Here is a 109,793-nt window from a genome sequence, read left to right as displayed (position 1 = left end):
GATGACCTTTTGGGTATGCGCCCCGGTCTCGACCTTCAGCCCCTTGCCGGTGCCCGCCCGCAGGAAGGCCTTGGCGCTCGTGACCCGCCAGCCATTCCGCTGGTTCACCTTGAAGTAACCGACGCCTTCATTGTCGCCCCGGTTGAAATCATCCGTCGCCGGCAGGCCCGCCGCCACCGCCGCATCGCGCCAGTGGTCCAGCACGTCCCAGTGCAGGCGCATGTTCTCGACCCGCCATTCGCCGCCTGCGCCGTGATGCTCCGACGCGCCGTCGACGTAATCCTGCGACCGCTTGAAATAGGGCAGCACGTCATCCCAGCCCCAGCCCGGGTTGCCCATCTGCCGCCAGCCGTCATAATCAGCGGCCTGCCCGCGCATGTAGATCATCCCGTTGATCGCGCTGCACCCGCCCAGCACCTTGCCCCTTGGATAAAGCAGCGAGCGGCCATTCAGCCCCGGCTCCTCGGCCGTGCGAAAACACCAGTCGGTGCGCGGATTGCCGATGCAGTAGAGGTAGCCCACCGGGATATGGACCCAGTGGTAATTGTCGCGCCCCCCGGCCTCGAGCAGCAGAACGGTATGGCCCGCGCGGCTGAGGCGGTTGGCCAGAACGCAGCCGGCGCTCCCGGCGCCGACGATGATATAGTCGAATTCCATGGGGTGCAGATTGGTCAAACCGCGCCGCCTTGGCAAGCCGCGTCAGAGCGGCAGGGCGGTGGTGTTCGAGACGGTCCGAAGCGTGAAGCTCGACTGCATTTTCGCCACGCCCGGCAGGCGGGCCAGGTGCTGTCGATGGATGCGGGCGAAATCCTCGGTGCTGTCGGCCACGACCTTGAGGATGTAATCCGCCGCCCCCGCCGTGTGGTAGCATTCCAGCACGTCCGGAATGCGCCCCACCGCCTTCTCGAACGCTTCCAGCACGTCGTCGGCCTGCGTCGACAGCGTGATTTCGACAAAAATCGTCGCCGACATGCCCAGCTTGCGCGCGTCCAGCAGGGCGACATAACCCCGGATATACCCCTCCGCCTCCAGCCGCCCGACCCGCCGGTGACAGGCGCTGGCCGACAGGTTCACCTCCTCGGCGAGATCGGCGTTCGAGATGCGCCCCCGCCGCTGCAACGCGGAAAGCAGGCGACGGTCTGTTGCGTCGAGGGACATATGCGCAAGGCCTTTCGATTAACCTGCCATTTATTCGAAGAACCTTTACTCCGGCGTCAAGGGAGCGGCAAAGATTTCAAGCCAATTGCGCGCGATCTGCGACATTCTGGCAAGATCAGGAGGAGGATCAACCCATGAAAATCGGCTGCCCGGCAGAGATCAAGCCGCAGGAGTTCCGCGTCGGCATGACGCCCAACGCCGCGCAGGAGGCGGTGGCCCACGGTCACGAGGTGATCGTGCAGGCCGGCGCCGGCAAGGGGGCCGGCTTCGAGGACGCCGCCTATATCGCGGCGGGCGCCCGCATCCTCGACAGCGCCGAGGAAATCTTCGCCATCGCCGACATGATCGTGAAGGTGAAGGAGCCCCAGGCCGCCGAGCGCAAGATGCTGCGCGAAGGTCAGCTTTTGTTTACCTATCTTCACCTCGCCCCCGACCCGGCCCAGACCAGGGACCTGCTGGATAGCGGCTGCACCGCCATCGCCTACGAGACGGTGACCGATGACCGCGGCGGCCTGCCGCTGCTGGCGCCGATGTCCGAGGTGGCCGGCCGCCTCGCCCCGCAGGTCGGCGCCTGGACCCTGCAGAAGGCCAATGGCGGGCGCGGCGTGCTGATGGGCGGCGTGCCGGGCGTGGGCCCGGCCGATGTGCTTGTGATCGGCGGCGGTGTCGTCGGCACCCATGCCGCCCGCATCGCGGCAGGCATGGGCGCGGATGTCACCGTGCTCGACCGCTCGCTGCCCCGGCTGCGCTATCTCGACGATGCCTTTGCCGGTGTCTTCAAGACCGGCTATTCCTCCGCCGGCCTGCTGGAAGAGCACCTGACCCGCGCCGACATGGTGATCGGCGCCGTGCTCATCCCCGGCGCAGAGGCGCCCAAGCTCGTCCGCCGCGACCAGTTCCCCACCATGAAGCCCGGCGCGGCGCTGGTCGACGTCGCCATCGACCAGGGCGGCTGTTTCGAGACCTCGAAACCCACCACCCATGCCGACCCGATCTACGATGTCGACGGGATCATGCATTACTGCGTCGCCAACATGCCCGGCGCCGTGGCGCGCACCTCGACCATCGCGCTGGGCAATGCCACGATGCCCTTCATGCTGGCGCTGGCCGACAAGGGCTGGCAACAGGCCTGCGCCGACGACCCGCACCTGCTGAACGGGCTCAACGTCCATGCCGGGCAACTGACCTACTACGCCGTGGGCCGCGCGCTGGGCATCGACGTGATCTCGCCCCAGAAGATCGTCAAGGGCTGATCCAGCCGGGCGGGGTGCTGCCCCGCCCCTGACGCCCCGTCCCAATCGCCTGCTGCCTGCCGATGTCGCAATCCGACCGCGCCACGCCGGTGGATGTGCAGCAATCCCGTACAACCCTGTCAGAACTTCCCCACACATGCGGAACGGCTGGACCGAACGGGTTTTGTTGTTTAGCGTTTCTCGTGGACAGGGATCCTTCCTGAGCAAAAAACAAGAGCCAACAGGGGGCCATTGATGGGGAAGTTCATTCTGCGCCGGATCGGCGTGATGATCCTGACGGCGCTGTGCCTGACCTTCATCGTGTTTTTTCTCACCAACCTCTATCCCAACCTCGAGAAATTCGCCAAGACCCAGGGCAACTTCCGCATGTCGGACGAGGAGGTTGCGACTTTTCTCAACAATCGCGGGTACTTGCAGCCGACGGTCACCAAGTACGGCCAATGGCTGGGGGTGCTGCCCGGCTACGTGATCGAGGGCACCGACGGCAAGGTCCGCGCCCGCTGCGCCGCCCCCGGCCAACCGATCGAGGAGGCGCCCCGCTTCTGCGGCGTGCTGCAGGGCAACTGGGGCTTTTCCACCACCATCAAGGAGGACGTGGGCGGCATTATCCTCGAGAAGCTGGGGCTGACCGGCATCCTGATGTTCTGGGTGATGCTGTTGATGGTGCCCTCGGCGCTGATCCTCGGGGTGCTGGCCGGGATGCGCGAAGGCTCCCGCCTCGACCGGTCGCTTTCCACCTTCTCGATCAGTACCACGGCCACACCGGAATATGTGTCCGGCGTCCTCTTCATCGCCATCTTCGCCAGCTCCGCGGTGGGCCTCAAATGGTTCAAGGGCACCGCCACCAGCGCGATGGACAACGTCACCTTCGAGAACTTCTTCCTGCCGGTGCTGACCATCGCGGCCTACGGCATGGGCTACATCGCCCGCATGACCCGCGCCTCGATGGCCGAGGTGATGACCTCGCAATACATCCGCACCGCGCGGCTCAAGGGGGTGAGCTTTCCGAACATCGTCATGAAGCACGCGCTCCGCAACGCGCTGATCGCCCCCTTCACGGTGATCATGCTGCAGTTCCCCTGGCTTCTGAACGGGGTGGTGATCGTCGAGACGCTGTTCAACTACAAGGGCTTCGGCTGGACGCTGGTGCTGGCAGCCGGGAACAACGATATCGAGCTTCTGCTGGGGGTCTCGGTCATATCCGTCTTCGTGGTTCTGGTGACGCAGCTGATATCGGATATCGGCTATGTCTACTTGAACCCGCGGATCAGCGTGAGCTAGGGAAGGGCCGCAGAGATGAACAAGGACGCACTCAGCTGGGGCGCGATCATCGGCCAGATGGGCATCCAGTTCGCGCCGGTGCTGATCCTGCTGGTGATCAGCTTCGCGCTTTCGCTGACCTTCAAGCGCCGGCTGGGCCTTTACGGCAAGCTGTTCGACAGCACCGTCGGCATGATCGGCCTCGCGCTGGTCCTGTTCTGGGTCTTCACGGCGTTCTTCGCCGGGGTGTTCGACATGGTCGCCACCCACAACCCGCTCGACCAGTCGGCGATGATGAAGAAGGCATTGCCCGGCACACCCTATTCCAAGCTGATCGGCACGCCCGATCCAGATGCCGGCGCCTATTACCTGCTGGGCGGCGACAACCTCGGGCGTGACGTGTTCAGCCGGGTTATCGCCGGGTCGATCAAGGTGATCCTGATCGCCCCCTTCGCCACGGTCTTCGCCTTCATGGTCGGCATCACGCTGGGCCTGCCGGCGGGCTACTACGGCGGACGGTTCGACACGGTGCTGTCCTTCCTGTCGAACCTCGTGCTGGCCTTCCCGGTGATCCTGCTCTTCTACCTGCTGGTGACGCCCGAGATCGTGCAAACCGGCATCCCCGTCTACATGGCCGCGGTGCTGTTCATCTTCCCGCTCGTCTTCCTCGTGATCCTGTGGAACTCGCGCTATCACACCCAGCCGATGAAGCGGAACGTCTACCTCGCGATCACGCTGGTGATCGGGCTTTGGGTGTATCTTGGCATGGCGTGGGATGCCGACCCTCTGGGCCTGATCAGCGTGCCGCCCAACGTGTTGGTGGTGTTCGTGGCGGTGGTGTTCGTCAACTCTCCCACGGTGTTTCGGATCGTGCGGGGCCTCGTGCTGGATATCAAGACACGCGACTATGTCGCCGCCGCCCAGACACGGGGCGAGGGGCCGTGGTACATCATGCTCTGGGAGATCCTGCCGAACGCGCGCGGCCCGCTGCTCGTCGATTTCTGCCTGCGCATCGGCTACACAACGATCCTTCTGGGAACGCTGGGCTTCTTCGGCCTCGGGCTCGAATCCGAAAGCCCGGACTGGGGCAAGATGATCATCGACGGCCGCCGCCTGCTGTCGGCCAATATCCTGCATATCGCCATTCCGCCGGCGCTGGCCCTGCTGACGCTGGTGCTGGGGCTCAACTTCCTCGCGGATGGCCTGCGGGAAGAAAGCCTGAGGGATTAACCGCCCGCTTCGGGAAAGGACAACGAGATGTCGCAGACTCCAGACCATGACGGCCCGATCCTCGAAATCGACAGCCTGTCGATCTCGTTTTTCACCCGGCTGCGGGAGATCCCGGCGGTGATGGACTTCTCGGTCGAGGTGCAGCCGGGCGAGGCGGTGGGCCTCGTCGGCGAAAGCGGCTGCGGCAAGTCGACCGTGGCGCTGGGCGTCATGCAGGACCTCGGCGTCAACGGCCGCATCGTCGGCGGCTCGATCAGGTTCAAGGGCCGTGACCTCGGCGCCATGTCCCCCGACGAGCTGCGCCACATCCGCGGCAACGAGATCGCCATGATCTACCAGGAGCCGATGGCGAGCCTCAACCCGGCGATGAAGATCGGCAAGCAGCTGATGGAAGTGCCGATGATCCACGAGAAGGTATCGGAGAAGGAGGCCTATCAACGCGCCCTCGAAGTGGTCCGCGACGTGAAGCTGCCCGACCCCGAGCGCATTCTCAAATCCTTCCCCCACCAGCTTTCCGGCGGCCAGCAGCAGCGCATCGTCATCGCCATGGCGCTGATGGCCAACCCCAGCCTGCTGATCCTCGACGAGCCCACCACCGCGCTCGACGTGACGGTCGAGGCGGCGGTCGTTGAACTGGTCAAGGAGCTGGGCCGGAAATACGGCACCTCGAAGCTGTTCATCAGCCACAACCTCGGGCTGGTGCTGGAAACCTGCGACAGGATCTGCGTGATGTATTCCGGCGAGGCGGTCGAGACCGGCAGCATCAAGGACGTGTTCGACAAGATGCAGCACCCCTACACCCAGGCGCTCTTCCGGTCGATCCCGCTGCCCGGGGCCGACAAGAATGCCCGCCCGCTGGTCGCCATCCCCGGCAACTTCCCCCTGCCGCACGAACGGCCCCCGGGCTGCAATTTCGGCCCGCGCTGCGATTATTTCGAGGACGGCCGCTGCAACCAGGATATCGCCATCCCGATGGAACAGATCGAGGGCGACGACCGGCATTTCACCCGCTGCCTGCGCTATCAGGAAATCGACTGGCACGCCCCCATTGCCGCCGCGAAACAGACCGAGGCAACCGAGAAGGGCGATGTCATCCTCAAGATGGACAACCTCAAGAAATACTACGAGGTGGCGGCCAACGCGCTCTTCGGCTCCAGCGGGGCGACCAAGGTGGTCAAGGCCAACGAGACCCTCACCTTCGAGGCGCGGGAAAGCGAAACGCTCGCCATCGTGGGCGAATCGGGCTGTGGCAAGTCGACCTTCGCCAAGGTGCTGATGGGGCTGGAAACGGCCACCGACGGGCAGATCCTGCTCGATAACAAGAACATCGAACATATCCCGATCCAGAGCCGCGACACCAAGACCGTCGCCGATATCCAGATGGTCTTCCAGAACCCGTTCGACACGCTGAACCCCTCGATGACCGTCGGCCGCCAGATCATGCGCGCGCTGGAAATCTTCGGCCACGGCAAGTCGGACGACGACCGCCACAAGGAAATGATGCGCCTGCTCGACCTGGTGAAGCTGCCGCGCGAGTTCGCCGACCGGATGCCGCGCCAGTTGTCCGGCGGCCAGAAACAGCGCGTCGGCATCGCCCGCGCCTTCGCCGGCGGCGCCCGGATCGTGGTGGCGGACGAGCCCGTCTCGGCGCTCGACGTGTCGGTGCAGGCGGCGGTGACCGACCTGCTGATGGAAATCCAGCGCGAGAAAAAGACGACCCTGCTGTTCATCTCGCACGACCTGTCGATTGTGCGCTACCTGTCCGACAGGGTGATGGTCATGTATCTCGGCCACGTGGTCGAACTGGGCACCACCGAACAGGTCTTCTCGCCCCCCTACCACCCCTATACCGAGGCGCTGCTGTCGGCCGTGCCCATCGCCGACACCCATGTCCAGAAGAAGCACATCGTGCTCGAGGGCGACGTGCCCTCGGCCATGAACCCGCCGCCCGGCTGCCCGTTCCAGACGCGCTGCCGCTGGAAATCGCAGGTGCCCGGCAACCTGTGCGAAACCGAGGTGCCGCCGGTGCGCGTGCTGGCCGAGGGGCACCAGGTCAAGTGCCACCTGGCCGACGATATCCTTGCCCGGATGGAACCCGTCATCAAGATCGCCGCCGAATAGCCACCGGCGGCGATCGCCATGCTCCACGAAAATCTTTCCTTGACGATTATTATGTGCAGACATAATAAAGGGGTCATCGGCTCACATCAGGGGAAGACCGCGCATGCTGCTACGGAACGCGACCATTGCCACGATGACCGGCGAGGGGGCCTATGGCCTCATCGAGAACGGCGCGATTTCTCATGACGACGGGAAAATCCGCTGGGTTGGGCCCGAGGCCGACCTGCCCGCCGAACTTGGCGAAACGGGCGAGGATCTCGAAGGCCGCCTGGTCACCCCCGCCTTGATCGACTGTCACACCCATATCGTCTTCGGCGGCAACCGCGCCGGCGAATTCGAGATGCGCCTGAACGGGGCCAGCTACGAGGAAGTGGCGCGTGCCGGCAGCGGGATCGTCTCGACCGTCACCGCCACCCGAGACACGCCCGAGGACGCGTTGCTGACCGATGCCCTGACCCGCGCCGACGCGTTGATCGCCGAGGGTGTTTCGATCATCGAGATCAAGTCGGGCTACGGGCTCGACATCGACACCGAGATCAAGATGCTGCGCGTCGCCCGCCGGGTCGCCGCCTCGCGCGATGTGCGGGTGAAAACCTCCTTCCTCGGCGCCCATGCCGTGCCGGCCGAGTATAAGGGCCGCAAAGCCGACTACATCGCCGAAATCTGCCTGCCCGCTCTGGAACAGGCCGCCGCCGAGGGGCTGGTCGACGCCGTCGACGGCTTCTGCGAGGGCATCGCCTTCTCCGTCGAAGAGATCGAGCCGGTCTTCGCCAGGGCGAAGGAGCTCGGCCTGCCCGTCAAGCTGCACGCCGAACAGCTCAGCAATATCGGCGGCACGAGGCTGGCCGCGAAGTATGGCGCCCTGTCCGCCGATCACGTGGAATATGCCGACGAGGGCGACGCCAAGGCGCTGGCCGGATCGGGCAGCGTGGCCGTCCTTCTGCCCGGCGCGTTCTACACCCTGCACGAGAAACAGCTGCCGCCCGTCGATGCCTTCCGCAAGCATGGCGTGCCGATGGCACTGGCAACCGATTGCAACCCCGGCTCCTCCCCGCTGGCCTCGCTGCTGCTGACGATGAACATGGGCTGCACCCTGTTCCGCATGACGCCGGAGGAGGCGCTGGCCGGTGTCACCCGCCACGCCGCACAGGCGCTCGGCCTCGAGGACACCGGCGTGATCGCCCCCGGCAAACGCGCCGACCTTGCCGTCTGGAACGTGGCTCAACCGGCCGAGCTGGCCTACCGCATCGGGTTCAACCCGCTGAACCGGCGGATTTTCGGAGGTGAAGGATGAACGAGGTTCTGTTCCCCGGCGCGGTCAAACTGGCCGCGCTCGAGGTGATCTGGCGCGAGGGGCGGGCGGCAACCCTCGACCTCTCCGTGCAGCCCGCCGTCGAAGCGGCCGCCGACCTCGTGCGCCGCGCCGCCGAGGGGCAGGAGGCCGTCTACGGTGTGAACACCGGCTTCGGCAAGCTGGCCAGCGTCAAGATTCCCGCCGAGCAGACCGAGGCGCTGCAACGCAACCTGATCCTCAGCCATTGCTGCGGCGTGGGCGAGGCGCTGGACGAGGCCGCGACCCGGCTGATGATGGTGCTCAAGCTGATGTCGCTTGGGCGCGGGGCATCGGGCGTGAAGTGGCAGACCATCGAACTGATCGAGGGGATGCTCTCGAAAGGCGTCACCCCGGTCGTGCCCGATCAGGGCTCGGTCGGCGCCTCGGGCGACCTTGCGCCGCTGGCACATATGGCCGCCGTGATGCTCGGCGAGGGCGAGGCGACATTCGAAGGCCAGCGACTGTCCGGCGGCGAAGCCCTCGCCAAGGCCGGTCTCGACCCCATCGTGCTCGGCCCCAAGGAGGGCCTTGCGCTGATCAACGGCACGCAATTCTCCACCGCGCTCGCCCTGATCGGCCTCTGGCAGGCGTGGCGCAATGCCCAAGGCTGCATCGTCACCGCGTCGCTCTCGACCGATGCCATCATGGGCTCCACCGCCCCGCTGGTCGACGCCATCCACACCCTGCGCGGCCACAAGGGTCAGATCATGGCCGCCCGCGCCCAACGCGACCTGATGGAAGGCAGCGAGATCCGCGAAAGCCACCGCGAGGGCGACACCCGCGTGCAGGATCCGTACTGCATCCGCTGCCAGGCCCAGGTGAGCGGCGCCGCGATCGATCTGCTCCGCCGCGCGGGCGAGGTGCTGGAGATTGAGGCCAACGCCGTCACCGACAACCCGCTGGTGCTGGTGGACGAGGGGCGGATCGTTTCGGGCGGCAACTTCCATGCCGAGCCGGTGGGCTTCGCCGCCGACCAGATCGCCATGGCCATCGCCGAGCTGGGCGCCATCGCCCAGCGGCGCGTGGCGCTGATGGTCGACCCGAACCTGAGCTTCGACCTGCCGCCGTTCCTGACGCCCGAGCCGGGGCTGAACTCGGGCCTGATGATCGCCGAGGTGACGACCGCCGCGCTGATGAGCGAGAACAAGCACCTCGCCAACCCCTGCACGACCGACAGCACGCCGACCTCCGCCAACCAGGAGGATCACGTCAGCATGGCCGCCCACGCCGCCCGGCGGCTGGGGCGGATGAACGCCAACCTGAGCAACATCCTCGGGGTCGAGGCCATCTGTGCCGCGCAAGGCATCGACTTCCGCGCACCGCTCAAGACCAGCGACCCCCTCCAACGCGCCATGGCCCGCCTGCGAGAGGTCGTGCCCGCGCTGAAGGAAGACCGCTACCTCGCGCCCGACCTCAACGCCGCCGCGCAACTGATCCGCGACGGCGCGCTGGTCAGTGCGTCGGGGCTGACACTGGACATGGGAGAGGCATGATGGACGCTGTCGAGGTCATCCGCGGCGATAGCCCGGTCGTTCTGGGCATGCCCCATACCGGCACCTACGTGCCCGCCGACATCAAGCGCTGCCTGAACGAACGCGGTCGGGGGTTGTCGGATACCGATTGGCATATTCATGGCCTTTACGACGGGCTGCTACGCGGCGCCACAGTGGTGCGCGCCACCTTCCACCGCTACGTCATCGACGCCAACCGCGACCCGTCGGGCGCCTCCCTCTACCCGGGCCAGAACACCACGGGCCTCGTGCCGCTCACCGATTTCGACGGGCAGGACATCTGGGACACCCCGCCAACCGAGGCCGACATCGCGGCCCGCAAGCACGCCTTCCACGCGCCGTATCACGCAGCCTTGGAAGCGGAATTGCAGCGTGTGCAAGCGGCGCACGGCGTTGCGGTGCTCTACGATTGCCACTCCATACGCTCCCGTATCCCGTTCCTCTTCGAGGGCACCCTTCCCGATTTCAACATCGGCACCAACAACGGCACCACCTGTGATGCCAAAATCGCCGAGGCGGTGGCCGAGGTTTGCGAAACCGCCGATGGCTTCACCTCTGTCACCAACGGCCGTTTCAAGGGCGGCTGGACCACCCGCCACCACGGTCGCCCCGATACCGGCCGCCACGCCATCCAGATGGAACTGGCCCAATCCACCTACATGGAGGAAACGCCGCCATGGTCCTATCGCCCTGACCGGGCCGAGCGCATCCGTCCGCATCTGAAAACCATACTGACCCGTATTGACCAGCTTGCCCGCGAAGGAGAGCTTGCATGACCAACCCCCGCCACAACACCCGTGACATCTATCCCGACACCGGCACCGAGATCAGCGCCAAGAGCTGGATGACCGAGGCGCCGATGCGGATGCTGATGAACAACCTGCACCCCGATGTGGCCGAGAACCCGCATGAGCTGGTGGTCTATGGCGGCATCGGCCGCGCCGCCCGCACGTGGGAGGATTTCGACCGCATCGTCGGTACCCTCAAGGGGCTGGAAGAGGACGAAACCCTGCTGGTGCAGTCGGGCAAGCCGGTGGGCGTGTTCAAGACCCACGCGGACGCGCCGCGCGTGCTGATCGCCAACTCGAACCTCGTGCCGCACTGGGCCAACTGGGACCATTTCAGCGAGCTCGATAAAAAGGGCCTGATGATGTACGGCCAGATGACGGCCGGCTCGTGGATCTATATCGGCACGCAGGGCATCGTGCAGGGCACCTACGAAACCTTCGCCGAAGCCGGCCGCCAGCATTACGACGGTAACCTCAAGGGCCGCTGGATCCTGACCGGTGGCCTCGGCGGCATGGGCGGGGCGCAGCCGCTGGCGGCGGTCTTCGCCGGGGCCTGCTGTCTTGCCGTGGAATGCGACGAGACCCGCGCCGAGTTCCGCAAGCGCACCCGCTATGTCGACGAGATCACCCATTCGCTGGACGAGGCGCTTGAGATGATCGACCGCTGGACCAAGACGGGCGAGGCCAAGTCGGTCGCGCTGATCGGCAACGCGGCGGATGTCTTCCCCGAGCTGGTGAAACGCGGCGTGAAGCCCGACATCGTCACCGACCAGACCAGCGCGCACGATCCGGTTCATGGCTACCTGCCGCAAGGCTGGAGCGTGGGAGAATGGCGCGCCAAGCAGGAAAGCGACCCCAAGGCCGTTGAGAAGGCCGCCCGGGCGTCGATGAAGGTGCATGTTCAGGCGATGGTCGATTTCTGGAACGCAGGCGTTCCGACGCTCGACTACGGCAACAACATTCGGCAGGTGGCGCTGGAGGAAGGGCTGGAAAATGCCTTCGCCTTCCCCGGCTTCGTGCCCGCCTATATCCGCCCGCTCTTCTGCAAGGGGATCGGGCCGTTCCGCTGGTGTGCGCTGTCTGGCGATCCGGAGGATATCTACAAGACCGACGCCAAGATGAAGGAACTGTTCCCCGATCATGCCGACCTGCACCGCTGGCTCGACATGGCGCAGGAACGGATCGCCTTCCAGGGCCTGCCGGCGCGGATCTGCTGGATCGGGCTGGGCGAGCGGCACAAGGCCGGGCTTGCCTTCAACGAGATGGTGCGCAACGGCGAGCTGAAGGCGCCCGTGGTGATCGGCCGCGACCACCTCGACAGCGGCTCGGTCGCCTCGCCCAACCGGGAAACCGAGGCGATGAAGGACGGCTCCGACGCGGTCAGCGACTGGCCGCTTCTCAATGCACTCCTCAACACCGCGAGCGGCGCGACCTGGGTCAGCCTGCACCACGGCGGCGGCGTCGGCATGGGGTTCTCGCAGCATTCCGGCATGGTGATTTGCTGTGACGGCTCGGAAGATGCCGACCGCCGGCTCGAGCGGGTACTGTGGAACGATCCGGCCACGGGCGTGATGCGCCATGCCGATGCCGGCTATGACATCGCCATCGACTGCGCGCGCGAGCACGGGCTGAAACTGCCGGGCATCTTGAAGTGATCCTCGCCGCGGGGCAGGATGCGGTGCAGCGCATCCTGCGGAGGCGGCAAGAGCCTTGAGCGGTTCACCGAAGCACGAGATCGGGTCTGGCCCGCACCGCTGGAGGAAATCCAGCGGGGGCGGAAGGACAGCCACTGGATGTGGTTCGTCTTTCCGCAACTGAAGGGGCTGGGCCGCTCGGCCACTGCGCTGCATTACGGCATCGCCGACCGGGCCGAGGCGGAGGCCTATCTCGCCCACCCCGTTCTTGGCCCGCGGCTGATCGAGATATCCCGCGCCATGCTCGCCCATGACGATACCGCCGCGGAGACGATCCTGGGATCGGTCGATGCGCTGAAACTGCGCTCCTGTACGACCCTCTTCGAGGCGGCGGGCGGCGATGCGGTCTTCGCGCGTATCCTGGATGCGTTTTACGACGGCCAGCGCTGCGGCAAGACGCTGGACCTTCTGGGCTGATTACGCATCAGCGACAGGGTCCGGCGTTCTCAACGTAAAAATCCCTCAGTTTCAAAGGGTAACGGCTTCACCGGAAAAGTGAACAGTACAGTTCACTTTCCACTTGAAAATCTAAACTACTGAGTTTAGTTATTTCAAAGTGAACGAACCAGTTCAGTTAGGAGAAACCCATGAAACCCGTTCTCGCACTCCTCGCATTGACCCTCCTGCCGCTCGCCGCGCCCGCTCAGGCGCAAAGCGTCGATGTCGGCAGCCTGTTCCCCACGCTGACCTACCCGACCCCCGCGCCCGAACCGGCCACCCGGACGGTGACGGAGTTGAACCGATAACCCGGTTGCATGGTGCCGCGGGTGGCACATGCCCTCGCGGCACATGCGGATTTGCTTGCGGGACCGGCGACCCCCCGGCTAGGGTGGACGGGCGACTTCGCGGAGGATGCGCATGACGGCGATGGCCGCTGAAATCAAGAAAGGCCGGAAATTCGACCAGGTGCTCGACGGGGCGCGGGAAATCTTCCTGCGCGACGGCTTCGAGGGTGCCAGTGTCGATGAGATCGCCCGTGCCGCAGGCGTCTCGAAGGCTACGCTTTACAGTTACTTCCCCGACAAGCGCCTGCTGTTTTCCGAGGTCGCGCGGATTGAATGCAACCGCCAGGCCGAAGAGGCGCTTGACGTCATCGGCACGGGCGCGCCGATCGAGGTGGTGCTGCACGAGGCGGCGAACCGGATCGTCCGGTTCTTCCTGTCCGATTTCGGCCGTCAGGTGTTCCGCATCTGCGTGTCGGAATCCTATCGCTTTCCCGAGCTGGGGCGGCGGTTCTACGACTCCGGTCCCAAGCTGGTGCGCGAACGGATGTCGAAGGTGTTGACGCCCTATGTCGAGCGCGGCGTGCTCAAGATCGATGACATGGACCTTGCCGCCAATCAGTTCGGCGAGCTGTGCAAATCCGACCTTTTCGTCCGCAGCCTGTGCGGCGTCTGCGGCGAAGTGACCGAGGCCGATATCGAGCGCGTGGTCAACGGCGCGGTCGAGATGTTCCTTGCCCGCTACCGCGCCTGACGACGGCGGGCGTCAGCCGCCCGCCTCGACGATGGCCTTGGCCAGGATCGGCACGGTTTCCTTGTTCAACCCCGCGATATTGATGCGAGAGTCGCCCACCATGTAGATGCCGTGATCCTTGCGCAGGGTCTCGACGATCTCGGGCGACAGGCCGAGGCGCGAGAACATGCCGCGGTGCTGGGCGATGAAGCCATAGCGGTCGGACCCGGTGAGGCGCTGCATTTCGCCGGCCAGTTGTTCGCGCAGGCCAAGCATGCCTTCGCGCACCTCTTCCAGCTCGGCCTTCCAGTCGGCGCGCAGGGTGTCGTCGTTGAGCACCAGCGTCACCAGCCGTGCGCCGTGGTCGGGCGGGAAGGAGTAGTTCTGGCGGTTGAGATAGGCGAGGTTGCCCTGTGCCGCCTTCTGTTTCGAAGGGTCCTGCGACACGGCCATCAGCAGGCCCGTCCGCTCGCGGTAGATGCCGAAATTCTTCGAGCAGCTGGCGGCGATCAGGGTTTCCGGGCAGGACGACGCGACCTCTCGCGTGGCGAGCGCGTCGACGTCGAGCCCGTCGCCGAAGCCCTGGTAGGCGATGTCGATCATCGGCAGGGCGCCCTTGGCGTTCATCAGCTCGATGACCGCCTTGAACTCGGTCAGGTTGAGATTGGCCCCGGTGGGGTTGTGGCAGCAGCCGTGGAGGAGGACGACGTCGCCCGCCTCGACCTTCTCGAGGTCTTCCATCATGCCGGCGAAATCGACGGCGCAGGTGGCCTCGTCGAAATAGCGGTAGGGGACGGCCTCGATCCCGAGATGTTTCAATATGCTCAGGTGGTTGGGCCATGTCGGGTCGGAGACGTGGACGCGCGCGTTCGGATTGACCATCTTCACCAGTTCAAACGCCTGCCGCACGGCGCCGGTGCCGCCGGGGGTGGCCACCGCGGCGACGTTGTCGCGCGGCACGGCATCGCCCAGCACGAGGCCGATCATGGCGTCGGCAAAGGCCGGATCACCGGCGAGGCCGGTATAGGCCTTGGTGGTCTCTTCCTCCCACCATTTCTTTTCGGCGGCCTTGATGGCGCGCATGATGGGGGTCACTCCTTCGGCGTTCTTGTAGACGCCGACGCCGAGGTCGATCTTCTGCTCGCGGGGATCCTCGCGATACATCTGCATCAGCATGAGGATCTTGTCGGCGGGCTGTTCTTTCAGCTCTTCGAACATCTGGTCAGTCTCCGGTCGCGACGGGCACGGTACCGAAGGCGCCCCATTCGGCCCAGGACCCGTCGTAAAGCGCGTGGTCGGTCTTGCCGATGCGTTCCAGCGCGAGGTTGATGATGGCGGCGGTGACGCCAGAGCCGCAGGTGGTGATGACGGGGCGGGACAGGTCGACGCCGGCTTTTTCCAGCACGGCGCGCAGGCCGTCGGCGTCTTTCATCGTGCCGTCATCGTTCATAAGCGCCCGGTAATGCACGTTTTTCGAGCCCGGCACGTGGCCGCTGCGCAGGCCCTCGCGGGGTTCGGGTTCCTCGCCCCGAAAGCGGCCGGGGGAGCGGGCGTCGAGGATCTCGTAATCGCCCAGCTTGGAGGCGGAAGAGACCTGCGTGACGTCCTTGATCATGTGGGCCTGGCGGCGGACGGTCATGTGACGGTCGCGGATGATGGGCTCCATATCCTCGGTCTCGCGGCCCTCGGCGATCCACTTGGGCAGGCCGCCGTCGAGCACGGCGATATCCGACTGTCCCATCAGCCGGAACAGCCACCATACACGGGCCGCCGAGAACAGGCCGTGGGTGTCGTAAACCACCACCTGGTGCCCGTCGCCGACGCCCATGGCGCGCAGGCGGGACATGAATTTTTCAACGGGCGGGGCCATGTGGGGCAGGTCGGAGCGGTTGTCGGATATCTCGTCGATATCGAAGAAACGCGCGCCGGGGATGTGGGTTTCCGCATACTCGGCGCGGGCGTCGCGGCCGGTGCCGGGCAGGAACATCGTGCCGTCGAGAATGCGCAGGTCGGGGTCCTTGATATGGGCCGCGAGCCAGTCGGTGGAAACAAGGGTTTTCGGATCGTCCTGTGCCATGTCGCCCCTCGGGTTGGATGCCCCTGTGACTACAACCATGGGCCGCGAAGGGCAAGGTCGGGCGGTGTGAGACGGGCTGTCGACAGCGGTTTGGCCCGAATCAGGGTTAACGCGTTGATTTGGCGAGAAACCCCATGTCGGTATCACGTCGGTATCGCGTCGGTATTACGTCGGTGTTTTTAACCGGCGGGGCGGCGTTAACGCACCGCGCGGGCGTGGAGGCCCCCGCAACGGGCCGATCACCGTCCCCGGCGGCCCGAGGCACGCGCGGCGAAATCCATCAGCCGGCGGAACTTCGGACAGTCCATATGCGTCTCGGCCGGGCAGTCGGCGACGTGGCGCAGCGCGTCGCGCAGGCGGGTCAGGCCGCGGATCTGCGCGTCGAGCGCGTCGGCGCGCAGGTGCAGCTCGGCGCGGGGCAGTTGCGGAGTGCCGTCGCGGGCGAACATGGCGCGGATGTCGTCGAGCGAGAAGCCGGCCATCTTGCCCAGCGAAATCAGCGCAAGCTGGGTGACGACCGGGGTGTCGTATTGCCGGCGGAGCCCGTGCCGCCCGACAGAGCGGATCAGGCCGATCTCCTCGTAATAGCGCAAGGTGGAGGGCGGAAGGCCGCTGCGGTCGGAGACGGTGCCGATATCGAGAAGTTTCATGCTTGACCTCAAGCTGGCTTGAAGTGGCAGCTTAGGCGCTCATTGCCACGATTGACAAGCGAGTCCTGCCATGACCGATACCACGACCACCCCCGGAACGAGGCCCGTTCAGGCTGCGCTGGCCGCCGCGACGCTGACCGCGTCGCTGGGGATCAGCATCGCCTCGGTCCTGCTGCCGACGCTGAGCCGGGGATTCTCGGCCACGGTGGCGGAGGTGCAGTGGGTGGTTCTGGCCTACCTGATGTCGATCACCGTGGCGGTCGTGTCGGCCGGGCGGCTGGGCGACCTGTTCGGCCACAGGCGCGTGCTGCTGGCGGGGCTGATGCTGTTCATCGCGGCCTCGGGCCTGTGCGCGGTGGCGCCGGGGCTGGGCGTGCTGATCGCCGGGCGGGCGCTGCAGGGGGTGGGCGGCGCGATCCTGATCGCGCTGCCGATGTCGCTGGCGCGGGAGTGCATGCCGGAGGCGCGGCTGGGCGCGGCAATGGGCCTGATCGCCACGACCTCGGCCGCCGGCACGGCGCTGGGCCCGCCGCTGGACGGCGTGCTGCTGGCGTGGGGCGACTGTCGGATGGCGTTCTGGGCGCTGGTGGCGTGCGGGGGTGTGACGCTGGTGCTGTGCCTTGCCGGGATCGCGCGGGTGCCGGGGCGGGCGGAGGCGTCTCTCCGGACGCTGGACCTGCCGGGAACCGCGGTTCTGATGATCGCGCTTTCGGCCTATGCGCTGGCGACGAGCGGGGGCGCCGGGGTGCCGCTGGCGCCGGGCCTGCTGTTGGCCGTGGCCGCGGCGGCGCTGGCGGTGTTCGCGGCGATCGAGCGGCGCGCCGCCGCGCCGCTGGTGCCGCTGGCGCTGTTGGCGGACCGCGGGACGGGGGCCGCGGTGATCATGCATGTGGCGGTGGGCACGGTGATGATGGCGACGCTGGTGGTCGGGCCGTTCTACCTGGCCTTCGGGCTGGGGCTGAACGCGGCGCTGGTGGGGCTGGTGATGGCGGTGGGGCCCGCGGTGGCGACGCTGGCCGGCGTGCCGGCGGGGCGGCTGACCGACAGGCTGGGCGCGGCGCGGGTGGTGCAGCTGGGGCTGGGGCAGATGGTGCTGGGCCTTCTGTGCCTGGCGTTCCTGCCGCGCGTGTTCGGCGTGGGCGGGTACGTGGCGGCGCTGATCCTGCTGACGCCGGCCTTCCAGATGTTCCTTGCGGCGAACAACACGGGCGTACTGGCGCGTGCCGCGCCGGCGGAGCGGGGGCGGCTGTCGGGCCTGCTGGGGCTGGCGCGGAACCTCGGGCTGATGACCGGGGCGTCGGTGATGCCGGCGCTGTTCGCCTTCGTGCTGGGCACGGGCGACGCGGCGGGGGCCCCGGTGGAGCAGGTCGCGCGGGCGTTCTCGGCCAGCTTCGCGGTGGCGGCAGGGCTGGTGGCCGTGACGCTGGGGCTGGCGGTGGTCAGTTTGCGGCGGGTATGCCCGGCCTCCGAGCGAGGGTGAGGTTTGTCGTGACCGTCCCGGCCTCCGGGCCGGGACCTTTGCGCATTCGTCCAAGGGGGTCGGGCTGCGTGTGGTGCGAGGCCCCGGGTCAGGCCCGGGGCGGGGGGTGCCGGGCCTCCCGGCGGGGTGTGTCACCAGACGTGATTTGACAAGTTGGTGAGCGTGCCTTTGCAATTGTCTTCAATGGCGCCATGTGATGCGTCAAGGGAAGAAGCAGAAAAGGGGAGCCGTCGGATGGGATACGAGAGGTCGAAGGACGCGATTGCGAAGCTGACGCCGGAGCAGTTCCGGATCACTCAGCGGGCCGGGACGGAACGGCCGTTCACCGGCGAGTACAACGATCACAAGCAGCCGGGGATCTACGTCGATATCGTGTCGGGCGAGCCGCTGTTCGCGTCGTCGGACAAGTTCGAGTCGGGCTGTGGGTGGCCGAGCTTCACCAAGCCGATCGTGCCCGCCTACGTGACCGAGCATCGCGACGAGAGCCTCGGCATGGTGCGCACCGAGGTGCGCTCGAAACATGGCGACAGTCATCTGGGCCATGTCTTCAGTGACGGGCCGCGCGACCGGGGCGGGCTGCGCTATTGCATCAATTCCGCCGCCCTGCGGTTCATCCATCGCGACGAGATGGAGGCCGAGGGCTATGGCGATTACCTGAACCAAGTGGAGGACGTTTAGATGTCTGATCAACGCGCCGTTCTGGCAGGCGGCTGTTTCTGGGGCATGCAGGACCTGATCCGCAAGCTTCCGGGCGTGAAGAGCACCCGCGTGGGCTATACCGGGGGCGACGTGCCCGATGCCACTTATCGCAATCACGGCACCCATGCCGAGGGGATCGAGATCATCTACGATCCCGAGAGGATCACCTATCGCGAGCTGCTGGAGTTCTTCTTCCAGATCCACGACCCGACGACGGTGAACCGGCAGGGCAATGACGTGGGCATGTCGTATCGCTCGGCGATCTACTATGTCGACGCGATGCAGCAGCAGGTGGCGCTGGACACCATCGCCGATGTCGAGGCGAGCGGGCTGTGGCCCGGCAAGGTGGTGACCGAGGTCGAACCGGTGGGCGATTTCTGGGAAGCGGAGCCCGAGCACCAGGATTACCTGGAGCGGATACCGAACGGCTATACCTGTCATTTCCCGCGCCCCGACTGGGTGCTGCCCAAGCGGGCGGCGGCGGAGTAGGCGCTGGCCATCGAGGTTATCGGTTTTGGCGGCGGGTGCCACTGGTGCACCGAGGCCGTCTTTGCCGCGTTGAAAGGTGTCGGCCGGGTGGAGCAGGGCTTCATCCGGTCGGAGCCGCCCGACGATGGCTGGTCGGAGGCGGTGCGGCTGGGGTTCGACCCGGGCGAGATTGACCGCGAGGTGCTGATCAAGGTGCATCTGCGGACCCATGCCAGCACGTCCAATCATTCCATGCGGGGCAAGTACCGGAGTGCCGTATATGTGACGGATGCGGCGCAGGGGGCGGCCGTGCGCGAGACGCTGGCACAGTTGCAGGCGGGGTTCGAGCGGCCGCTGGTGACGCGGGTTCTGTCGCTGGCCGGGTTCCGGGCGTCGGGGGAGCGGTTCCGGAACTACCATGAAAAACAGGCGGGCGGGCCGTTCTGCACGCGGTTTATCGACCCCAAGCTGCACATGTTGCAGGCAGCCTTCGCGTCGCATTTGCGGTGATCCCGGCAAAGGCAAATTCAGGTTGGCATGTGGTCTGTGGTCTTTATGCTGACGGGCACAATCTTAAGATCCGACTTTTGGGAGGAGACACCATGCAGAAGATTTTCGGACTAGGCCTGACCACCGCGCTCGGGCTGGTATTCGCGGGCGAAGCCGTGGCGACCGAATGGAACGTGTCGGTCTGGGGCAAACGCCGCGCCTTTACCGAGCATGTGGAGAAGCTGGCAGAGCTTGTGGCCGAGAAGACCGATGGCGAGTTCACCATGAACGTGAGCTATGGCGGGTTGTCGAAGAACCGCGAGAACCTTGACGGGATTTCCATCGGCGCCTTCGAGATGGCGCAGTTCTGTGCCGGTTATCACCCGGACAAGAACCGGCTGATCACCGTGCTGGAGCTGCCGTTCCTGGGCGTCGAGAATCTCGACCAGGAAGTGGCGGTGAGCCATGCGGTATACGATCATCCGGCGGTGCAGGACGAGATGGCGCAGTGGAACGCCAAGCTGCTGATGACTTCGCCCATGCCGCAGTACAACATCGTCGGCACCGGCGAAGTGCGGGATTCGCTGGAGGATTTCGAAGGCATGCGGGTGCGGGCCACCGGCGGGCTTGGCGAGGCGTTCAAGGCCGTGGGCGCGGTGCCGACCTCGGTGACCGCGACGGAGGCCTACCAGGCGATGGAATCGGGCGTTGTCGACACCGTCGCCTTTGCCCAGCACGCGCATCTTTCCTTTGGCACGATCAACCAGGCCGACTGGTGGACGGCAAACCTCAACCCCGGCACGGTGAACTGTCCGGTGGTGGTGAACATCGACGCCTACGAGGGGCTGTCGGATGAGCATCGCGAGGCGCTGGACAGCTCGGTTCCGGAAGCGATCGACCATTACCTTGCCAATTACGGCGAGCTTCTGAAGCGCTGGGACGAGGTGCTGGCCGAGAAGGAGGTCGAGAAGGTGACGATCTCCGAGGAAGAGCTGGCCGCGTTCCGCGAGCAGGCCGCGGACCCGATCCGCGAGCAGTGGATCGAGGACATGGAGGGCCAGGGCCTGCCCGGGCAGGAGCTCTATGACCTTGTGAGCTCGGCGCTGGAAGAGGCGAAGGCGTCGAACTGATCGCGTGACAACGGGCCGTCCGGCAGAGACCCGGGCGGCCCTTTCGATTCCGGACATAACGGAACGGGGAGGGACCATGGCCGGTGCATCGACCGTGCTGGAAGACAGCAGCCTGCTGAGCCGGCTGGACCGGCATCTTGCCAAGCTGGAACGGTTTTTCGCGCTTCTGAGCGGGATCGCGGTGTTCTCGCTGATGTTCCTGGCCGCCTATTCGGTGGGCGGGCGCAAATTCTTCGGCACGCCGATGGCGGGCTATGTCGACTGGATCGAGGTGATCATGCCGCTGATCGCGTTCATGGGCATCGCCTATGTCCAGCGCGATGGCGGGCATATCCGGATGGATATCGTGATCGGGCAGCTCAAGGGCCGGGTGCTGTGGGCGGCGGAGCTGTTGTCGGTGGTGCTGATCCTGCTGCTGATCGTCGGGCTGATCTGGGGAAGCTGGGCGCATTTCGACCGGAGTTTCGACATGTCGCGCCCGCTTTGGAGCCGGGACAGCACGATTGATATCGGGCTGCCGGTCTGGCCGTCGAAGATACTGGTGCCGGTGGCGTTCTCGGTGCTGTGCCTGCGGCTGTTGATCCAGATATGGGCCTATGGGCGGGCGCTGGTGCTGGGGCTGGAAGAGCCGGTTTCGGTGCCGCTGATCCAGTCGGTGGCGGAACAGGCGGCGAGCGAGGCCGACCAGCTTGAGGGGCGTGACTGATGGACAGCATTGAAATCGGCCTCTGGGTCACGGGCGGCATGCTGGTGATGGTGGTGCTGGGGATGCGCGTGGCCTTTGCCGCCGGGATGGCGGGGTTCGTGGGCCTGATCATCATCTTCTGGTCGAAGAAGGATTTCGGCGGCGAGGATTTCGCCTGGGCGCTGACGGTGGCGACGAAGACCGCCGGGCAGGTGCCGCATTCCAAGGTGTCGGCCCATGCGCTGAGCCTGATCCCGACCTTCATCCTGATCGGCTATCTCGCCTATTACGCGGGGCTGACGCGGGCGATGTTCGAGGCGGCGAAGCGGTGGATCGCGTGGCTGCCGGGTGGCTTGGCGGTGTCGACGGTGTTCGCCACGGCCGGGTTCGCCGCGGTGTCGGGCGCATCGGTGGCGACGGCGGCCGTGTTCGCGCGGATCGCCATCCCCGAGATGCTGAAGATCGGGTACAACAAGCCCTTTGCCGCGGGCGTGGTGGCCGCGGGCGGGACGCTGGCGAGCCTCATTCCGCCCTCCGCGATCCTGGTGATCTACGCGATCATCGTCGAGCAGGACGTGGGCAAGCTGCTGCTGGCGGGGTTCATCCCCGGCGCGTTCTCGGCGCTGGTCTATGCGGCGCTGATCGTCGGGATCGCGGTGATCTTCAAGTCGGTCGGGCCGCCGGTCACGGGCTATACGTGGAAGGAGCGGTTCGTGTCGCTGCCGCCGGCGCTGCCAATCGTGGCGGTGGTCGTGATCATCATCTTCTTCGTCTACAACCCCTTCGGCGATGCCTGGGGCACGCCGACCGAGGGCGGCGCGGTGGGGGCGTTCATCGTCTTCCTGATGGCGCTTTACCGGGGGATGCGGTGGAAGGAGTTGAAATCGGCGCTGATCGAGACCGCGAAGCTGACGGTGATGATCTTCACCATCATCTGGGGCGTGCTGATCTACGTGCGGTTCCTTGGGTTTGCCGACCTGCCGGGGGCGTTCGCCGACTGGATCACCTCGCTCGAGATGTCGCCGATGCTGATCCTGGTCTGCATCCTGCTGGCCTATGCCGTGCTGGGGATGTTCATGGACGCGATCGGGATGCTGCTGTTGACGCTGCCGGTGGTCTACCCGGCGGTGATGGCGCTGAACGGGGGCGAGATGGTCTCGGCGGCGGACAGCGCGTTCGGGATGAACGGCACGATGTGCGCGATCTGGTTCGGGATACTGGTGGTGAAGATGGCGGAGTTCTGTCTGATCACGCCGCCGATCGGGCTGAACTGTTTCGTGGTGGCGGGCGTGCGGCCGGACCTGAGCGTGCAGGACGTGTTCAAGGGGGTGACGCCGTTCTTCATCGCGGATGCGGTGACGATCGGGCTGCTGGTGACGTTCCCGTGGATCGTGCTTTGGCTGCCGAGCCTGGCCGGATGACGTGATGGCGCGAGGCCCCGGATCAAGTCCGGGGCGGGGGGCTTTGTGCCGAGCGCGTCCCGGCCTCTGAGCCGGGACCTCTTCGTTCTGGCTGGGGGTGGCTTCGGAGCCGCGCGAGGCCCCGGGTCAGGCCCGGGGCGGGTGGCTCAGGCTGCGAGGTCGCCCGGTGAGGGCCGGGGGAAGCGGTCGAGCGCGGTCATGACGATCTGGCGGGCGCGGGCGCCTTCCCAGTCGTCGCCGAGCAGGATGTCGGGCAAATCGTCATGGCGCAGGCGGAGGCGGCGCCAGTGGTGCAGCGTCAGCACGCGGACCGCGCTGAGCGACAGGCTGTCCTGTGGCGGGGTGGCGGCAAGCACGTCGGCAACCGCCTCGGTCAGGCGGGCGTAATCCTTCCGGAGTTCGGGGGCGGCGACGGCGTCGGCCACCCAGGCGGGCACGGCGCCGGGGGTGAGCGGGGTGAGCCAGTACCCGGCCGGCAGGCCGGTGGCCGGGCCGGCGAGGATGGCTGTCCGGGGCGCGAGGGCGGCGGCGGTTTTCGGCAGGGCGGAGGTGAAATCGGCGGCGGTGACGCTGGGCGGGGCGAGGATCATCTGCGCCGGCCCGGCGGGCGGCTGGCCGGTGGCATAGATCCGGTCGCGCACGGCCTGCGTCTCGCGCCAGCCCATGGCCGAGAGGCGGTAGGCGGCGTCGCGCCCCTTCTTCTCGGTCTGGATCCAGCCGTCGCGTTTGAGGCGGTGAAGGGCCACGCGCATGGTGGGCGCGGTGAGGCCGATACGCTCGATCAGGGCGTTGAGATCGCGTCCCGAGATGCTGTCGTGCCGGGCAAGGCAGAAATCGCCCAGCACGGAAACGATCACCGACCAGGCCTTGAGCGGGCCGCACTCGGCGAGGCGTTGGATTTTTCGTTCCGTGTCAGGCGTTTGCATATACGAAGTATAGGCCGACGCCCGGGCAGCCTCAAGTGGCGTTCATGGTAAGCAACTCGTATTCCGCGACTTTTTCGTCGTCCTGATTGGTCAGGGTGACCTGCCAGCGGACCTCGCCGTAATCGGGGGTGCGGGGGGTCCTGGCCTTGACGATCAGGCGGACCTTGATGGCGTCGCCGGCTTCGACCGGTTTCATGAAGCGCAGGTTGTCGAGGCCGGTATTGGCGAGTACGGGGCCTTCGTTCGGCTCGACGAAGAGGCCAGCGGCGAAGGAGATGAGCAGGTAGCCATGGGCGACGCGGCCGGGGAAGAACGGGTTCCGCCTGGCCGCCTCGTCATCCATGTGGGCATAGAAGGTGTCGCCGGTGAAATGGGCGAAGGTCTCGATATCGTCGAGCGTGACGGTGCGGGCGGGGGTGTAAAGCGTGTCGCCGATGTCGAGCTCGGTGAACTTGCGGGTGAAAGGGTGGGCCGGGCGTTCGGCCTCGGTCGAGCCGGGCACCCATGTGCCGGTGATGGCGGTGAGCATGTCGGGCGAGCCCTGGATGGCGGTGCGCTGCATGTAGTGCTTCACGCCGCGGATGCCGCCCAGCTCCTCGCCGCCCCCCGCACGCCCGGGGCCGCCATGAACCATGTGCGGCATGGGCGAACCGTGGCCGGTGCTTTCGGCCATCGAGGTTCGGTCGTTGATGTAGAGGCGGCCGTGATAGGCGGCGGTGCCCAGCGTGACCTCGCGCGCGGTGGCGGGGTCGTGGGTGATGAGCGAGGTGACGAGCGAGCCGCCGCCGCGATTGGCGAGGTCCACCGCGTGGCCGATGTCGCGGTAGCCCATGATGGTGGAGACCGGCCCGAAGGCTTCGGTGTCGTGGATGCGCCGGGCGCGGTCGGGGTCGGTGCAGTGGTAGAGCATGGGCGGCAGGAAGGCCCCGGTCTGGGCCTCGTCGCCGGTGATGGTGAAATCGTCGGGGTCGCCGAAGACACGGCTGGCCTCGGCGCCGAGGATGTCGAGCTTTTCCAGCACGTCGCGTTTCTGGTCGGCCGAGACGAGGGCGCCCATGCGGGTGTCGTCTAGCCTCGGGTCGCCGATGGTGGTTTTGGAGAGCTTGGCCGACAGCGCCTCGATCACCGCGTCGACATGGGTTTCGGGGGCGAGGATGCGGCGGGTGGCGGTGCATTTCTGGCCCGCCTTGGTGGTGATCTCGGTCGCCGCCTCCTTGATGAAGAGGTCGAATTCCGGCGTGCCGGGTTCGGCATCGGGGCCGAGGATGGAGGCGTTGAGGCTGTCCTGCTCGGCCATGAAGCGGGTGGAATTCTGCACGAGGTTGGGATTGGCACGCAGCTTGGTGGCGGTGGCGGCGGAGCCGGTGAAGCCGACCACGTCCTGACAGTCGAGCCGGTCGAGCATGTCGCCGATGCCGCCCGAGACGAGTTGCAGCGCGCCTTCGGGGAGGATGTCGGCCTCGAGCATCAGGCGCACGCAGGCCTCGGTGACGTAGCAGGTGGCGGTGGCGGGTTTGACGATGGCGGGCATGCCGGCGAGGAGCGTCGGCGCCAGTTTCTCCAGCATGCCCCAGACGGGGAAGTTGAAGGCGTTGATGTGGATGGCGGTGCCGAGGAGGGGGGTGCAGATATGCTGCCCAAGGAAGCTGCCGGAGCGGGAGAGGTCTTCAAGCCCGCCATCGGGCAGGACATGCCCGTCGGGCATTTCGCGGCGGCCCTTGGAGGCGAAGACGAACATGGTGCCGATGCCGCCGTCGATGTCGAAGGCGTGGTCGCGTTTCGTGGCGCCGGTGTCGTAGGAGATGTCGTAAAGCGCCTGCTTGTGCTCGGTCAGGTGCTGGGCCAGCGCCTTAAGCATGCGGGCGCGGTCGTGGAAGGTGAGCTTGCGGAGGGCGGGGCCGCCCTTGCTGCGGGCGTGGTCGAGCATGGCCTGCGGGTCGAGGGCGCTTGTGCCGGCCCGCGCGATGACCTGGCCGGTGATGGCGCTTTCGATCTCGCGCGCCGAATCGTCGGGTGCGATCCATTCGCCGGCCGCGTAGCTTTTGACGTTCATGAGGGTCATCTGGGCGCTCCTTCCATCCAGGTGCGGGGCGTCGGAATCGACGGTCGGTTATTTATTGACCAACCGGTCGGTTTATGCAAGATGCGATTTGGAAACACGCGGGGAGGCAGACGCATGAGCGAGACGATTCTGGTGGAGGATCACGGGACCTGGGTGGAGATCACGCTCAACCGCCCGGACCGGATGAACAGCTTTACCGAGGAGATGCACAAGGCGCTTCGTGCCGCGCTGGAGGCGGCGCGGGACGACGGCAAACGGGCGGTGCTGCTGACCGGGGCGGGCCGAGGCTTCTGCGCGGGTCAGGACCTTGGCGACCGCGACCCGTCGAAGATGGACGGGCCGCCGGACCTCGGCAAGACGGTACGCGATCTGTGGGCGCCGCTGGTGCGGCTGATCCGGTCGCTGGAGTGTCCGGTGCTCTGTGCCGTGAACGGCGTGGCGGCGGGAGCGGGGGCGAACCTGACGCTGGCCTGCGACTTCGTGCTGGCGGCGGAAAGCGCCAAGTTCATCCAGTCCTTCGCCAAGGTGGGGCTGATCCCCGACACCGGCGGAAGCTGGCACCTGCCGCATCTGATTGGCGAGGCGCGGGCCAAGGGGCTGGCCTTCACCGCGGAGCCGATCACCGCGAAACAGGCCGAGGATTGGGGGCTGATCTGGAAGGCGTTGCCGGACGAGAGCCTGATGGAGGAGGCGCGGGGCTATGCCAAGCGGTTCGCGGAGGGGCCGACGCTGGGCTATGCGGAAACCAAGGCGTGCATCCAGGAGGCGGCGACCAACTCGCTCGACGAGCATCTGGAACGCGAAGCGGTGGCGATGAAACGCTGTGGCGAGAGCGCGGATTATGCCGAGGGGGTGTCGGCCTTCCTTGGCAAGCGCGCGCCGGTCTTCAAGGGGGAATGAGCATGACGCCCAAGGAACGCGCCGAGAAATCCGCAGAGGCGATGTGGAAGGGCGACCGGGCGAGCCAGTGGTTCGGCATGGAGATCGTCGAGGTCGACGAGGGCCGCGCGGTGATGCGGATGACCGTGGCGCCCGAGCATTGCAACGGGCACGGCATGTGCCATGGCGGCGTGACCTTCACGCTGGCCGACAGCGCCTTTGCCTTTGCCTGCAACAGCCGCAACCAGTCGACCGTGGCCCAGCACAACGTGATCAGCTACCTCGCGCCGGGGATGCAGGGCGACGTGCTGACGGCGGAGGCGGAGGAGACCGACCTGTCGGGTCGCAGCGGCATCTATGACGTGACCGTGACCAACCAGGATGGCCGCAAGATCGCCGAGTTCCGGGGCTTTTCCCGGACGATCAGCGGCACCCTGTTCGACGAATGACGCGAGGGAGGACGCGATGAAGGACCTGACGCCGGAGAAATCGAGCCTCGATCCGATCGAGGTGGCCTCGATCGACGAGATCCGGGGGTTGCAGCTGGACCGGCTGAAATGGTCGCTGCGGCATGCCTATGAGAACGTGCCGATGTATCGGCAGAGGTTCGATCAGGCGGGGGTGCATCCGGATGACCTCAAGTCGTTGAGCGACCTGGCGAAGTTTCCGTTCACCAACAAGGCCGACCTGCGCGACAATTACCCGTTCGGCCTATTCGCCGTGCCGCGGGAGAAGATCGTGCGGGTTCATGCGTCGTCGGGCACCACGGGCAAGCCGACGGTGGTGGGCTATACGCGGAACGACATCGACATGTGGGCCGACATGGTGGCCCGGTCGATGCGGGCGAGCGGCACACGGCGCGGGGACATCGTGCATGTGGCCTATGGGTACGGGCTCTTTACCGGGGGGCTGGGCGCGCATTACGGCGCCGAGCGGCTGGGCTGTACGGTGGTGCCGGTGTCGGGCGGCATGACCGAGCGGCAGGTGACGCTGATCGACGATTTCAAGCCGACGACGATCATGGTGACGCCGTCCTACATGCTCAACATCCTCGAGCAGTTCCACAAGGCGGGGCTGGACCCGCGGGAAAGCTCGCTGGAGGTTGGGATCTTCGGGGCGGAGCCGTGGACCAACGCGATGCGGTCCGAGGTGGAGGAGGCGTTCGACATGCACGCCGTCGACATCTACGGGCTTTCCGAGATCATGGGGCCGGGCGTGGCCAATGAGTGCGTCGAGACCAAGGACGGGCTGCATATCTGGGAGGATCATTTCTTCCCCGAGATCATCAACCCCGAGACCGGCGAGGTGGTCGAGGATGGCGAGATGGGCGAGCTGGTCTTCACCACGCTGACCAAGGAAGGGCTGCCGATGATCCGGTACCGGACGCGCGACCTGACGCGGCTGCTGCCCGGGACGGCGCGCAGCATGCGGCGGATGGAGAAGATTACGGGTCGGTCGGACGACATGATCATCCTGCGGGGCGTCAATGTCTTCCCGACGCAGATCGAGGAGCAGGTGATGGCGACCGGTGGGTTGGCGCCGCATTTCCAGATCGAGCTTTACAAGGCGGGCCGGATGGATGCGATGCGGGTCTTCGTGGAGGCCGATCCGAAGGCCGCGGACGAGGCCAGCAAGAGCGCCGCGGCACGGATGCTGACCAAGCATATCAAGGACGTGGTGGGCGTGTCGGCGGAGGTCATCGTCGGCGAGCCCGGTGACGTGGCCCGCTCGCAGGGCAAGGCGCAGCGCGTGGTCGACAACCGGGCGAAGGGATAAGGTTTGGCCCGGACGATCGCCAAGGACCACGACGAGAAGCGGGCGCAGATCCTCGCCTCGGCCGCGAAGGTGTTCGCGACCGAGGGGTTCGACCGGGCGTCGATGACCCAGCTGGCGCGGGATTGCGGGATCTCGAAAGCGAATATCTATCATTACTATGACGGCAAGGACGCGATTCTCTACGACATCCTCGAGACTTACCTGCGGGGGTTGCGGGATCGCGTGTGCGGCATCGCGCTGGAGGGTCTGAGCCCGGAGGATCGGGTGCGGGCCGTGGTGCGCGAGGTGCTGCTGGCCTACCAGGGCTCGGATCACGAGCACCGGGTGCAGGTGAACGGCGTGGGGCGCCTGCCGGCGGAGCAGCAGACGGTGCTGCGGGGCTACCAGCGGGAGATGGTGGTCTATGTCGGCGAGGTTCTGAAGGGCGTGGCGCCCGAGGCGCTGGGCCGGGACGGGGCGAAGCTGCGGTCGGTGACGATGTCGGTGTTCGGGATGCTGAACTGGTATTTCATGTGGAACAGCGGGGCCGGGCCCGAGGCGCGGGAGGATTACGCGCGGGTGGTGGCCGACCTGACCCTGAACGGGGTGCGGGGCGTCTGAGGCGGGGTTGACGCGGCGGCGCAATCATCGAAGGGTGAGCGGGTTTACAACCTGCCCTTTGGAAGAGCGCCATGGCGGACCGGCCGGACGAATTGCAGACCTTCCTGGATGCCAGTCTCGATGCCTTCGAGGCGCATGCGGACCATCCGCGGGCGCAGGCCTCGCTGGCGAAGATCCGGGCGGCGCTGGCCAAGCCCGGGGAGATGGCGGAGAAGGCAGCCGGGCGGTTGCCGGTCTGTGCCCTGCTCGACGAGGTGGCGGTGCCCGAGCGGTTCGAGGCGCCGGATTTGCGCCGCGTTATCAAGGCGTTCGGGGATCTGGAGCCGCGGCTCGAATGGCGGACGAGAGGCGGGGACATGTCCACCGCGAGCGAGAATATCAACGAGGGGCACGCCAACGCGATGATCGTCGGACCGGGCGGGATCGAGCGTCGGTCGGACGTGTGGCTCGGCGTGTCGCTGCTGGCGCCGGAGGTGCGCTATCCGGATCACAACCACCCGCCGGAGGAGACCTACCTGGTGTTCAGCGAGGGCGAATTCCGGCATGGCGACAGCGGCTGGTTCGCGCCGGGGGTTGGAGGTTGGTTGTACAACGAGCCGGGGATTTCCCACGCGATGCGGACGGGCGATGCGCCGATGTTCGCGATGTGGGCACTGTGGAGCGAGGACCGTACGGAGGCGTAGGGTAAGGCCGGGTTTTCAGCGTCGGTATGACGTCGGTATTTTGTCGGTATTGCGTCGGTGTCTGGACGAGGCCCCGGGTCGGGGTTTCTCGTGGGGGGGCGCGGTAAGGGGCGATATCTTGAAAAGATATCGGGGCGAAGTCTTTTAAAGACTTCGTGGCGTGGAGGGGTGGTGGGTTTCACCCACCCTACGGGGAACCGGGGTCTAGGGTTGCGCGAGGTCCCGGCTCGGGGGCCGGACGGGTGTCAGGCGCCGTCTTCTTTCCGGGCAGGGACGCCGATGTAGAGGATCATGGCGACGCAGAGGGCGGCGGCGGTGGCGATGAAGATCACGGGAGAGCCGATGCAGCCCTGGGCCATGGCCTCGGTGCGGCCGCCGTCGAGGAACGCGTAGACGGAGACCAGCGCGCTCCAGCCGACGCAGGCGGCGAGGGTGCCCCATTGGCTTTTGGTGCGGACGGCCAGAAGGCTGCCCGCCAGCAGGATCAGGGCGGCGGGGGAGGTGAAGAGCAGCAGCGCCTCGGACCATGCCGAGACGGGCGTGCCGTCCCATCCCGGGCGCAGCTCCTCGCAGACCTGGGCCCATGCGGGCGCGGGCAGGAGGAGGGCGGCGGTCAGTCCTCCTCGAACGGATCCCATTCTTCGTCCACTTCGGGCAGGGCTTCGGCCTGGGCCTCGGCCTGCTGTTCCTCGGGGGTGCGGATGCCGGTGATCTTCGCGCCGGGAAAGGCGGAGAAGACGGCCTGCACCATCGGGTGGGTCTTCGCCTCGTCCTCGAGCGCGAGGCGGGCGGCGTCGCGGGTGGCGGCGATGGTGGGTTTGCCGCCCTCGCTGACCACCGAGACGCCCCAGCGGTTGCCTGTCCAGCGTTGCAGGGCGGCGCCGAGGCGGGCGGCGAGGTCGGCGGGGGCGTCGTCGGTGGGGCAGAATTCGATCCGGCCGGGGCGGTAGGCGGCGAGCTGGACGCAGGTTTCCACCTCGACCAAGAGCTTGACGTCGCGATGGGCGCGGATCAGCTCGACCACGTGCTCGAAGGTGGGGTAATGCGCCAGCGCCGTGTCGGATTGTGCGGCGAGCGCGGTGGTCTGGCCGGAGGGGCCGGAGGCGCCGGGCTGGGCGGAGACGCCGGGGGTGTAGGCGGAGGTTGCGCCGGTAGGGGCCGGGGCGTGGCCGCCGCCGCCGGGGCCGCCGGGAGCCGGGCCGCCGGCGGGGGGCTGGGGCGGCGGGCCGTCCTGCAGGCGGCGCACGAGATCCTCGGGCGTGGGGAGTTCGGCGACATGGGTCATCCGGATCACGGCCATCTCGGCGGCCATCATCGAATTGGGCGCTTGTGCGACTTCTTCCAGCGATTTCAGCAGCATCTGCCACATGCGGGTGAGGACGCGCATCGGCAGGGCCTCGGCCATCGCCCGGCCGCGGTCGCGTTCGTCGGGGCCGATGGTGGGGTCTTCGGCGGCCTCGGGGGTGATCTTGACGACGCTGACCCAGTGGGCGATCTCGGCGAGGTCGCGGAGGACCGCCATCGGGTCGGCGCCCTCGGCATACTGGCCGGAGAGCTCTCCGAGCGCGCCGGCGGCATCGCCTTTCATGATCAGGTCGAAGAGGTCGAGCACGCGGCCCCGGTCGGCCAGCCCCAGCATGGCGCGGACCTGTTCGGCGGTGGTTTCGCCCGCGCCGTGGGAGATGGCCTGATCGAGGAGCGAAGTGGCGTCGCGCGCCGAGCCCTCGGCGGCGCGGGTGATCAGCGCGAGGGCATCGTCGGCGATCTGGGCCTTTTCGGCATCGGCGATGCGGCGGAGCATGGCGATCATCTGCTCGGGGTCGATGCGGCGCAGATCGAAGCGCTGGCAGCGGGAGAGCACGGTGACCGGCACCTTGCGGATCTCGGTGGTGGCGAAGATGAACTTCACGTGGGCGGGGGGTTCCTCGAGCGTCTTGAGCAGCGCGTTGAAGGCGCTGGTCGAGAGCATGTGAACCTCATCGATGATATAGATCTTGTAGCGGGCCGAGGCGGCGCGGTAAGCGACGCTGTCGATGATCTCGCGGATGTCGCCGACGCCGGTGCGGGAGGCCGCGTCCATTTCCAGCACGTCGACATGGCGGCCTTCCATGATCGCCTTGCAGTGTTCGCATTGGCCGCAGGGATCGGTCGTGGGGCCGCCCTGGCCATCGGGGCCGATGCAGTTCATGCCCTTGGCGATGATCCGGGCGGTGGTGGTTTTGCCGGTGCCGCGGATGCCGGTCATGATGAAGGCCTGGGCGATGCGGTCGGCCTTGAAGGCGTTCTTGAGGGTGCGGACCATGGCATCCTGACCGACGAGATCGGCGAAGGTCTCGGGCCGGTACTTGCGGGCCAGAACCTGGTAGGCGGCTTGGGAGTCGGCGTCGGTCATGGGGGTCCTGTTCTGGGCTTCGAGGGGCAAGGTAAGGGGAGTTGCGCCCGGCGCCCACAGGGGGATTGTGGTGGGGCGTCCGGCCTTGCCGGGGCCCCCGCCCGCCCACCCCGCCCCGGAAAGGCAGGACGGGGATGAATGGCGGGTGGTGGTATTTGGGGCGGGCGTGGGGATTTGAGTATTTTTGGAAAAGTGAAAGTTGGGGGATGCGCCGGGTGGCTGGCGGTGTAAGATGAGGGCACGGCCTTTTGCAGGGGGCCGCCTGATCCGCGGAAAGCGTGCGCACCTGCCTTCGACGGACGACCAGTACATATTTCGGTTTTCTCTTGCCCGGATTGGCGGATCGCGGGCCCCTGATCGAGAGGAACCCGGATCATGGATGATCTTTCCCTTAACGGGCTGCGATTCGCGGCCAAACGTCTGCAGCGCGCCCATGCGGCGGGCGAGGCCTGGGCCGTGGAGCGGCTGAAACAGTACGGGCCGGGCAAGCCGGCCGACGCGCTGGTGCGCGCCGATTTCCTGCACGCGGTGGCGCGGGAGGCGGGGTTCGAGAGCTGGCCCCGGCTGAAGGCGGCCGCCGAGGCGATGGGGATGGACCGGGCGGCGGCGTTGCAGCAGTTGAAGGTGGCGCTGTTTCGCGGGCAGGTGGCGCGGGTGGAGGCGTTGCTGGCGCGGTTTCCGGACCTGGCGGACGGGCAGTTCGGGCTGGAATGCGCGCTGTATCGGCGGGAGGCCGTCGAGGCGGCGCTGGCGAGGGAGCCGGGGCTGACGGTGGCCAGGCTGGGTCCGCGGACGCCGATGTTGCACCTGGCGTTCTCGCGGTGGATCCATGCGCGCCCCGAACTTGAGGCGGACATGCTGGCGGTGGCGGAGGCGTTGCTGGCACACGGCGCGGACGTGAATGACGGGTTTGCCGAGGCGCCGGGCGGGCCGAGCCTGTCGGCGCTTTATGGCGCGGTGGGGCATGCGGACAACATGGTGCTGGCGGAGTGGCTGCTGGCGCGGGGGGCGGACCCGGATGATGGCGAGTCGCTGTATCATGCGACGGAGCTGGGGCATCACCGGGCGCTGAGGATGCTGCTGGCGGCGGGGGCCGATCCGAAGGGGACGAACGCGCTGTTCCGTGCGATGGATTTCCACGATCACGCGGCGGTGGAAATGCTGCTGGCGCATGGGGCGAAGGCGGACGAGGGCGAGGCCGGGGGCGCGCTTTCGGCGCTGCACCATGCCGCGCGGCGGATGAGCGATGCGCGGATGGTGGACCTTCTGCTGGAGGCCGGGGCGGACACGGCGCGGCGCTGGCAGGGGGTGAGCGCCTATGCGATGGCGCGGGTTTACGGGAACCGGGCGCTGGTGGAGGCGCTGGAGGCGCGCGGGGTGGACCGGGCGCTGAGCCGGGAGGAGGCGTTGCTGGCGCGTGCGGCGGAGGGGGGCGAGAGCCCGGGGGAGTATATCGACCCCGAGAAGCTGCCCGAGGCGTTCCGGGGGTTGTTGCGGGAGCTTGTGCATTTGACCGACCGGCTGGACCACATGCGGCGGCTGGTGGCGCTGGGCCTGCCCTATGACGCGGCGGACGAGCCGGACCGGATCACGCCGACCCATGCCGCCGGTTGGGAGGGCAAGCCGGAGGTGTTGGCGTGGTTCCTGTCGCTGCGGCCGGACCTGGGGTTCGTCAACGGCCATGGCGGCACGCTGCTGTCGGCCATCCTGCACGGGGCGGAGACCAACCCGGCCAGGGCGGAGCGGGACCATATCGGCTGCGCGCGGCTGGCGCTGGAGCAGGGGGTGGCGCTGCCGAGGGCGCTGATCGCCGCCTGCGGGCGCGAGGACATGGCGGCGTTCCTGCGGGACTGGGCCGGGGCAAGGCCGGGGCAGGTGGTGGACGGGCCGGGATAGGCCCGGACGCTCCGGGCTTTTCCGGGTGCCGCAAAGCTGCTTATAGTGGTCGTCGTGTTCCATTTTCCCGGAGGGAAACCATGCGGCTGAGGGGGATCCGGCGGAGCCGGAATGTCGAGGACCGGCGGCGGTCGGGCCGGGCGGGGGCCGGGATCGGTGGCGTCGGCCTGCTGGTGGTGGTGGCGATCGCCTATTTCGCGGGGGTGGACATCACCCCGCTGCTGGAGGGGCAGGACCCGTTTGCGCAGGGCGAGGCGCCGCGGGAGTTGTCGGCCGAGGAGCAGGAGGCGGGGCAGTTCGCGAGCCAGGTGCTGGCGACGACCGAGGAGGTCTGGACGGAGGTCTTTCCCGAGGCGTTCGGGCAGGAGTACGAGCCGCCGGTGCTGGTGCTGTTTTCGGGCGTGACCCAGAGCCCCTGTGGAGGGGCGTCGGGGGCGACGGGGCCGTTCTACTGCCCGGCGGACCGGAAGGCGTACCTGGATACCGCGTTCTTCGAGACGCTGAGCCGTCAGTTGGGCGCGAAGGGGGATTTCGCCGCCGCCTACGTCATTGCCCACGAGGTGGCGCATCACGTGCAGAACGAGATTGGCATCCTGCCGGAGGTGAGCCGGGCGCGGCAATCGGTCGACAAGGCGCAGGCCAATGCGCTGACGGTGCGGCTGGAATTGCAGGCGGATTGCCTGTCCGGCGTCTGGGCGCGGAACGTCGATGGCCTGCTGGAGCCCGGCGACGTGGAGGAGGCGCTGAACGCCGCGCGGCGGATCGGCGACGATTACCTGCAGGAGCGCGCGGGCCGGGTGCCGCAGCCGCATACCTTCACGCACGGCACGTCGGAGCAGCGGGCGGGGTGGTTCGCGCGGGGCTACGAGAACGGCGATCCGGGGGCTTGCGATACCTTCGGGGCGGACGGGATCTGAGGTGGAGGCGATGTCGGGATTCGTGATCTTCGGGCTTCCGGTGGGGCGCGGCATCCTTGCCATCGCGCCGATGCCGGGGCGCGGGGGGCATTATGCCGAGGATATCGCCCACATGAAGGACTGGAAGCCGGCGCTGGTGATCTCGATGGTGACGGAGGTCGAGATGGTGGCGGCGGGGGCGGGCGACCTCGGGCCGGAGCTGCTCAATTCCGGGGCGCGGTGGCATCATATCCCGTGCCACGATTTCGGCGTGCCGACGGGCGAGGCCGAGGCGCTGTGGGAGGCCGCCAGCGAGCGCGCCTGTGCCGCGCTGAGGGGCGGGGGACGGGTTCTGATCCATTGCATGGGCGGCTGCGGGCGGTCGGGGACCGCCGCGCTCAAGTTGATGGTGGCCTGTGGCGAGAAGCCGGGGCCGGCGCTGGAACGGCTCAGGGCGGTCAGACCTTGTGCGGTTGAGACGGCGGCGCAGTATGACTGGGCCCGCAAGCGGTAGGCCCCCGTTGCATGTGGAAATGGCGGCGATAGAGTGGCGGGCGGCGGCGCCGGTGGCGGTGTCGGGATTTGAGTATTTCTGGAAAGATGAAAGCCGGGGCGGCATGCCCCTGCTGTGAAAGGGGACAGGCATGGGTCTTGTGGGCAACTGGTCATATCCGACGGCGGTGAAATTCGGGGCGGGGCGGATCGCGGAGCTGGGCGAGGCCTGTGCGTTCGCCGGGATGCAGCGGCCGCTTCTGGTGACCGACCGGGGGTTGGCGGGGTTGCCGGTGACGCAAGGGGTGCTGGAGCGGATGGAGGAAGCCGGGCTGGGCCGGGCGATGTTCTTCGAGGTGGATCCGAACCCCAACGAGATGAACCTTGCCGCGGGCTTGGCCGCCTATAACGAGGGCGGGCATGACGGGGTGATCGCGCTGGGCGGCGGCTCGGGGCTGGACCTTGGCAAGCTGGTGGCGTTCATGGCGGGCCAGACGCGGCCGGTGTGGGATTTCGAGGATATCGGCGACTGGTGGACACGGGCCGATGCCGACAGGATCGCGCCGATCGTGGCGGTTCCGACGACCGCCGGGACCGGCTCGGAAGTGGGGCGCGCGGGCGTGCTGACCAATTCCGAGACCCATGTGAAGAAGATCATCTTTCACCCCAAGGTGCTGCCGGCGGTGGTGATCTGCGACCCGGAGCTGACGGTGGGGATGCCGAAGCCGATCACGGCCGGAACGGGGCTTGATGCGTTCGCGCATTGCGTGGAGGCGTTCAGCAGCCCGCATTACCACCCGATGAGCCAGGGCATCGCGCTGGAGGGGATGAAGCTGGTGATCGAGAACCTGCCGCGGGCCTATGACGATGGCGGGGATATCGAGGCGCGGGCGCACATGATGAGCGCCGCCGCGATGGGGGCCGTGGGCTTCCAGAAGGGGCTGGGGGCGATCCATGCGCTGAGCCACCCGGTGGGGGCGCATTTCGGCACCCATCACGGAACGACGAACGCGGTGTGCATGCCGGCGGTGCTGGAGTTCAACGGGCCGGTGATTGCCGAGCGGTTCGACCGGGCGGCGCCGTATCTCGGTATCGAGGGCGGGTTCGACGGGTTTCGGGAGTTCGTGGACGGGTTCAATGACCGTTTGGGGATTCCCAAGGGGTTGGCGGCGCTGGGGGTGACGGAGGAGAGCATTCCGGCGCTGGTGAAGGATGCGGTGACGGACCCGAGCTGTGGCGGGAACCCGGTGGAGCTCAACGAGGAGAACCTGGCGGAGTTGTATCGCGCGGCGATGTGAGGGGATTGATGGGTTTGCACCCACCCTACGGGTTTCGCGAGGCGTGCGAGGTCCCGGCTCGGGGGCCGGGACGGGTTTTCCAGTTGGGCGCGAGGTCCCGGCTCGGGGGCCGGGACGGGGGGGTGCGCGCGGGGCGGTTCAGGGGCTTGTCAGGCCGAGCGTGTCGAGCGTGCGGTCGGTTTCGGTTTCCCATTTGGCGCGGAGTTCGACGTTGGGGGTGTGGCGGAGGCCCATGGCTTTCAGCGTGTCGAATTTCTGCGAGGTGGTGGTGCCGAAGGAGGCGGCGACGCGGGGCCACCAGTAGTCGACCGACGCCTGAAGGGGCGGTTTGCCCTCGGTTTCGAGGAGGTGTTCGACGCCTTCGAGGGCCAGTTCGGCGTGGTGGGTTTCGACCGGCAGGATGGTGCGGAAGGCCTCTGACAGGGGCTGGTAGGAGACGTGGATCATCTCGCCCAGATGGACCACGACGGCGCGGCCCATGAGCAGGTTCATCACCACGGCGTCGGCCCAGCCGTCGATCGGGTAATTCAGCACCGAAAGGCGCATGTCGTGTTCACCGCGCCGGGTGCCGATATCGGCGTCGCGGTCGAGCCGGGCCGTCCAGGGGTGGTGGTTGGCGTAGCGGGCGGTGTCGGCGCCGAATTCGCCCATGATGCGCAGCACCCGGTCGGCGTTGTCGGTCTTTTCCAGCACGATGCGGGCGGCGGCGATGCGTTCCTTGATGCCGGGGCCGGCGTTGATGAGGTCGGCGAAGCCCGCGGCACCGGCGAGGGAGCTGTCGACGAAGCTGGCCATCATCTTGAGCAGTTCGGCGCGGTAGCGCGGGGGCACGTTGGCCGGGCTGGTCAGCTTGCCGCCTTGTGCGAGGTAGTCGGAAAGGGGCATGTCCTCGGCCATCGGGCGGCCTCCTCTACTGGTCGTAGTCGACGGTGACGCGGTCGGTGAGGGCGTAGGACTGGCAGGAAAGCACGTAGCCCTTTTCGACCTCGTAATCTTCCAGCGCGTGGTTGGTGAGCATTTCGACCTCGCCTTCGATCACCCGGCAGCGGCAGGTCGAGCAGACGCCGGCCTTGCAGGCGAAGGGGGCGTCGAGGTCGCTGGCGAGCGCGGCTTCGAGAATACTTTGATCCTTGTCGGCGGTGACGGTGCGGGTGGCGCCGTCGAGGGTGACGGCGACGGTGGTGGTGTCGGCCTTGGTGTCGGTGGATTTGGGCAGGGCGGCGCGCTTGAGGCGGCCGGGCTGGGCGGAGGCGAAGAGCTCGAACTTGATGTTGGCGTCGTCGAGCCCGGCCTTGCGCAGGGCCGAGGCGATGCCGAGCATCATCGGTTCCGGCCCGCAGATGAAGGCGGTGTCGATGGAGGCGGCGTCGATCCAGCCCGAGGCGAAGAGCTGGGCGCATTTTTCTTCAGTCACGAGGCCGGTGAAGAGGTCGATTTCCTGCGCGTCGGTTTCGAGCACGTGGATCACGTTGAAGCGGCCGAGGTGGAGGTTCTTGAGGTCGTCCAGTTCTTCCCGGAACATGATCGTGTTCACGCCCTTGTTGGCGTAGACCAGCGTGAAGGTCGACTGCGGCTCCTGCGCCAGCGTGGTCTTGATGATCGAGAGGACGGGGGTGATGCCCGAGCCGCCGGCGAAGCCGAGGTAGTGTTTGCGGTTGGCGGGGTCGAGCCTCGTGAAGAAGCCGCCCATGGGGGGCATGGCCTGCAGCACCTCGCCCGGTTGCAGGTCTTCGTTGGCCCATGTCGAGAAGGCGCCGCCGTCGACGCGCTTGATGCCCACTTGCAGGACGCCCTCGCCCTTGCCGGCGCAGATCGAGTAGGAGCGGCGGAGTTCCTCGCCGTCGAAGGTGCGGCGGAAGGTGAGGTACTGGCCCTGGGTGAAGTCGAAATGCTCGGCCGCGCCGTTGACGGGTTTCAGCGTGACGACGACCGCGTCGCGGATGGTCTTGCGGATATCGGTGACTTCGAGATCGTGGAACCGGGACATGGCGTTTCTCAGATGCACTTGAAATAGTCGAAGGGTTCGAGGCAGTCGCGGCAGCGCCACTGGGCCTTGCAGGGGGTGGAGCCGAACTGGCTGAGCCGTTCGAGGTTGTCGCTTTGGCAGCGGGGGCAGGCCTTGGGGCCGCCCGCGGGCTGCGGGGGCGCGATGCCGTAGGCTTCGAGCTTGGCGCGGCCTTCCTCGGTCATCCAGTCGGTTGTCCATGCCGGGCTGAGCTGGCGTTTGAGGGTCAGCTTTTCGATGCCGTGGGTGCGCAGGGTGGTCTCGATCTCGAAATTGATGAGCGAGGTGGCGGGGCAGCCAGAATAGGTAGGTGTGACGGTGACGGTGAGGGTGTCGTCGGCCCAGGCGACATCGCGGATGATGCCGAGGTCGGTGAGCGAGATCGCCGGGATCTCCGGGTCGGGGATCTCGTTCAGCCAGTGCCAGACCTGATCGGTGCTTGGCCGTTGCATGGCGGTTACCATGTGTTGCCCGGGTAGGCGCGCTGGAGCCACTGCATCTGGGTCAGGATGTGGCCCAGGTGCTCGGTATGCATCCGGCCGTTGCGGCCGCCGGAATGGGCGAAGCGGTCTTCGGGAAGGGTGAGGGTCGCCTTGGCCATGACGCGCTCGACGAAGGTGTCGTATTCGGTGCGCAGGCTGGCCGGGTCGGGGGCGATGCCGGCGGCGGCCAGGGCGGCGTCGGTGTCGTCGGAGAGGAAGAATTCGCCGACATAGGGGTAGAGGTAGTCGAGGGCGGCCTGCATCCGCTTGTGGCTTTCCTCGGTGCCGTCGCCGAGGCCCACGACCGTGTCGGCGGAGCGTTCGACGTGGTAGGCCACCTCTTTCGATGCCTTCTCGGCGATCTCGGCGATGTGGGGATCGGAGGAGTTGGCCAGCCGCGGCATGAGGATCGACGACCACGCGTCGAAGAAGAATTGCCGCATGAGGGTCTGGCCGAAATCGCCGTTGGGCAGTTCGACCAGCAGGACATTGCGGAAATCCCACGCGTCGCGGAGGAAGGCGAGATCGTCGGCCGACTTGCCCTCGTCCTGCACCTCGGCCGCGTAGCCGAGCCAGAGCTGGGTCTGGCCGATCAGGTCGAGCGCGGTGTTGGCGAGCGCGATATCCTCTTCCAGCGCGGGCGCCGTGCCGCACCATTCCGAGACGCGGTGGCCGAGGATGAGGGTGTTGTCGCCCATCCGCAGCAGGAATTGCAGGAGGGCGTTCTGATCGACCGCCGCCATCACATGTGCCCCACGTCGTCGGGGATGTCGTAGAAGGTCGGGTGGCGGTAGATCTTGCTTTCGGAGGGCTCGAAGAGCGGGCCCTTTTCGCCCGGGGCGGTGGCCGAGATGTGGCGGGATTCGACGACCCAGATCGAGACGCCCTCGTTGCGGCGGGTATAGACATCGCGGGCGTTCTTGATGGCCATCTCGGCGTCGGGCGCGTGGAGCGAACCGACGTGTCGGTGGTTCAGGCCGTGCTGGCCGCGGATGAACACCTCCCACAGGGGCCATTCGTGGCGGGGGGATTTGCCTTTGCCCTCGCTGTCGGGCAGTTCGCCGGGGGTGACGGAACTCATGTGCGTTGTCTCCTATTCCGCCGCGACCTTGCGGGCGGCGGATTTGCGGGCGTGGGCGAGGAGGCCGTCGCGGACCCATTGCCCCTCGTCCCAGGCTTTCTGGCGGGCGGACAGGCGTTCGGCGTTGCAGGGGCCGTTGCCCTTGAGGACGTTGAAGAACTCTTCCCAGTCGGGCTGGGAGAAGTCGTAATGGCCGCGTTCCTCGTTCCACTTGAGGTTTTCGTCGGGGACGGTGAGGCCGAGGAATTCGGCCTGCGGCACGGTCTGGTCGACGAATTTCTGGCGCAGCTCGTCATTGGTGTTCATCTTGATCTTCCACGCCATCGACTGGGCCGAGTGGACGCTTTCGGCGTCGGAGGGCCCGAACATCATCAGCGAGGGGTACCAGAAGCGGTTGAGCGCGTCCTGGGCCATGCGTTTCTGGGCCTCGGAGCCTTGCGCCATCTTCATCATGATGTCGTAGCCCTGCCGCTGGTGGAAGCTTTCCTCCTTGCAGATGCGGATCATGGCGCGGGAATAGGGGCCGTAGGAGGTGCGTTGCAGCGGCACCTGGTTCATGATGGCGGCGCCGTCGACCAGCCAGCCCACCGCGCCCATGTCGGCCCAGGTGAGGGTGGGGTAGTTGAAGATCGAGGAGTATTTCATCTTCCCCGACAGGAGCTGTTCGGTCATGTCGTCGCGGGTGATGCCGAGGGTTTCGGCGGCGGCGTAGAGGTAGAGGCCGTGGCCGGCCTCGTCCTGCACCTTGGCGAGCAGGATCATCTTGCGTTCCAGCGTGGGGGCGCGGGTGATCCAGTTGCCTTCGGGGAGCTGGCCGACGATCTCGGAATGGGCGTGCTGTCCGATCTGGCGGATCAGGGTCTTGCGGTAGCCCTCGGGCATCCAGTCGCGGGGTTCGATCTTGATGTCGGCATCGACGCGGTCCTGGAAGGCGCGTTCCTCGTCCGACATCTCCTCGCGCGGAGTGACGCCCTTGCCGGTGCTCTTGACCATCTGTGCATACATGAGTTCGGTCCTCCCGTTCGTCGCGCTGAATTAACCGACCGTGCGGTCGAGGTAGGGCAATCTGCGATTCGCTTCAAGGTAAATGTTACGATTTGGTCAGTTTCGGCAGAATTCTGTAACAGTTCGGGCCGCGCCGGTCAGAGCCGCTTGGCCACTTCCTCGAGCATCACTTCGGTCGCGCCGCCGCCGATCGCCTGAACGCGGGCGTCGCGGGTCATCCGTTCTATGGTGGCCTCGCGCATGTAGCCGAAGCCGCCGTGGAATTGCAGGCAATCATACATCACTTCGTTGACCAGTTCACCGCACAAGGCCTTGATCATCGAGACCTCGCGCGTGACCTCCTCGCCATTGGCATCACGGGCGGCGGTGGCGTAGACGAATTGCCGTGCGGCGGTGACGCGGGCGGCGAGCATGGCGAGGCGCTGGCGGATGGCCTGCTTGTCCCAGAGGGGCGCGCCGAAGGCGCGGCGGCTTTTGACGTAATCGAGGGTGAGGTCGAGGGCCGCCTGCGCCTCGCCCATGGCCATGGCGCCGAGGACGATGCGTTCGTTCTGGAAGTTCTTCATGATGGCGTAGAAGCCGCGGCCTTCGTCGCCGAGGATGTTCTCGGCAGGGATGCGGCAATTGTCGAATGCGAGTTCCGCCGTGTCGGAGGAGCGCCAACCGTGCTTGTCGAGCGCGCGGGAGACGGTGAAGCCGGGGGTGCCTTTCTCGACGAGGAACATGGTGACCGACTGGCTGGCGGGGCCTTGCGCATCGGTCTTGGCAGCGACGCAGTAGAGGTTGGCGTGGACGCCGTTGGTGATGAACATCTTGGCGCGGTTGAGGATGTAGCTGTCGCCGTCGCGGCGGGCGGTGGTGCGGATGCCCTTCACGTCGGAGCCGGCATCGGGTTCGGTGACGCCGACGGCGGTGATGGTGTCGCCCGAGATGATGCCGGGCATGTGGGCGGCCTTCTGGGCCTCGGAGCCGGCGTTGAAGAGGTGGACGGAGGCCATGTCGGTATGGACCAGCACGGTGATGGCGAAGCCGGCGTAGGTGGAGCGGCCGAGTTCCTCGGCCAGCACGGCGGTGGCGCGGGTGTCCATGGCGGAGCCACCGTATTCCTCGGGGTAGCGGATGCCGAGGAAGCCGAGCGCGCCCATCTCGCGGAGCACGTCGCGGGGGACGGCGCCGTCAACCTCCCACTGGTCGGCGTGGGGCTGGACCTTCTCGGCCACGAAGCGGCGCAGTTGATCGCGCAGCATCTCGTGTTCCTCGGTCAGGAACAGGTGGTGTGTCATGCGTCCTCCCTTGGCCGGCGCAGGGGGAGCGCCGGGTCAGGGTATCTGAGCGCATGGGCCGGTGCGATGCAATGGGCCTGTCAGGCGGATTTGCGCATGTCGGGGATGGGCTGGGGCTTGATCGACTTTTCCTCGGCGAGGGTGACATAGAAGGTCGAGCCGACGCCCTCGACGCTTTCGAAGTCGATCTCGCCGCCATGGGCCTGCATGATGTGGCGCGAGATGTTCATGCCGAGCCCGGTGCCGCCATGGCGGCGGATGTCGGAGGAGTTCACCTGGCTGAACTGTTCGAACACCTTGCCGGTATCGTCCTTGGGGATGCCGATGCCGTAATCCTTCACGGCGAGGCTGATCTTGTCGTCATGGGCGTAGAGGCTGATCTCGACCCGGCCGCCGGCGTCGGAGAACTTGGCTGCGTTGGAGAGCATGTTGACCAGCACCTGCTCGATGCGGTGGCGGTCGGCGTTGACCCAGAATTCGCGCTTGGGCGGCTCCATGTGCAGGGTCACGTCGAAGCGCGCGGCATAGGGGCGGGTGCGGTCGACCGTGGCCGCGGCCACGGCGCCAAGCTCGATCGGTTCGACGTGAAGCTCGAGCTTGCCGGTCTCGGCGCGCTGCAGGTCGAGCAGGTCGTTGACGAGGTTGGCGAGGCTTTCGCTGTTGCTGCTGGCCATGTTGAAGAGGTGCTGCATCTTCGGCGGCACCGCGCCGAGCGCGCCCGAGCCGATCAGTTGCAGCGAGCCCTTGATGGCGGTCAGGGGGGTGCGCAGCTCGTGGCTGACGGTGGCGAGGAATTCCTGCTTGGCGTTGTAGGCGGCCTTGGTCTTTTCGTGCTCGGCCACCAGCGCGTTGATGTAGCGCAGGTTCTTGACGTAGCCGACGAGGAAGCTTCGGCTGCATTCGAGGATGAAGGACAGCACGAAGAGTACGGTGAAGAACTGCAGCCAGAGCGGCGAGCTGAGCGGCGGATCGGTGGCGACGAGGTCGCGGATCGGGATGAAGAGCAGGGCGGCCACGTAGATCGACAGGCGCAGCACCAGCACCGAGAGGATCTGGTGGTTGTTGATCGCCGCGAAGATCGCCGCCGAGAACAGCATGAACAGCGCCCAGAAATGCATCGTGTGCCCCTGCTGGGCGGCGAGCGAGATCGAGAAGGAGGCGATGACCGTGGCGCTGAACAGCGTGCCGATATAGATCATCAGCACGAAATGGCGGGCCTTGGCCCAGTCGCGGTCGCGCCAGCGGAGGATCTGATTGAACACATATCCATCAAACGCCTCGCCAAGCCACACCATGGCGTAGAAAAACAACGCTGTCGACGTATCGTAATAATACCCGGCTAGCAAAATGGCGGCGCTGTAGATTATGATTCGCTGCAGGAACAACTGACGACCGACGACTGCGTAATCCCGCAAGCGCCGTTTCAGGGAAACGATGTCCGTCGGTCCCGCAAAGGAGGATCGAATCGCTTCAAGTCCTGAGATCATGGGTTTCCTAGCCAAATCAGTTGCAACCAAAGCGTTAAAGGGCAATAATGGCACAACTTTGGCTGTAACGACGGTGAGTGTGGTTTCAGGAGGGTAATATCCGGGCTTCACGGCCTAAAGTAGGCAAAAATAAGAAAATCTCGCAGCTCTGAGGCAGTAATAAGGTGGGCTATCAATCTGTAACCAATTTGCAGGGACGTGCGAAGCGCGTTTTCCCTGAGCTGGAGCCGGCTGGCGGCCGGCAAATGGTATGGCACAGCGATGCCGAACCGTCCCCCGTCTCGGAACAGGCGGGGCGGGCCAATTTTGCCAAGCCGCCGACGCTTCGGGCGACGACCCTTTCGGTGAGCAACTTCCATCAGCATGGCGAGTTGTATGCCGAGTTCCTGAAGGCCCGGAAGCGGGTGTTCATCGACGGCAAGGGCTGGGATCTGCCCTCGACCGAGGGGATGGAGTTCGACCAGTACGACACGCCGCTGAGCCGCTGGATCGTGGTGCACGAGTTCGGCGAGGTGCTGGCGGGCATCCGGCTGACGCCGTCGACGGCGAAATGCGGGATCTACAGTTACATGCTGCGGGATGCGCAGCGGGGGCTGTTGAGCGACATTCCCGCGACGGTGCTGCATTACCGCGCCCCGGTGTCGGACAAGATATGGGAGGCCGCGCGGCTTTTCGTGTCGGACGGGCAGCCGGCGAGCCGGCGGTCGCTGTTGCAGAAGACGCTGCTTCTGTCGATGGCGCGGTCGGCCGTGGAGGTGGGCGCGACGCAGGTGATCGGCATCGTGCCGGCGGTGTTCCAGCGCTGGATGGCGCGGATCGGGATGAGCGCCCTGCCGATCGGCCCGCGGATGGAGATCGACGGGGACCGCACGCAGGCCGCGATGATGAACGTGCGGGCGCTGGTCGAGGGGCTGACCAACGACGGGTAGGCCGGTTTGCCTTTTCAGGTTCGTAGTGAAGGGCCCGCCGTCATATGACGGCGGGCCTTTTGACAGGGGGCGGGCCGGGTTGTAAGGCGGCAGGGTCGGCGGGATCGCGAGGGAGGCAGGACGGACATGGATCATCACGGGATAGCGTTCGACCTTCACGGGCCCGAGGACGGGGCGCCGGTGGTGCTGATCCACGGGTTGGGGCTGAGCCGGGCGATCTGGTCGGATTTTCTGTCTTTGCTGGCGGCGGAGCACCGGGTGCTGTCCTATGACCTGCCGGGCCACGGGCAGAGCGGGCCGGCGCTGGAGGAGATGACGCTGGAGCGCTACGCGGTGCAGCTTCGCGGGCTGATGGACCATGCCAGGATCGACAGCGCGACGGTGATCGGGTTCTCGCTGGGCGGGATGATCAACCGGAAGCTGGCGATGACCGCGCCGGAGAGGGTGAAGGCGCTGGCGATCCTGAACTCGCCGCATGAGCGGACGCCGGAGGCGCAGGCGCAGATGGAGGCCTATGCCGGGCAGAGCGCGCAGGGCGGGCCGGGCGCGACGATCGAGGCGGCGCTGGCGCGGTGGTTCACGGAGGGGTTCCGCGAAACGCATGCCGAGGTGGTCGAAGCGGTCCGGGCGCAGGTGCTGTCCTGCGACCCGGAGAGCTATGCCGGGGCGCGGGCGGTGCTGGCAAAGGGGGTGAGGGAGCTGATCGCGCCGGTGCCGCCAATCACCTGCCCGACGCTGATTGCCACGTCGGAACACGACAGCGGCAGCACGCCGGGGATGGCGCGGGCGATGCAGGGCGAGATTGCCGGCTCGGTGCTGGAGATCGTGCCGGAGGTGAAGCACCTCGGCCTGCTGGAGCGGCCGGAGGTGTTCGGGCGGATGCTGATGGATTTCCTGACGCGGCGGGGCTGAGCCCGCCGTTTCAGAAATCCCAGTCTTCGTCCTCGGTGGCGACCGCCTTGCCGATCACGTAGCTGGAGCCGGAGCCGGAGAAGAAGTCGTGGTTCTCGTCCGAGTTCGGCGAGAGGGCGGCCATGATGGCGGGGTTCACCTTGCAGGCCTCGTCGGGGAAAAGCGCCTCGAAGCCCAGGTTTTGCAGGGCCTTGTTGGCGTTGTAATGCAGGAAATTCTTGACGTCTTCGGTGAGGCCGAGCGGGTCGTAGAGCTGTTCGGTGTAGCGGGCTTCGATGTCGTAGAGGTCGAAGAGGAGGGCGAAGGCGAAGTCCTTGATCTCTTGCCGCTCCTGTGTGCCGAGGCGGTCGAGGCCGCGCTGGAACTTGTAGCCGATATAGTAGCCGTGGATCGCCTCGTCGCGGATGATGAGGCGGATGAGGTCGGCGGTGTTGGTGAGCCTCGCGCGGGAGGACCAGTGCATCGGCAGGTAGAAGCCCGAGTAGAACAGGAAGGACTCGAGAAAGACGCTGGCGACCTTCTTGCGCAGGGGCGAGGCGGTGGCGTCGTACTCGTCGAGGATCAGGCGCGACTTGGCCTGAAGGTGTTCGTTCTCGGCCGACCAGCGGAACGCCTCGTCCACCTCGGCCGTCTGGCAAAGGGTTGAAAAGACGGAAGAATAGCTGCGGGCATGAACGGCTTCCATGAAGGATATGTTGCTGAGCACGGCCTCTTCATGGGGGGTGATGGCGTCTTCCATCAGGGTCGGCGCGCCCACGGTGTTCTGGATCGTGTCGAGCAGGGTGAGGCCGGTGAAAACGCGGATGGTGAGCTGGCGTTCGGCGTCGGTGAGTTGCGACCAGCTTTGGATGTCGTTGGAGAGCGGGACCTTTTCGGGCAGCCAGAAATTGACCGTCAGGCGGTTCCAGACGTCGAGGTCGATGTCATCCTCGAGGCGGTTCCAGTTGACGGCGCGGGGCACGGCGCGGGTGGATTTGGCGAGGTCTTTCATGGCGGTCTCCGGGCCTTTGGGGGGCGGATTTTCGACGTCGGTATAACGTCGGTATTTTGTCGGTATTACGTCGGTGCGGTTTCGGTGCAGGTCAGAGCGAGCAGGAGACGCAGCCCTGCACCTCGGTCCCTTCCAGCGCCATCTGCCGCAGGCGGATGTAGTAGATCGTCTTGATCCCCTTCTTCCACGCGTAGATCTGGGCGCGGTTGATGTCGCGGGTCGTGGCCTCGGCGGGGAAGAAGAGGGTCAGCGACAGGCCCTGGTCGACATGCTGGGTCGCGGCGGCATAGGTGTCGATGATCGCCTCGGGCCCGATCTCGTAGGCGTCGCGGTAGAACTCGAGGTTGTCGTTGGTCATGTAGGGCGCCGGGTAGTAGACGCGGCCGATCTTGCCTTCCTTGCGGATCTCGATCTTCGAGGTGATCGGGTGGATCGAGGAGGTGGCGTAGTTGATGTAGCTGATCGAGCCGGTGGGCGGCACGGCCTGAAGATTGCGGTTGTAGAGGCCGTGGGCCTTCACCGCGTCGCGGAGCGCCGCCCAGTCTTCGCGGGTGGGCACGGGGATGCCGGCATTGGCGAAGAGCTCGGCCACGCGGGGTGTTTCGGGCTGCCAGTCGCGGGTGACGTACTTCTCGAAGAAAGTGCCGTCGGCATAGGTCGAGTCCTCGAACCCCTTGAAGCTGCGTCCGGCCTCGCGCGCCAGCGCGTTGGAGGCGGTGAGCGCGTGGAAGAGCACAGTGCAGAAATAGATGTTGGTGAAGTCGATCCCCTCGGGCGAGCCGTAGTGGATGCGCTCGCGGGCGAGGTAGCCGTGCAGGTTCATCTGCCCCAGCCCGATGGCGTGGCCCTCGTCATTGCCCTTGCGGATGGAGGGGACGCTGTCGATGGCGCTCATTTCCGAGACGGCGTTGAGCGCGCGGATCGCGGTTCCGACGGCGCCGGCGAGATCGCCGCCATCCATGGCGCGGGCGATGTTCATCGAGCCGAGGTTGCAGGAGATGTCGGTGCCCATGGTCGCATAGCTGAGGTCGTCGTTGAATTCCGACGCCTCGTTCACCTGCAGGATTTCCGAGCAGAGGTTCGACATGGCGATGCGCCCGGCGATCGGGTTGGCCTTGTTCACCGTGTCCTCGAACATGATGTAGGGGTAGCCGCTTTCGAACTGGATCTCGGCGATGGTCTGGAAGAAGGCGCGGGCGTTGATCTTCTTCTTGCGGATGCGCGGGTCGTCGACCATCTCGTGATATTTCTCGGTGACTGAAACCTCGGAGAAGGCGCAGCCGTATACCTTTTCCACGTCATGGGGCGAGAAGAGGTACATGTCCTCGTTCTTCTTGGCCAGCTCGAAGGTGATGTCGGGGATGACCACGCCGAGGGAGAGGGTCTTGATGCGGATCTTCTCGTCGGCGTTCTCGCGCTTGGTGTCGAGGAAGCGGAGGATATCGGGGTGGTGGGCGTTGAGATAGACCGCGCCCGCGCCCTGCCGCGCGCCGAGCTGGTTGGCGTAGGAGAAGCTGTCCTCGAGCAGCTTCATCACCGGGATGACGCCGGAGGACTGGTTCTCGATCCCCTTGATGGGGGCGCCGTGCTCGCGGATGTTGGTGAGCATCAGGGCCACGCCGCCGCCCCGCTTGGAAAGCTGCAGCGCCGAGTTGATGCCGCGGCCGATGCTTTCCATGTTGTCCTCGAGCCGGAGGAGGAAACAGGAGACGAACTCTCCCCGCGCCTTTTTGCCGGCGTTGAGGAAGGTGGGGGTGGCGGGCTGGAAGCGGCCCTCGATGATCTCGGCCATGAGGCGCATGGCGAGGGTTTCGTCGCCGCGGGCCAGCGTCAGCGCGACCATGACGACGCGATCCTCGTAGCGTTCGAGGAAGCGCTGCCCGTCCCATGTCTTGAGCGTGTAGGAGGTGTAGTACTTGAAGGCGCCGAGGAAGGTGGGGAAGCGGAACTTGAAGGCGAAGGCCGCCTCCCAGATGCGGTGGAGGAAGGCGCGGTCGTACTGGTCGAGCACCTCGGGTTCGTAATAACCCTCGTCGACGAGGTAGCCCAGCTTCTCGTCCAGCGAGTGGAAGAAGACGGTGTTCTGGTTGACGTGCTGCAGGAAGTATTGCCGGGCCGCCATGCGGTCGGCCTCGAACTGGATGCGGCCCTCGTCGTCGTAGAGGTTCAGCATCGCGTTGAGCGCGTGGAAGTCGAGGCCGTCTGTCAGGCTGGCGTCGAGCATGTCTCTCTCCAGAATGTTGCGAGCCCGGCGCGCACGCGGGCGATATCGGTGTCGGTGCCGGCCAGCTCGAAGCGGTAGAGGACCGGGACGTTGCATTTGCGGGCGATCACGTCGCCCGCGAGGGCGAAGGTGGCGCCGAAGTTGCGGTTGCCGCCGGCGATGACGCCGCGCAGCAGGGCCCGGGGGCCCGGATCGTTGAGCAGGCGGATGACCTGTTTGGGTACCGCGCCCCGGCCCTGACCGTCGGAATAGGTCGGGCAGATCAGGACGAAGGGCCGGTCGAGCGTCGGGAACGGGTCGCCGGCGCGGACCGGCAGGCGGTGGGCGGGGAGGCCGAGCTTCTCGGCGAAGCGCCTCGTGTTTTCCGAGGCGCTCGAGAAGTAGACCAGCCCGCCCACGCGATCAGCAGAGCCGGCCGATCATGTCGGGGCGGAAGCCGGCCCAGTGATCGTCGCCGGCGATGACGACGGGGGCCTGACGGTAGCCCAGCTCCTGAACCCGTTCCATGGCGCCGGCATCCTCGGTCAGATCGACGACCTGATAGGGCAGGCCGCGGGCGTCGAGGGCGCGGGTGGTGGCGGTGCATTGCACGCAGGCCGGTTTGGAATAGACGGTGATGGTCATTGCTCTGTCCCCTTGTTCCTGTCTGGTGCGGGCAGGGGAGCGGGGACACGAAAGCGGGCTGCCTGACGGCATCCGGTCACGCGCCCGGGCCCTCCGCCCGCGGTCGTCGGTTCTGTTGCCCTGGCAGGTCTCCTGGCTTCGCGGCTCGGATGCCTTGGCCCCCTTCCCGGTGCTGCCTCGCACCAGTGGTTTCGGGCCGTTGGCTTGCCGCTTACAGTTGCGGGGGCAGCGCCGGATTCACACCGGTTTCCCTCTTCCCCGGCGGAGTGACTCGCCGGCACCAAAGCAACTGCATATTGGTGCCTGGGGGTGCAAACTGTCAATATATAGATTTGGGGGCGGGCAGGATTTTTCGCGGGGCGTTGCGCGGCTCAGGCCTTTTGGCCGGCGACGGGGGCCTTGGGCCGGCGGCGGTCGCCGGCGACGACGATCAGCGTGGCCATGACGATGCAGGCGGCGGCGAGGTAGAAGGCGATGCCGGGGATCACGCCGAAGAAGAGCGCGTCGGCGAGGACCGCGAAGATCAGGGCGAGGTATTCGAAGGGGGCGAGCTTGGACACCTCGCTGTGCTTTAGCGCCAGCGTCATCATGATATGGGCGATGCCGCCCGCCGCGCCCGCGCCGATCAGGTAGAGGAGCTGTTCGGGCGTGGGGCTGACCCAGCCGAGCGGGGCGGTGGCGAGCCCGGCGAGGGCGCAGGTGAGGGCGAAGTAGAGGGCGATGGCGCCCGCGTTCTCGGTCAGGGCGAGGCTGCGGATCTGGATCTTGGCGCCGGCGGTGAAGATCGCCATGGTGAGCGCCAGCCCGATGCCCAGCAGGTAGCCGGGGTCGACCTGCACGCCCGTCGCCTCGGGGATGACCAGCACGAGGACGCCGAGGAAGCCGAACATCACCGAGGCCCAGCGGGTGCGGTTGACGATCTCGCCCAGAAGGGCGCGGGCCAGCAGCACGGCGAGGATGGGCGCGAGGTAGCCGATCACCGAGGCATGGGCGAGCGGCAGGTAGTGCAGGGAGGCGAAGGAGGCGAACATCGCCGCGCAGCCGAGGGCGCAGCGCAGGACATGGGCCATCGGCCGCCGGGTGGCGAGGCCACGAGGGAAATCGCCGGTCACCACGAGGTAGATCACCAGCGGAATGAGCGCGAAGGCGCTGCGGTAGAAGACGACCTGCCCGAGCGGCACGGTGTCGGCCAGCCATTTCACGCAGACGGTCATCAGGGTGAAGAACATCGTCGCCCCGATGCGGAGCGCGATGCCGTGGAGATCGGAGGTCATGCCGGCGCCCCGGTGTGGCCCGAGGCGCGCAGGGGCATGACCTGAAGCCGGGCGTTGCCGAGGCGCAGGACATCGGCCTCGATCCCGTACATGCCGGCGAGGTTGTCGCAGGTCAGCACCGTCTCGGCGGGGCCGGCGGCGCGCAGCGTGCCCTCGTGCAGGGCGATGAGCCGGTCGGCGAACTGGGCGGCGAGGTTGAGGTCGTGCGGGGCCATGGCGATGATCGTTCCGGTGCTGGCGGCGAGCTGCCGCAGGCGATCCAGTACCAGCAACTGGTGACGAAGGTCGAGGGCGGCCGTGGGTTCGTCGAGCAGAAGGACGCGGGGCGCGCGGAAGAGCGCCTGTGTCAGGAAGACTGCGAAAGTCATGGGACGGCAGGGGGTTGCGTCGTTAGTGGTTGCAATGTGATATCATAACGTTTAACGGTTCGCGATGCAGACCGGGCAGACCCTTGGTTCGAAGCCCGGCGGGACAGACTCATTTGAAACGAGGAGACGGTGAACGATGAGCACGTGCTTGAAACGGGCGATGTTGGTGGGTGCATCCTGTGTCGCTTTGGCACAGGGCGCACAGGCGGAGGAAGGTCGGTTTTCGTGGGAAGGCGAGGTGGAAGTCGGTATCGACTCGGTTTTCGACTCGAACGTGCCCGGCAATGAAGGCAAGGATCCGTTCCTGAAGGTGGAAGTGGCCGCGGCCTTTGCGTTGAGCGAGTATTTCTCGGTCTTTGGCGGGCTGACGCTGGAAGAGATGACGGGCCCGAGCGGTTCGATCGAGGATCTCGGTCTCTACGTCCACGAACTTGGCTTTCAGTTCGGCAATGACCGGGTCACGGCGCGTGTCGGCAAGATCACCCCGAGTTTCGGCACTGCCTGGGACGCGGCGCCGGGATATTTCGCGTCCTCGCTTGCCGAGGATTACGAGCTGACCGAACAGGTTGGTGCCACGGTCGACTTTGCGGTCGGCGAGACCGGCACGCTGTCTGTCGGGCTGTTCTATGCGGACGACACGTCGCTCAGCCGGAGCTGGGGGTTCAACCGCGGCAAGAACCGAACCGTTCTGGGCGGTGCCGGCAACACCGGCAGGCTCGACAACGGGGCGATCCAGTGGATGCAGGAGCTGGGAAGCACAACGTATCACGTGGGCTTGCGGCATCTGAGCAAGGGCACGGGCGACGTCAAGGACGAGACCGGCGTGGTCGCGGGGGTGGCGCATTCCTTTGCCGAGGCGGGCATGCCGCTGGAGCTTTATGCCGAGGTCGCCTCGTTCGAGGGGTTCGGTGGCAGCGCGGACGATGCCGTCTACGCGACCCTGGGCTCGGCTTACCTTCTGGGGGATACCGCGCTTTCGGCGGCGATCTCGCACCGGGACATCGACAATTTCGGGTCGACCAGCATCTTCAGCCTCGGGGTCGACCACGAATTCGAGAACGGCATCACCATCGGTGGCGCGATCGGGCGGGTCGATGACGTGCTGGGCGCGGAAGAGAGCATCTTTGGCGTCAGCATGGTGATCCCGCTGGGCGGATAGGCGCGGCGGGTGGCGGCCGGGCGTGCCGCTCAGTCGGCGGTTTCGCGGGCGAGGATCGTCTCGAACCGTTCGCGGGCGCGGGCGGGCAGGTCTTCGGGCAGGGCGGCGGGCGAGAGCGGCGCGTCGCCCACCCGGATCAGCATCACCATCCCCATCATGACGTGGGGCGAGCATTTCACGCCGTAGAGGCCCTCCGCGTGGAGGGTGATCTCAATCTCCTCGTCGATCCTGCCGATGAAGCGCTCGGCCCCGTCGGGCAGCATGCCGGCGATGGAGGCCGCGTTGTGGCCGGGATCGGTGGCGAGGAAGCGGATGGTGTCGCCCGGTTGGGCGGCGATGAAATCGGGCTCGAAGACCATGGCGCCGGTGGCGTTGCGGTTGAGCATCTTCACCTCGTGCAGCTCGGCCATGGCGAGGGAGGGCAGCGCGAGGAAGAGGGCGAGGAGCGGTTTCATCGGGGGCCTTTCGGTGGATCAGGCGGGTTTGTGGAAGCGCAGCACGCGGGCGCCGTCGGCCGGGTCGGTCAGGATGCTGGCGGTGACGGCGAAGCTGTCGGCGAGGCGGTCGCAGGTCAGCACCTCGTCGGGCGGGCCGAGGGTGACGAGGCGGCCCTTTTGCAACAGCGCCAGCCGGTCGCATTCCATCGCCTGGTTGAGGTCGTGCAGGGCAACGATGCTGGTCACCGGCAGGCGCGCGACCAGCGACAGGATGGAAAGCTGGTGGTGGATGTCGAGGTGGTTGGTGGGCTCGTCCAGCAGGAGGATCTGCGGCTCCTGCGCCAGCGCCCGGGCGATGTGGACGCGCTGGCGCTCGCCGCCCGAGAGGGTGGACCAGTGGCGGGTCTCGAAGCCCTGCATCTCGACCGCGGCGATGGCGCGGGCGACGGTGGCCTCGTCCTCCTCCGACCAGGGGCGGAGCGCCGAGAGCCACGGGGTGCGGCCCAGCTCGACGGCGTCGCGCACGGTGATGCGGTCGCCGGTCTCGGCCTGTTGCTCGACCAGCGCGATGCGCTGGGCGATCTGCCGTTGCGGATAGGTGGCGAGGTCGCGCCCGTCGAGCGTGACGCGGCCGGCGGTGGGGGTGCGGATGCCGGCGAGCATCTTCAGCAGGGTGGATTTGCCCGAACCGTTGGCGCCGATCAGGCCGAGGGTTTCGCCCCGCCGCACGTCGAGGGTGATGTCCTGCACGATGGGCTGGCGGCGGACGGACCAGCCGAGGGATTGGCAGCTCAGGCTCATCTTGCGGTTCTTCCGCGGATCAGGATCAGGGCGAAGGCCGGCGCGCCGACCAGCGCGGTGATCACGCCGATGGGCAGCACCTGTCCCGGCACGAGGATGCGCGAGATCACGTCGCAGGCGATGAGGAACACGGCGCCCGCCAGCGCCGAGGCCGGGACCAGCCGCCCGTGGCGGACGCCCACGACGAAGCGCATGGCATGGGGGATGACGAGGCCGACGAAGCCGATGGAGCCCACCATCGAGACCATCGCCGCCGTCACCAGCGCGGCGATGCCGATCAGGGTGACCTGCACCCGGCGCACGGCGACGCCGAGGGAGGCCGCGCTGTCGGTGCCGAAGGTGAAGGCGTCGAGCGCGCGGACATGCCAGAGGCAGGTGAGCACCGCCAGCGCGACCGCCGGGATGGCGACGATCACGTCCTCCCAGCGCACGCCGGAGAGGTTGCCCATCAGCCAGAACATGATGCCGCGGGCCTGTTCGGCATTGGCGGACTTGGCGATGATGAAGGCGGTAAGCGCGTTGAAGAGCTGCGAGCCGGCGATGCCGGCCAGCACGATGACGCCGGCCGCACGCATGCCGGTGCCGCCGCCGGCGGCGCGGGCCAGCGCCGCGACCATCACGAAGGCCAGCGCCGCGCCGGCGAAGGCGCCGGCCGAGAGGGTGACCGCCCCGGCGCCCACGCCCGCCACGGTGACCGCGACCGCCCCGGTCGAGGCGCCGGCGGAGATGCCCAGCAGGTAGGGATCGGCCAGCGCGTTGCGCAGGAGCGCCTGCAGCACCACGCCCGACAGCGCCAGCCCCGCCCCGCAGCAGGCCGCCACGACCGCCCGGCTGAGCCGGTATTCCCAGACGATGCCGGCGTCGATCCGGTCGACCGCGTAGCCAAGGCCGAAGAGCTTGTTGCCCAGCACCTGCAGCACGGTCGTGACGGGAATGGCGGTTTCGCCGATGGCCGCGCCCACGATCAGGGCGACGAACAGCACCGGGGGCGCGATCCACCCCCAGTGCCAGCGCGTGCGCAGGGCCCGGCGGCCGGTGACCGGCAGCACGTCGCTCATTCGCCGAAGTCGAACCCGGCCAGCGCCTCGGCCACGGTTTCGAGGCCGAAGATGCTGCGCATGGTGGCGCTCATGGCGTGGGCGTCCATCACCACGATCCGGTTCTCGCGCACGGCGGTCATCTGGCTGGCCACCGGGTCGGTGCGCAGGAACTCCATCTTCTTGTCGATGTCGTCGGCGGGGAAGCGGCGGCGGTCCATCTCGGCGATGACGAGGACGGTGGGATCGGCGCGGGCGATGGTTTCCCAGCCGACGGTGGGCCATTCCTCGTCCGACTGGATGACGTTCTCGATGCCGAGCTTGTCCATCATGTAGCCCGGCGCGCCCTTGCGGCCGGCGACGTAGGGGTCGATTTCGAGGTCGGCGGAGGAGAACCAGAAGGCGGCCGAGATGCCATCGGGCAGGTCGAGGGACCGGGCCAGCTCGATGGCGGCGGTCTCTCGCTTCCGAAGCTCGGTCACGAGCGCCTTGCCTGCGGCCTGCACGTCGTAGATCTCGGCCAGTTCGCGGATGCCCTTGTAGACGGAGTCGGTCGAGAAGGCGGCGGTGCGGGTGCCGTCGCCGCCGGTGGTGTTGTCCTTGGTGTCGCAGTCGGCGGGCATGATGTAGGTGGGAATGCCCACCTCGTGGAACTGGTCGCGCGTGGCGACGATGCCGGAGGGGCCCACGTGCCATTCATACTGCACGGCGACGAGGTCGGGCTTCTTGTTGACGACACTTTCGAAGCTGGGGTCGTTGTCGGCGAGGCGTTCGATGCCCTCGTTGACCTGCGTGAATTCGGGCAGGACCGGGTTGAACCAGACCGAGGTGCCGATGACACGGTCGGCGAGGCCCAGCGAGTAGAGCGTTTCGGTGGCCGACTGGCCCACGGTGACGGTGGTTTCGGGGGCGGCGTCGAAGGTGACGGGCTGGCCGCAATTCTCGACCGTGAGCGGGTAGCTGGTGGATTGCGCGTTGGCGGCGAGCACGGCGAGGCCGAGGCTCGCGCCGGCGAGGGTCAGGCAATAAATGGGTTTCATGATGATCTCCGGATTGTTGAAATCCGGGCAATCGGGCTGACAGGTGAGGTGCGGTCGTGGAGCGACGGGTGACGCGTGGCGATACGCTGCGTGCGTGGCTGGCGGTTCGGGCGGTCCATCGGCAGTCCTTCCCCCGGGCAACCCCGCCCGGTGTTACGGTTGACATGCCGGCAGGTCTCCTGACTTGCGGGTCATCGCTTGGCCGGGTCTTCCCGTCACGCTTGGGCGCAACAGTGACGTTGTCCGGCGTCGCTAACCGCTCACAGTTGCGGGGGCAGTCACGGTCTCGGTGCCTGATGGCTACGCCTCACCGTGTTCCCTTTTCATTTCCTCTCGGAAAACCGACGGCGCCAAGGAACATGGAAAGCGACGAAAGGTCAACAGCGTTCGGCGCATCCCGGCGAAGCCGCGGCTGGCGGGAGGGTTTCTGCCGGCGTGGGCGGGGCGGGCACATAACCCTTGCCAAGTGCCGTATGTTATAATTTAACAAGGCCGGAACAGCAGGTGAGAGAGCCATGAGAACGCCGGGAGCGGACCGTCAGCGGCAGGTTCTGAAAGTGCTCAGGACCCATGGCCGGCCGATGTCGGCCTACGAGATCCTGAACGCGATGAAGGGGGGCGAATCACGGCTGGCGCCGCCGACCGTCTACCGGGCGCTTTCGGCGCTGATGGATGCCGGCAGCGCGCACAGGCTGGAATCGCTGAACGCCTTCGTGCCGTGCCAGTGCGACGAGGCGGATCACACCCCCGTGCTGGCGATCTGCGAGCAATGCGGGACGGTGGAGGAACATGCCGACCCGCCGGTGCTGGAGCGGCTGTCGAAGATCACCGAGGCCACGGGGTTCCGGGCCCGCCATCACGTGGTCGAGGTGCACGGCCTGTGCGGCAGTTGTGCCGCGTGAGGGGGTGGCCTTTCCGAAATGCCGAGATTTCCCGAGACCTGTCGAAAGGACATGACATGAAACGCACGACGATCGCCCTTTTTGCCGCAACGATTGCCGCGCCGGCCGCGGCGGAGGAGAGCCGCGGGATGGGGGCGCATGTGCATGGCGTCTCGACCGTGGAGATCGCGGTGGAGGACGGGGTGATGGAGCTGGACCTGCGCGCGCCGGGCATGGATATCGTGGGGTTCGAGCACGAGGCGACCTCGCCCGAGGACAAGGACGCCGTCGAGGAGGCGATCCGGGTGTTCCTGTCGCCCGAGGATATCGTCACGCTACCGGACGGGGCGGGCTGTCGGCTGACGGAGGTTCTGGCGCATCTGCATTTGGGCGGGGATGAGCATGATCATGGAGATGATCACGGCCATGCCGGGGAAGAGGGCCATGACCACGATCACGACCATGGCGAGGATGAAGGGCATGACCATGAGCATGCGGAGGGCGAGGATCACGGCCACGAGCATGCGCACGCCGAGGGCGAGGATCATGACCACGAGCATGGCGAGGGTGACGATCACGACCACGAGCACGCCGAGGGCGAGGATCATGACCACGATCATGCCGAGGGCGAAGATCACGACCACGACCATGAGCACGCCGAGGGCGACGATCACGCCCATGACGGCGGCGCGGGGCATAGCGAGTTTCATGTCCGCTACCGGTTCACCTGCGACGACGGGGCGGCGCTGACCTCGGTCGGGTTCCCGATGTTCGGCCTGTTCGAGAATGCCGAGAAGATCGAGGTGCAATACGTGACCGGCACCGGGGCCGGGGCCGCGGAGCTGACCCGGGGGTCGGCGGTGCTGACCTTGGAATGACGCCTGACGCGCCGGCGCTGTCCCTGGAGGAGGTGCGGTTCCGCTGGCCGGGGCGCGCGTCGTTCGGGCTGTCTGTGCCCGGGTTCCGGGTGGCGCCGGGGGAAAGCGTTCTGCTGATCGGGGAGAGCGGATCGGGGAAGTCGACGCTGCTGTCGCTGATCTGCGGGATCGTGACGGCGGAGGCCGGGCAGGTGTGTGTCGGGGGCACCGATATCGCCGCGTTGCGGGCCGGGGCGCGGGACCGTTTCCGGGCCGAGCGGATCGGGGTGATCTTCCAGCAGTTCAACCTTTTGCCCTATGCCTCGGTGACCGACAACATCCTGTTGCCGCTGCGGTTCGCGCCCGAGCGGCGCAGGCGGGTTGCGGATGCCCGCGCCGAGAGCGCGCGGCTGTGCGCGGCGCTGGGCTTGGCCGAGGATATTCCCGGCACTGCCGCCGGGCGGCTATCGGTCGGGCAGCAGCAGCGGGTGGCCGTGGCGCGGGCGCTGATCGGGGAGCCGCCGCTGATCGTGGCGGACGAGCCGACATCGGCGCTGGATGCCGCGACGCAGGACAGTTTCCTGGGCCTCTTGTTCGGGCAGGTGGCGGCGACCGGGTCCTCGCTTCTGATGGTGAGCCATGACGAGCGGCTAGGCGGGCGGTTCGACCGGGTCGTGCCGCTGGCCGAGATCGCCCGGGCGGAGAGGCGGGCGGCATGATCCTGCGGCTGGCCATCGGCTCGCTTCTGGCGCGGGCGCTGACCGTGGGGATGACGGTGCTGGCGATTGCCCTGTCGGTGGCGTTGTTCCTCGGGGTCGAGAAGGTGCGCACCGGGGCGAAGGCGAGCTTTGCCGACACGATTTCGGGGACCGACCTGATCGTGGGGGCGCGGTCGGGCTCGGTGCAGTTGCTGCTGTACTCGGTCTTCCGGATCGGCAACGCGACCAACAACGTGACGTGGGAGAGCTACCGGGATATCGCCACGCGGCCGGAGGTGGACTGGATCGTGCCGATCTCGCTGGGCGACAGCCACCGGCAGTTCCGGGTGATGGGCACGACGCCGGCGTTCTTCGAGCATTACAAGTATCGCGGCGGCCGGTCGCTGGGCCTGTCCGGGGGGCACGGGCTGAAGGATCTCTACGACGCGGTGATCGGGGCGGAAGTGGCGGAGACGCTGGGCTACGAGGTGGGCGACCCGATCGTGGTGTCGCACGGTCTGGCGTCCTTCACCGACCATGACGACCAGCCCTTCCGCGTGGCCGGTATCGTTGCGCGGACGGGCACGCCGGTCGACCGGACGGTGATCGTCAGCCTCGAGGCGATCGAGGCGATCCATGTCGACTGGCGTTCCGGCGCCAAGATCCCGGGGCGGACCACGCCGGTCGAGCAGATCCGGCAGATGGACCTGACGCCCCAGGCGGTGACGGCGGCGCTGGTGGGGGTGAAATCGCGGTTGCAGGTCTTCGGGTTGCAGCGATGGATCAACGAGTATCCCGAGGAGCCGCTGCTGGCGGTTCTGCCGGGCGTGGCGCTTCAGGAGCTGTGGCAGATCGTGGGCGTGGCGGAGACGGCGCTGCTGGCGGTATCGGCGATGGTGGTGGTGACGGCCTTGCTGGGGATGATGGCGATGATCTTCTCCTCGCTGAACGAGCGGCGGCGGGAAATGGCGATCTGGCGGGCGATGGGGGCGCGGCCGGCGACGATCCTGGGCCTGCTGGTGCTGGAGGCGGCGCTGATGGCGGCGGCGGGGGCGGTTCTGGGGCTGGGGCTGCTTTATGGCGGGCTGGTCATCGCGCAGCCGCTGGTCGACAGCGCCTTCGGCCTGTGGCTGCCGATCGGGTGGCCGGATGGGCGGGAACTGGCCGTTCTCGGAGGTGTGATCGTGGCGGCGGGTATTGTGAGCCTTTTGCCGGCACTGAGGGCCTATCGCCTGTCGCTGGCCGATGGCATGATGGTGAGGATATGACGCAGAGCTTCCTTTCCCGCCGGGCGTGTCTTGCGCTGATGGCCGCCGCTGTCGCCCTGCCGGGGCGGGCGGTGGCGAGCGGGTTTCGCGAGATCACCTGGGCAGACCTGATCCCGGCGGGCGTGCCCTATGGCGAGATCATCGGCCTTGGCCAGATCGACGAGGTCAACGATACCTGGAACCCGGAATACGACGCCAACGGGAAGAAGGTGAACACGCGGCTCAACGGCAAGGCGGTGAAGCTGCCGGGGTTCATGATTCCCTTCGACGTGACATCGGCGGGGGTGACCACCTTCATGCTGGTGCCCTATGTCGGCGCCTGCATCCACACGCCGCCGCCGCCGCCCAACCAGCTTGTCTTCGTGACCACGGCGCGGCCGTGGCCGGGCGACCGGATGTGGGATCCGGTCTGGGTTTACGGGCGGTTGTCGGCGCAGTCGCTGACGACGCAGATCGCCGATGTCGGTTACCGGATGACGGCGCAGAAGATCGAGGTCTACGAATGGTAGCACGGGGGCCGGGCCGGCGGGAGGTGCTTGCCGGGCTGGCGGTGCTGGCGGTGGCGGGCCCGGCCCGTGCCGAAACGATCGTGGACCTGGGGTGGAAGGATTTGCTGCCCGAGGGCGAGGTGCCGGTGCCGCGGGACCTGCAATCGCTGCTGCCGCATGACGAGAGCGCGATGGCGGCGGGGCAGCCGGCCTCGACCGGGGTCAGGACGGACTGGAACGGGCAGATCGTGCGGATGTCGGGGTTCATCGTGCCGATCGATTTCGATGGGGCGGGGGTGACGGCCTTCATCCTCGTGCCCTACGTGGGCGCCTGTGTGCACGTGCCGCCGCCGCCGGCCAACCAGCTTGTGCTGGTGACGGCGCCGGAGCCTTATGAAAGCGACGGGATGTTCGAGGCGGTGACGGTGACGGGGATGTTCGGCACGGCGGCCACATCGACCCAGCTGGCCGATATCGGCTATGCGCTGTCAGCCGAGGATATCGCGCCTTACGCCTACTGAGCGTCGAGGGCCGGGCCGGTCAGAGCAGGGTGTGCATTTTCCGCAGGTCCGCGGTGCCGGCCTCGTCCAGCACGCGGGCGCGGAGGGTGCGCATCGCCTCGAGCCACTTGTCGTGATCGGCGGACCTGAAGGCGGCGAAGCGGGCGACCTCGGGGTGGGGCAGGATCAGGAAGCTTTCCCGCGCGATGCCCTCGACCACGGTGTCGGCCACGGCGTCGGGGGAGAGCAGGCCGGGATGATCGGCGGCGTCCGCCGCGTCGTAGCCCAGCAACGGGGTGGCTACGTATTGCGGGCAGATGACGGAGACGCGGATTCCGTCGCGGCCATGGGTGATGGCGAGGGATTCGGCGAAGCTGACGGCGGCGTGCTTGGTGGCGGAATAGGCGGCGTCGCCGATCTGGTTCAGGAGGCCCGCGGCGGAGGCCATCTGCAGCAGGTAGCCCGAGCCGCGGTCGATCATGCCGGGGAGCAGGGCGCGGGCGGCGTAGACATGGGCCATGACGTGCACTTCCCAGGCGCGGGTCCAGTCGGCGTTGCCGGCCGAGGCGGCGTGGGTGGGTTCGCCAAGCGCCAGCCCGGCATTGGAACAGAAGAGGTCGACCGGGCCGTATTCGGCCTCGGTTGTTTGGACGAGCTGCTGGATGTCGGACTCTTTCGTGACGTCGCAGGCGAGGCCCATGCCGCCGAAGGTGGCGGCGGTGGCGCGGGCGGCAGCGCCGTCGAGGTCGGCCACGACGACGCGCGCCCCCTCGGCCGCGAAGCGTCGCGCCATGGCCGCGCCGATGCCCCGGGCGCCGCCGGTGACGATGGCGGTCTTGTCGTTCAGGTGCATCGGTTCCTCCGATTGGTGCGGGCGTGTCACGGAAGGGTCTTATGACAGGCCGGACGATTCGGAGACAGGCAAAGCCGGGCGCTGCGGGCGCTATTCCGGTGTGTCGTGCCCGAAGCCCGCGTCGCCCACGTCGCGCCCCCGTTCGTTGAGCGCGGCGAGGCGGGGGTAGGTTTCGTGGAACATTCTCAGGAATTCCTCGGCCGGGAAATCGGCGTAAAGGCCCCGGTCGTTCACGTATTCCATGTGGCGCCGGTTGCCGGCGTCGTATTCGTGGAAGAGCGCGTCGGAGGTGCCGTCGAAGACGAGGGGTTTGACGCCGAACCGGTCGCAGAGGTCCATGTTGAAGGCCGGGGTGATCTTGTAGCTTTGGCCGTCGAGCCAGACCTGCACGTAGCCGTGGAAGATGAAGAGGTCGGTCTGCATCAGCTCGGCCAGCTTGGGCGTGTTGAGGTGGTTCTTCACGTCGGCGAAACCCAGCGCGGCGGGGAGGCCCGCGGCGCGCAGGCAGGCGGCGAGGAGGATCGCCTTGGGCACGCAGAAGGCGGCGTCCTGCGCGGCGATGGCGCTGGCGCGGTAGGCGTCGGGGGTGAGGTCGTAGGTGTAGGGATCGTAGCGCAGCCCGTCGCGGACGGCGTCGAAGAGGCGGATGGCCTTTTCGGTATCCGTCGCGTCGGGGGGCAGGGTTTCGAGTGCGGCCTCGGTGAAGGCGCGAACGGCGGGCGCGTCGCTGTCGACGTAGTGTCCGGGGCGGGTGTAGATCTCGGGCGGAGGGGCGCTGGCGGGTGTCATTGGTGGTCCATCGGTTGGGGTGGGGCCTACTTGCCGACGAATTTCGAGACGGCGGCGATCATTTCGGGCGTGCCGGCCAGTTCGGCCTGGTAGTCGCGTTCGAGGTCGAGTTGGGCGTCGAGCGCGTCGTCGGTGGCGGCGTTGACGAGCTGCTTCGTGCGTTGGGCGGCCAGTGGCGGCAGGGCGGCGATGCGGTCGGCGGTGGCGCGGGCCTCGTCGGCCAGGCGCTCGGGCGGGTGGACGGCCCAGACGAGCCCCCAGTCGCGGGCCTGTGCCGCGCCGATCCGTTCGCCTAGCAGCATCATCGACAGGGCGCGGGTGCGGCCAGCCGTGCGCGGGATGAAGAGCGTGTTGCCGCCATCGGGCACCAGCGCGATGCCGGCGAAGGGCTCGTAGAAGAAGGCGGTTTCGGCGGCCAGCACGATATCGGCGGAGAAGGCGAGCCCCACGCTGACCCCGGCGCAGGCGCCATTGACCGCCGAGATCACGATCAGGCGCGAGCGGCGGATGGCCCGGATGAGGGGGTTGAAGTGATCCTCGAGCACCGAGCGCAGGTCGCAGCCCTCGCTGAGGTCGACGGTGGAGAGGTCGTAGCCCGCACCGAAGGCCCGCCCTGCGCCGGTGACGATCACGGCGCGGATGGCGGGGTTCTCCTCCAGTTCGGCCAGCGCCGCGCGCATCTCGTCGGCGGATTGGTTGCGCATGGCGTTGAGCTTGTCGGGCCGGTTGACGGTGAGGGTGGCGACGGGGCCCTCGATGGCGACGGTGATATCCTGATGGGTCATGTCGGTTCCTTTTCCGGCGCGGCGCGCCGTGACAGGCGCCAGTCGAGTTGTGGCAGACGGTCGGCGCCGAAGAAAGGTTCGCCGTCGAGGAGGAAGAAGGGCGAGCCCCAGATGCCGGCGGCGATGGCCGCGTCGTTGGCGTGGCGGAGGGCTTCCTTGGACGTGTCGGCTGTCATCAGGTGGTCCGCCTCGGACCGGGAGAGGCCGGTTTGCGCGGCGAGGTCGGCCAGGGTTTCGGGATCGGTCAGGTCGGCGCCCTGGCCGAAATGCGCGGAGAGGGTGTGGCGGGCGAAAGTGGTCGCCTCTGCCTCGTCCTGAGCGGCGATGCCGTAGTAGAGGCGCGCCGCCGCGTGGGTGGACTTGGCGAAGGAGGGGGGCATGACGAAGGGCAGGCCGTGAAAGGCCGCGGAGCGTTGGAAGTCGAGCGGCATGTAGTCGGCCTTGGGCCCGTCCTGCAGCGGCGGCGCCATGCCGAAATGGTTGCGGCAGGCCCAGAGCAGCACCGGGCGCCAGACCAGCCGCACGCCGTGGGCCGCCGCGATATCCTCGGCCAGGGGGGCCGCGCAATAGGCGTAGGGCGAGGCGAAGTCGAAATAGAAGTCGATGGCGGAGGTCACAGGCGCAGCACCCCGTAGCCGGGTGTGCCCAGGGGCGCGTTGAGCGCGCTGGTGATCGCCATGCCGAGCGCGTTGCGGGTGTCGACCGGGTCGATGATGCCGTCATCCCAGAGATGCGAGGTGGCGTAATAGGCCGAGAGCTGTTCCATGTAGGCCCTGCCGGTGGTTTCGCGCAGCTCCTCGAGCACGGTGTCGTCGACCTCTTCGCCGTTGCGCTTCATCTGGGCGGCCTTCACGTCGGCCAGGGTGTTGGCCGCCTGTTCGCCGCCCATGACGCCGATCTGGCTGTTGGGCCAGGCGAACATGAAGCGCCCGTCGAAGGCGCGGCCGCACATGCCGTAATTGCCCGCCCCGAAGGAGCCGTTGCACATGACGGTGAATTTCGGGACGTGGCTGCAGGTCATGGCCATGATCATCTTGGCGCCGTCCTTGGTGATGCCGTCGCGTTCGTATTCGCGGCCGATCATGTAGCCGGTGATGTTCTGCAGGAAGACCAGCGGCGTATTGTTCTGGTTGCAGAGTTCGATGAAATGCGCGCCCTTGAGGGCGCTGTCGTTGAAGAGGACGCCGTTGTTGCCCAGCACGCCGACCTTCCAGCCCCAGATATTGGCGAAGCCGCAGACCAGCGTGGTGCCGTAATCGGGCTGGTATTCGTGGAAGCGGCTGCCGTCGACGATGCGCGCGATCACCTCGCGCATGTCGAAGCCTTTCTTGATGTCGTCGGGGAGGATGCCGTAGAGGTCCTGCGGGTCGTAATGGGGCGGGACCGGGTCGTCGCGCTGGCACTCCCACTTCTTCGGTTTTTCCCATTGCTGGACGATCTCGCGGCCGATGGCGATGGCCTCTTCCTCGGTCTCGGCCGGGTAGTCGCAGGTGCCGCTGACGGAGGTGTGCATCTCGGCGCCGCCCAGTTCCTCGGCGGTCACCTCCTCGCCGGTGGCGGCCTTGACGAGGGGCGGGCCGCCAAGGAAGACCGCGCCGGTGCCGCGCACGATGACGTTGTAATCCGACAGCCCCGGCACGTAGGCGCCGCCGGCGGTGCACTGCCCGAAGACGAGCGCGAGCTGCTTGATGCCGGCCTTGGACAGGAGGCACTGGTTGCGGAAGATGCGGCCGGCCATGTAGCGGTCGGCGAAGACCTGGTTCTGGAGGGGCAGGAAGCCGCCCGCGCTGTCGCAGAGGTGAATCACGGGGAGGTGGTTTTCCAGCGCGATATCGAGGCAGCGGACGATCTTCTTGACCGAGAGCGGATACCACGCGCCGCCCTTCACCGAGCTGTCGTCGGCGTGGATGATCACCTCGCGGCCCGAGACGATGCCGAGGCCGGTGATGATGCTGGCGCCGGGGCTTTCGCCGTCATACTCGGTATTGGCGGCGAGCGAGGACAGTTCGAGAAAGGGCGTGCCCGGATCGAGCAGCAGTTCCAGCCGCTCGCGCGGGCGCATCTTGCCGTGTTTCTCGAGCCGGCGGATGTCGCGCTCGGGGCGGTCGTCGCGAGCGGCGCGCTGCATTTCGCGGAATTCCGCGACGCGGGCGCGGTTGCAGGCGGCGCGGGTCTTGAACTCGGCGCTGGCGGTGTTGATCGCGGAGGTGATCCTACGCATCGCTATCCTCCTCCTCTTGCAGCCGGGCCACGATGGCGCCCTTCTCGAAGACGTCGCCTTCGGATTTCAGGATCTCGGCCAGCACGCCGTCGCGCTCGGCCGTCAGGTTGGTCTGCAGCTTCATGCTTTCGATGGTCAGGATCGTGTCGCCGGCGGTGACGGGGTCGCCGGGCTGTTTCTCGACGCTGACGACGACGCCGGGCATGGGGGCGCGGATGTCGCCGCTGCCCTGCACCTTTTCGCGGGCGGCATCGCGCGGGTCGACGAATTCGACGATCCAGTTGCGGCCGCCGAGATGCAGGAAGGCGCGGTTGCCGCTGCGGGCCTGGTGATAGGCGATGTCCTCGCCGTCGATCCGGGCGCGGCGCAGGGCGCCGATGCCACCGGTTTCGCGCAGGGCATGGCTGCGGCCGTCGATGCGAAGCTCGAGATCGGGCTTGAGGGCGGCGATGTCCATCTCGTGCGGCGTGCCGTTGAGGCGGAGTTTCAGTTTCATCAGTTCCTCCAGCCGCCGATCGAGGCGTAGGGTTCGGGGGCGTCGAAGGCGAGCGTGCGGAATTCGCGGAAGGTGAGGGCGGCAGCCATCAGCACGCGGGCGGCCTCGTGCGGGGAGAGGTCGGGTTCGGCCAGCGCGGCCTCGTGCTCGGCCACGAAGCCGGTATGCAGCGGGTCGTCGCGAAAGGCCGGGTGCGAGAGGATGCGGGCGAGGTAGTTGAGGTTGGTCTCGACCCCCAGCAGAACCGTGCGCTCGAGCGCCTGTTTCGCCGCGTCGATGGCGGCGGGGCGGTCGGCGGCGGCGACGACGAGCTTGGCGAGCATGGAGTCGAAATCGAGGGTCACGTCGGTGCCCTCGCGCAACCCGTTCTCGAAGCGGATGTTGTCGCCCGCGGGCGGGTCGAGATGGAGGATGCGGCCGGTGGCCGGCATGAAATCCTGTTCCGGCACCTCGGCGCAGACGCGGCATTCGAGGGCGTGGCCGGTCAGCGTTATCTCCGACTGGTCGAGGGAAAGCCCGCGCCCGGCGGCGATGTCGAGCTGCAATGCCACGAGGTCGAGCCCGGTGACCATTTCGGTGACGGGATGTTCCACCTGCAGGCGGGTGTTCATTTCCAGGAAGTAGAAGGTGCCATCGGGGGCGAGGATGAATTCGACCGTGCCGGCGTTGCGGTAGTACACGGCCTCGGACAGGCGGACGGCGGCGGCGCAGATTTCGTCGCGCAGGGCGGGGTCGAGATGGCCGGCGGGGGCTTCCTCGATGATCTTCTGGAAGCGGCGCTGGACCGAGCATTCGCGCTCGTAGAGGTGCAGGACCTTGCCGGTGCCGTCGCCCAGCACCTGCACCTCGATATGGCGGGGGCGTTCGATGTAGCGCTCGGCATAGATGGTCGGGTCGCCGAAATATCGCTCGGCCTCTGAGCGGGCGGTGCGGGCGCGGGTGAGCAGGTCTTGCTGGCCCTCGACGATGCTCATGCCCTTGCCGCCGCCGCCGGCGGAGGCCTTGATGAGCAGCGGGAAGCCGATGCTCGCGGCCTTCTCGACGAAGGCGTCGATATCCTCGCCGCCGGTGACCGAGGGGGCGACGGGGACGCCGTTCTTTTCGGCGAACTGGCGGGAGCGGATCTTGTCGCCCATCAGGTCGATCGTGTCGGGGGCGGGGCCGATGAAGACGAGGCCCGCGGCCTCGACCGCGCGGGCGAAGTTGCTGTTCTCGGACAGGAAGCCGTAGCCCGGGTGGATCGCCTCGGCGCCGGTTTCCCTGGCCGTGGCGATAATCTGGTCGGCGTCGAGATAGGCGGCGACGGGGGTGTCGCCGGTGATCTCGGCGCTGGTGTCGGCCAGCCGGACGAAGCGGGCGTCGCGCTCGGAGAGGTGGTGCACCGCGACCGTCTCGACCCCGAGCCTGCGGCAGGTGTCGATCACCCGGCAGGCAATCTCGCCCCGGTTGGCGATCAGGATGCGTTTGAAGGGCGGGGTGTCGTGGCCCATGGCGGGGATACTCCGGGAATTCTGGGAAGCGGGGGGCCGGTGGGCCGGCCCGCCGCGCGGGTGTCAGTACTCGGTAAAGTCGGTGACGGGCGTGAGCGAGCCGGCCTCGGGATCGACCTTCAGCACGCGCACGGCGGTGGCCGAGATGTGCCTGTCGGGTGCGAAATCGAGCGGCAGGGTGATGCCGTGGGTGTCGAACGGCTCGCCCGATTCCATCTGTTCGACGGCGCAGGCGCGGGTCGGTTCGTCGCCGCAGCGCCGGATCGCCTCGATCATGATCGACGTCGCGATATAGCCGGTGATGGCGTAGCGGTTGAGTGCGCCCTGCTCTTCCTCGTTCAGGTGGGCCACGGCCATGTCCTCGAAATGCTGGCTGCCTTCCGAGCCGCGCGGCGAGATGTAGTCGCCGCTGTAGTAGTCGTAGCCGAAGGGTGCCGAGAGCTGCATGATCGGCGGCAGGGTCGAGGTGGGCACGGTGGCGATCTTGAGGTCGAGCTTGAACTTGCTGGCCTCTTTCAGCATCGCCGGGATCTCGGTTGTGACGCCACCGGCGATCAGCACGTTCACCCCGTCGGAGCGGGTGCGCAGGATCTCGGCGCCGAAATCCTTCTGGCCGCGCTTGTAGCGGATCGGTTCGGCTGTGTCGGCGCCGAACTTGTCCACCGCGCGGTGGAACGCCTCCTCGACCTGGTTGCCGAAATCGTCATCCTGCCGGATCACGCCGTATTTAGGGTTTTCGGGGCTGTCATTGTCGTGGATGTACTTCAACTGGGCATAGAGCAGGTCCTGGTAGGACGCGCCCAGCATGAAGACCGAAGGCTTGATCGGGTCCACCGCCGCCTGCAGCGGCGAGAAGGAGACGATGGCGGGAATGCTCTCCTCCTCGAGGATGGGCAGGATCGCGGCCGTACCGGCCCCGGCGCCGGTGCCGATGAGGCCGAAGAGCCCCTCGTCCATCAGCTTGCGCAGGCCCTGCACCGTGCGGGCCGGCACGTAGCCGTCATCCTCGGTGCGGATGGTGATCTGGCGGCCGTTGACGCCGCCGTTGGCGTTGGCCTCGCGCGCGGCGATGACCGATCCGAAATGCGCGGCGCGTCCGACCAGCGCGGCCGAGCTTGTCATGGGCAGCACGTTGCCGATCACGATCTCGTCGTCGGTGACGCCCTCCTCCTGCGCCGTGACGAGCGTTGCGGATGCGAGCAGTGCCGCGAGCCCGAGGGCTTTCGTCTTCAGTAGTCTCATGGTTGGTCCTCCTCTGTTCGTTGTCAGCCCGTGGCCATTGGCTTTGTTGTCATTTGGAAAGGGGCCACTGGGTCCAGTATCGCTGCACGTCGCGCCAGAGCCCGACGAGGCCCTGCGGCTTGATGCGCAGCATGATGATGATGGTGAGGCCGGTGAGCAGGCCGCGGATCTCGTAGATGTAGGTCGAGAGCATGTTGTTGACGCCGGTCGGCAGCAGGTCGAGCGCCTCGCGCGTGGCCTCAGGCAGGAGCACGATGAAGACCGCGCCCATGATTGCCCCGGCGACCGAGCCGAGCCCGCCGACGATGATCATCGCCAGCGCCTCGATCGACAGGAGCACGTTGAAGATGTCGACGTTGATGAAGCGGAACTGGAAGGCCATCAGCCCGCCGGCGATGCCGACGAAGAAGGAGGAGACCATGAAGGCCACCAGCTTGTAGCGCACGAGGCTGATGCCCATGACGCGGGCGGCGATGTCGTGGTCGCGGATGGCGGTGAAGGCGCGGCCGACGCGGGTGCGCAGGATGTTGAGCGCCATCAGCGTCACCAGGATCGCCGTGATCAGGACCAGCGCGTAGAGGCCGGTGGTGGTGGCGAGGTCGAGCCCGAAGAAATTCAGGTCCTCGACGCGCACGCCGTAGGGGCCGTGGGTGATGCCCTCGGCATAGAGCAGGAAATGGGTGACGATGAAGGAAAACGCCATGGTAGTGATCGCGAGGTAGAGCCCCTTGAGGCGCAGCGAGGGCACGCCCACCAGCAGGCTAAGCAGGGCGGGCACCACGCCGGCCATCAGCAGGGCCAGCTCGGGCGGCCAGTTGTAATCGGCGATGAGCAGCCCGGTGGTGTAGCAGCCCGAGGCGAGAAAGCCCGCCTGCCCCAACGAGATCAGCCCGGTGGAGCCGGTCAGGATGTTGAGCCCGATCGCCCCGATCGCCGCGATGCCCACGGTGGTGGCGAGCGAGAGGACGTAGCTGCTGGCTATCATCGGCAGCAGGGCAAGCGCCAGCACCAGCAGGAGGGCCCAGGACCACGTGACCGGGTTGTGGCTGAGCGAGACGTGTTTCTCGTAGGTTTCGACGAAATGACGGGTCCGCATCAGACGCGCTCCAGTTCTTTTTCACCGAAGAGGCCGTAGGGCCGGATCATCAGCACGATGATGATCACGATGAAGCCCGAGATCTCTTTCAGGCCGTGGCCGATATAGCCTTCGGACAGGGCGGCGATGACGCCGATGATCAGGCCGCCCGCGCCCGAGCCAAGCGGCGAGTCGAGCCCGCCGAGGATGGCCGCCGGGAAGGATTGCAGCCCCTGGAACCACATGTCGGGGGCGCGGGCGAACATCACGGCGAAGGCGACGCCGGCGAGGCCGGAGACCACCGCCGCGATGGCCCAGGCGAGCGACGAGATGCGGCGCACGTCGACGCCCATCAGCAAGGCCGATGTCTCGTCCATCGCGGTGGCGCGCATGGCGATGCCGATGCGGGTGAACCGGAAGAAGAGATAGACCGCCGCGCTGACCGCGCAGAAGAGCAGGAGCGCGAAGAGCTGTTCGGAGAAGAGCACGACCGGCCCGATCTCGATCAGCCCGCCCTCGACCGAGGCGTCGAAGGGCGCCGCATCCGGTCCCCAGATCATGACGATCAGGCTGCGCAGGGAGATGGCGAGCCCGATGGTGACCATCACGATCGAGAACACCGGCTGGCCCGACATGGGCCGGATGAAGATGAATTCGATCACCACGCCGATCAGCGCCGCGGCAAGGATGGTGACCGGCACCAGCACCCAGAACGGCAGGGTGAGGGAGGTGGCGAGGCTCCAGCTGGTATAGGCCACCAGCATCATCACCTCGCCCTGGGCGAAGTTGAGCACGCCGGTGGTCTTGAAGATGATCGCGAAGGCGATGGCGATGATGCCATAGATCGACCCGATCACGAGGCCGGAGGCGACTAGGTTGAGAAACAGGTCCATTCTGGTCTCCTCAGGCGGCGTACATGGCGTCGATCTGGTCTTTGAACTTGGTTTCCACGACCGCGCGGCGGACCTTCATGGTCGCCGTGACCTCGCCGTCGTCGTGGTCGAGCTCCTTGGTCAGGAGGTCGAAGCGGCGGACGTTTTCCACCCGGCTGAATTCGCGGTTCACCTTCTCGATTTCCGTTTCGATCAGGGCGCGCACCTCGGGCAGGCTGGAGAGGCTTTTGTAGGTGGTGTAGGCGAGCCCCTTTTCCTGCGCCCATTTGCCGACGGTTTCGTAATCGACCTGGATCAGCGCGGTCAGGTAGTTGCGGCGCTCGCCGATCAGCACGGCCTCGCGGATATAGATCGAGTCCTTCATCCGGTTCTCGATGAGCGAAGGCGTGATGTTCTTGCCGCCCGAGGTGATGATCAGGTCCTTCTTGCGGTCGGTGATGCGGATCGAGCCGTCGGGGCCGATCACGCCCACGTCGCCGGTATGCATCCAGCCGTCGACCACTGCTGCGGCCGTCGCCTCCTCGTTGCGCAGGTAGCCGGGGAAGACCGCGGGCGAGCGGACGAGGATCTCGCCATCCTCGGCGATCTTCTGGTCGTAGGTCTCGAGCGGCGGGCCGGAGTCGCCCAGGGCGGTGTGGCCGGGGTACTGGCTGTGCGAGATGCCCGACAGCTCGGTCATGCCGTAGACCTGGTAGACCCTGAGGCCGATGGCCCAGAAGTATTCCAGCACCTCGGGAGAGATCGACGCCCCGCCGCAGAGCATGGTGCGTGCGCGGTTGAGCCCCATGCTTTTCTGCAGCGGGCGGAAGCAGATGAGCCAGAGCAGCGCATAGACCAGCCGGTCGCGCAGCGAGGCGAAGCGGCCGCCATTGTCGAGCCGCCGCCGAGCGATGGGGCGGCCGAGGTCGAGCGCGCGGGCGACCACCTTCTGTTGCAGCGGCGTGGCGTCCTTGAGGCGCACGATCACGGCGTATTGCAGCTTTTCCCAGATGCGCGGCACGCCGAGGAAGCCGGAGGGGGCGATCTCGCGCAGGTTCTGGCCGACCGCGTCGATGGATTCGGCGAAGTTCACGGTGGAGCCGTTGACGAGCTGCATGACGGTCGAGCAGAGGCGTTCGGCGACGTGGCAGAGGGGGAGGTAGCAGAGCACCTCCCAGTTGGTTTCGTCGATCCGGTGCCGTTCGGAGAGCCGCAGCGCACCCCAGATCAGCCCGTGATGGGAGAGCATCGCGCCCTTGGGCTTTCCGGTCGTGCCGGAGGTGTAGACGATGATCGCCGGGTCGTCGGGGGTGAGCGCGTCGATGGAGCGTTCGAAGCGGTCGCCGAATTCGGCGCGCTTCGAGCGGCCGAGCTCCGACACCTCCTCGAAGCTCATCAGCATGTCGCGCGGGTAGTGCTTGAGCCCCTTCATGTCGACGCAGATGATCTTTTCGAGATGGGGCAGCTCGCCCTCGTGCCGGATCGCGTCGAAGACCTTGTCGGTCTGCTCCTGGTCGCCGCAGACGACGATGCGCGAGCGGGAATGTTCGAGGATGTAGCGCAGTTCCGGCCAGGGGTTGGTGGGGTAGATGCCGATGCAGGCCCCGCCGAGGGCCTGAATGGCGAGGTCGCTGAACATCCATTCCGGGGTATTCTCGCTGGCCACCGCGAGGAAGTCGCCGGGCTCCACGCCAAGCGCCAGCAGGCCGTAGGCGAAATCCTTGGCGTGTTCGTAGTAGTCGCGGTAGGTGAAGCGCTGCCACACCCCGAGGTCTTTTTCGCGGAAGGCCAGCCGGTCGGGCTGGGTCTGCGCCCAGTGGCGCAGGAGGCCCGGAAGGGTGGTGGATTCGGCCAGCTTCGTGTCGCGCAGCATGGTCAGTTCTTCCCCAGGTAGGCCTGGATCACCGCCTCGTTGGCGGAGATCTCGGCGGGCGTGCCTTCCCCGATCAGCGCCCCGTGATTGAGGACGGCGACCCGGTCGGAGATGTCCATGACGATGCCCATGTCGTGCTCGACCATCACCACGGTCACGCCCAGCTCTTCGCGAATGTCGAGGATGAAGCGGGCGATGTCCTCGGTCTCCTCGCTGTTCATGCCCGAAACCATCTCGTCGAGCAGGAGGAGCTTGGGCCCGGTGGCCAGCGCCCGGCCGAGTTCGACGCGCTTCTGCAGGCCGTAGGAGAGGAGGCCGACGGGGGTGTCGCGCAGGTGTTCGATCTCGAGGAAATCGATGATCTTCTCGACCCGCTGGCGGGCGCGGATCTCCTCGTTGCGGGCGGGGCCCCAGAAGAGGGCGGCGGTGAAGGGGTTGGCCTTCAGCGTGTGGTGCAGGCCCACGAGCAGGTTCTGCACCACGGTGGCGTGGCCGAAGATGGCGAGGTTCTGGAAGGTGCGGCCGATGCCGAAATCGACCAACTGGTGGGTCGAGGCGCGGTGCAGGGCGTGGCCGTCGAAGATGATTTCGCCCTCGGAGGGGGCGAAGAGCGCGCTGACGAGGTTGAAGAGGGTGGTCTTGCCCGCGCCATTGGGGCCGATCACGCTGTAGATCGCGCCCTCGGGCACGTCGAACCCCACGTCGCTGACCGCGGTGAGCCCGCCGAAGCGCTTGGTGACGCCGGAGAGGGTCAGGAGCGCGGTCATGACAGCCACCTCTTGCGGCGCTTGTAGTGCTTCACCTCGCGGTAGTTCTTGCGCGTGCCGCTTTCGCCGAAGCCGAGGTAGAATTCCTTGACGTCGTCATTGCCGGCGATGTCCTTCGCCGGCCCGTCGAGCACGACGCGGCCGTTTTCCATGATGTAGCCGTAATCGGCCACGTCGAGCGCGAGGGAGGCGTTCTGTTCGACCAGCAGGATCGACATCCTGCCCTCCTTGTTGAGGGCGATGATTGTTTCGAAGATCTGGTCGATAATCTGCGGGGCGAGGCCGAGGGAGGGCTCGTCGAGCATCAGCAGCTTGGGCTCGGCCATCAGCGCCCGGCCGATGGCGGCCATCTGCTGTTCGCCGCCGGAGAGGTAGCCGGCCACCGCGTTGCGCCGTTCCTTGAGGCGGGGGAAGAGGGTGTAGACCCGCTCGAGATCGGCCTTCATCTGGGCCTGGGTCTTGAGGAAGGCGCCCATCGAAAGGTTCTCCTCCACCGACATCAGCGGGAAGAGGCGGCGGCCTTCGGGCACATGGACGATGCCGCGGCGCACGATCTCGTCGGCGGCGATGCGCTTGAGGTCGGTCTCCTCGAAGGCGAGGGTGCCGTTGATGACCTCGCCCTCCTCGGGGTAGAGCACGTTGGAGATGGCCTTGAGCAGGGTCGACTTCCCAGCGCCGTTGGAGCCGAGCAGCGCCACAATGGAGCCCGGCTCGACATTGAGCGACACGTCCCGCACCGCCTCGATCGAGCGGTCGTACATGATCTGGACGTTGGTCAGCCGGAGCATCGGTCAGCCACCCCCCGCCTTGCCGTCGAGACGGTCGGCCACGCGTTCCAGCCGGGCCATCAGCCTGTCCATGTCCTGCCCTGCGTCGGGCGTGCAGATGCCCTGGCAGACAAGGTCGCAGAGCTGGGTCGACATCTCGTCGATGTCGATCTCGCTGCGCCCCATCAGGAACGGGGTCACGCGGTGTTCGATGCCGCCGAAGATCACGTCGCGCACCATGGCGGAGGAGGTGTCGGGGCGCAGTTCGCCGCTGGCGATGCCGGTCTTGACCACGTCGACCAGAACCAGCGTGTAGCGGCGGTTCAGCTCGTAGAGCTCGGTGTCGTAATAGTCCGGCATGCTGCGGACTTCGGAATAGAACAGGCGGCACAGGTCGGGGCATTCCCGGATCGACTTGAGGTGCTGCCAGATGATCACCTTGATGCGGTTGCGCGCGCCTTCGACGCCTTCGAGCTTTTCGTAGAAATCGTCGAGCATGCCCATGTACCAGTCCTTGAGCAGCGTGTGCAGCAGGTCGCGCTTGTTGCTGTAGAACTTGTAGATCGCGGCCTCGGAAATGCCGGCGTCGGCGGCGATCTCGCTGATCCGGGCGGCGGTGTAGCCGTGCTTGTGGAAGAGCTTGCGGGCGGCGGATTCGATCTGGTGCATCCGTTCGGCGCGCGGCAGGCGGACGACCGCCCGTTTTTCGGGGGACGGGCTCATGCGGGTTCCTCGGTTCTGTTCGCCGCGGCGGCGAGTGTCGGGTGCGCGCGGATGAGGTCGACAGGCACGGCGACGGGCATCATCAGCAGGGCCTGCGCATAGCCTTTGCCCTGCGGATCGTTGCGCAGCGAGGCGATGCCGCCGCCGCCGAGGGCGCGTTCCATGACAAAGTTGAAGCCGTGGAGGCCGGGCCACTCGTGGCGGGTGACCGGGCCGCGGGCGACGTGGGCGAAACGCGCCTTGACGCGGTCGGCCGTGACCTCGCGGCGCAGGACCGGCAGGAAGGCCGGGTCGCGGGCAAGCAGGCCGATATTGGCGATGTCGCCCTTGTCGCCGCTGCGGGCGCAGGCCAGCGCGATGAGGGGCAGCGTTTCGGTGGGGCCTGTCGGGGCCGGGTCGGCGGGTGCGGCGGCGGGTGCGTGCGGCGTGGCGGGCTGGCCGCCGGGCACGGGGACGGGGTGGCGTGAGCCGCCCATGTCGGTCTCGATATCCACGGCCGCCTTGTCGATGAAGGTCGAGAACAGGCGGATGACCGGCTGCGGCGCGGGGCGGCCGCCGGCGAAACCGGTGATCCCCTGCGCCATCGCCGTGGCGGCGGGGTAGATTTCGCGGCCGAAGAGCGCGAGCGCGCCCTTGTCGGCATGGCGGGCGGAGAGGCGGAGCACCACCTCGGTGGCGGCGCAGGCGCGCGGGTCGTGTCCGAAGGCCGCCCCGGTGCCCAGCACCTCGACGAGGGTTTCGTCGAACGGGGAGAAGCCGGCCTGTGCCGCCAGCCGCGCCACGCGGGAGAGGATGGCCTCGCCCGTGGCCTGTGCCCGCGCGCCGGCCTGCGGGCCGCTGATCGTCATGGTGGCGGTGGCGCGGTAGCCGTCGGCATAGGTGGCGCAGACCTTGTAGCTGTCGGTGGGCGCGCGGCCTTTCGCGCCGGAGACGCGGACGCGGTCGGGCCCGGCCTGTGTGACGGTGACCTGCGAGAAGTCGCAGGTGACGTCGGGCAGGATGTAGGACGCGGGATCGCCGATCTCGTAGGTGATCTGTTCCGCGACGGTGAGCGGGGTGATGCGGCCGCCGGTGCCCTCGGGCTTGGTCAGCTCGAAGCTGCCGTCGGGGGCGCAGATGGCTATGGGGAAGCCCATGTCGTGCCAGCCGGGGACATCCTGCCAGTCGGTGACGATGCCGCCGGTCGCCTGCGTGCCGCATTCGAGCACGTGGCCGGCGAGGCTGCCGGCGGCGAGGAGGTCGTGATCGGTGTCGCGCCAGCCGAATTCGTGGATGAGCGGCCCCAGCGCGAGGGCCGAGTCGGTCACGCGGCCGGTGATGACGATATCGGCGCCATCGGCCAGCGCCCGGGCCACGGGCAGGGCGCCGAGATAGGCGTTGATGCTCGACAGCCGGTCGGGGAGGGGCGCGCCGCTGGCCATTTCGCGCAGGTCGGCCGCGCGCAGGCTGTCGGCCCTGTCGGAGAGGTCGTCGCCGAGGACGAGCGCGATCTTGCGGGTGACGCCCGCTTCGCGGAAGGCGGCCTCGAGCGCGTCGCGGCAGGCGGCGGGGTTCAGCCCGCCGGCGTTGGTGACGATCTTGACGCCGGAGGCCGCGATCTGTTCGGCCAGCGGCCCGGCGACGTGGGTGACGAAATCGGTGGCGTAGCCCGCCGCCGGGTCCTTCGCCTTCATCCGGGCGAGGATCGACATGGTGATTTCGGCGAGGTAGTCGAGGATCAGGTAGTCGAGCGCGCCGCGTTCGATGAGCTGTTTCGGCCCCTCGGGCGTGTCGCCCCAGAAGCCCGCGCCGCAGCCGATGCGGATGGTGTCGGGCCTGTCGGTCATCGGCCCGTCCATTCCGGCGCGCGTTTCTCGGAAAAAGCCGTCATGCCCTCACGCGCATCCTCGGTCCGGCTCATGTTGGCGAGCATGAATTGGGCGTATTCCAGCGCGTGATCGAAGCTCATCTCGCGGATATGGGCGAGGGATTGCTTGCCGAGCCGGATGCCCGTGGGGGTCTTGGAGGTGATCCGCTCGACCAGCCAGTCGGTCTTGGCGTCGAGTTCTTCGGCGGGAACCGTGTAGTTCACGAGGTTGAGTGGTATGGCATCGCGGGCGGTGATGGGCTCGCCGGTCAGGCACATCTCCATCAGCGCGCGCTCGGGGACGATGCGCAGCAGGTGGGGCAGGATCATCATCGGGAAGAGGCCGACGCGGGTTTCGGTGGGGCCGAGCAGCGCCTCCTCGGTCGCCACGGCGAGATCGCAGGCGCAGAGCAGACCGAAGCCCCCGGCGAGCGCATGGCCGTTAACGCGGGCGACGAGCGGCAGGCGGCAGGCGCGCATCCGGCGGAAGAGCCCGGCCACGTAGTGGCGCGGGTCGGCCGCGTCGATGGTGAAAGGCGAGCCGTCGGCGTCGAGCTGCAGGTCGCCGCCGGCGCAGAAGGCCTTGTCGCCGGCGCCGGTCAGGACGATGGCGCGCACCGAGGGGTCGGCCTCGGCCTTGTCCAGCGCGGCGGCGATTCCGGCGGCGACGGAGGCATTGAGCGCATTGCGCCGCTCGGGGCGGTTGATGGTGATGGTCATCACCGCGCCGGATGTCTGATGGCACAGGTCGTCGGCCACGCGCGCCTCCCTCCTCGCTGGCTGGATTGCGCCCTTCCGGACGAATCCATGGCTTTAGTGAGTATGATTTACTTAATTCTGTCAACTGCTATTCCGGGGCGTGGTAGACAGGGCTTGCTGGCGCCGCGTCTGCAAAGAAGGCCTTCTGCAATGCAGCGAAAACAGGCCTAGTTGGAGGAATTCCGGGGGAATTTGTCGCATTCATTAAATAGTGGACAGGGTAAGTGATGTTCACTAACTTTGCCGGGAATCTGTCGTTTCGCCGGGATTCCCGCGACGATCGGCGGAAAGGGAGGACACAGACATGACCAATTCCGCCGCGCCGGAACGGTTGCCGAACTACGACCCGAACATCCGCTTCGACCTCGACGAGACCCAGCGGGAAATCCTCGACCAGGCCGACCGGTTCGCCCGGAACGAGCTCTACCCGCTCGCCCCCCGCATGGATGAAGAGGAATGGTGGCCGGAGGAGGCCTTTCCGAAGATGGGCGAGGCCGGCTATTTCGGTATCACCGTGCCGGAGGAATATGGCGGGGTCGGGATGGACCTGTTCACCTCCGGCCTGCTGCTGCAGGCGTTCGGGCGGTGGAACCACGCGCTGGCGCTGAGCTGGGTGGCGCATGAGAACCTGTGCCTCAACAACATCTTCCGCAACGCGAACGAGGCGCAGCGGAAGAAGTACCTGCCCGACCTGTGTTCGGGGAAGAAGACCGGGGCGCTGGGGCTGACCGAGCCGGGCGCCGGCTCGGACGCGCTGGGCTCGATGCGGACGACCGCGCGGCGGGAGGGCGACGAATACGTGCTGAACGGCTCGAAGATCTACATCACCAACGGGCCGGTGGCCGACATCCTTCTGATCTATGCCAAGACCGACAAGGAGAAGGGCGCGCACGGGATTTCGGCGTTCATCGTCGAGAAGGATTTCCCCGGCTTCAAGGTGGCGCAGAAGCTGATCAAGATGGGCTATCGCGGCAGCCAGACGGCCGAGCTTGTCTTCGACGAGTGCCGCGTGCCGGCGAAAAACCGGGTCGGCGAGGAGAACCGGGGCGTGCAGGTCGTCATGTCGGGGCTGGACCTGGAGCGGGCGATGATCTCGCCGCTTTGTCTTGGCGTGGCCGAGCGGGCGCTGGAGTTGTCGATCGAGTATGCCCAGACGCGCCAGCAGTTCGGCAAGCCGATCGGCAAGTTCCAGATGGTGCAGTCAATGCTGGCCGAGATGTATGTCGATGTGGAGACGCTGCGGACCTTCACCTATCGCGGGCTGGCCGCGGCGGAGGAGCTGGAGATTGGTTCGGGGCCGCGCGGGGATATCCACATGCTGACCGCCGCGTCGGTCATGTATGCGGGGCAGGCGGTGAACCGGGTGCTGGACCACGCGATGCAGATCCACGGCGGTTCGGGCTATATCTGGGAGTCGGAGGTCAACCGGCTTTACCGTTCGATCAAGCTGCTGGAGATCGGGGCGGGGACCACGGAGGTGCGCAAGATGATCATTGCGGGCGAACTGCTCAAAGACATGAAGTGACATGACAGAGGCAAGCGAGAGCGGCACCGGAGATCCGACCGGGATGAGCGACGCGGACCTGGCGCAGGCGCCGACCGTCTATCGCGACGGGGCCTTTGCGGGCCAAGTGGTGCTGATTTCGGGGGCGGCCGGGGGGCTGGGCCGGGCGGCGGCGTGGTTGCTTGGGCGGCTCGGGGCGCGGCTGGTGCTGGTCGGTCGGGACGAGGCGAAGCTCGAGGCGCTGGCCGGGCTGCTGGCGGAGCGCGGGATCGAGGCGTTCGCCCGCGCGATGGACATACGCGACACCGGCGCGGTGGCGGCGCTGTTCGACGAGGTGGGCGAGCGCTACGGGCGGCTTGATACGCTGATCAACTCGGCGGGCGGGCAGTTTCCGCAGGAGGCGATAGATTTCTCCGAGAAAGGGTGGAACGCGGTTGTCACCACGAACCTCAACGGGACGTGGTTCATGATGCAGGCCGCCGCGCGGTTCTGGCGCGACCGGGGTCAGCCGGGCAACATCGTCAATATCGTGGTGGTCACGCGCCACGGCCTCTACGGTGTGGCGCACACGGTGGCGGCGCGGGCGGGGGTGGTGGCGCTGTCGCAGAACCTGGCGGTGGAATGGGCGCCGCTGGGCATCCGGATCAATTGCATCGCGCCCGGCGCGATCGAGACGGAAGGCTGGAAGGTCTATTCCGCCGAGGCGCGCGCGCTTTATCACCGGTCGAACCCGATGATGCGCAATGGCAGCCCGTGGGAGGTGGCCGAGACCTGTGCCTATCTTGCCGGGCCGGCCAGCGCCTATGTCACCGGAGAAGTGGTGCACGTGGCCGGGGGCGGCCAGCACTGGGGCGAGACGTGGACGACCGGCAAGCCGGATTATTTCAAGGAATAGGAGGCGATTGATGCCGATCCCCGACCGGCTTGCGGGCCGGCTGTCCATCCCGGCGATCTCGGCGCCGATGTTCCTGGTCTCGGGGCCCGACCTGGTGGTCGAGACCTGCCGGTCGGGCGTGATCGGCTCGTTCCCCGCGCTGAACCAGCGCAGTTCGGACGGCTATGCCGACTGGCTGCAGGAGATCCCCGAGCGGCTTGCCGCGTTCGAGGGGCAGGACGGGCCGGTGGCGCCCTATGCCGTGAACCTCGTGGTGCATCGCTCGAACCCCCGGCTGGAGGCCGATCTGAAGATCACGGTGGATCACAAGGTGCCGCTGGTCATCACCTCGCTGGGTGCGAACGAGGAGGTGGTGCAGGCGGTGCATGGCTATGGCGGGCTGGTGTTTCACGATGTCATCAACCTTCGGCACGCGCGCAAGGCGGCGGAGGCCGGGGTGGACGGGATCATCGCGGTCTGTTCGGGCGCGGGCGGTCATGCCAGCACGCTCAGCGCCTTCGCGCTGGTGCCGGAGATCCGCCGGATCTTCGACGGCACGATCATCCTCGGCGGGGCGATTTCCACCGGCGCGCAGATCGCGGCGGCGCAGTTGCTGGGGGCGGACATGGCGTATGTGGGCACCCGGTTCCTTGCGACGCGCGAGAGCCTTGCCTTCGACGCGCAGAAGGCGATGGTGCGCGCGGCCTCGGCCGAGGATATCGTCTATACGCCCGCGATCAGCGGCGTGAACGGCAATTTCCTGGCGCAGAGCCTGCGGCAGGCGGGGCTGGACCCGGAGGTGCCGCCGGAGAAGCTCGATTTCGGGACGACGGATGCAAAGGCGTGGAAGGACGTGTGGGCCGCAGGGCAGGGTGTCGGCAGCATCCACGACGTGCCCGGTGCGGCCGAGCTGGTGGAAAGGCTGAAGGCCGAGTACGGGGCGGCGATCGAGGGTTTGCAGAAAGGCTGTGGCGTGGTTGCGTGACCGGCGGCCGGGCGTCTGGTGTCCGGTATGAGGATCAGGCCCTCGGCAGCCGGTAGCGCAGCAGCACGAGCCCGTCGTTCAACCCAATGTTCTCGACAAGGTCGAAACGCGAGGTGCTTTTCCCAGGGAACAGGCGCACGCCCCGGCCCGATCCGGTGCAGGGCGGTCCGACGGCAGGGGCTGGTCGCGTTCTGGCGGAAAGGCCTGTGCCGCTCAATTACATGGCAGGTAATTGGCGCGATGGGGTTGGTGCCTTAAGAGACACAGGTCTTCAGGCTGCAGTGGGGGGAAGTGGAAATGCCTGCAGAAACCGGTCGATGGCGTCGCGGTCTCCCTGGCAGTCAATGTCTCCGTTCGCCACGGCGTGCGACAGATCCGTGTTCCCGAACAGGAGCCCGTCAAGGGCGTCAACCGTGCCGGCCAGCACGGCGTCGGGCGTCTCGGGGGTGGTCGGCGCCTGGTCGAGCCGCAGCTCGGTCGCGGTTCCGGTTACCCGCACGGTGCCATGCGGAAGGCCGAGGTCTATGCAGAAGCCGCCCTCCGTGCCGGGGCGATACATGGCGCGCAAGGCCATCAGCAGCCCGGCCCGAGTCATCGGCAGGTCCTGTTGCAGGAACGGAGACCTGGCGGCCCATCGGCCGAGGCTCAGGATCGGTTCTTCGAGCTCGCGGCCCCATTCCGTCAGTTCGTAGACCCAGGAGGCCGCAGGGGGCGGCAATTGGCGCCGCCGCAGGATCCTTGCGGTTTCGAGGTCTTCGAGCCGCTGGGTCAGCACGTTGGGGCTTACGTTGCGCAGGTCGCTGCGCAGGTCGGTGAAGCGTTTGGGCCCGAACATGAGTTCCCGCGCGATCAGCAGCGCCCAGCGGTTGCCAACGAGGTCCATGGCGTGGGCGGCCGCACATCCGTCATCGTAGCTTTTGTTGCTCATGATCCTGATACAATACTTTGTTGTTGCTTTTTAGGACTAGATAGTCTTCTTATTGAATTCTCACATGCCGTCACGGGTGATTCAAGCGCCCGTCCCAGCTTTCGGAGTTTTGCCTTGACCAGCCACGACCCCAGCCTGCGCGCCGGCAAACGGGAATGGGCCGCAATGGCCATCCTGGCCCTGCCCTGTCTGCTTTACTCGATGGACCTGACGGTTCTGAACCTGGCCGTTCCGGAGCTGTCGACGGTGCTGCGCCCCAGCGAGACGCAGCTTCTGTGGATCGTCGACATTTACGGCTTCATCCTTGCCGCCGCGCTGATTCCGATGGGGGTGTTCGGCGATCGGATCGGGCGGCGGCGGTTGCTACTGTGGGGAGCGTTCGCCTTCGGTGCGGCCTCGCTGATCGCGGCCTTTGCACAGACCGCCCCCGCGATGATCGCGGCGCGGGCCTTCATGGGGCTGGCGGCGGCGACGCTGGCGCCATCGACCCTGTCGATGATCAGTACGCTGTTCCCGCATCCGCAGGATCGGCAGAAGGCCATCGGCATCTGGATCGCCAGTTTCTCATCGGGCGGGGCGCTGGGCCCGGTGATCGGGGGCGTGCTGCTCGAGTATTTCTGGTGGGGGTCGGTGTTCCTCATCAACCTGCCGGTCATGGCGCTTTTGCTGCTGCTTGGCCCGCTGCTGCTGCCGGAGGCGCGCAACCGCGCCGCGCCGCGCCCGGACCTTCCGAGTGCCGCGGCGCTGCTGCTGGCCGTGCTGACGCTGGTCTGCTCGATCAAGCAGGTGGCGGCGCATGGCTGGACATGGCCGGTTCTGGCAGCGTTGGCGCTTTGTGTCGTGGCGGCATGGGCCTTTCTGCGGCGGCAAGGGCGGCTGGCCGAACCGTTCCTGGACCTGGGCATGTTCCGTTCGGTCCGGTTCTCGGCCGCGCTGGGGATCAACGTCCTGGGGTTCTTCATTGCCTTTGGTTCGTTCCTTTTGATCGCGCTGTATTTGCAGATGGGGCTTGGGATGTCGCAGCTTCACGCCGGGCTTGCGGCGGCGCCGTCGGGCCTGGCCTTCATCGTCGGGGCCGTGGCGGCGCCGGGGCTGGTAACGCGCCTGGGCACGGCCGGGGTGATGGCGTGCGGTTTCCTGCTGGCGGCGGCGGGTTTTGGCCTGACGGGCCTGGCGGCGGCACAGGGGGCGCTTGCGCTGCTCATCGCGAGCTATTGCGTCTTTTCGCTTGGGCTGGCGCCGATATTCACCCTGACCACCGACGTGATCGTCGGCTCCGTTCCGCCGGAGAAGGCCGGTGCGGCGGCCGGGCTGTCGGAAACGAGTACTGAGCTTGGCGGTGCGTTGGGGATTGCCGTGCTGGGCAGTCTGTTGACGCTGATCTATCGGGTCATGCTGGCCGACAGCCCGCATCTTCTGAACCTGCCGATGAGCGTGGCGACTGGGGCCGGCGGCACGGCAGGCGATGTCATCATGGCCCGCGAGGCGCTCGGGCTGGCGTTGCAGACCTCGGCCTGGCTTTGCGGGCTGGTGGCGGTTCTTGGCGCCGCGCTGACCGCGTTGATCCGGTCGCGCGATCCGCAATCTCAACCCCTTGGAGATACCCTATGAAGCCTAATTACGCTGAAACCCTGAATTCCTACAAACCTGCGCCGTGGCGCGGTATTACCTTGCACGTAATTGATTGCCCCCTGTCAGCCACCCTACGGGAGGCTGTCACAACTCTTCACTGACGAGGCAGACATGTCGAAACTTCGTGTTCATTGTTTCTCCATCTCGCTGGACGGCTTTGGTGCCGGGGCCGGGCAGAGCCTGGAAAATCCGATCGGTGTCGGGGGCATGGGGTTGCATGAATGGTTCTTCAAGACCCGCGCGGCCGGCCCTCTGATCGGCAGCGACGGCGGCGAGACGGGGCGCGACAACGATTTCGTGACGCAAGGGTTCGAGAATATCGGCGCCTGGATCATGGGCCGGAACATGTTCGGCCCGATCCGGGGGGAATGGCCCGACGAGTCGTGGAAGGGCTGGTGGGGTGACATCCCGCCCTATCATTGCGATGTCTTCGTTCTGACCCATCATGCGCGCGATCCGGTCGAGATGGAGGGCGGAACGGTGTTTCACTTCGTGACGGATGGAATAGAGGCGGCGCTCGACCGCGCCCGGGCCGCGGCGGGCGGCAAGGATATTCGCCTTGGCGGCGGGGTGGACGTGATGCGCCAATACCTTGCTGCCGGGTTGGTGGACGAGATGCACCTGGCGGTGAGCCCTGTCGTTCTGGGGGAGGGGGAGGCGTTGTGGACAGGGTTAAATATCAAGCAATGCGGGCTGGAACAGGTCGCGTATCTGCCAAGCGACGCGGTGGCGCATTACGTGCTGAAACGCGGGGCGGGGTGAGCGTCGGATGCCGGTTTCGCGGATCCTTCGGACCGATCGCTTCTGCATCCGTGAGATCAGGGAGGGCGACCGCGGGGCCTTTCTGGATTGCCATGCGGACCCGCGGTTCGCGGCGTTTCACCGGGACGAGGAGCGGCGGCCGGGCCACCTGTCGTCGGTGTTCGACCTGTTCCTGACGTGGCAGGCCGAAACCCCGCGGCGGAATTTCCAGTTCGCCATCGCGCCGTTGGATGCGCCGGAGGGATATGCCGGAAATGTCGGTTTGCGCATGGCGGGCCTGCCACCGGGGGAGGGGGAGCTGGGCATCGAGCTGATCCCGGCATGGTGGCGGCGTGGTGTCGGGACCGAGGTCTTGCGGGTCATCCTTCCGTGGGCCCGTGACACGCATGCCATCGACACGTTCATCGCGGATACCGCGCCGGGGAACCTGGCCGCCGAGCGCCTGGCCGGGGCCGCCGGGCTGCGGGTGGTCACGCAGGATGGTAAACGGCATTGGCGGTCAGTTCCGGAGTGATGGGGTCCGCGGCGCAGGGGCCGGGCCGCAGGCTCAGTGTACTGGAGAACGGCAACAAGGTCTGCCTCCTCGGGCCGGTTTACCGGGGCTGGAGAGGCGTGCCGCGATACGCGCAATCTCGCTGAAGACGTCACGTCTGAGCCGTTCGCATTGGTTCAGGCTTTAAACGGGTGCCGTTTCTGGCAATACTTCAACAGGGGACGCAGGCGCTCCGTTTCCGTCTGACGGGGAACGCCAAGGCGGCCCATCAATCGTGGGTTCGGCGTGTCATGGATGTGGGCACAATCCTCAGAATGGCGCGGGAAAAGGCAAAAATCTCGCAGCTCGCCCTGTCCCTCAACCTGGGCGTTTCGCAGCGGCATGTGAGCTTCGTGGAAAGCGGGCGGTCGCGGCCCGGGCGGGATCTTATCGTGAACTGGATGCGGGAGGTGCAGGCCCCCGTGTCCGTCGGCAATGCCGCCCTGCTGAGCGCCGGGTTTTCCCTGTTGCCCGATCATGTCCTTTCGCGTTCCGACGGGCTTGAGGACGTCGGCGGTGTGCACCATCGGGTTCTGGATCTGCATGACCCGATGCCGGGCATGATCTTCAACGCCGACTGGCGGATGATGCGGCTTAACGCGGGGGCGACGTGGCTGTTCGGTCGGATCATGCGGGAGTTTATCGAAACCCTGGGCGACGACAAAACCAACTGGGACATGATCGCCGGCATCGCCCATCCCGGCGGGCTTTTGTCACGGATGCCCGAGCCGCTGATCATCGGGCGGCGGCATCTGGCGCAGTTGCGGATCGAACAGCTCAACCGCCCCTGCATGAAATCGCGTGTCGACGCGCTGGAGCTTGTTCTCAAGGAAAAATTCGGTGAGGCGCTGTACGTAACTGGGGCAACCGACCCGGAACCGGGGCTCGACCTTTGCTTCGACACGCCGCATGGCAGGCTGAGCTTCTTTACCGTCCAGACGGTGTTCAAGCTGCCGCAGGACGTGGCGCCGACAACGATACGGACCGGGCTCTGGTATCCGGCGGATCTTGCGACCCGCCGGGTCCTTGAAGCGAATGTTCCGATGCGGCCGGTCCTGGAGACGGATCAGAGTGTCGCTTGACACCTTCGGGACGCCGACCTCGGCCGACCCGCGTTCCGAACCAGGCCGGGGGGCGATGGGGTTTCAATCGGTCGCGGCGCGACGCAGTGATCCGGCCGCGAGTGCGACGGCCAGGGCGATCAGCGCGCTGAGCACCGCGACCGTGGCGAACGAGTCGACATATGCCTGAACGATTGCCGCGCGGATCACCTCGGCCTGCTGAGCGGGGAAAGTGGCGAGCTGGGCAAATGCGTTGCTGATCCCGTCCTGCAGGGCCGGTGCGGTGTTCGTTGCCGCATCGGGCAGAAGGGCCGGAACGCGAGACCGATAGACCGCCGCGACGACGCTTCCGAGAAGGGCAATGCCGAGCGCGCCACCCAGCTCCGAGCTGGTCTCGGCGATCGCTGCTGCCGAGCCGGCCTTGCTTTCCGGCGCCGCGCCGACGATCAGGTCCGCCGACAGGGCGAAGACCGGTGCGAGCCCGATCGAGAACAAGAAGGTCGCCGCCATCAATGACGCGAAGCTGCCCCACCACAGGGATGCCGCGAGCAGCGCGAAGCCGGCCGCGGCGACCGCCAGGCTCGAGGCCATGACGGAGGAGGGCGGGATCCAGCGCAGAAGCGAGGGCGCCAGCAGCGATCCGGCCACGAAGCCTGCGGCCGAGAAAAGGGTCCACAGCCCGGCCTCGAACGTGCCCATGCCGAGGACCAGCTGCAGGTGCTGGGCGAGGAAAAGCAGTGTCCCGAAGGCGAGGAAGAATCCTGCGAGGTTGACGACGAGCGCACCGGAGAAGCCGGGCCTCCGGAAGAGGCCGAGGTCGAGGAGCGGCGCCCTCAGCCGCGTCTGGCGTGCGATGAAGGCCCAGCCCAGTGCAAGGCCCACGGTCAGCACACCGATCGAGGGAGCAGACAGGTCGCCCACCGCCACGTGCTTGACGCCGTAGACGAGCGTCAGCATGGCGGCGAGGGACAGGACCGCGCTGGTCAGGTCGATACGCTCGCCGGACGGATCGCGATGCTCGGGCAGCAGGAAGGGGCCGACCCGAGCAGCAGGGCCATCACGGGGATCGCGATCAGGAAGACCGAGCCCCACCAGAAGTATTCCAGCAGCATCCCGCCGATAAGCGGGCCGATTGCGCCGCCGACCGAGAAGCTCGCCATCCAGATGCCGATGGCGAAGGTGCGTTGCCCCTCGTCCTCGAACATGGTCCGGATCAAGGACAGGGTGGATGGCGCCAGTGTCGCCGCCGCGACGCCCAGCAGGGCGCGCGACGCGATGAGCATGCCCGCCGTCGTCGAGATGGCGGCGAGAATCGACGCCAGGCCGAAGGCGGCCGCACCGATCATCAGGAGCCGCCGCCGGCCGATCCGGTCGCCGAGCGCGCCCATCGTGACGAGCATACCCGCCAGCAGGAAGCCGTAGATGTCGACGATCCAGAGAAGTTGCGTGCCCGTCGGCCGGAGGTCGGCGGTGATGTGCGGGACGGCGAGGTTCAGGACCGTCAGGTCCATGGAATAGAGGAGACAGGGCAGCGCGAGGATCGCGAGACCCCACCATTGGCGCGGCCCGGCCTTTGCTGACGGGGCGAAGCCGTTCGTGAGAGAGTTTACCGACATGGGTCTGCCTTTCGGATGGCCGCGCCCGGCCTTGGCCGGGGCGCGGTGCTGTTGATCGGAAATGCGAGGGGTAAGCGATCAGACTGCGGCGCTGATCTTCTGGCCGAGGCCGCCGTCGACGGCGAGCTTGGCCCCGGTGGTGAAGGTGGCCTCGAAGCCGAGGAAGAGGACGGCGCGCGCCACTTCCTCGGCCGTGCCGTTGCGCTTCATCGGCGTCACCTGGTCGCCGATTTCCTTGAAAGCCTTGCGTTCCTCGTCGGACAGGCCTTTCACGCCCTTGGTCGGAGTGTCTATGAAGCCGGGGCTGACAACGTTGACCCGGATGCCGCGCGGCAGCAGCTCCACCGCGAAGCCCGAGGCGAAGGACACGAGCGCCGCCTTGGTGGCGCTGTAGACGCTCATGCCGGGCTCGGCGCCCTCGTCGGCGACCGAGGAGGTCATCACGATCGACCCGCCGTCACGGAGGAGCGGTGAAAGGCGCTGCACGGTAAAGAAGGCCCCCTTGGTGTTGACCGCGAACTGGCGGTCATAGGATGCCTCGGTGACCTGCTCGAAGGGCTCCAGCTCGGCCACGCCGACATTGACGTGCAGGAAGTCGATCCGACCGAGCCGCTGGCCGACGATCGCGCCGAGTAGCGCGATGTCGTTCATGTCCGATGCGTCTGACTTGACGGCGTGGGCCTTCCCGCCCAGTTCGTCGCGCGCCTTTTCGACGTTCGACTGGTTGCGCCCCGTGATCAGGACCTGGGCGCCGCCTTCCGCCAGCAGCTTTGCCGTGGCGAGGCCTATTCCATGAGTTCCGCCGATGATGACGGCGTTCTTGCCTTCGTATCGCATGTTCGTGCTCCATTTGCGTCGCCATGATCGGCGATCTTGGAGAAGGTACTGTCGAGGACGTTGTGCGGGTATCCGTGTAGTTGTAGACTGATCGTCCCTATATGGAGACAACGGAATGCTTAATCTGAACGATCTTCAGATTTTCGTACAGGTGGTCGACCACGGTGGATTCACCGCCGCCGGGCGCGCGCTGGGCTTGCCGAAGCAGACCCTCAGCAAGCGGGTCATCGAACTCGAGCGGCGCGCCGGTGTCCGGCTCATCCAGCGGACATCGCGCAGCTTTGTTGTCACCGAACTGGGCAGCGAGCTTTACCGCCACGCCGCGGCGATGGTCATCGAGGCCGAAGCGGCGGAGAATGTCATCCTGGGCCGGCTTGCAGAGCCGAGCGGTACCGTCCGGGTCACAGCATCCGTGCCGACCGTGCAGACGCGGCTTGCCCCCTTGCTGCCGCGTGTCGCGACCGCCTATCCGAAAATCCGGATCGTGCTGCACGCCAGCGACCGTTTCGTGGATGTCGTGCAGGAAGGGTACGACATCGCGTTGCGCACCCATTTCGACCCGCTCCCCGATTCCGAACTCGTGCAACGGCGCGTGAGCACGGAACACTTCTGGCTGGTCGCGTCGCCTTCTTACCTCGACGGCCGAAAGGTGGACGACCCGGATCAGCTGTCCGGGCTGGACGGCATCTTTGCCCGCCAAGGGCAGACCGACTGGACGTTGACCTCTGCCCATGGCGGGCAACGTTCGGTCACGCTTGCCGCGCGCTATGTTGCAAATGAAGGGAATGCCATTCTCGCGGCGGCGGCGGCTGGTCTGGGGGTTGCGTCGCTGCCGTCATCCATGTGCGAGGCGCAGGTGGCATCCGGCGCCCTCGTCCGGGTTGCGCCGGCCTGGACCGCAGGCGAGATTGCGACAACGTTGATCGTGCCATCCCGGCGGGGTCTGCTGCCGTCGGTGCGCATCGTGGCCGACCTTATCGCCGCGCAGCTTCGTGGTTGAGGGCGGCATCGGACAGCGAAGATGCCGGCCCGGCCCGAGCCGGCATCTTCAGCGCCTCAGCCTCGCCGCCCTCCCCGGCACCGCATGGCGGCGCACAGAAACTCGGTGAATCCCGTCTCGATGGATTCGAACCGTGCCCTGAAGTCGGGATGCTCGTAATTGTCTGCGAGCCGTGCATGGATTTCTGGCGGGCAGTCTCTTCCCCAGCTTGATGCCACCCAGGCCCGGTGTCGTTCGATGACAGGATCGAGGGACCTGGATTCAGGTGCAATACCATCCCGGAAAGCGGCGGCGAGGTGCTGTTCGATATCCCTGAGTTCGGACATCATGGCCTCTCTCTCCCCGGGTTCCAGGTTCTCCATCTTGCGGCGGCCCTGTTGGATGTGCGCCCTTACCTCGGGCCCATGCATTGACTCAAGCCAGGCTTCGTACTCTGCCTGTTTCTTCGGGTCGATGATACCGGAATACAGTTCCGCGTCGTTCATGGCCCTCTCTCCTTCGATTTCGGCGATCGTGCGGTCGATCGTCTTCAGGATTTCGGCGGAACGGGCCATCTCGTGGGCCATGCGCTCGCGCTGGTTCTTGAGCGCTACCAGACGGTTGAAGTCTGGCGCGTCGAGAATCGCGGCGATGTCCGAAAGCGAGATACCCAGTTCCCGATGGATCAGGATTTGCTGCAAACGCAGCAGTTCTTCCCGAGTGTAGTAACGATACCCGTTCTCGCCGACATAGGCGGGATGGAGCAGGCCGATCTCATGGTAATGATGCAGGGCGCGCACCGAAATACCCGCCAGGGCTGCAACTTCGCTCACCGTATAGGTCGTCATACTCACCTCCTGCGACTGTCCGCAGGACCCTTTGTTAGGGCCTGACGCAACGTGAGGGTCAAGGCGAATCTCTCGACCGATTTTCGAATCTTGCACCGGGGAGGAAGACTTCTGAGGCGTCAATTATGGCCGTCTGCGAGCGGTCAAGACGGCTTGCGATCCCGACAACCTGTTCCATGTTCATCACGGGGTCACCCCGGGATAGCCGCCGCGAAGGGCCAGCGTCCGTGGTTTCGGGGCACGCGGGGGGGGTCGTGGTGCCCCCCGAGGTCATCGGGGAGCATCCTGTGGTGTTCGGTCGTGGAGACGATAGACGCGATCTCTACTCCGTCATGTACTGATCCCAGAAACCCGCCTTGGGTTCGATCTGCTCGACGATATCGACCAGAACGCCGGCCGGGTCGCGGGTCATGAAGCGGCGCTGGCCCCAGTCCTCGTCCGTCAGGGGATGGACGATGGGCGCGTCGCCCGCGCTGAGACGTTCGAAGACCGCCGCCGCGTCGGACACCTCGATGGTCAGGATCATGCCCTTCCCGTCGAAGCTTTCCGGTCCGGGCGGGGTCGAGGGGTGGTCGGGATGCATGAAGGCCAGCGTGGCGCCACGGCTGTCCTCTTCGGCGGGGCCGACCAGGTAGATGAACCAGCTTGCCTCGAAGGCAACGTCGAAGCCGAAATGGGTGACGTAGAAATCCCTGGTTTCGGCCAGGTTCGGGGTGGTGACGAGGGGGTAGAGGTCGCGAACCTTCATGCGGGGTTCTCCTTCTGCGTAAGTGTGGTGGGGCAGGCTGGCGATCAATAGAAGGGTCAGGGCGAGTTTTGCGAAGGTGCCAACTGATTTCCCTATGAATCTGTGGAAGGGCGTCATGTGGGATCACTCCTTGTGCGGTAGAGGGCCATCTGTGTGCCGCACTCAAGCAGGAGAGTTGCGGCTGCTCAATTACGTCCGAGGTAATGCTTTCATGGCGTCGTAATCCATGACCTTGCGGAGGCCGCTGAGAAAGGCGGCAAGGAAGGACAGGCCGAACAGGGTCGCCACCGCCCACAAGCCCGCTTCGGGAGACCATGTGCCGGCGATCGCGCCGCCGAGCAGGGCGCCGAGCGGCCGGACACCGTAGATGGCGGTCTGGATCACTGCATTGACCCGGCCCAGCATGTCCTCGGGTGTCACCAACTGGCGTACGGTGTTCTGCACGACGAGCCACATGGAGGGGCCGAAGCCGAGAAGAAAGAACGCCGGGTAAAGCACGAGTTCGGGGGACCGGGCCGGGACGGCCAGCAAGAGCACCGATGCAACGGCGGAGCTTGCCGGGCCGGCAATCAGGATGACACGGGGTGGAGTGGCGGGTGCAATCCTGCCGGCCACCCAGATGCCGGATATGGCCGCGATACCAAAGGCCGCCATCGCGCCAGCGAAGAGGGATGGATGCCCGCCGTACACCTCGACGATCACGGGAACCAGAACGACGAGCAGGACCGCGAAGGCAAGGTTCCAGAATATCGCGCAAAGAGAAATGGGCCGGAGCAATCCGTGCCGGAGGACAAGATTTGCCCCCATTGCCAGGCGTCCGGGGAGCGGCTGTTCGGGGGAACGTGCGCGGGATACCGTGGGCATTGTTCTGACGACCATCAAGGCGGCGAAGGCGCCCGCAGCCGCAATGCAGAAGGCGGACGTGGCTGTTTCAGCGGAGAGCAGAAGGCTCAGTGCCAGGGGCACCAGGAAAGAGGCCAGGGCCCGGGGAAGGGAGACGCGCGCGTTGGCGGGTCCCAGGCCCCGGGCGTCGACAAGTTTCGGTAAGACGGAGAATGTCGCCAGTTCGTAAAGGACGATCCCGAGCCCGGCCGTCGCGATGGCCAGCCCGAAAACGGCAATGCCCCCTGCCGCCAGGGCCAGCGCTGCGGCGCTGAAGCCCGCAAGGGCCAGCAAGGTGGAGGCGATGAGGATCGTTCTTAGCTGAAAGTGATCGACGACCAGGCCGAAGGGAATCGATCCGATCAGGAGGGCGGAGGACTGGCAGGCCACGAGCAGTCCGATGACGCCCGCGGAGGCGTCGAAGACCAGAAGAGCGACAATCGGCACGGCCACGAGGGCGATCTGATCGGCGGCGTACATGAACCGGGCGGACATGACGAGGCGGGATAGGGGCGGCATTCATTCGTTCTCCGGAAGGCTGTGCCGGAGAGTATGGAACCGGGGGCAGCAAGCGACCCGTTTCCTGCGCGTTCGTGCGGATCGTTGTCGATCTGAAGGAAAGAAGGCGCGTGTGTCGGGGTTGCCGGAACGCGGGACCGGTCGGACCCGGCGGGCGAGGCGGGGTCAGTCGCCGTGGCGGCCTTCGAACAGCGGCTGCAATGCCTTGAACCGGCTGGCGAGGTGATCGGACAGCGCCAGTATTCTGGCGGTGTGGCGAAGTTCGGCATGGGTGAGAAACCAAAGATCGCTTGCAAGTGTGTCGATCGGGGGGCCGATCCGCCGCAACCGCGGGTCGCCATCGGCGAAATAGCAGGGCAGGATGCCAAGCCCGATGCCGCCGGCCACCGCCGCGCCCAGCGTGAAGAGGCTGTTGGCGCGCATGACGGCCTTGTCGAGGAGGCCCCGTTGCTTGAGCCAGGCGAAGGAGGCCAGGTGTGCAAGTTCCACATCGGGCACGATCCAGTCGTGATCCGCCCATTCGGAGCCGGCGGTGGAGGCGGACTGGCGTGCGCCGTAGATGCCCACCGCGATCCTGCACAGGCGCCGGCCGACGAGGTCGTCGTCGGGTTCACCGCCCGCGCGGAGAGCCGCGTCCACCTCACGCTGGCGGAAGCTGGCCATGCCGACACCGGACCGGACATCCAGCGTGATCCGGGGAAACGCTTCGCGAAACCCTGCCAGCACAGGCATCAGGGGGCCGGCCACAAGCGTATCGACCGTTGCGAAACGGATCGTGCCCGAGGCGTCGGTATCGGCATCGCCGATACGGGCTTCCAGCGAGGCGACCTCGTCCGCGAACCTTTCTGCAAGTGCGGCGGCGTCCCGCCCCGCCGCTGTCAGGGTCACGCCGGTATTGTCGCGGCGAAACACCAGGGTTCCCAGACGCTCCTCCAGCGCCTTCGCCTTGCGGAACACGGTGGGGGTGCTGACGCCCAGCTTCTCGGCGGCCGCGGCAAAAGAGCCGGCCTGCGCCACCCACAGGATCAGCCGCAGATCATCCCAGTGCAGTCTATGGTTTTCGGAATGCAGCATTACGTTTCTGATTCTACATGAATTACATTTTTGATGCTACACCGGAAGTCCAACCAGGAGATGCAAAACATGAAAGCGAAAGCACACCCACCTTTGTCATCCGCCTGGCGAGGAGAGGTCGAAGGCCGGTCAATCGGGTCCGAGGTGTCGATCATCTTCAACGCCCTGGCGGTTTGCGGTGAGGGGCCGGGGCTGCATCGCCACCCCTACGCGGAGACCTTCATCCTCCGGAAAGGCATCGTGACATTCGTCATCGGGGCAGAGGTGATCGAGGCCCGGGCAGGGCAGATCCTCGTGGCCCCTGCGGGCGTGGCCCACAGCTTTCGCGCCAAGAGCGAGCGGGTCGAGATGATCGATATCCACGCCAGCCCGCGCTTCGTCACCGAGTGGCTATGACCCTCCCGGAACCGAAGCGCAATTACCCGGCACGTAATTGAGCCCAGTCTGAACGATCCTTACCGCTTCAGGAGACAACCGGACAACCAACGCATCACTCCACTCGGAAGGAGCCCCGAGAATGACCAAGCAAGGAAACCAATCAACGGTGATGACCATGACAAAGATGATATTCGTGAATCTGCCTGTGAAGGATCTTGAAGTCGCAGCGCGCTTTTACGCCGCGATCGGGTGCGAGAAGAACGAGCAGTTCAGCGATGAGAACGCGGCCAGCATGGTCTGGTCGGAGGCGATCACGCTGCAACTGCTGCAGAACGATTACTACGCCACCTTCACGTCGAAGAGGATCGCCGATGCGAAAGAGACCAGCGAGGTTCTCATCGCCCTGACGCGCGACAGCCGCGAAGACGTGGACGCGACCGTGGCAGCTGGCGCGAGCGGCGGCGGCAGGGCCGACATTCGGGCGCCGCTCGACATGGGCTTCATGTACAACCGCGTTCTGGAAGATCCCGATGGTCATGTCCTCGAATTCGTGTGGATGGACATGGCGGCCGCGGGCGACTTTCCGGCGGACACCCCGGACCATTCGGCGGCGTGATCGGGAGACCAGCACATGCTACGTTCCATTCTCATCGCACTGACCGTCTTCGCGTTCGGGCCGGCTGCGGCCCAGACGCAGCCGACAGGCGCGCGCGTCGACGTCAATGGCATGGAGATGTATTACGAGGTCTCCGGCGAAGGCGATCCGCTGATCGTCCTTCACGGGGCCTATATGAACATCCTCACCATGGGCGACATCATCCCGAAACTTGCCGAAACGCGCCAGGTTTATGCGCTGGAGTTCCAGGGCCACGGCCGCACGACCGATATCGACAGGCCGATCACCTATCAGACCCTTGCCGACGATGTGGTGGCCTTCATGGACGCGGTCGGGATCGAAAAGGCGGATGTCTTCGGCTATTCCATGGGGGGGTCGCGGGGTTGCAGATGGCCATCCGGCACCCGGAGCGTATCGACCGGCTGATTGCCGCGTCGGTGGCCTATGACATGGAGGGCATGCAGCCCGACTTCATCGCCTTTCTGCCGCAACTGACCCCCGAGCTGTTCGTCGGAACGCCGTTCGAGGAGGAATGGCGCAAACTTGCACCCGATCCGGAAGGGTATCCTGCGGTGGTCGAGAAGCTGATCGCGCTGGAGTTCGAGCCCATGGCATGGGGGGAAGACGTCGCGGAGATCGAGGCGCCCGTCCTGATCATCGCAGGCGATGCTGACACGGCGACGCTCGAACACACCGTTGAAATGTTCCGGCTGTTGGGCGGTGGCGTCATGGGGGATCTGGGCAAGCCGCTTCCAGCCTCGCGCCTGGCGATACTGCCGGGCACGTCGCACACTGCCGTGATCGGGCAGGCCGAGTTGTTGCACAGCCTTATCGAACCGTTTCTCGAAGGCGAGACGCCCAAGGGCATGTTCGACTAGAGACCCTTTCGGCATTTACCTTTCGAGCGCCTCCTGCCGCCCGCGCGAGGCAGGAGGCGGTGCCATTACGTCAAGCGCCACCGATGCCGCGATGGCCGCGCACATGTCTTTACATCCATTTTCAGCGATTAACCCGGTGGCGTGAAAGGACGCCTGTACACTGTTCCCGGACAACAGCTTCCGGACACGTACTCAGACGCCCCGATTGATGGGGCCCGTTCCGGGGGGCATTGCAACCGAGGACCTTCAAGGAGAGGACTGGACGATGAGACTTTCTGCAACGGCGGCGCTGGTTTCCGGATTGATAGCGGCGGTGCCATCATATTCCCATTCGATCAAGGGGCAGCCGACCGAGGCGATCATGGCCTCGTTCGATATCATCGAGACCGATGTCAGGGTCAAAGGCGAATTTGCCATCTTCACGACGCGGGTGCGGGGGGACGCGGGCGCGGACAGGCCCGAGGCGATCGGCACTTTCGAGGGGTCCTCGGTCTATGCGTATGTCTGGCCGACCTCGCTTGACAGCGGCGACATCGGCTTTGATCCGGGCCAGGGCATCGTCGCGCTGGCAGTGACGTTTCACCCGGATTTCGACGATGCGGCCTATGGCGGGAAGAACCGCGATGTGTGGCATCCGCATTGGGTGGTGCTTGCCCCGGACGAGGCCTGTGGCGCCGGGCTGAAGGTGATCGACATCCCGGCGGGTACGACGCCGCGGGTGCCGCCGACATGGCCGGGTGTGCCGTTGCTGATCGACAGCCCCGAGTACGAGACGCGGCTCGATGGCGACACGGTCGAGGTTGCGATTCCGCTTTCGGTGATCGGCAATATCGTGGGGGCGTCGTTTGACGGGGTAACCGCCGGGCTTCGGATCAACGGGAACCTTCATGCGCCGCTGCTTTGCGTCGCGGACGTCTTCGAGATCGCGTCCGGCGACCTGAGCCTGCCGGGAACCGTGGCGCCGTCGGAATAGCCGCCCGGTCAGGCCCGAACCCGTCGCCGGAAGGCACCCGGTGTCTGCTGGAACCGGCGGCGGAAGGCCTTGGCGAAGGCGGTCTGGGACGAAAAGCAGCAGAGCGCAGCGATGTCGGTCAAGGAAATGTCGGTGCGTCGCAGCAGTTCGGCGGCGTGTTCGAGGCGGCGCCGGCCGATGTAACGGCCCGGGGTTTCGCCGGTCGCGGCGGTGAAGGCGCGGGAGAAATGGTAGCGGCTGAGACAGGCGACGGAGGCGAGATCGGCGATGCTGAGCTCGCTGTCCCAATGGGTTTCGATATAGTCGCAGACCCGACGCAGGCGGCGCCTGTCGAGCGCGCCGGTTTCGGGGCTGCGGGGCGCTGACCTGGAGGCTCTGTCGGAGAGGTCGAAAAGGTGCGCGGTCAGGGCCATCGCGAGATGTTCCATCAGCAGCGCGCCGCCCGACGTCTCTTCGCGGAGCTCGGCCACGATCCGGAGACAGATCTGCCGGACGAACTCGTCTTCGAGGCCCGCGCGGTAGAACGCCTCGCCGAATTCCGGGCGGTGAGAGGTGCTTTCGGAGCGGATGTCGAGCTGTGACGGCGGCAGATAGACGTGCAGCACCTCGGGGATATTCTCGGTGATCCGGATATGGTCTTCCTGGATACCGGAGGGGCAGAGCCAGATCGTGCCGGTGCGGCTGGGCGTGATTTGCAACTGGCCGTTGCCGCGACGCTGCACGCTGCCACCGGCGCTGCCGTGAACCGCGAAGGTGATCTCGGTCTGTTGGGCGCAGATGTCGGGGATCTCGCCCGCGGGATGCGCGCGGAGTTCTGCCGCGATCCCGTTCCAGGACCGCGATTCCGATGTGGCCAGAAGACCGGCCTTTGGGAACTTCATCACCCCGTGATCGAGAAGCGATTCCACCCCGTACTCCAGTGATGTCGAGAGACGTTCGGGCAAAAATACACCAGATTTCGCGGGTCCGGGAGAAGATTCAGCACTTTGGAACCATGGGTGCGCAATCGCGGCGAAGACGTTGCCCAAATTTTGATCTAGCAAGGAACCGGCGCACCATGTTCGCCGGTATCAGGAACGTCCGGAGACACAGATGGAAGACGAGTTCCGGTTTGGCCCCTTTTCGCTTCGGCCCGACAGGCGCAGCCTGTCGCGCAACGGCGAGGCCGTGCCGCTGGGCAGCCGGGCGATGGACGTGCTGATCTGTCTTGTCACCCATGCCGGCGAGATACGGACGCAGGCCCAGATCGTGGCGCAGGTCTGGCCGGATACCCATGTGGAGGAGGCCAATCTCAGGGTGCATGTCTCGGGCCTGCGCAAGGCCCTTGGCGACAACCGGGCCAACCCCGGCTTTATCACGAACGTGCCGGGACGGGGGTACATGTTCGTCGCGCCGGTGACGCGGGTCGATGCCACGCCAGGGCGGACAGGACCGGAGGCGCGCGGCGTGCCCCCGGCGGCGCAGGGGCGGCTGTTCGGGCGGGAGGACGCCGTGCGGGCGGCCATGGCCCAGCTTGCGAAAGGCCGGCTTGTAACGCTGACCGGGCCCGGCGGCGTGGGCAAGTCGGCGGTCGCCCGGGCCATCCTGAGCCGTCTCGACGACGGCTGCCGGAAGGTCTGGATCGACCTGTCGGAGATCGATGCGGGCGAGCGCGTGCCGACGGTTGCGGCCACGGCCTTTGGCGTGGCGACCCGGTCGCGCGACCTTGTCGGCGCGCTGGCGCAGGCGATGGACGATGTGCCGACCCTGGTCGTTCTCGACAGTTGCGAGCATGTGGTGGAGGCGGCGACGCTGTTCGTGGAAACGATCCTGGCGGGCACCGCGTCGGTGCGTTTCCTTGCCACGAGCCGCGAACCGCTGAGGGCGTGCGGGGAGCGTATCCACCGACTTCAGCCGCTGACCACGCCGGCGGCCGATGCCGGCACGGCGGAGGTGGCCCACGCGCCGGCCGTGCAGCTTTTCCTCGAGAGGGCCGACGCGGCGCTTGGCGGGTACGAGCTTTCGGATGCGGACGCGCCGCTGGTGGCGCTGATCTGCCAGCGACTGGACGGGATCGCGCTGGCCATCGAACTGGCCGCCGGGCGGCTGGAAACCATGGGGATCGCGGCGCTGGCGGCGTCGCTGTCGGACAGTTTCAGCGTGCTGACCCGGGGGCGGCGCACGGCGCTGGCGCGGCACCAGACGCTGCGGGCGACGCTCGACTGGAGTTACATGCTGCTGGAGCCGGCCGAGCAGCGGGCCTTGCAGGCGCTTTCGGTCTTCCGCGGGCGGTTTCCGGCAGAGGCGGCGGAGGCGGTTCTGGGCGGGGACGGGGCCGAATTGCTGGCGGCGCTGATCGCCAAATCGCTGGTGGTTCTGGAGGCCGATCGCAGCGTGACCTTCTACCGTCTGCTGGACACGACCCGTATCTATGCCTTCGAGACGCTGGAGGGCGCCGGCGAGCTGGAGGCTGTCATGGGCCGACTGGGGCGCCATCTGCTTGGCCATCTGGAGGGGGCGGGGCCGTATCTTTACTCCGGTACGACCGAGGATGTTGCGACGGGGTTCGCCCATGTCGTCCCGAGCTTGCGGGCCTGTCTCGACTGGGCGTTCGGTGAGACGGGGGACAGCCTGATCGGGGCCCGCCTGACGGTGGCCGCGCTGCCGCTTTTCTTCAAGCTTTCGCTCTGCGACGAATCTCTTGCCGCCGTCACCGCTTCGATCCATTTCCTCGATGCCAATCCCGACCTCGACGAAACGCTGCGTATGAAGCTTTACACCGCGCTGGGCTGGCCGCAGCTTGTGTCGGCGGACGAGCCCGAGCGTGGCGTTGCGGCGTGGCATGCCTCGGCGCGGATCGCGGAACGGCTTGGCGATGTCGATCACCAGTTGCGCGCTGTCTGGGCGCTCTGGGTCGATGCGGTCAACCGGGGAGAGCCGGGGCAGGGCCTTATGCTGGCCGAGCGTTTTGCCGGGCTGACGGCGGCCTCTCCGGACCCGGCGGACGTTTGCGTGGGACGGCGGATGCCGGCGGCGACGCTGCACTGGCTGGGCCGGCACGAGGCGGCGGCGGCGGGGCTGACCGAAATGCTGGCGGATTACGAGTACCTGCCGGCGGGGGGCCACACGATCCGGTTCTACTTCGATCAGAAGATCACGGCCCATATCATCCTGTCACGCTGCCGCTGGTTCCTTGGCGACGAGGCGGGCGCGCTCGAGGCCGTGGAAGCGAAGCTGACCCAAGCGCGGAGTATCCGGCACACCGCGTCCCTCTCCAACGTGCTGGCCGAGGCGGCTTGTCCGCTGGCGCTGGCCTCGGACGACGATGCGCTGGCCGCGCGTTACGTGGCCCTTCTGAAGGAGCATACGCGCCTGGCGTCGCTGGACGTCTGGCACACATATGCGGAGTGTTTCGAGTCGGAACTGGTACAGCGCCAGGGCGACAGTGCCGGGTGCCTTAGGCAGTTGCGGCCCAACCTGGATCAGTTGCGGTCGTCGGGGTTCATCCTGTTCGAGCCGGTCTTCGTGGCGACCGAGGCGCGGGCCCTGTCCCGGCTGGGGCGCCATGCGGAGGCGCTGGGGATCGTGGACCGGGCCCTGGCCCGTGGAAGGCGGTCCGGGGGAAGCTGGTGGGCGCCGGAGCTGTACCGGGAGCGGGCAGGGATCTGCCTGCGCATGTCCGACGCGGCGGGCGCGGCGGCGGGGTTCGATGCCGCGCTGCGCATGGCAAGGGCGGCCGGTGCCACGGCGTTGGTGCGGCGGGTGGAGCGGGACATGACCGGCCCGGCCTTTACATCGATTTACAAATCGCAACTCGTGCCGAGACCCGGTCGCCGGCAAGCTCGGGGCGAACAGGAGCCCCCTCATGCCGCGCGCTCAGCCGATACGCCTTCTGATCATCCTGGCCCCGGCTGACGCCGCCCGCGAAAAGATGGCCGGCCCCCGCCTCGAGACTGTCGCGGCCGCCTATTACCTGTTCCGCGACCGGGAAGCCGAGGTGGTTCTGGCCACACCTGCCGGCGGCGATGCGGGCGTGGTCAAACCGCACCCGGACCGGTCGGCGCGCCTGACCGACGTGGCGCGGTTTCTGGCCGATCGGACCGCCAGGGACGACCTGGCGGACACGCTGAGCCTGTCGCAGATCGTGGTCGAGGATTTCGATACGGCGCTTTGCCTGGGCAATTGCGGCGGTCCTCGGGCCGGTGAGGCCACGGGCATCATACCGCTTCTGGCCGCCCTGCTTTGTGCGGGCCGGCCCGTGGGCGTCATTCCCGGTCGCGGTCTTCTCCCCGGCGGCGAGAGTGCGGCGAACGGGCTGCTTCTTCTGGCCGAGCGGCGGAGTTGGGCCCTGCCGATGGCCCAGGCGCTTTACGCGCTGGCGGCGGCATCCGGGGCCGGCCCCGCCCGGTGAAGGCCGGCCATTCCGCACATTTGCATCGTTTTACGTTCCTTAACTCGCCGGAGCCCCGGGCGCGGGGCATCCTTTCCCCGAGGTCACCACCCGACCGCAGAGCCACAGGAGGCCCCGATGACCGAACGCCAGACCCCGACCCATCTGCCAGTTTCGCGGCGCGAGGTGCTTGTGGCCGGCGGCCTCGGCCTTGCCGCGCTGGCGGCGCCCGGGGGCCTGCACGCCCTGACCGATCAAACCACAAACCCGGAAGGAACCCGCATCATGTCTTTCGTCGAAACCAACGACGGCACCCTCATCTTCTACAAGGACTGGGGCCCGCGCGACGCGCAGCCCGTCGTCTTTCACCATGGCTGGCCGCTGACGGCCGACGACTGGGACAACCAGATGATGTTCTTCCTCGGGGAAGGCTTCCGGGTCATCGCCCATGACCGGCGCGGTCACGGCCGCTCGACCCAGACATGGGAGGGCAACGAGATGGACACCTATGCCGCCGACGTGGCGGCGCTGACCGACCATCTCGACCTGAAGGACGCGGTGCATGTCGGTCATTCGACCGGTGGCGGAGAGGTGGCGCATTACGTGGCGCGGGCCAAGCCGGGCCGGGTGGCCAAGGCCGTGCTGATCGGGGCGGTGCCGCCGATCATGGTCAGGACCGACAAGAACCCCGGCGGCCTGCCGATCGAGGTGTTCGACGGGTTCCGCGCCGCGCTGGTCGCCAACCGGGCGCAGTTCTTCCACGACGTGCCGGCGGGCCCTTTCTACGGGTTCAACCGGCCCGGCGCGGAGGTGAGCCAGGGCGTGATCGAGAACTGGTGGCGGCAGGGCATGGCCGGCGGGGCCAAGGCGCATTACGACTGCATCAAGGCCTTCTCGGAGACGGATTTCACCGAGGACCTGAAATCCATCACCCAGCCGACGCTGGTGATGCATGGCGACGACGACCAGATCGTGCCCTATGCCGCCTCGGCCCCGCTGTCGGCGGAGCTTCTCAAGAACGGGGTCCTGAAGACCTACAAGGGCCTGCCGCACGGCATGTGCACGACCCATCCCGACATCATAAACGCGGACCTGCTCGCGTTCATCCGGCGCTGAGGCGCGGCCGGGGCGCGTGAGCCGCCCCGGCCCGTCCACCCCCCGTAGATCAGACAGGAAAGGACATTCGCATGAGCAAGACAGCCCTGATCGTCATCGACATCCAGAACGATTATTTCCCCGGCGGTGACTGGCCCCTGACCGGCGTGGAGCCGGCGGCGAAGAACGCCGCGCGGCTGATCGGCAAGGCGCGGGAGGCGGGCGACCTCGTGGTGCATATCCGGCACGAGTTCCCGACCGACGACGCCCCGTTCTTCCGCCCCGGTACCGAAGGCGCGGCCATCCATGACAGCGTGCGACCGGCAGAGGGCGAGCACGTGGTTCTCAAGCACCGGATCAATTCCTACCGCGACACCGACCTGAAGGCGCATCTGGACGAGCACGGGGTCGACCGGGTGGTGATCTGCGGGAACATGAGCCACATGTGCGTCGACGCCGCGACGCGCGCCTCGGCCGATTTCGGCTACGACGTCACCGTGATCCACGATGCCTGCGCCTCGCGCCCGCTGGAGTTCGGGGGCATGACCGTGCCGGCCGAACAGGCCCACGCGGCCTTCATGTCGGCGCTGGGTTTTGCCTATGCCCGGATGATGTCGACCGACGATTACGTCGCCGCCTGACCCCACCGATTTCCAGGAGACCCGAGATGACCAAGCTGCCCCTGACCCATGCGAACGGCGCACCCGTGGCCGACAACCTGAACACCGAGACCGCCGGACCACGCGGCCCGGCGCTGTTGCAGGATATCTGGCTGATCGAAAAGCTGGCGCATTTCGACCGCGAGGTCATTCCTGAGCGGCGGATGCATGCGAAGGGGTCGGGGGCCTATGGCACCTTCAGGGTGACGGGCGATATCACCGGCTTGTCGAAGGCGCGGCTGTTCGACCGCATCGGCAAGGTGACGCCGGTTTTCGTGCGGTTTTCGACCGTGGCGGGCGAACGCGGGGCGGCGGATGCGGAGCGCGACATCCGCGGCTTCGCGGTCAAGTTCTACACCGAGGAAGGCAACTGGGATCTTGTCGGCAACAACACCCCCGTCTTCTTCTTCCGCGACCCGTTGCGCTTTCCGGATCTGAACCATGCCGTGAAGCGCGACCCGCGGACGGGTATGCGCAGCGCTGCGAACAACTGGGATTTCTGGTCGCTGCTGCCGGAGGCGCTGCACCAGGTGACGATCGTGATGGGCGACCGGGGCCTGCCGAGATCCTACCGGACGATGCACGGGTTCGGCTCGCACACGTTTAGCATGGTCAATGCGGCAGGCGAGCGGTGCTGGGTCAAGTTCCACCTGCGCTCGCGGCAGGGGATCGAGAACCTGACCGACGCGGAGGCCGCGGCCGTCATCGGCGGCGATCGGGAGAGCCACCAAAGGGATCTTTTCACCGCGATCGAAACCGGCGATTTCCCGGCATGGACCCTGTGCATCCAAGTGATGACCGAGGAGGAAGCCCGCGCACACCGGCACAACCCCTTCGATCTGACCAAGGTCTGGTCGCATGCCGAGTTTCCGCTGATCGAGGTCGGACAGCTGGAGTTGAACCGCAATCCGGACAATGTCTTTGCCGAGGTCGAACAGGCGGCGTTCTCGCCGGCGAACGTGGTTCCGGGGATCGGCTTTTCGCCCGACCGGATGCTGCAGGCGCGGCTGTTCTCCTACGGCGATGCGCAGCGTTACCGGCTGGGGGTGAATTTCAACGCGATTCCCGTGAATGCGCCACGCTGCCCGTTTCATTCCTATCACCGCGACGGGGCGATGCGGACCGATGGCAATCTTGGCGCGACGCCGCATTACTTTCCCAACTCGCATGGCGAATGGGACGTGGCGCCCGGGGCCGTTCCACCGCCGCTGGCGCTGGAGGGCGATGCGGCGCACTGGGATCACCGTGTCGACGAGGATCATTTCGAGCAGCCCGGCAACCTGTTCCGGCTGATGACGCCGGACGCGCGGCAGCGGCTGTTCGAGAACACGGCACGGAGCATGGCGGGCGCGGACCGGGAAAGCCAGCTTCGGCATGTCGAGAACTGCCGCCGGGCCGATCCGGCCTATGGCGCCGGGGTGGCCGCGGCCGTCGGGCTGGCGTCGGCCGGAGACGCTTTCCTGGAAGGGGGCGCCCAGCCTTCGGCGCATCAGGTTTTGCAGGATCGCTGAGATGGAGATGCAACGACATGAGACCACGCATCACGGCCAGCCGATCCCGCCGCACCGTTTCACGCAGGGCGCGTTCAACGTCACCGTTCTCAGCGACGGTTACCTGACCCTGACGGCCGACATCCTTCTGCCCGATGCCGGTGAAGCCGACCGGTCCGACATCCTCGGGCAGCTGGGCGGGACGCAGGGCGGCGCCCCGGTTCGGGCCAACATCCCGCTTCTGCGGCGCGGCGACGAGTTGATCCTGGTCGATACCGGCGCCGGGGGGAATTTCCAGCCCAGCACGGGGCGGCTGGCCGAGAACCTGAATGCGGCGGGCATCCGCCCCGAAGAGATCACGGCGGTGATCTACACGCATGCCCACCCGGATCATTCCGGGGGCACGACGGTGGCCGGGGGCGGGCTGCTGTTTCCCAATGCTCGGTACTTCCTGTCGCGGGCCGAGTGGGACTTCTGGACGGACGGCGCGTTCGAGGAACGCAATCCCCCGGGCCTGCACGCGTTCGGGCAGGGGGCGAAGCGGGATCTCTTTGCGGTCGAGGACCGACTGAGCCTGATCGAACCCGATGACGAGGTTCTGCCCGGTATCGTGGCTATCGCGACGCCCGGTCATACCCCCGGGCACCTCTCATTCCGTCTGGACGGACCCGATCCGTTGCTGATCACCGGGGACGCCTGCACCAGCGATGTCATCTTTTTCGAGCACCCCGACTGGCATTTCGGCTTCGATACGGACCCCGAGCGGGCGCTGAAGACCCGCAAGGAGCTGCTGCACCGGGCCGCCGCGGAGACGCTGCTGATGCTCGGCTACCACTGGGCCTACCCGGGGCTGGGTTACGCCGAGCGCAATGGAAATGCCTACCGCTTCATTCAGAAACAGGAGTGACCCATGTTGAAGTCCGTCGACGTTTCAGACGCCTTGCACGCCTCCACGCAGTTGATCGAGACAGAGGGGCGAACGCTGGCCTATCGTTCGGTCGGAGAGGGCATACCGGTCGTGCTTTGCACCCGATTCCGGGCGACGCTGGATGACTGGGATCCAGGTTTTCTCGATGCGCTTGCCGGTCACGGCTTTCGCGTCATCACCTTCGATTACTCGGGCTTCGGCCGCTCTACCGGCCGGATGAGCTACAACCCGGCAGAAATGGCGGCGGACCCGCTCGACCTGATCCGGGGACTGGGCCTCAAAGACGTGGTGCTCGGGGGCTGGTCGATCGGCGGAATGGCGGCGCAGGTCGCGATGGTCCAGGCCCCCGACCTGATCCGGGCGCTGGTGCTGATCGGGACAACCCCGCCCGGAGAGCTGGTCAAGATGGCGGAGCCTCTGTTCTACGAGCTTGCCGGCAAGGAGGTGAACGATTTCGAGGACGTGGTCGGCCTGTTCTTCCAACCGAGATCGGAGGCCAGCCGCGCGGCCGCCGCCCGCTCGCAGGCGCGGATCGAGGCGCGGATGGAGGCGATGCCGGACGATAGGAGCCCGCCGGTGCCGATCGAGTTCGCGCGGGCCCGCATCGCCGGCGGCCCGGCCAACCCGGCCTTTCCGGCGCCGCAGGTGCTGGAGGCGCTGAAGACGACGCGGGTGCCGATCCTTCACATCGGCGGGGATCACGACATCATCTTTCCGGTCGAGAACTGGTACGCGCTCAACGGCCTGCTGCCGACGACCACGCTCGTGACCTATCCCGCCGCCGGGCACGGGCCCCAGCATCAGCACCCGGAGCTGTCGGCCGCCATCATTGCCGGTTTCGTCGGGGATCACTGACGTGTTCACGAATTGGCCGGCTCACTCCCCTGTCCCCAGCCGGTCAATGGCGGCGCATGTCTCCCGGTGCGCCGCCCCTCCCTCCCTCCGGTCGAAAGGACCGTATTCATGACACACCACCTGCCCCATACCTATCTCGAGGACCGCCTTGTTCATCCGGACGGCACCCGGATCTTCTATCGCTCGTGGCGCCCGGCGGCGGGGGCCAGGGCCGTGGTGGTCATCTGTCACGGGTTCAACTCGCATGGCGGCCAGTATGCCGGCCCGGCCGAGGCGCTGGCGGCGGCCGGATTTCATGTGTACGCGCTTGACCTGCGGGGGCGGGGGCGTTCGGACGGGCCGCGTTTCCGGGTTGGATCCATCGCCGACTATGTTGCCGATCTGCGGGCGGTCATCGACCTCGCGCGGTCGCGCGATCCGGGGCTCGGGGTGTTCCTGCTGGGCCATAGCGCCGGGGGCGTGGTGGCCACGACCTATGCGCTGGATCACGGTGCGAGCCTTGCAGGGCTTGTCTGCGAAAGCTTTGCTTTCCGGGTTCCCGCGCCGAAGGCTGTGCTGGCGCTGATCAAGGGGCTAGGCCGGCTCTTCCCCGCGCTGCCGGTGTTGACGCTCAAGACCCGTGATTTCACGCGGGACCGGACAGCGCTGGGCCGGCTGAACGCCGATCCGATGACGCGGGACGAGACCCAGCCGGCGGAAACCGTTGCCGCGATGGTGCGCGGGAACGGGCGGCTGGCGCGCGAGTTCGGGCGGATCACCCTGCCTCTGCTGATCCTGCATGGCACCCGGGACAAGGTCACCCTGCCCGCCGGCAGCGAGGCCTTCGCCCGCGCGGCGGGCTCCGGTGACAAGACGCTCAAGCTTTACGACGGCCATTACCACGACCTGCTCGCCGATCTCGGGAAGGAGGCGGTTCTGCAGGATATCATCGACTGGATCGTGCCGCGCATTCCGCGCTGATCCCCTGTTCCAAAGGAGCGAAGAATGAGACTGCCTTTCGTGACCACTCGCCTGCTCGGCATCACGATCCTCGTGGCCTTGCTGTTCCAGGCGCTGTCCGCCGCCGCGGAGACCTCGAAGACCAGTGTTCTGCCCACGGGTGGCGGGCAGGCGCTGTTCGATCCCTCGGACGCGGTGATCCTGCTGCTCGATCACCAGACCGGGCTGTTCCAGACCGTAAAGGATATCGAGGTGGAGGACCTGCGCCGGAACGTCGTCATGCTGACGCGGCTAGCGACGCTTCTGGACATTCCGGTGATCACCACCGCGTCCGAGCCCAACGGCCCCAACGGCCCGCTCATGCCCGAGATCGAGACCTTTGCGCCGGGGGCGACCTATGTGCCGAGGCAGGGCAAGGTGAACGCCTGGGACAATGCCGACTTTGTCGCCGCGGTGGAGGCCACGGGGCGCAAGACCCTGATCATGGCCGGAGTCTGGACCAGCGTCTGCGTGATGTTCCCGGCGCTTGACGCCAGGGTGGCGGGCTACGAGGTCTATGCCGTTCTGGATGCGTCGGGCGATCCGAGCGAGATGGCGTCGCGCGTGTCCGTGGCGCGATTTGCCCAGGCCGGCGTCGTGCCGACGACGACCAACGCGGTGCTTTCGGAAGCCCACCGCACGTGGAACCGCCCGGAAGCGACCGAGCTAGCCCAGCTTTACGCGCTTGTCGCGCCCAATTACGCGGCGGTGATGGAAAGCTATGACCGGGCACAATCGGTCGTCACCGTAGACTGATGTTTCGGGGGCGGTGCCCGGTGGCCAGAAACGGTCTCGGTGGCCGTCCCCCTCCTGGCGCTTCCGCTGCTTCCTATCGCGGGAGCGTGTCGTTTAGCCAAAGGTCGCCATGCAATTGCGGCGACCCTCCGCATTCGCCCGTCTTCCCAGTTGTATGACGTAGACCGAGCGTTCTGAAGGACCTGCCGGGCAGGCTTGGCGCCAATTGGTCCGGAGGGCAGTTTTCCACCGGATCCACCGCGCCGATTCGAAATCTGCGTAACCGGCGCTTCGAAGAAGTCCCGGACATCACTGGGCCGCCGGGTAAACCAGTGCAGAAGTTCGGGCGCCGGTGGAACATGCTCGCCTCAACAAATCGGCGAAAATCTTCCAAGGTGTTGATTTCAGTGGTGAGCCGTGCAGGATTCGAACCTGCGACCCACTGATTAAAAGTCAGTTGCTCTACCAACTGAGCTAACGGCCCACTAGGCGGCCTATCTAGAAAGTGGCGAGGGGGCGGTCAACCCATATTTTGGGGAATTTCACGCGCCCGCTGGATTCGTTGCGGGCGGGCCGTTATATGCCGGCGCATGAGCACGGTTCAGCATAGCGGATTGCCCTTCATGAAGATGCACGGGCTGGGGAACGACTTTGTCGTGCTCGACGGTCGTGCGCGCGAGATTGCGGTGTCGGAGGCCCTCGCCGTGGCGCTGGGGAACCGGCGGACGGGGATCGGGTTCGACCAACTGGCGTTGATCGAACAGGGCGAAGCCGGGGCGGATGCGCGGCTGACCTTCTGGAACGCGGATGGGTCGTTGTCGGCGGCGTGCGGCAATGCCACGCGGTGCATTGCGCGGTTCCTGATGGACGAGACGGGGCGGGACCGGCTGCACCTGGTGACGGCGCGAGGGGATTTGTACGCGGTGGATGCGGGCGAAGGGCTGACCTCGGTCAACATGGGGCAGCCTCAGTTGGACTGGCAGGAGATCCCGCTGGCCGAGGAGATGGAGACGCTGGAACTGCCGATCGAGGGCGGGCCGACCGCCACCGGCATGGGCAACCCGCATTGCACCTTCTTCGTGGAAAACGCCGAGGCGGTGCCGCTGGAGCAGTTCGGGCCGCGTTACGAGCATCATCCGCTTTATCCGGAGCGCACCAACGTGCAGGTGGCGAGTGTCATCGGCCCCGATCACCTGCGGATGCGGGTGTGGGAGCGGGGCGCGGGGCTGACGCTGGCGTCGGGGTCGTCGTCCTGTGCAGCGGCGGTGGCGGCGGCGCGGCGGGGGCTGACGGGCCGCAAGGTGCGGGTCGATCTGGATGGCGGGACGCTGTGGGTCGACTGGCGCGAGGATGGCGTCTGGATGACCGGGCCGACCACGCATGTCTGCGACGGGGTGATCACGGCGGATTTCCTCGGGGGTGTGGCATGAGCGCGCCGGTGTTTTCGACCATGGGCTGCCGGCTGAACGCCTACGAGACCGAGGCGATGAAGGCGCTGGCGGGGTCGGTCGGCCTTGATAACGCGGTGGTGGTGAACACCTGCGCGGTGACGGCCGAGGCCGTGCGGAAGGCGCGGCAGGAGATCAGGCGTTTGCGGCGGGAGAACCCGGGCGCGCGGCTGATCGTGACGGGATGTGCGGCGCAGACGGAGCCGGAGACGTTTTCGGCGATGGAGGAGGTCGACGCCGTCATCGGCAACACCGAGAAGATGCAGCCCGAGACGTGGCGCGGGATGGCGGCCGATTTCATCGGGCAGACGGAGGCCTTGCAGGTCGATGACATCATGTCGGTGACCGAGACGGCCGGGCACCTGATCGACGGGTTCGGGACGCGGAGCCGGGCCTATGTGCAGGTGCAGAACGGGTGCGATCATCGCTGTACCTTCTGCATCATCCCTTATGGCCGGGGCAATTCGCGGTCTGTGCCGGCGGGCGTGGTGGTCGAGCAGATCAAGCGGCTGGTGGGCAAGGGGTTCAACGAGGTCGTGCTGACCGGGGTGGACCTGACGAGCTGGGGGGCGGATTTGCCGGCGGCGCCGAAGCTGGGCGACCTGGTGATGCGGATATTGAAGCTGGTGCCGGATCTGCCGCGGTTGCGGATCTCGTCGATCGATTCGATCGAGGTGGACGACAACCTGATGCAGGCGATCGCCACCGAGCCGCGGCTGATGCCGCATCTGCATCTGAGCCTGCAGCATGGCGACGACCTGATCCTGAAGCGGATGAAGCGGCGGCATTTGCGGGACGACGCGATAAGGTTTGCCGAGGAGGCACGGCGACTCAGGCCCGAGATGACGTTTGGCGCCGATATCATCGCGGGCTTTCCGACGGAGAGTCCCGAGGCCTTCGAGAACTCGCTGAAGCTGGTGGAGGAGTGCCACCTCACCTGGCTGCATGTCTTCCCCTACAGCCCCCGGCCCGGCACGCCGGCGGCACGGATGCCGCAGGTGAACGGCAAGGAGATCAAGGCTCGGGCCGCCCGGCTGCGGGCGGCGGGGGAGGCGCGCGTGGCGCGGCATCTGCAGGAGCAGCAGGGCCGGGCGCACAAGGTGCTGATGGAGAATGCGCGGATGGGCCGGACCGAGCAGTTCACCGAGGTGGTGTTCGGAGAGGACCGCGAGGAGGGCGCCATTGTCGAGGCGAGAGTGACCGGGGTGCTGGGGCATCAGCTGACGGCGACGTAGGGCGGGTGTGAACCCGCCGTTGCGCCGGATCGCGTGGCCGCTATGGTGGGTTTGCACCCACCCTTGTCTCTTTGATCTGTGTGATATTCGGTATCGGCAGGCGAGACCCCGTCCCACCCTTGGTCCTTGAGACCGTCGCGTAGCCTGGGGCTCGTCTGCCGACCGTTGTCAAACCTGAACAGTT

At 66.8% G+C, this 109,793-nt stretch carries 112 protein-coding genes, 1 tRNA gene, 1 pseudogene and 2 riboswitches (1 of these 116 running past the window's edge); of the genes and pseudogenes, 61 read left to right on the top strand and 53 right to left on the bottom strand.

The features are described from left to right. Together RLN94_RS07220 and RLN94_RS07215 are read right to left on the bottom strand one after the other, a co-directional pair. A protein-coding gene (locus RLN94_RS07220) for a GMC family oxidoreductase (protein ID WP_350123412.1) crosses the window boundary here: on the bottom strand, window positions 1-657 show its start. The gene continues 933 nt to the left of window position 1, outside the view; only the first 657 of its 1,590 coding nucleotides appear in the window; it begins with the start codon at window positions 655-657; its stop codon lies off the left edge, out of view. A 42-nt stretch (window positions 658-699) separates the two neighbouring features. After that, the gene (locus tag RLN94_RS07215; RefSeq protein ID WP_350123415.1) at window positions 700-1,158 is read right to left on the bottom strand and encodes an Lrp/AsnC family transcriptional regulator; all 459 of its coding nucleotides are present in this window, start codon (window positions 1,156-1,158) and stop codon (window positions 700-702) included. 134 nt (window positions 1,159-1,292) lie between these two features. On the opposite strand from RLN94_RS07215, the gene ald reads away from it, so the two are divergent. From ald to RLN94_RS07160, 11 genes are all read left to right on the top strand, one after another. After that, entirely contained in the window at window positions 1,293-2,411 is a 1,119-nt protein-coding gene (gene ald, locus RLN94_RS07210; protein ID WP_350123418.1) for an alanine dehydrogenase, read from the top strand. A 234-nt stretch (window positions 2,412-2,645) separates the two neighbouring features. Continuing rightward, window positions 2,646-3,692 carry an ABC transporter permease gene (locus RLN94_RS07205; RefSeq protein WP_350123421.1) on the top strand — a complete coding sequence of 349 codons (1,047 nt, stop codon included), beginning with the start codon at window positions 2,646-2,648 and terminating at the stop codon, window positions 3,690-3,692. A 15-nt stretch (window positions 3,693-3,707) separates the two neighbouring features. Then, window positions 3,708-4,901 (top strand): ABC transporter permease, encoded by a 1,194-nt coding sequence (locus RLN94_RS07200; protein ID WP_350123425.1) that lies wholly within the window; start codon window positions 3,708-3,710, stop codon window positions 4,899-4,901. A 27-nt stretch (window positions 4,902-4,928) separates the two neighbouring features. Beyond that, the gene (locus RLN94_RS07195) at window positions 4,929-7,022 is read left to right on the top strand and encodes a dipeptide ABC transporter ATP-binding protein (RefSeq protein ID WP_350168737.1); all 2,094 of its coding nucleotides are present in this window, start codon (window positions 4,929-4,931) and stop codon (window positions 7,020-7,022) included. Between the two features lie 103 nt (window positions 7,023-7,125). Further along, window positions 7,126-8,316, top strand: coding sequence for an imidazolonepropionase (gene hutI / locus RLN94_RS07190; RefSeq protein ID WP_350123432.1), 1,191 nt, complete (start codon window positions 7,126-7,128; stop codon window positions 8,314-8,316). Then, on the top strand, window positions 8,313-9,848 hold the full coding sequence (gene hutH / locus RLN94_RS07185; protein ID WP_350123436.1) for a histidine ammonia-lyase: 1,536 nt from the start codon (window positions 8,313-8,315) through the stop codon (window positions 9,846-9,848). Before hutI ends, hutH begins: the two co-directional genes overlap by 4 nt. Then, on the top strand, window positions 9,848-10,642 hold the full coding sequence (gene hutG / locus RLN94_RS07180; RefSeq protein ID WP_350123542.1) for an N-formylglutamate deformylase: 795 nt from the start codon (window positions 9,848-9,850) through the stop codon (window positions 10,640-10,642). The genes hutH and hutG overlap by 1 nt, the downstream gene beginning before the upstream one ends. Next, entirely contained in the window at window positions 10,639-12,309 is a 1,671-nt protein-coding gene (gene hutU / locus RLN94_RS07175) for a urocanate hydratase (RefSeq protein ID WP_350123439.1), read from the top strand. The genes hutG and hutU overlap by 4 nt, the downstream gene beginning before the upstream one ends. Before the next feature lie 18 nt (window positions 12,310-12,327). Then, window positions 12,328-12,765 carry a DUF1810 domain-containing protein gene (locus RLN94_RS07170; protein ID WP_350123442.1) on the top strand — a complete coding sequence of 146 codons (438 nt, stop codon included), beginning with the start codon at window positions 12,328-12,330 and terminating at the stop codon, window positions 12,763-12,765. Window positions 12,766-12,935: 170 nt separating this feature from the next. Beyond that, window positions 12,936-13,094: a hypothetical protein gene (locus RLN94_RS07165; RefSeq protein ID WP_350123445.1), complete on the top strand. Its 159-nt coding sequence runs from the start codon at window positions 12,936-12,938 to the stop codon at window positions 13,092-13,094. A gap of 112 nt (window positions 13,095-13,206) precedes the next feature. Next, complete coding sequence (locus RLN94_RS07160) at window positions 13,207-13,824, top strand: TetR/AcrR family transcriptional regulator (protein ID WP_350123448.1); 618 nt, start codon at window positions 13,207-13,209, stop codon at window positions 13,822-13,824. Between the two features lie 12 nt (window positions 13,825-13,836). On the opposite strand, the gene RLN94_RS07155 is transcribed toward RLN94_RS07160, so the two are convergent. The 3 genes from RLN94_RS07155 to RLN94_RS07145 form a co-directional block, all read right to left on the bottom strand. Beyond that, window positions 13,837-15,021: an amino acid aminotransferase gene (locus RLN94_RS07155; protein WP_350123451.1), complete on the bottom strand. Its 1,185-nt coding sequence runs from the start codon at window positions 15,019-15,021 to the stop codon at window positions 13,837-13,839. A 4-nt stretch (window positions 15,022-15,025) separates the two neighbouring features. Continuing rightward, entirely contained in the window at window positions 15,026-15,880 is an 855-nt protein-coding gene (gene sseA, locus RLN94_RS07150) for a 3-mercaptopyruvate sulfurtransferase (RefSeq protein WP_350123454.1), read from the bottom strand. A gap of 239 nt (window positions 15,881-16,119) precedes the next feature. Continuing rightward, a complete protein-coding gene (locus tag RLN94_RS07145; RefSeq protein ID WP_350123457.1) occupies window positions 16,120-16,530 on the bottom strand; it encodes a helix-turn-helix domain-containing protein in 411 nt (136 codons plus the stop codon). Window positions 16,531-16,600: 70 nt separating this feature from the next. Here RLN94_RS07145 and RLN94_RS07140 point away from each other — a divergent pair, with 70 nt between their 5' ends. The 7 genes from RLN94_RS07140 (at window position 16,601) to RLN94_RS07110 (ending at window position 22,902) form a co-directional block, all read left to right on the top strand. Continuing rightward, window positions 16,601-18,010: an MFS transporter gene (locus RLN94_RS07140; RefSeq protein ID WP_350123460.1), complete on the top strand. Its 1,410-nt coding sequence runs from the start codon at window positions 16,601-16,603 to the stop codon at window positions 18,008-18,010. Between the two features lie 234 nt (window positions 18,011-18,244). Further along, window positions 18,245-18,688: a peptide-methionine (R)-S-oxide reductase MsrB gene (gene msrB / locus RLN94_RS07135; protein ID WP_350123463.1), complete on the top strand. Its 444-nt coding sequence runs from the start codon at window positions 18,245-18,247 to the stop codon at window positions 18,686-18,688. Further along, a complete protein-coding gene (msrA, locus tag RLN94_RS07130) occupies window positions 18,689-19,198 on the top strand; it encodes a peptide-methionine (S)-S-oxide reductase MsrA (protein WP_350123466.1) in 510 nt (169 codons plus the stop codon). 3 nt (window positions 19,199-19,201) lie between these two features. Beyond that, window positions 19,202-19,687, top strand: a complete 486-nt coding sequence (locus tag RLN94_RS07125; protein WP_350168742.1) for a peptide-methionine (S)-S-oxide reductase — start codon at window positions 19,202-19,204, stop codon at window positions 19,685-19,687. Between the two features lie 92 nt (window positions 19,688-19,779). Continuing rightward, on the top strand, window positions 19,780-20,796 hold the full coding sequence (locus tag RLN94_RS07120; RefSeq protein ID WP_350123468.1) for a C4-dicarboxylate TRAP transporter substrate-binding protein: 1,017 nt from the start codon (window positions 19,780-19,782) through the stop codon (window positions 20,794-20,796). Window positions 20,797-20,872: 76 nt separating this feature from the next. Further along, complete coding sequence (locus RLN94_RS07115) at window positions 20,873-21,502, top strand: TRAP transporter small permease subunit (RefSeq protein WP_350123471.1); 630 nt, start codon at window positions 20,873-20,875, stop codon at window positions 21,500-21,502. Next, window positions 21,502-22,902 carry a TRAP transporter large permease gene (locus RLN94_RS07110; RefSeq protein ID WP_350123474.1) on the top strand — a complete coding sequence of 467 codons (1,401 nt, stop codon included), beginning with the start codon at window positions 21,502-21,504 and terminating at the stop codon, window positions 22,900-22,902. The genes RLN94_RS07115 and RLN94_RS07110 overlap by 1 nt, the downstream gene beginning before the upstream one ends. A gap of 146 nt (window positions 22,903-23,048) precedes the next feature. Here the strand turns inward: RLN94_RS07110 and RLN94_RS07105 are convergent, their stop codons facing one another. Continuing rightward, a complete protein-coding gene (locus RLN94_RS07105; protein WP_350158843.1) occupies window positions 23,049-23,759 on the bottom strand; it encodes a PaaX family transcriptional regulator C-terminal domain-containing protein in 711 nt (236 codons plus the stop codon). Window positions 23,760-23,859: 100 nt separating this feature from the next. Continuing rightward, entirely contained in the window at window positions 23,860-25,890 is a 2,031-nt protein-coding gene (paaZ, locus tag RLN94_RS07100) for a phenylacetic acid degradation bifunctional protein PaaZ (protein WP_350123480.1), read from the bottom strand. A gap of 114 nt (window positions 25,891-26,004) precedes the next feature. Between paaZ and paaG the strand changes: the two genes are divergently transcribed. The 5 genes from paaG (at window position 26,005) to RLN94_RS07075 (ending at window position 29,828) form a co-directional block, all read left to right on the top strand. Beyond that, window positions 26,005-26,790, top strand: coding sequence for a 2-(1,2-epoxy-1,2-dihydrophenyl)acetyl-CoA isomerase PaaG (gene paaG / locus RLN94_RS07095; protein ID WP_350158844.1), 786 nt, complete (start codon window positions 26,005-26,007; stop codon window positions 26,788-26,790). 2 nt (window positions 26,791-26,792) lie between these two features. Further along, window positions 26,793-27,218 carry a hydroxyphenylacetyl-CoA thioesterase PaaI gene (gene paaI / locus RLN94_RS07090; protein WP_350123486.1) on the top strand — a complete coding sequence of 142 codons (426 nt, stop codon included), beginning with the start codon at window positions 26,793-26,795 and terminating at the stop codon, window positions 27,216-27,218. A gap of 16 nt (window positions 27,219-27,234) precedes the next feature. Next, window positions 27,235-28,545: a phenylacetate--CoA ligase PaaK gene (gene paaK / locus RLN94_RS07085; protein WP_350123489.1), complete on the top strand. Its 1,311-nt coding sequence runs from the start codon at window positions 27,235-27,237 to the stop codon at window positions 28,543-28,545. 3 nt (window positions 28,546-28,548) lie between these two features. Beyond that, window positions 28,549-29,145, top strand: a complete 597-nt coding sequence (locus RLN94_RS07080; protein ID WP_350123492.1) for a TetR/AcrR family transcriptional regulator — start codon at window positions 28,549-28,551, stop codon at window positions 29,143-29,145. A 71-nt stretch (window positions 29,146-29,216) separates the two neighbouring features. After that, a complete protein-coding gene (locus tag RLN94_RS07075; protein WP_350123495.1) occupies window positions 29,217-29,828 on the top strand; it encodes a dimethylsulfonioproprionate lyase family protein in 612 nt (203 codons plus the stop codon). Window positions 29,829-30,073: 245 nt separating this feature from the next. Here the strand turns inward: RLN94_RS07075 and RLN94_RS07070 are convergent, their stop codons facing one another. Both RLN94_RS07070 and RLN94_RS07065 read right to left on the bottom strand, forming a co-directional pair. After that, window positions 30,074-30,466: a hypothetical protein gene (locus RLN94_RS07070; protein WP_350123498.1), complete on the bottom strand. Its 393-nt coding sequence runs from the start codon at window positions 30,464-30,466 to the stop codon at window positions 30,074-30,076. After that, window positions 30,442-32,220 carry a DNA polymerase III subunit gamma/tau gene (locus tag RLN94_RS07065; protein ID WP_502949452.1) on the bottom strand — a complete coding sequence of 593 codons (1,779 nt, stop codon included), beginning with the start codon at window positions 32,218-32,220 and terminating at the stop codon, window positions 30,442-30,444. Before RLN94_RS07065 ends, RLN94_RS07070 begins: the two co-directional genes overlap by 25 nt. A gap of 375 nt (window positions 32,221-32,595) precedes the next feature. Between RLN94_RS07065 and RLN94_RS07060 the strand changes: the two genes are divergently transcribed. From RLN94_RS07060 to RLN94_RS07045, 4 genes are all read left to right on the top strand, one after another. Further along, entirely contained in the window at window positions 32,596-34,116 is a 1,521-nt protein-coding gene (locus RLN94_RS07060) for an ankyrin repeat domain-containing protein (protein ID WP_350123504.1), read from the top strand. Window positions 34,117-34,196: 80 nt separating this feature from the next. Further along, on the top strand, window positions 34,197-35,033 hold the full coding sequence (gene ypfJ, locus RLN94_RS07055; RefSeq protein ID WP_350123506.1) for a KPN_02809 family neutral zinc metallopeptidase: 837 nt from the start codon (window positions 34,197-34,199) through the stop codon (window positions 35,031-35,033). A gap of 10 nt (window positions 35,034-35,043) precedes the next feature. Then, window positions 35,044-35,526, top strand: coding sequence for a protein-tyrosine phosphatase family protein (locus RLN94_RS07050; RefSeq protein ID WP_350123509.1), 483 nt, complete (start codon window positions 35,044-35,046; stop codon window positions 35,524-35,526). Window positions 35,527-35,656: 130 nt separating this feature from the next. Next, window positions 35,657-36,802, top strand: coding sequence for an iron-containing alcohol dehydrogenase (locus RLN94_RS07045; protein ID WP_350123512.1), 1,146 nt, complete (start codon window positions 35,657-35,659; stop codon window positions 36,800-36,802). A gap of 138 nt (window positions 36,803-36,940) precedes the next feature. On the opposite strand, the gene RLN94_RS07040 is transcribed toward RLN94_RS07045, so the two are convergent. The 8 genes from RLN94_RS07040 to RLN94_RS07005 form a co-directional block, all read right to left on the bottom strand. Next, window positions 36,941-37,699, bottom strand: coding sequence for a Phenylacetic acid catabolic protein (locus RLN94_RS07040; RefSeq protein WP_350123515.1), 759 nt, complete (start codon window positions 37,697-37,699; stop codon window positions 36,941-36,943). 13 nt (window positions 37,700-37,712) lie between these two features. After that, on the bottom strand, window positions 37,713-38,789 hold the full coding sequence (locus RLN94_RS07035; protein ID WP_350123518.1) for a 2Fe-2S iron-sulfur cluster-binding protein: 1,077 nt from the start codon (window positions 38,787-38,789) through the stop codon (window positions 37,713-37,715). An 8-nt stretch (window positions 38,790-38,797) separates the two neighbouring features. Next, a complete protein-coding gene (paaD, locus tag RLN94_RS07030) occupies window positions 38,798-39,259 on the bottom strand; it encodes a 1,2-phenylacetyl-CoA epoxidase subunit PaaD (RefSeq protein ID WP_502949443.1) in 462 nt (153 codons plus the stop codon). A 5-nt stretch (window positions 39,260-39,264) separates the two neighbouring features. Beyond that, window positions 39,265-40,032, bottom strand: coding sequence for a 1,2-phenylacetyl-CoA epoxidase subunit PaaC (gene paaC, locus RLN94_RS07025; RefSeq protein WP_350123525.1), 768 nt, complete (start codon window positions 40,030-40,032; stop codon window positions 39,265-39,267). Next, complete coding sequence (gene paaB / locus RLN94_RS07020; protein ID WP_235607866.1) at window positions 40,032-40,370, bottom strand: 1,2-phenylacetyl-CoA epoxidase subunit PaaB; 339 nt, start codon at window positions 40,368-40,370, stop codon at window positions 40,032-40,034. The genes paaC and paaB overlap by 1 nt, the downstream gene beginning before the upstream one ends. A gap of 12 nt (window positions 40,371-40,382) precedes the next feature. Continuing rightward, a complete protein-coding gene (paaA, locus tag RLN94_RS07015) occupies window positions 40,383-41,375 on the bottom strand; it encodes a 1,2-phenylacetyl-CoA epoxidase subunit PaaA (RefSeq protein ID WP_350123530.1) in 993 nt (330 codons plus the stop codon). 137 nt (window positions 41,376-41,512) lie between these two features. After that, on the bottom strand, window positions 41,513-42,658 hold the full coding sequence (locus RLN94_RS07010) for an acyl-CoA dehydrogenase family protein (RefSeq protein ID WP_350123533.1): 1,146 nt from the start codon (window positions 42,656-42,658) through the stop codon (window positions 41,513-41,515). An 80-nt stretch (window positions 42,659-42,738) separates the two neighbouring features. Continuing rightward, entirely contained in the window at window positions 42,739-44,073 is a 1,335-nt protein-coding gene (locus tag RLN94_RS07005) for a sensor histidine kinase (protein ID WP_350168727.1), read from the bottom strand. A gap of 317 nt (window positions 44,074-44,390) precedes the next feature. Here RLN94_RS07005 and RLN94_RS07000 point away from each other — a divergent pair, with 317 nt between their 5' ends. Both RLN94_RS07000 and RLN94_RS06995 read left to right on the top strand, forming a co-directional pair. Next, window positions 44,391-45,074: an acyl-homoserine-lactone synthase gene (locus RLN94_RS07000; protein ID WP_350159166.1), complete on the top strand. Its 684-nt coding sequence runs from the start codon at window positions 44,391-44,393 to the stop codon at window positions 45,072-45,074. 126 nt (window positions 45,075-45,200) lie between these two features. Continuing rightward, a complete protein-coding gene (locus tag RLN94_RS06995) occupies window positions 45,201-45,986 on the top strand; it encodes an alpha/beta fold hydrolase (protein WP_350130033.1) in 786 nt (261 codons plus the stop codon). A gap of 10 nt (window positions 45,987-45,996) precedes the next feature. On the opposite strand, the gene nrdF is transcribed toward RLN94_RS06995, so the two are convergent. The 6 genes from nrdF to RLN94_RS06965 form a co-directional block, all read right to left on the bottom strand. Then, window positions 45,997-46,977: a class 1b ribonucleoside-diphosphate reductase subunit beta gene (gene nrdF, locus RLN94_RS06990; protein WP_350130031.1), complete on the bottom strand. Its 981-nt coding sequence runs from the start codon at window positions 46,975-46,977 to the stop codon at window positions 45,997-45,999. Between the two features lie 91 nt (window positions 46,978-47,068). After that, window positions 47,069-49,201, bottom strand: a complete 2,133-nt coding sequence (nrdE, locus tag RLN94_RS06985; protein ID WP_350130029.1) for a class 1b ribonucleoside-diphosphate reductase subunit alpha — start codon at window positions 49,199-49,201, stop codon at window positions 47,069-47,071. Further along, window positions 49,183-49,599 (bottom strand): class Ib ribonucleoside-diphosphate reductase assembly flavoprotein NrdI, encoded by a 417-nt coding sequence (nrdI, locus tag RLN94_RS06980; RefSeq protein ID WP_350130027.1) that lies wholly within the window; start codon window positions 49,597-49,599, stop codon window positions 49,183-49,185. Before nrdI ends, nrdE begins: the two co-directional genes overlap by 19 nt. A gap of 4 nt (window positions 49,600-49,603) precedes the next feature. Then, window positions 49,604-49,825: a glutaredoxin-like protein NrdH gene (gene nrdH, locus RLN94_RS06975; RefSeq protein ID WP_350130025.1), complete on the bottom strand. Its 222-nt coding sequence runs from the start codon at window positions 49,823-49,825 to the stop codon at window positions 49,604-49,606. A gap of 105 nt (window positions 49,826-49,930) precedes the next feature. Next, window positions 49,931-50,125: riboswitch (cobalamin riboswitch) on the bottom strand. 71 nt (window positions 50,126-50,196) lie between these two features. After that, window positions 50,197-51,099 (bottom strand): DMT family transporter, encoded by a 903-nt coding sequence (locus RLN94_RS06970; RefSeq protein WP_350130023.1) that lies wholly within the window; start codon window positions 51,097-51,099, stop codon window positions 50,197-50,199. Next, window positions 51,096-51,467, bottom strand: coding sequence for an ATP-binding cassette domain-containing protein (locus RLN94_RS06965; protein ID WP_350130020.1), 372 nt, complete (start codon window positions 51,465-51,467; stop codon window positions 51,096-51,098). The genes RLN94_RS06970 and RLN94_RS06965 overlap by 4 nt, the downstream gene beginning before the upstream one ends. Before the next feature lie 136 nt (window positions 51,468-51,603). Between RLN94_RS06965 and RLN94_RS06960 the strand changes: the two genes are divergently transcribed. Then, a complete protein-coding gene (locus RLN94_RS06960; protein WP_350159165.1) occupies window positions 51,604-52,626 on the top strand; it encodes a hypothetical protein in 1,023 nt (340 codons plus the stop codon). A 29-nt stretch (window positions 52,627-52,655) separates the two neighbouring features. On the opposite strand, the gene RLN94_RS06955 is transcribed toward RLN94_RS06960, so the two are convergent. Genes RLN94_RS06955 through RLN94_RS06940 form a run of 4 tightly spaced genes read right to left on the bottom strand, consistent with a single transcriptional unit; the run spans window position 52,656 to window position 55,941 of the window. Beyond that, window positions 52,656-53,081, bottom strand: a complete 426-nt coding sequence (locus RLN94_RS06955; RefSeq protein ID WP_350130015.1) for a pseudoazurin — start codon at window positions 53,079-53,081, stop codon at window positions 52,656-52,658. A gap of 18 nt (window positions 53,082-53,099) precedes the next feature. After that, a complete protein-coding gene (locus tag RLN94_RS06950) occupies window positions 53,100-53,864 on the bottom strand; it encodes an ABC transporter ATP-binding protein (protein WP_350130012.1) in 765 nt (254 codons plus the stop codon). Then, entirely contained in the window at window positions 53,861-54,922 is a 1,062-nt protein-coding gene (locus RLN94_RS06945; RefSeq protein ID WP_350130009.1) for a FecCD family ABC transporter permease, read from the bottom strand. The genes RLN94_RS06950 and RLN94_RS06945 overlap by 4 nt, the downstream gene beginning before the upstream one ends. Then, window positions 54,919-55,941, bottom strand: a complete 1,023-nt coding sequence (locus tag RLN94_RS06940; protein ID WP_350130006.1) for an ABC transporter substrate-binding protein — start codon at window positions 55,939-55,941, stop codon at window positions 54,919-54,921. The genes RLN94_RS06945 and RLN94_RS06940 overlap by 4 nt, the downstream gene beginning before the upstream one ends. A gap of 152 nt (window positions 55,942-56,093) precedes the next feature. Further along, a riboswitch (cobalamin riboswitch) is annotated at window positions 56,094-56,302 on the bottom strand. 154 nt (window positions 56,303-56,456) lie between these two features. Here RLN94_RS06940 and RLN94_RS06935 point away from each other — a divergent pair. Genes RLN94_RS06935 through RLN94_RS06910 form a run of 6 tightly spaced genes read left to right on the top strand, consistent with a single transcriptional unit; the run spans window position 56,457 to window position 60,654 of the window. Next, window positions 56,457-56,843, top strand: coding sequence for a Fur family transcriptional regulator (locus RLN94_RS06935; protein ID WP_350130003.1), 387 nt, complete (start codon window positions 56,457-56,459; stop codon window positions 56,841-56,843). A gap of 56 nt (window positions 56,844-56,899) precedes the next feature. Continuing rightward, entirely contained in the window at window positions 56,900-57,700 is an 801-nt protein-coding gene (locus tag RLN94_RS06930; RefSeq protein WP_350130000.1) for a ZrgA family zinc uptake protein, read from the top strand. Next, a complete protein-coding gene (locus tag RLN94_RS06925) occupies window positions 57,697-58,398 on the top strand; it encodes an ABC transporter ATP-binding protein (protein WP_350129997.1) in 702 nt (233 codons plus the stop codon). The genes RLN94_RS06930 and RLN94_RS06925 overlap by 4 nt, the downstream gene beginning before the upstream one ends. Further along, complete coding sequence (locus RLN94_RS06920; RefSeq protein ID WP_350129994.1) at window positions 58,395-59,645, top strand: ABC transporter permease; 1,251 nt, start codon at window positions 58,395-58,397, stop codon at window positions 59,643-59,645. Before RLN94_RS06925 ends, RLN94_RS06920 begins: the two co-directional genes overlap by 4 nt. Continuing rightward, window positions 59,642-60,154, top strand: coding sequence for a DUF3299 domain-containing protein (locus RLN94_RS06915; RefSeq protein WP_350129991.1), 513 nt, complete (start codon window positions 59,642-59,644; stop codon window positions 60,152-60,154). The genes RLN94_RS06920 and RLN94_RS06915 overlap by 4 nt, the downstream gene beginning before the upstream one ends. Continuing rightward, entirely contained in the window at window positions 60,148-60,654 is a 507-nt protein-coding gene (locus RLN94_RS06910; protein ID WP_350129988.1) for a DUF3299 domain-containing protein, read from the top strand. The genes RLN94_RS06915 and RLN94_RS06910 overlap by 7 nt, the downstream gene beginning before the upstream one ends. Before the next feature lie 19 nt (window positions 60,655-60,673). Here RLN94_RS06910 and RLN94_RS06905 read toward each other — a convergent pair whose 3' ends face one another. The 16 genes from RLN94_RS06905 to RLN94_RS06830 form a co-directional block, all read right to left on the bottom strand. Continuing rightward, window positions 60,674-61,486 carry an SDR family oxidoreductase gene (locus RLN94_RS06905; RefSeq protein WP_350129985.1) on the bottom strand — a complete coding sequence of 271 codons (813 nt, stop codon included), beginning with the start codon at window positions 61,484-61,486 and terminating at the stop codon, window positions 60,674-60,676. A gap of 90 nt (window positions 61,487-61,576) precedes the next feature. Then, the gene (locus RLN94_RS06900) at window positions 61,577-62,275 is read right to left on the bottom strand and encodes a transglutaminase-like domain-containing protein (protein ID WP_350129982.1); all 699 of its coding nucleotides are present in this window, start codon (window positions 62,273-62,275) and stop codon (window positions 61,577-61,579) included. 26 nt (window positions 62,276-62,301) lie between these two features. Continuing rightward, window positions 62,302-63,060, bottom strand: a complete 759-nt coding sequence (locus RLN94_RS06895) for an enoyl-CoA hydratase-related protein (protein ID WP_350129979.1) — start codon at window positions 63,058-63,060, stop codon at window positions 62,302-62,304. Further along, on the bottom strand, window positions 63,057-63,677 hold the full coding sequence (locus RLN94_RS06890) for a 2-hydroxychromene-2-carboxylate isomerase (protein ID WP_350129976.1): 621 nt from the start codon (window positions 63,675-63,677) through the stop codon (window positions 63,057-63,059). Before RLN94_RS06890 ends, RLN94_RS06895 begins: the two co-directional genes overlap by 4 nt. After that, window positions 63,674-65,281, bottom strand: a complete 1,608-nt coding sequence (locus RLN94_RS06885) for an acyl-CoA carboxylase subunit beta (protein ID WP_350129973.1) — start codon at window positions 65,279-65,281, stop codon at window positions 63,674-63,676. Before RLN94_RS06885 ends, RLN94_RS06890 begins: the two co-directional genes overlap by 4 nt. Beyond that, a complete protein-coding gene (locus tag RLN94_RS06880) occupies window positions 65,274-65,777 on the bottom strand; it encodes a biotin/lipoyl-containing protein (protein WP_350129969.1) in 504 nt (167 codons plus the stop codon). The genes RLN94_RS06885 and RLN94_RS06880 overlap by 8 nt, the downstream gene beginning before the upstream one ends. After that, on the bottom strand, window positions 65,777-67,267 hold the full coding sequence (locus tag RLN94_RS06875; protein WP_350129966.1) for an acetyl-CoA carboxylase biotin carboxylase subunit: 1,491 nt from the start codon (window positions 67,265-67,267) through the stop codon (window positions 65,777-65,779). The genes RLN94_RS06880 and RLN94_RS06875 overlap by 1 nt, the downstream gene beginning before the upstream one ends. Window positions 67,268-67,330: 63 nt before the next feature. After that, on the bottom strand, window positions 67,331-68,509 hold the full coding sequence (locus RLN94_RS06870) for an ABC transporter substrate-binding protein (protein ID WP_350129963.1): 1,179 nt from the start codon (window positions 68,507-68,509) through the stop codon (window positions 67,331-67,333). Window positions 68,510-68,558: 49 nt separating this feature from the next. Beyond that, window positions 68,559-69,605 (bottom strand): branched-chain amino acid ABC transporter permease, encoded by a 1,047-nt coding sequence (locus tag RLN94_RS06865; protein WP_350129960.1) that lies wholly within the window; start codon window positions 69,603-69,605, stop codon window positions 68,559-68,561. Continuing rightward, window positions 69,605-70,477: a branched-chain amino acid ABC transporter permease gene (locus RLN94_RS06860; protein WP_350158837.1), complete on the bottom strand. Its 873-nt coding sequence runs from the start codon at window positions 70,475-70,477 to the stop codon at window positions 69,605-69,607. Before RLN94_RS06860 ends, RLN94_RS06865 begins: the two co-directional genes overlap by 1 nt. A 10-nt stretch (window positions 70,478-70,487) precedes the next feature. Further along, on the bottom strand, window positions 70,488-72,329 hold the full coding sequence (locus RLN94_RS06855; protein ID WP_350124416.1) for an AMP-dependent synthetase/ligase: 1,842 nt from the start codon (window positions 72,327-72,329) through the stop codon (window positions 70,488-70,490). Between the two features lie 2 nt (window positions 72,330-72,331). Then, on the bottom strand, window positions 72,332-73,096 hold the full coding sequence (locus tag RLN94_RS06850; RefSeq protein ID WP_350124413.1) for an ABC transporter ATP-binding protein: 765 nt from the start codon (window positions 73,094-73,096) through the stop codon (window positions 72,332-72,334). Next, complete coding sequence (locus tag RLN94_RS06845) at window positions 73,093-73,884, bottom strand: ABC transporter ATP-binding protein (protein WP_350124409.1); 792 nt, start codon at window positions 73,882-73,884, stop codon at window positions 73,093-73,095. Before RLN94_RS06845 ends, RLN94_RS06850 begins: the two co-directional genes overlap by 4 nt. 3 nt (window positions 73,885-73,887) lie before the next feature. Then, window positions 73,888-74,586: a TetR/AcrR family transcriptional regulator gene (locus RLN94_RS06840; protein ID WP_350124406.1), complete on the bottom strand. Its 699-nt coding sequence runs from the start codon at window positions 74,584-74,586 to the stop codon at window positions 73,888-73,890. Further along, window positions 74,583-76,412: an acyclic terpene utilization AtuA family protein gene (locus RLN94_RS06835; RefSeq protein WP_350124403.1), complete on the bottom strand. Its 1,830-nt coding sequence runs from the start codon at window positions 76,410-76,412 to the stop codon at window positions 74,583-74,585. The genes RLN94_RS06840 and RLN94_RS06835 overlap by 4 nt, the downstream gene beginning before the upstream one ends. Next, window positions 76,409-77,191 carry an enoyl-CoA hydratase-related protein gene (locus RLN94_RS06830; RefSeq protein WP_350124400.1) on the bottom strand — a complete coding sequence of 261 codons (783 nt, stop codon included), beginning with the start codon at window positions 77,189-77,191 and terminating at the stop codon, window positions 76,409-76,411. The genes RLN94_RS06835 and RLN94_RS06830 overlap by 4 nt, the downstream gene beginning before the upstream one ends. 304 nt (window positions 77,192-77,495) lie before the next feature. Between RLN94_RS06830 and RLN94_RS06825 the strand changes: the two genes are divergently transcribed. The 3 genes from RLN94_RS06825 to RLN94_RS06815 are packed head-to-tail and all read left to right on the top strand — an operon-like array spanning window position 77,496 to window position 80,554. Then, window positions 77,496-78,716 carry an acyl-CoA dehydrogenase family protein gene (locus RLN94_RS06825; protein ID WP_350124397.1) on the top strand — a complete coding sequence of 407 codons (1,221 nt, stop codon included), beginning with the start codon at window positions 77,496-77,498 and terminating at the stop codon, window positions 78,714-78,716. A gap of 1 nt (window position 78,717) precedes the next feature. Further along, on the top strand, window positions 78,718-79,590 hold the full coding sequence (locus RLN94_RS06820; RefSeq protein ID WP_350124394.1) for an SDR family oxidoreductase: 873 nt from the start codon (window positions 78,718-78,720) through the stop codon (window positions 79,588-79,590). A gap of 10 nt (window positions 79,591-79,600) precedes the next feature. Then, entirely contained in the window at window positions 79,601-80,554 is a 954-nt protein-coding gene (locus RLN94_RS06815) for an NAD(P)H-dependent flavin oxidoreductase (RefSeq protein ID WP_350124391.1), read from the top strand. 271 nt (window positions 80,555-80,825) lie between these two features. On the opposite strand, the gene RLN94_RS06810 is transcribed toward RLN94_RS06815, so the two are convergent. Further along, window positions 80,826-81,482: a winged helix-turn-helix transcriptional regulator gene (locus tag RLN94_RS06810; RefSeq protein WP_350124388.1), complete on the bottom strand. Its 657-nt coding sequence runs from the start codon at window positions 81,480-81,482 to the stop codon at window positions 80,826-80,828. Window positions 81,483-81,596: 114 nt separating this feature from the next. Between RLN94_RS06810 and RLN94_RS06805 the strand changes: the two genes are divergently transcribed. The 4 genes from RLN94_RS06805 (at window position 81,597) to RLN94_RS06790 (ending at window position 85,490) form a co-directional block, all read left to right on the top strand. Then, window positions 81,597-83,093: an MFS transporter gene (locus RLN94_RS06805; RefSeq protein ID WP_350124385.1), complete on the top strand. Its 1,497-nt coding sequence runs from the start codon at window positions 81,597-81,599 to the stop codon at window positions 83,091-83,093. A 132-nt stretch (window positions 83,094-83,225) separates the two neighbouring features. Next, window positions 83,226-83,876, top strand: coding sequence for a dihydrofolate reductase family protein (locus RLN94_RS06800; RefSeq protein WP_350124382.1), 651 nt, complete (start codon window positions 83,226-83,228; stop codon window positions 83,874-83,876). Between the two features lie 7 nt (window positions 83,877-83,883). Next, on the top strand, window positions 83,884-84,390 hold the full coding sequence (locus RLN94_RS06795) for a GNAT family N-acetyltransferase (protein WP_350124379.1): 507 nt from the start codon (window positions 83,884-83,886) through the stop codon (window positions 84,388-84,390). A gap of 269 nt (window positions 84,391-84,659) precedes the next feature. Further along, window positions 84,660-85,490: a helix-turn-helix domain-containing protein gene (locus RLN94_RS06790; protein ID WP_350124376.1), complete on the top strand. Its 831-nt coding sequence runs from the start codon at window positions 84,660-84,662 to the stop codon at window positions 85,488-85,490. Window positions 85,491-85,553: 63 nt separating this feature from the next. Here the strand turns inward: RLN94_RS06790 and RLN94_RS06785 are convergent, their stop codons facing one another. The 3 genes from RLN94_RS06785 to RLN94_RS06775 all read right to left on the bottom strand — a co-directional run bounded on the left by RLN94_RS06785 (window position 85,554) and on the right by RLN94_RS06775 (window position 87,922). Then, window positions 85,554-86,561 carry an MFS transporter gene (locus RLN94_RS06785; protein WP_350124373.1) on the bottom strand — a complete coding sequence of 336 codons (1,008 nt, stop codon included), beginning with the start codon at window positions 86,559-86,561 and terminating at the stop codon, window positions 85,554-85,556. Next, window positions 86,453-87,085, bottom strand: coding sequence for an MFS transporter (locus RLN94_RS06780; protein ID WP_350158446.1), 633 nt, complete (start codon window positions 87,083-87,085; stop codon window positions 86,453-86,455). The genes RLN94_RS06785 and RLN94_RS06780 overlap by 109 nt, the downstream gene beginning before the upstream one ends. Before the next feature lie 78 nt (window positions 87,086-87,163). Further along, on the bottom strand, window positions 87,164-87,922 hold the full coding sequence (locus RLN94_RS06775) for an SDR family oxidoreductase (protein WP_350124367.1): 759 nt from the start codon (window positions 87,920-87,922) through the stop codon (window positions 87,164-87,166). A gap of 115 nt (window positions 87,923-88,037) precedes the next feature. Between RLN94_RS06775 and RLN94_RS06770 the strand changes: the two genes are divergently transcribed. Then, a complete protein-coding gene (locus RLN94_RS06770) occupies window positions 88,038-88,922 on the top strand; it encodes a LysR substrate-binding domain-containing protein (RefSeq protein WP_350124364.1) in 885 nt (294 codons plus the stop codon). A gap of 56 nt (window positions 88,923-88,978) precedes the next feature. Here RLN94_RS06770 and RLN94_RS06765 read toward each other — a convergent pair whose 3' ends face one another. After that, complete coding sequence (locus RLN94_RS06765) at window positions 88,979-89,749, bottom strand: MerR family transcriptional regulator (protein ID WP_350124361.1); 771 nt, start codon at window positions 89,747-89,749, stop codon at window positions 88,979-88,981. Between the two features lie 127 nt (window positions 89,750-89,876). Between RLN94_RS06765 and RLN94_RS06760 the strand changes: the two are divergent. Next, a pseudogene (locus RLN94_RS06760) lies at window positions 89,877-89,954 on the top strand (BBE domain-containing protein); the annotation flags it as partial. 117 nt (window positions 89,955-90,071) lie between these two features. On the opposite strand, the gene RLN94_RS06755 reads toward RLN94_RS06760, so the two are convergent. The 3 genes from RLN94_RS06755 to RLN94_RS06745 form a co-directional block, all read right to left on the bottom strand. Next, window positions 90,072-90,497, bottom strand: coding sequence for a VOC family protein (locus RLN94_RS06755; RefSeq protein ID WP_350124358.1), 426 nt, complete (start codon window positions 90,495-90,497; stop codon window positions 90,072-90,074). 189 nt (window positions 90,498-90,686) lie between these two features. After that, window positions 90,687-91,898, bottom strand: a complete 1,212-nt coding sequence (locus tag RLN94_RS06750; protein WP_350124355.1) for an MFS transporter — start codon at window positions 91,896-91,898, stop codon at window positions 90,687-90,689. A 165-nt stretch (window positions 91,899-92,063) separates the two neighbouring features. Then, window positions 92,064-92,972, bottom strand: coding sequence for a LysR family transcriptional regulator (locus RLN94_RS06745; protein WP_350124352.1), 909 nt, complete (start codon window positions 92,970-92,972; stop codon window positions 92,064-92,066). Between the two features lie 69 nt (window positions 92,973-93,041). Between RLN94_RS06745 and RLN94_RS06740 the strand changes: the two genes are divergently transcribed. The 5 genes from RLN94_RS06740 (at window position 93,042) to RLN94_RS06720 (ending at window position 95,817) form a co-directional block, all read left to right on the top strand. Next, on the top strand, window positions 93,042-93,368 hold the full coding sequence (locus RLN94_RS06740) for a cupin domain-containing protein (RefSeq protein ID WP_350124349.1): 327 nt from the start codon (window positions 93,042-93,044) through the stop codon (window positions 93,366-93,368). Between the two features lie 121 nt (window positions 93,369-93,489). Then, complete coding sequence (locus RLN94_RS06735) at window positions 93,490-93,966, top strand: VOC family protein (protein ID WP_350124346.1); 477 nt, start codon at window positions 93,490-93,492, stop codon at window positions 93,964-93,966. A gap of 15 nt (window positions 93,967-93,981) precedes the next feature. Next, window positions 93,982-94,392, top strand: a complete 411-nt coding sequence (locus tag RLN94_RS06730) for an alpha/beta fold hydrolase (protein ID WP_350124343.1) — start codon at window positions 93,982-93,984, stop codon at window positions 94,390-94,392. Further along, window positions 94,356-94,844, top strand: coding sequence for an alpha/beta fold hydrolase (locus RLN94_RS06725; RefSeq protein WP_350124340.1), 489 nt, complete (start codon window positions 94,356-94,358; stop codon window positions 94,842-94,844). Before RLN94_RS06730 ends, RLN94_RS06725 begins: the two co-directional genes overlap by 37 nt. A gap of 265 nt (window positions 94,845-95,109) precedes the next feature. Then, the gene (locus RLN94_RS06720) at window positions 95,110-95,817 is read left to right on the top strand and encodes a hypothetical protein (RefSeq protein ID WP_350124337.1); all 708 of its coding nucleotides are present in this window, start codon (window positions 95,110-95,112) and stop codon (window positions 95,815-95,817) included. 8 nt (window positions 95,818-95,825) lie between these two features. On the opposite strand, the gene RLN94_RS06715 is transcribed toward RLN94_RS06720, so the two are convergent. Then, window positions 95,826-96,725 carry a helix-turn-helix domain-containing protein gene (locus RLN94_RS06715; protein WP_350158445.1) on the bottom strand — a complete coding sequence of 300 codons (900 nt, stop codon included), beginning with the start codon at window positions 96,723-96,725 and terminating at the stop codon, window positions 95,826-95,828. A gap of 184 nt (window positions 96,726-96,909) precedes the next feature. Here RLN94_RS06715 and RLN94_RS06710 point away from each other — a divergent pair, with 184 nt between their 5' ends. From RLN94_RS06710 to RLN94_RS06670, 9 genes are all read left to right on the top strand, one after another. Further along, a complete protein-coding gene (locus RLN94_RS06710; RefSeq protein ID WP_350124331.1) occupies window positions 96,910-99,711 on the top strand; it encodes an ATP-binding protein in 2,802 nt (933 codons plus the stop codon). Further along, window positions 99,662-100,207, top strand: a complete 546-nt coding sequence (locus tag RLN94_RS06705; protein WP_350124328.1) for a hypothetical protein — start codon at window positions 99,662-99,664, stop codon at window positions 100,205-100,207. The genes RLN94_RS06710 and RLN94_RS06705 overlap by 50 nt, the downstream gene beginning before the upstream one ends. 117 nt (window positions 100,208-100,324) lie before the next feature. Continuing rightward, window positions 100,325-101,302, top strand: a complete 978-nt coding sequence (locus RLN94_RS06700; RefSeq protein ID WP_502949375.1) for an alpha/beta fold hydrolase — start codon at window positions 100,325-100,327, stop codon at window positions 101,300-101,302. Window positions 101,303-101,373: 71 nt separating this feature from the next. After that, on the top strand, window positions 101,374-101,922 hold the full coding sequence (locus RLN94_RS06695) for a cysteine hydrolase family protein (RefSeq protein ID WP_350124325.1): 549 nt from the start codon (window positions 101,374-101,376) through the stop codon (window positions 101,920-101,922). A gap of 26 nt (window positions 101,923-101,948) precedes the next feature. Beyond that, window positions 101,949-103,451 (top strand): catalase, encoded by a 1,503-nt coding sequence (locus RLN94_RS06690; RefSeq protein WP_502949374.1) that lies wholly within the window; start codon window positions 101,949-101,951, stop codon window positions 103,449-103,451. Between the two features lie 7 nt (window positions 103,452-103,458). Then, entirely contained in the window at window positions 103,459-104,337 is an 879-nt protein-coding gene (locus RLN94_RS06685) for an MBL fold metallo-hydrolase (RefSeq protein ID WP_350168714.1), read from the top strand. A 3-nt stretch (window positions 104,338-104,340) separates the two neighbouring features. Beyond that, the gene (locus RLN94_RS06680) at window positions 104,341-105,213 is read left to right on the top strand and encodes an alpha/beta fold hydrolase (RefSeq protein ID WP_350124319.1); all 873 of its coding nucleotides are present in this window, start codon (window positions 104,341-104,343) and stop codon (window positions 105,211-105,213) included. A gap of 108 nt (window positions 105,214-105,321) precedes the next feature. Then, window positions 105,322-106,173: an alpha/beta hydrolase gene (locus RLN94_RS06675; protein WP_350124316.1), complete on the top strand. Its 852-nt coding sequence runs from the start codon at window positions 105,322-105,324 to the stop codon at window positions 106,171-106,173. A gap of 24 nt (window positions 106,174-106,197) precedes the next feature. Continuing rightward, a complete protein-coding gene (locus RLN94_RS06670; RefSeq protein WP_350124313.1) occupies window positions 106,198-106,947 on the top strand; it encodes an isochorismatase family protein in 750 nt (249 codons plus the stop codon). Between the two features lie 387 nt (window positions 106,948-107,334). On the opposite strand, the gene RLN94_RS06665 is transcribed toward RLN94_RS06670, so the two are convergent. Next, window positions 107,335-107,410, bottom strand: a tRNA-Lys gene (locus RLN94_RS06665). Window positions 107,411-107,516: 106 nt separating this feature from the next. On the opposite strand from RLN94_RS06665, the gene dapF reads away from it, so the two are divergent. After that, a complete protein-coding gene (gene dapF / locus RLN94_RS06660) occupies window positions 107,517-108,356 on the top strand; it encodes a diaminopimelate epimerase (protein WP_350124310.1) in 840 nt (279 codons plus the stop codon). After that, complete coding sequence (gene mtaB / locus RLN94_RS06655; RefSeq protein ID WP_350124307.1) at window positions 108,353-109,609, top strand: tRNA (N(6)-L-threonylcarbamoyladenosine(37)-C(2))-methylthiotransferase MtaB; 1,257 nt, start codon at window positions 108,353-108,355, stop codon at window positions 109,607-109,609. The genes dapF and mtaB overlap by 4 nt, the downstream gene beginning before the upstream one ends. The last annotated feature ends 184 nt before the right edge of the window (window positions 109,610-109,793 follow it).

Source organism: Roseovarius sp. (assembly GCF_040223625.1).
Taxonomy (GTDB): Bacteria; Pseudomonadota; Alphaproteobacteria; order Rhodobacterales; family Rhodobacteraceae; genus Roseovarius.
This window is presented reverse-complemented; position numbering and strand designations above follow the sequence as displayed.

What these genes read in the sequence shown, in the direction of transcription:
- RLN94_RS07215 (WP_350123415.1), bottom strand. Translation starts at nt 1,158, where the DNA reads ATGTCCCTCGACGCAACAGACCGTCGCCTGCTTTCCGCGTTGCAGCGG.
- ald (WP_350123418.1), top strand. Translation starts at nt 1,293, where the DNA reads ATGAAAATCGGCTGCCCGGCAGAGATCAAGCCGCAGGAGTTCCGCGTC.
- RLN94_RS07205 (WP_350123421.1), top strand. Translation starts at nt 2,646, where the DNA reads ATGGGGAAGTTCATTCTGCGCCGGATCGGCGTGATGATCCTGACGGCG.
- RLN94_RS07200 (WP_350123425.1), top strand. Translation starts at nt 3,708, where the DNA reads ATGAACAAGGACGCACTCAGCTGGGGCGCGATCATCGGCCAGATGGGC.
- RLN94_RS07195 (WP_350168737.1), top strand. Translation starts at nt 4,929, where the DNA reads ATGTCGCAGACTCCAGACCATGACGGCCCGATCCTCGAAATCGACAGC.
- hutI (WP_350123432.1), top strand. Translation starts at nt 7,126, where the DNA reads ATGCTGCTACGGAACGCGACCATTGCCACGATGACCGGCGAGGGGGCC.
- hutH (WP_350123436.1), top strand. Translation starts at nt 8,313, where the DNA reads ATGAACGAGGTTCTGTTCCCCGGCGCGGTCAAACTGGCCGCGCTCGAG.
- hutG (WP_350123542.1), top strand. Translation starts at nt 9,848, where the DNA reads ATGGACGCTGTCGAGGTCATCCGCGGCGATAGCCCGGTCGTTCTGGGC.
- hutU (WP_350123439.1), top strand. Translation starts at nt 10,639, where the DNA reads ATGACCAACCCCCGCCACAACACCCGTGACATCTATCCCGACACCGGC.
- RLN94_RS07170 (WP_350123442.1), top strand. Translation starts at nt 12,328, where the DNA reads ATGCGGTGCAGCGCATCCTGCGGAGGCGGCAAGAGCCTTGAGCGGTTC.
- RLN94_RS07165 (WP_350123445.1), top strand. Translation starts at nt 12,936, where the DNA reads ATGAAACCCGTTCTCGCACTCCTCGCATTGACCCTCCTGCCGCTCGCC.
- RLN94_RS07160 (WP_350123448.1), top strand. Translation starts at nt 13,207, where the DNA reads ATGACGGCGATGGCCGCTGAAATCAAGAAAGGCCGGAAATTCGACCAG.
- RLN94_RS07155 (WP_350123451.1), bottom strand. Translation starts at nt 15,021, where the DNA reads ATGTTCGAAGAGCTGAAAGAACAGCCCGCCGACAAGATCCTCATGCTG.
- sseA (WP_350123454.1), bottom strand. Translation starts at nt 15,880, where the DNA reads ATGGCACAGGACGATCCGAAAACCCTTGTTTCCACCGACTGGCTCGCG.
- RLN94_RS07145 (WP_350123457.1), bottom strand. Translation starts at nt 16,530, where the DNA reads ATGAAACTTCTCGATATCGGCACCGTCTCCGACCGCAGCGGCCTTCCG.
- RLN94_RS07140 (WP_350123460.1), top strand. Translation starts at nt 16,601, where the DNA reads ATGACCGATACCACGACCACCCCCGGAACGAGGCCCGTTCAGGCTGCG.
- msrB (WP_350123463.1), top strand. Translation starts at nt 18,245, where the DNA reads ATGGGATACGAGAGGTCGAAGGACGCGATTGCGAAGCTGACGCCGGAG.
- msrA (WP_350123466.1), top strand. Translation starts at nt 18,689, where the DNA reads ATGTCTGATCAACGCGCCGTTCTGGCAGGCGGCTGTTTCTGGGGCATG.
- RLN94_RS07120 (WP_350123468.1), top strand. Translation starts at nt 19,780, where the DNA reads ATGCAGAAGATTTTCGGACTAGGCCTGACCACCGCGCTCGGGCTGGTA.
- RLN94_RS07115 (WP_350123471.1), top strand. Translation starts at nt 20,873, where the DNA reads ATGGCCGGTGCATCGACCGTGCTGGAAGACAGCAGCCTGCTGAGCCGG.
- RLN94_RS07110 (WP_350123474.1), top strand. Translation starts at nt 21,502, where the DNA reads ATGGACAGCATTGAAATCGGCCTCTGGGTCACGGGCGGCATGCTGGTG.
- paaZ (WP_350123480.1), bottom strand. Translation starts at nt 25,890, where the DNA reads ATGACCCTCATGAACGTCAAAAGCTACGCGGCCGGCGAATGGATCGCA.
- paaG (WP_350158844.1), top strand. Translation starts at nt 26,005, where the DNA reads ATGAGCGAGACGATTCTGGTGGAGGATCACGGGACCTGGGTGGAGATC.
- paaI (WP_350123486.1), top strand. Translation starts at nt 26,793, where the DNA reads ATGACGCCCAAGGAACGCGCCGAGAAATCCGCAGAGGCGATGTGGAAG.
- paaK (WP_350123489.1), top strand. Translation starts at nt 27,235, where the DNA reads ATGAAGGACCTGACGCCGGAGAAATCGAGCCTCGATCCGATCGAGGTG.
- RLN94_RS07075 (WP_350123495.1), top strand. Translation starts at nt 29,217, where the DNA reads ATGGCGGACCGGCCGGACGAATTGCAGACCTTCCTGGATGCCAGTCTC.
- RLN94_RS07070 (WP_350123498.1), bottom strand. Translation starts at nt 30,466, where the DNA reads ATGGGATCCGTTCGAGGAGGACTGACCGCCGCCCTCCTCCTGCCCGCG.
- RLN94_RS07065 (WP_502949452.1), bottom strand. Translation starts at nt 32,220, where the DNA reads ATGACCGACGCCGACTCCCAAGCCGCCTACCAGGTTCTGGCCCGCAAG.
- RLN94_RS07060 (WP_350123504.1), top strand. Translation starts at nt 32,596, where the DNA reads ATGGATGATCTTTCCCTTAACGGGCTGCGATTCGCGGCCAAACGTCTG.
- ypfJ (WP_350123506.1), top strand. Translation starts at nt 34,197, where the DNA reads ATGCGGCTGAGGGGGATCCGGCGGAGCCGGAATGTCGAGGACCGGCGG.
- RLN94_RS07050 (WP_350123509.1), top strand. Translation starts at nt 35,044, where the DNA reads ATGTCGGGATTCGTGATCTTCGGGCTTCCGGTGGGGCGCGGCATCCTT.
- RLN94_RS07045 (WP_350123512.1), top strand. Translation starts at nt 35,657, where the DNA reads ATGGGTCTTGTGGGCAACTGGTCATATCCGACGGCGGTGAAATTCGGG.
- RLN94_RS07040 (WP_350123515.1), bottom strand. Translation starts at nt 37,699, where the DNA reads ATGGCCGAGGACATGCCCCTTTCCGACTACCTCGCACAAGGCGGCAAG.
- RLN94_RS07035 (WP_350123518.1), bottom strand. Translation starts at nt 38,789, where the DNA reads ATGTCCCGGTTCCACGATCTCGAAGTCACCGATATCCGCAAGACCATC.
- paaD (WP_502949443.1), bottom strand. Translation starts at nt 39,259, where the DNA reads ATGCAACGGCCAAGCACCGATCAGGTCTGGCACTGGCTGAACGAGATC.
- paaC (WP_350123525.1), bottom strand. Translation starts at nt 40,032, where the DNA reads ATGGCGGCGGTCGATCAGAACGCCCTCCTGCAATTCCTGCTGCGGATG.
- paaB (WP_235607866.1), bottom strand. Translation starts at nt 40,370, where the DNA reads ATGAGTTCCGTCACCCCCGGCGAACTGCCCGACAGCGAGGGCAAAGGC.
- paaA (WP_350123530.1), bottom strand. Translation starts at nt 41,375, where the DNA reads ATGTATGCACAGATGGTCAAGAGCACCGGCAAGGGCGTCACTCCGCGC.
- RLN94_RS07010 (WP_350123533.1), bottom strand. Translation starts at nt 42,658, where the DNA reads ATGACACACCACCTGTTCCTGACCGAGGAACACGAGATGCTGCGCGAT.
- RLN94_RS07000 (WP_350159166.1), top strand. Translation starts at nt 44,391, where the DNA reads ATGGTATGGCACAGCGATGCCGAACCGTCCCCCGTCTCGGAACAGGCG.
- RLN94_RS06995 (WP_350130033.1), top strand. Translation starts at nt 45,201, where the DNA reads ATGGATCATCACGGGATAGCGTTCGACCTTCACGGGCCCGAGGACGGG.
- nrdF (WP_350130031.1), bottom strand. Translation starts at nt 46,977, where the DNA reads ATGAAAGACCTCGCCAAATCCACCCGCGCCGTGCCCCGCGCCGTCAAC.
- nrdE (WP_350130029.1), bottom strand. Translation starts at nt 49,201, where the DNA reads ATGCTCGACGCCAGCCTGACAGACGGCCTCGACTTCCACGCGCTCAAC.
- nrdH (WP_350130025.1), bottom strand. Translation starts at nt 49,825, where the DNA reads ATGACCATCACCGTCTATTCCAAACCGGCCTGCGTGCAATGCACCGCC.
- RLN94_RS06970 (WP_350130023.1), bottom strand. Translation starts at nt 51,099, where the DNA reads ATGACCTCCGATCTCCACGGCATCGCGCTCCGCATCGGGGCGACGATG.
- RLN94_RS06965 (WP_350130020.1), bottom strand. Translation starts at nt 51,467, where the DNA reads ATGACTTTCGCAGTCTTCCTGACACAGGCGCTCTTCCGCGCGCCCCGC.
- RLN94_RS06960 (WP_350159165.1), top strand. Translation starts at nt 51,604, where the DNA reads ATGAGCACGTGCTTGAAACGGGCGATGTTGGTGGGTGCATCCTGTGTC.
- RLN94_RS06955 (WP_350130015.1), bottom strand. Translation starts at nt 53,081, where the DNA reads ATGAAACCGCTCCTCGCCCTCTTCCTCGCGCTGCCCTCCCTCGCCATG.
- RLN94_RS06950 (WP_350130012.1), bottom strand. Translation starts at nt 53,864, where the DNA reads ATGAGCCTGAGCTGCCAATCCCTCGGCTGGTCCGTCCGCCGCCAGCCC.
- RLN94_RS06945 (WP_350130009.1), bottom strand. Translation starts at nt 54,922, where the DNA reads ATGAGCGACGTGCTGCCGGTCACCGGCCGCCGGGCCCTGCGCACGCGC.
- RLN94_RS06940 (WP_350130006.1), bottom strand. Translation starts at nt 55,941, where the DNA reads ATGAAACCCATTTATTGCCTGACCCTCGCCGGCGCGAGCCTCGGCCTC.
- RLN94_RS06935 (WP_350130003.1), top strand. Translation starts at nt 56,457, where the DNA reads ATGAGAACGCCGGGAGCGGACCGTCAGCGGCAGGTTCTGAAAGTGCTC.
- RLN94_RS06930 (WP_350130000.1), top strand. Translation starts at nt 56,900, where the DNA reads ATGAAACGCACGACGATCGCCCTTTTTGCCGCAACGATTGCCGCGCCG.
- RLN94_RS06925 (WP_350129997.1), top strand. Translation starts at nt 57,697, where the DNA reads ATGACGCCTGACGCGCCGGCGCTGTCCCTGGAGGAGGTGCGGTTCCGC.
- RLN94_RS06920 (WP_350129994.1), top strand. Translation starts at nt 58,395, where the DNA reads ATGATCCTGCGGCTGGCCATCGGCTCGCTTCTGGCGCGGGCGCTGACC.
- RLN94_RS06915 (WP_350129991.1), top strand. Translation starts at nt 59,642, where the DNA reads ATGACGCAGAGCTTCCTTTCCCGCCGGGCGTGTCTTGCGCTGATGGCC.
- RLN94_RS06910 (WP_350129988.1), top strand. Translation starts at nt 60,148, where the DNA reads ATGGTAGCACGGGGGCCGGGCCGGCGGGAGGTGCTTGCCGGGCTGGCG.
- RLN94_RS06905 (WP_350129985.1), bottom strand. Translation starts at nt 61,486, where the DNA reads ATGCACCTGAACGACAAGACCGCCATCGTCACCGGCGGCGCCCGGGGC.
- RLN94_RS06900 (WP_350129982.1), bottom strand. Translation starts at nt 62,275, where the DNA reads ATGACACCCGCCAGCGCCCCTCCGCCCGAGATCTACACCCGCCCCGGA.
- RLN94_RS06895 (WP_350129979.1), bottom strand. Translation starts at nt 63,060, where the DNA reads ATGACCCATCAGGATATCACCGTCGCCATCGAGGGCCCCGTCGCCACC.
- RLN94_RS06885 (WP_350129973.1), bottom strand. Translation starts at nt 65,281, where the DNA reads ATGCGTAGGATCACCTCCGCGATCAACACCGCCAGCGCCGAGTTCAAG.
- RLN94_RS06880 (WP_350129969.1), bottom strand. Translation starts at nt 65,777, where the DNA reads ATGAAACTGAAACTCCGCCTCAACGGCACGCCGCACGAGATGGACATC.
- RLN94_RS06875 (WP_350129966.1), bottom strand. Translation starts at nt 67,267, where the DNA reads ATGGGCCACGACACCCCGCCCTTCAAACGCATCCTGATCGCCAACCGG.
- RLN94_RS06870 (WP_350129963.1), bottom strand. Translation starts at nt 68,509, where the DNA reads ATGAGACTACTGAAGACGAAAGCCCTCGGGCTCGCGGCACTGCTCGCA.
- RLN94_RS06865 (WP_350129960.1), bottom strand. Translation starts at nt 69,605, where the DNA reads ATGCGGACCCGTCATTTCGTCGAAACCTACGAGAAACACGTCTCGCTC.
- RLN94_RS06860 (WP_350158837.1), bottom strand. Translation starts at nt 70,477, where the DNA reads ATGGACCTGTTTCTCAACCTAGTCGCCTCCGGCCTCGTGATCGGGTCG.
- RLN94_RS06855 (WP_350124416.1), bottom strand. Translation starts at nt 72,329, where the DNA reads ATGCTGCGCGACACGAAGCTGGCCGAATCCACCACCCTTCCGGGCCTC.
- RLN94_RS06850 (WP_350124413.1), bottom strand. Translation starts at nt 73,096, where the DNA reads ATGACCGCGCTCCTGACCCTCTCCGGCGTCACCAAGCGCTTCGGCGGG.
- RLN94_RS06845 (WP_350124409.1), bottom strand. Translation starts at nt 73,884, where the DNA reads ATGCTCCGGCTGACCAACGTCCAGATCATGTACGACCGCTCGATCGAG.
- RLN94_RS06840 (WP_350124406.1), bottom strand. Translation starts at nt 74,586, where the DNA reads ATGAGCCCGTCCCCCGAAAAACGGGCGGTCGTCCGCCTGCCGCGCGCC.
- RLN94_RS06835 (WP_350124403.1), bottom strand. Translation starts at nt 76,412, where the DNA reads ATGACCGACAGGCCCGACACCATCCGCATCGGCTGCGGCGCGGGCTTC.
- RLN94_RS06825 (WP_350124397.1), top strand. Translation starts at nt 77,496, where the DNA reads ATGACCAATTCCGCCGCGCCGGAACGGTTGCCGAACTACGACCCGAAC.
- RLN94_RS06820 (WP_350124394.1), top strand. Translation starts at nt 78,718, where the DNA reads ATGACAGAGGCAAGCGAGAGCGGCACCGGAGATCCGACCGGGATGAGC.
- RLN94_RS06815 (WP_350124391.1), top strand. Translation starts at nt 79,601, where the DNA reads ATGCCGATCCCCGACCGGCTTGCGGGCCGGCTGTCCATCCCGGCGATC.
- RLN94_RS06810 (WP_350124388.1), bottom strand. Translation starts at nt 81,482, where the DNA reads ATGAGCAACAAAAGCTACGATGACGGATGTGCGGCCGCCCACGCCATG.
- RLN94_RS06800 (WP_350124382.1), top strand. Translation starts at nt 83,226, where the DNA reads ATGTCGAAACTTCGTGTTCATTGTTTCTCCATCTCGCTGGACGGCTTT.
- RLN94_RS06795 (WP_350124379.1), top strand. Translation starts at nt 83,884, where the DNA reads ATGCCGGTTTCGCGGATCCTTCGGACCGATCGCTTCTGCATCCGTGAG.
- RLN94_RS06790 (WP_350124376.1), top strand. Translation starts at nt 84,660, where the DNA reads ATGGATGTGGGCACAATCCTCAGAATGGCGCGGGAAAAGGCAAAAATC.
- RLN94_RS06780 (WP_350158446.1), bottom strand. Translation starts at nt 87,085, where the DNA reads ATGTCGGTAAACTCTCTCACGAACGGCTTCGCCCCGTCAGCAAAGGCC.
- RLN94_RS06775 (WP_350124367.1), bottom strand. Translation starts at nt 87,922, where the DNA reads ATGCGATACGAAGGCAAGAACGCCGTCATCATCGGCGGAACTCATGGA.
- RLN94_RS06770 (WP_350124364.1), top strand. Translation starts at nt 88,038, where the DNA reads ATGCTTAATCTGAACGATCTTCAGATTTTCGTACAGGTGGTCGACCAC.
- RLN94_RS06765 (WP_350124361.1), bottom strand. Translation starts at nt 89,749, where the DNA reads ATGACGACCTATACGGTGAGCGAAGTTGCAGCCCTGGCGGGTATTTCG.
- RLN94_RS06755 (WP_350124358.1), bottom strand. Translation starts at nt 90,497, where the DNA reads ATGAAGGTTCGCGACCTCTACCCCCTCGTCACCACCCCGAACCTGGCC.
- RLN94_RS06750 (WP_350124355.1), bottom strand. Translation starts at nt 91,898, where the DNA reads ATGCCGCCCCTATCCCGCCTCGTCATGTCCGCCCGGTTCATGTACGCC.
- RLN94_RS06745 (WP_350124352.1), bottom strand. Translation starts at nt 92,972, where the DNA reads ATGCTGCATTCCGAAAACCATAGACTGCACTGGGATGATCTGCGGCTG.
- RLN94_RS06740 (WP_350124349.1), top strand. Translation starts at nt 93,042, where the DNA reads ATGAAAGCGAAAGCACACCCACCTTTGTCATCCGCCTGGCGAGGAGAG.
- RLN94_RS06735 (WP_350124346.1), top strand. Translation starts at nt 93,490, where the DNA reads ATGACCAAGCAAGGAAACCAATCAACGGTGATGACCATGACAAAGATG.
- RLN94_RS06730 (WP_350124343.1), top strand. Translation starts at nt 93,982, where the DNA reads ATGCTACGTTCCATTCTCATCGCACTGACCGTCTTCGCGTTCGGGCCG.
- RLN94_RS06725 (WP_350124340.1), top strand. Translation starts at nt 94,356, where the DNA reads ATGGCCATCCGGCACCCGGAGCGTATCGACCGGCTGATTGCCGCGTCG.
- RLN94_RS06720 (WP_350124337.1), top strand. Translation starts at nt 95,110, where the DNA reads ATGAGACTTTCTGCAACGGCGGCGCTGGTTTCCGGATTGATAGCGGCG.
- RLN94_RS06710 (WP_350124331.1), top strand. Translation starts at nt 96,910, where the DNA reads ATGGAAGACGAGTTCCGGTTTGGCCCCTTTTCGCTTCGGCCCGACAGG.
- RLN94_RS06705 (WP_350124328.1), top strand. Translation starts at nt 99,662, where the DNA reads ATGCCGCGCGCTCAGCCGATACGCCTTCTGATCATCCTGGCCCCGGCT.
- RLN94_RS06700 (WP_502949375.1), top strand. Translation starts at nt 100,325, where the DNA reads ATGACCGAACGCCAGACCCCGACCCATCTGCCAGTTTCGCGGCGCGAG.
- RLN94_RS06695 (WP_350124325.1), top strand. Translation starts at nt 101,374, where the DNA reads ATGAGCAAGACAGCCCTGATCGTCATCGACATCCAGAACGATTATTTC.
- RLN94_RS06690 (WP_502949374.1), top strand. Translation starts at nt 101,949, where the DNA reads ATGACCAAGCTGCCCCTGACCCATGCGAACGGCGCACCCGTGGCCGAC.
- RLN94_RS06685 (WP_350168714.1), top strand. Translation starts at nt 103,459, where the DNA reads ATGCAACGACATGAGACCACGCATCACGGCCAGCCGATCCCGCCGCAC.
- RLN94_RS06680 (WP_350124319.1), top strand. Translation starts at nt 104,341, where the DNA reads ATGTTGAAGTCCGTCGACGTTTCAGACGCCTTGCACGCCTCCACGCAG.
- RLN94_RS06675 (WP_350124316.1), top strand. Translation starts at nt 105,322, where the DNA reads ATGACACACCACCTGCCCCATACCTATCTCGAGGACCGCCTTGTTCAT.
- RLN94_RS06670 (WP_350124313.1), top strand. Translation starts at nt 106,198, where the DNA reads ATGAGACTGCCTTTCGTGACCACTCGCCTGCTCGGCATCACGATCCTC.
- dapF (WP_350124310.1), top strand. Translation starts at nt 107,517, where the DNA reads ATGAGCACGGTTCAGCATAGCGGATTGCCCTTCATGAAGATGCACGGG.
- mtaB (WP_350124307.1), top strand. Translation starts at nt 108,353, where the DNA reads ATGAGCGCGCCGGTGTTTTCGACCATGGGCTGCCGGCTGAACGCCTAC.